Here is a 90,057-nt window from a genome sequence, read left to right as displayed (position 1 = left end):
ACTGGACGTACTTGGGCTTTCGGCCGGTGCGGCGAGAGGGCGTGCCGGGCGTCGCGACGGGGCGAACGTTGCCTGCCGGGGCACTAGCATTGGTGCCATGACCTGGCGACATTGATCCCGCAGCCATGCCTCCCGAGGGCCGCCTCGGACGCCGTACCTCCGGTGTCCGATTCGTCCCTGCGGGAAGGCCCCATGACACTCTCACCCACGCGTGTGCCCGCCGCCGGTCTGCGGCGCCTGACGGCCACGCTGTACGGCTACGCGTTCCTTGACGAGTTCGTCCTGCTGTACCCGGTGTACGCGCTGCTGTTCGCCGACACCGGTCTGTCGCTCTGGCAGATCTCCTCCCTGTTCGTCCTGTGGTCGCTGACGGGCCTGCTCGTCGAGATCCCCTCCGGTGCCTGGGCCGACGCCGTCTCCCGGCGGACGCTGCTGTGGCTCGGGCCGCTCCTCGGCGCCGCCGGCTTCGCGCTGTGGGTGCTGGTTCCCTCGTACTGGGCGTTCGCCGCCGGCTTCGTGCTCTGGGGCGTACGGGGAGCCCTCGGCTCCGGCGCGCTGGAGGCGCTGGTGTACGAGGAACTCGACCACCACGGCGCGGCCGGCCGGTACGCGCGCGTGATGGGCCGGGCCCAGTCCGCCGGGCTGCTCGGAGTCGTGGCAGCGATGGCGCTGGCCGGGCCGGTGCTCGCGGCCGGCGGTTACCAACTGGTGGGACTGGCCAGCGTGCTGGCCTGCCTGCTGGCATCGGCGGTCGCCGCCGGATTCCCCGAGCACGGCGACCGGCGCGCGGACACCGGGGGCGACGGCTGGGCCGTGACGCTGCGGGCCGGCCTCGCCGAGGCCCGCGGTAACCGGTACGCGGCGCGCTGCTGCTCGTCCCGGCCGTCACCGCCGTGTGGGGCGCGCTCGACGAGTACACCCCGCTGCTGGTCCGCGACACCGGCGTCGCCGACGGCACCGTTCCGTGGTTGCTGCTGCTGATCTGGGCCGGTGCCACGGCCGGCGGCCTGCTGGCCGGGGCCGCCGAACGCCTCGGCCCGACCGGGCTCGCCGGCCTGCTCGCGGCCTCGGCGCTGGCCCTCGCCGTGGGCGCGGCGGCCCGGACACCGGCCGCCATCGCGCTGGTGGGCCTCGCCTTCGGCGGCTTCCAGCTGGCGAGCGTCCTGGCCGACGCCTGGCTGCAGAAGCGCATAGAGGGCACGGGCCGGGCCACGCTGACCTCGATCGCCGGAGTGGGCACCGAGCTGACCACCCTCACCGTGTACGGGCTGTACGCGGCGGCCGGCTCGACGACCACGCACGGCACCGCGTTCGCGCTGTTCGCGGTGCCGTATCTGGTGACGGCGCTGTTGCTGGCGGCCAGAGCTTCGGCTGCCCGGGCACGACCCCGAAGTGGCCGGTGCCCTGCTTGGCCTTCTCGAAGGGTGCCGACCCGAGCCGGTCCCGGTGGCCGAGGTCTCGCCGTCGGCGTCGTGGCCCCACTCGAAGGTACCGGTCGCCTTCAGCGGTTCGTCATTGTCCTTCGCCGCCAGGTGCGCGTCGAAGGAGAACGTGATGTCGTCCCCGGCCGAGCGGTACAGCCTGGCCGTGCCGGTGAGCGCGGCGGCCTCCCGCCACAGCGGTCTTCGTACGACGGTTCATGACGGTCCTTTCGGCTGGCCAGGCGGACAGTCCGACTTGGCGAAGCGGGCGGTCACCACTGTCCGGGCGCCCGTCCCGCGCCACATCGCGCTGAGGACGTCACCGCGCCTCCGCCGCCCGGCGGGGGAACCCGGCCCCGCCCTGCGCCTCAGGGCGGAGTCGGAGTACGAGCGGAAAAGGGGCGTGCAACGAATCGCCGCCCAGCCCGCGCCGAACGCAACGCTCGGCTCCCCGGCGCGCAACGGCTCCGTCTTGTCCGGCCGAACCGGCCGACCGTACCGTCGATGCGACCCCCGAAAACCCCCGCGTACCGGTGAGGAACACGCATGCGCACCGCCCTACTCCAGAGCTCCGGCCGGCCCGGCTCGACCGTCGGGCTGGCATGGCAGTGGTCGCGGGTGCGACCGTGATGGGCCCGCAGGCAGCCCAAGGCGCAGGCGGCCGCTCTCACCGGGTATGGGCTGGCCGCTTGATGTCCCGCATAATCGAAATAGCTGGTGATGGCCATGAAGGAACTGTCCGACTTCTTGAAAGAATTTGTAACGCCCAGGCTGAAGCCCCTTGGCTTCAGAAAGAAGGGACAGGTATACAGACTCGACGGCGACTCTGGAGATGTTGCCTTCATCCACTTCACGCCCATGCGCATTGATCCTCATGCAGTGGTTTTTCATACCCAGTGTTCGTTCGTTCCGGAGCCTCATTGGCAGTTCTTGAACCGGCAGTACATGGTTGCCGGAGTTCCCGAGGTCAAGGAATCGGGGGCCCTGGCGTCCTACTCTTTGATGCCGCCGGATTCGGCGGCTCATGACCCTGCTTCGTCGGGTGTCTTCCGTACGAGATGGGCCTTTGGCGACAGGAACCGCGCCGAGGTGGGGAAGGTACTTGGCGAAGCGCTGGTGGCCGAGGTTCCAAGGATCCGCCAACTGCTCGTCCGAGAGAACCTTCTCGCGGCGATCCAGTCGCCGGAAACGCCGTCGATGCGTCGTCGCGGGGCGCTCCAGTCGGAGTTGCTGCTCATGGTTGACGACTACCCTCCAGAGAGGGTTCAGGGTCTGCTCTCCAGGATGGGCGAAAACGATCCGTTCGTTGAACTCTTCACCCGCTGGGTCGATATGAGACGCGGTCTTCAGTCCTGACAGAGTTGACGACGGTGCCGGTACTCGTGGACCAGGACTGGCAGGCCGCACCTGTGAGTCACGCGTGATGGTCCCGCATCGGTAGCCGCCGTGCCCGCTGACCCGGACGGTAACGTCCCATGCATGCGGGTCGTGACTTGGAACGTCTGGGGTCGATTGGGGCCGTGGCGGGAGCGCGCGCTACGGAGGTTTTGTCATGTGGGTGGGCCTTCTTCTCCGTGCCACAGGTCGTGACGCGCGGGGTGCCGCGCAGCCCTGGGCGGCGATCGAAGCGTGAGCTGGGGACCGAACTGCCCAGTGACTACAAGCAGTTGTACCAGGCGTTCGGTGCCGGCGAGTTCTCGCAGGTGGTGTCGGTGCTCTGCTCCGACGAGACCCACGTGACGGATCTGCTGAGTATGTGGCGCGCTCTGCTGGCGGACGACGACCCTTCAGGCGGCCCGTGGGCTCCCTACCCGATCCATGTGCCCGGGACCACAGGAGGGCTGTTCCCCTGGGGAACTACGCGTGCGGCCGACATGTTCTTCTGGCAGGTCACAGACGGCGCCGGTGGACGCATGGCGGTCCTCGCCAAGATGAAGGACTCCGAGTACTGGCACCGTTACGAGATGACCGCCACGGAGTTCCTGTACCGGATCCTCACCGATCCCCTATTCCGGCCGATTCCGTGCCCGAGCCGTTCTTCGAGCCCGCCTGAACCTCGATCCGTCAGCTGGGGCTTGTCGTTTTTCGTCTCGGCGGTTCGCCCGTAATGTCCTCTGCTGTTCGAGGGCGGGCCGTCGCGTGACGCTGCGGGGTGCGCCGGGGTTTAACGTCTCCCGGGGTGGTGCGGTCCTCTCCTCCCCGGTTCTCGTTGGGGCGGGTGCTGGTGGGTCAGGTGGCGGCGGGGAGGTCGGTCAGTCGCCGCCAGGCGGTGGTGAACGCGTTCGCCCAGGGCCAGGTGTGCTCGATCCGTAGCCATCGGCGGCGGGCGTGCTTCGCGAGGCGGGCCGGGAGGTGGTAGAGCCGGAACCGCATGGTGTCCGGCTCGACGTCGGCCAGGCCGGGGTGATCGTGCGGGGTGAGCAGGCGGAGCCAGGCGTCCAGATCGGCGGCGAGATTCGCGCTCAGCATCCATGCCTCGTTGATCTGCCAGGACTTGGCGGGCAGGTTGTGCAGGCCCATCGCCTTGTTCGCTTTCACCGACCCGCTCAGGGGCACCCCCCTGTTTCACGGATCAGACCATGATCATTCCTTAGCGTTCAATCCATCAGCATTACCGGCGGGACCCCTGGACGGCGGGCTGGGCCGAGGGCGCCGTCCAGACCGCGCTGAACGCGGTCTGGGGCGTCATGCACCACCTCGGCGGGGCGACCGACCCGGCCAACCCCGGCCCCGGTGACGTGTACGACGCGATCGCGCCCGTCGAGCTGCCGGAGGACTGCCCCCGGCCGGGGCTCAGATCCCGGCGGCCCGTGCCGCCTCGTACAGCTCGGCGGCCACGTCCTTCAGCTCCTGGGCGTCCCGCACCGTGCCCTGGAGCTCAAGGAAGAACTCCGGGAGGCCCGTTTCGTCGGCGTGTTCCTTGAGGTCCGACACGATCTGCTCGACGTTCCCCTGGAACGCGGCACGGTCCGCGCCGTCGTATGCCTTCGCGGAGTACTGCACGTTCGCCCGCACCACCGAATCGACCGGAGAGGTACGGCCGCGCTCGGCGGCGAGGTCCTGCACCTGCCGCCACTGCGTGGCGAGCTGGCCGGCGCCCATGGCGATCGGCATCCAGCCGTCGGCGCGGTCGACGAGCCGGGTCATCGCCTTCTTGCTGTTGGCGGGCAGCATGACGGGGATCGGCCGGGCGGGCTTGGGCCCGATCACGGCCGACGGGATCTTGGTGATGCGGCCCTCGTACGCCACCGGGTCCGGGCCCCACACCGCCCGGGACACGTCGAGGATCTCGTCCAGGACACGGCCGCGCTCCTCGAAGGGGGCGACCCCGGCCGCCGCGTACTCGTCGACCGACCAGCCCGTGCCCAGGCCCACGACGACCCGGCCGCCGCTCGCCGCGTCCAGCGTGGCGAGGGACTTGGCCAGCTGGAACGGGTTGTGCAGCGGGGCCACCAGGACGCTCGTGCCGAGCCGCGCCCGCTCGGTGGCCGACACGGCCAGCGTCAGGGTGACCAACGGTTCGGGCACGCCCCTGTACATCTCGGGCCAGGGCAGGCCGGGGACGCCGTACAGGCCCTGGGTCTGGGGCTCCGGGAACAGGGCGCGCTCGTAGACCCACAGGCTCTCGTAGCCGATCTGCTCTGCGGCGCGCGCCACGTCCGGGACGTCGCGTCCGATGTCGTACTGCCGCGCTTGGGGGAGACTCAGTCCCAGCCGGATGGCCATGCGTACGCTCCTTTGCGTCGGTTCGCCTCAGGCGATCCGTCCAGTTCACCTCAGACGGTTCAATCGTCAACATAACTCGGGTGCCCGGCTGCAGCAGGTCTACGGCACGGCGTGGCCGAGATCAGTCCGGCAGCGGCGTGAGCAGCATGCGCCCCGCGAACCCCACCGCAGCGTCCAGCCGCTCGGTGAACTCCTCGGTGAGGTCGGGCAGCCGGCGCAGCGCCCACAGCGCGCGGGCCGTGGACCACGTGGCGTCCCGGGCGCGCTCCAGGCTCCAGGAGCCGAGCAGATGGGTGAGCGGGTCGGCGATCTGGAGGAGGTCGGGGCCCGGCATCAGATCTTCGCGGATGCGCTCCTCCAGCGAGACGAGGAGATCGCCCACCCGGTCGAACTCGTCCTCCAGATCGGCGGGTTCGCAGTCGAGGCTACGACAGGCGTCCACGACGGCGAGCGCCAGGTCGTGGCCGATGTGCGCATTGATGCCCGCCAGCGCGAACTGCAACGGCCGTACGCCGGGATGGCGGCGGTAGCGCAGCAGCGGCCGCCAGCAGGCGGGTGTGCTCCGCTCCTCGCGGGTGGCGTCGACGGCGGTCAGGTAGCGCTCCGCGAAGCATACGTCCAGCGTGATCGCGGCCCGTGCGTCGGGGAACCGCCCGGCGTCGATGCGCCGGTCGACCGCCTCGGTGACGGCGAGGTAGACGCGGTTGAACACCGCGACCCCGTCCCGGGCCGGCAGGGCCGCGTCGAGGGCGCGCATCCGGGAGACGACGGCGTCGACGGGGGTGTCAACAGGGCCGGCGGAGGTGTGAACGGGGGCGTCGGGGGTGAGGATTTGTTCGCATTGCGCCATACGGTGCAGAGTCGCACCTTCGGGGTGGCGGGACTACCGGCGGGCCCGGCGCTTCCCCGGAACGGGGTAACGCGCCCGCCGTGGGGGAGGGGGGAACAGCACCGTGTCAGGCATGCGTGCCCGGCGTCTGGCCGCCCGCAGGGCGGAGCGCCGACGGGCCGCCCGGCGCAGGGCGATGCTCGCGGCGCGGCGTCCGTCGTGGTCGCGGTCGGCACCGCGACCGGCACGATGTCCGCGCTCGGCGAGGGACGGGGCTCCGACGAGGCCCGGCCCCGGGTGACGCGCTCACCCACCACCCTGGACGCCCTGGCCGTCGAGCCGTCCCCGTCCCCCTCGGTGAGCACATCGGCCTCGCCGTCGCCCACTGCGGAGAAGAAGAAGGGCGCTCATAGTGCAAGGACCCTTAGGGCCGATGCCGAGGAAGCCCAGCACCAGATGATCGGGGCTTCCTGGCGTGAGCGCGCGCTGAACACCGAAGAGGCCCTCAAAGCCGCCCACGCCGAGATCGCCAACCAGCGCGAGCGCATCGCCGAACTCCTGGGCCAGATCGCCGAGCTGCTCGGCCACCAGCGCCTCCATCAGCTGGGCCCACGCCGTAAGGCACTCGGCCCGCACCTTGCGGATCGCCGGGCAGGCGACCGAGCGCCGCCCCGACCGGCCGGTACCGCCGGGCTCGGGGCGGTCGTGCATCTGTCGGCCGCCGCCATCGAGGAGGGCCGGGCCTGTCCTCGATGAGCGGCATGCCGGCCAACACGGCTTACCGTCCGCTGGTGGCCTGACGGCCCGGCCTCACCTCAGGTGCCGGGCGAAGAACCGGGCCCCGGCGTCGAGCTCGAACTGCGGGACGCCGGTGTGCCCGCCGAGATTGGCGTGCAGGGTCTTCTCCCTGGAGCCGAAGGCGTCGAACAGGTCCAGGGCCGCCTGCCGGTCGTTCCCTTCGTCGTCCCATTGCAACAGGACATGCAGCGGAATGGTGACCTGGCGGGCCTCCTCGAACATGGCGGCGGGTACGAGACTCCCGGCGAAGAAGCCGGCGGCCACGATGCGCGGCTCGACCACCGCAAGGCGGACGCCGATGGAGATCACTCCCCCCTCGTACCCGACCGGGCCGCCGATCTCGGGCAGCGAAAGGAGTGCGTCCAGGGTCGCCTGCCATTCCGGGACCGCCTTTTCGACCAGCGGGAGGATGAGGGCGTCGACGATCTCGTCGCCGACCGGCTCGCCGGCCTCCATCGCCCGGCGCAGGTCGGCGCGGGCCTGCTCGGCGGCGGCCCAACGGGGCCGTTCACCGCTCCCGGGGAGCTCGATGGTGGCCGCGGCGAAGCCGTACTCCGCCGCGTAGTACCGGGCCCGCCCCGCCAGCCGGGGGTACATCTTGTGCAGTCCGAGCGGGGGGTGGCCGATCAGGATCAGCGGCGCCGGTGCGGATGCGGGCGTCCACAGGATGCCGGGGATCTCGCCGAGGGTGAATTCGCGCTCGAGGACGCCGTCGTCGAGTCGCTGTTCAGAAGTGAATTGCATGGTCGTGCCTTTCGGGAGTGCTCATGTACGGCGCTCCCGGACGACCTATCGCCCGACCGTGACCCCGGAGGAGAGAACCCATGTCGATACGTTCACGGGTACCACCTCCTGGTTCTCTCGCACGGCCTACGGAAAAGTAGCAGTGGTCGCCGTGTTCCGCCACGGGTTTTTGCGGAGGCTCCGTGGCCGGATGCCACGGAGCCACTCGCCTTAAAGGCCGAGGTCGAGGCCGTGTAGTTGAGGGCTTCGGGCCTGTGACGTGATCGCAGCGTGGCGAAATCGCACCACTACGCAGAGCTACTTCGGTCTCATCGCAGCCGCCACGAGCGGTGACGACCGCGACTTCAGCGGCCGAGGACTTGAGCGCGGTCATCGACGCCAGCCGCAACGGCAACGGCGCACCGGCCGACGGCGAGTGGTGCGACCCGGCGGCCGCAGGATCGGCCGGACACCGACGCTGCACACCGGTGAGGAGCGGATCGACGCCTATCTGTGGGTGAAGCTGCCGGTGGAGTCGCACGGCTGCAAGGGGGCACCGGGTACGTTCACACCCTCGTGCGCCTACGACTTGGCGCGCTGAGCCGCGCCGTCGCCCTCGGTGTCGTAGGAGCTGGAGATGCCGTCCTTTCACTGCGGTCCTCGGCTGCAAGCGCCCCAGCGGGTAGCTCTCTCGGCCTGATCCTCTGGTCCAGGGAACAAGCCAGGTAGCTGGGCACCAGGCCGCGGGTCGCGAGCAGGAAGGCGACGGAACCCGACGCCCGACACGGGGACACGCTGCGCCCGGCGCCGTGGAGCGAGGCGTTCAGGGCCGCGGGTCGGGAACCGTTGCGTCCGGCCGGCTGACCTTCGGCCGGTCGCGGTCGCCCGCGCGCAGCACACCCGCGAATGCCACGAGGCCGCCCGACAGCACCGTCACCAGGCCGAACGACACCACCAGGCTGGTCGCCTGCGCCAGCCCGCCGATCGCGCTCGGCGCGATCAGGCCCGAGGTGTAGGTGATGGTCGCGACGCCCGCGATGGCCTGGCTGGCGTTCGGCCCGCTGCGGCCCGCCGCCGCGAAGCACAGCGGCACGACGACCGCGATGCCGAGCCCCAGCAGCGCGAAGCCGGTCATGGCCATGGCCGGGTGCTCCGCGAGCACGATGAGCAGCCCGCCCAGCACGGCGAGGGCGCCGCTCGCGCGCACCGTGCGCACGGATCCGAACCGGTCCACGACCTTGTCGCCGGCGATCCTGGCGATCGCCATGGTGAGCGTGAACCCGGTCGTGCACGCCGCCGCGAGACCGGCCGAGGTCTTCAGCTGGTCGCGCAGATAGACCGCCGACCAGTCCAGGCTCGCGCCCTCCGCGAACACCGCGCAGAACCCGATCGCGCCGATGAGCAGCGCCGAGCGGGGCGGCAACGCGAACCTTGGCGGCGGCTCCTCGTCCTCGGCGGGTTGCAGGTCGAGCACCCAGCGGCAGGCCGCCACGCCGATCAGGGTGAGGGCCGCGGCGGCCAGCGCGTGGTGCAGCCGGGCGTCCGAGCCCAGGTGCGCGGCGAGTGTGCCGGCCGCCGAACCGATCAGGGCGCCCGCGCTCCACATGCCGTGCAGGCCGGACATGACCGAGCGGCCGAGGCGGTTCTCGATGTCGACGCCGAGGGCGTTCATCGCCACGTCCGCCAGGCCCGCGGTGCCGCCGTAGACGAACAGGGCCAGACACAGGGTGAGGAAACTCGGGGCGAGGGAGGGCAGGACCAGGGCGAGGGTCCACAGCGCGATCATGCCGCGCAGGGCGGTGCGGGCGCCGAGGCGGTGGCTGATCCGGCCGGCGAGCGGCATGAAGAGGGACGCGCTGAGCGCCGGGAAGGCGAGCGCGACGCCCAGCTGGCCGGGGCTCACCCCGGCGTGGTCCTGGATCCACGGCACGCGGGTCGCGAACGAGCCGGTGACGGCGCCGTGCACGGCGAACACGGCGGCCACGGCGTACCGGGCACGCTTCACCTCGCGCTGCTCGTAGACCACTGCGCTCATTGTCGCCCCCTTCTGCCGCACCCCGGCCCCGGCTGAGCGGTGCCGGCGTAAACTATCAGGAACCCTGCCTGATGGATAAGGGGATTAACAGGGGCCGTCAGCCGGGCGCCCGTCGGACGCCGGCCGGGTTCCGCTCGGACGACGGCGTTCGCGGTCGGACGATGGCCGGGAGCTGGCCGCATGCCGGCCAGGCCCTGGCCGGGCGTCGGCCAGGACTTGGCGGGGTGCTGATCGGACGTCGGCCAGGCCTTGGCCAGGCATGGGTCGGGCCTTGGTCCGGCGTTGAGCGGCCCCTCCGATCTGGGAGGATCCCGGCATGCCCGCATCCCCGAGCACCGCCCGGGCCATCAACGACCGGCTCGCCCTGCGCCTGTTGCAGGAGGAGGGTCCGTTGACGGCGGGGCAGCTGAAGCAACTGACCGGCCTGTCCCGGCCGACCGTCGCCGACCTCGTCGAACGCCTCACCGCCGCCGGTCTGATCGAGGTGGTCGGGGAGGCGGGGGAGCAGCGCCGCGGACCGAACGCGCGGGTATACGGCATCGTCGCCGGCCGCGCGCACCTGGCCGCGCTGGACGTGCGTACCGAGGGCGTCGCGGTGGTGGTGTCCGACCTGCTGGGCCGGGTGCTGGCCGAGGCCTCGGTGCCGATCGGCGACGAGGCGGGTACCGGGCCCGCGGTGGAGCAGGCGGTCGCGCTGGTCGAGCGCGTGGCCAAGGATGCGGGGGCCGACCGGCTGCACACCGTCGGAATCGGGGCGCCCGGTCTGATCGACCCGGGCAGCGGCGAACTGCGCGTCTCGACGGGGTTGCCGGAGTGGCACCGCCGGCTGGTGGCGGCTCTCCAGGAACGGCTGCCCGAGGCCCGCGTCAGCGTCGAGAACGAGACCAACCTCGCGGCCCTGGCGGAGCAGCGTGACGGCGCCGCCCGGGACCGCGACACGTTCGTCCTCCTCTGGCTCGGCCACGGCACGGGCGCGGCGGTGGTCCTCGACGGCACCCTCCGCCGGGGCACCTCCGGCGGCACCGGCGAGATCGGCTTCCTGCCGGTCCCGGGAACACCGGCCCTCCCGTCGGCGACGGACTGCGAGGGCGGCTTCCACTCCCTGGCAGCGGCGGCCGCGGTGGCCGACCTGGCCAGGAGCCACGGCATATCCGCACCGACGACACGGGAGCCCGCGGCAGCGGAACTGGTGCGGCGGGCTGCGGCAGCGGTTGCGGCAGGGCCGGCTTCCGGGCCGGGGGACGACACCGCGACTGAGGCGACTTCGCTCGGCGCCGACTCGCACGGTGCGAGGATGCTCGGTGAGGGGGTTGCCAGGCCGGGCACGGGCGGGAGTGGGTCTGGTGGGCAGGGGGCGCTCGGTGGTGGCTCGGTTGGGTCGGTGCCTGGTGGTGGGTCCGGTGGGGCGAGGGTGCCCGGGTCGGGAGCGGGCGGGAGTGGGTTTGGTGGGCAGGGGGCGCTCGGTGGTGGCCCGGTTGGGTCGGTGCCCCGTGTGGGGTCCGGCGGGGCAAGGGTGTTCGGCGACGGAGCTGCCGGGGCAGGTCCGGTCGGTGGTGAGCCGCCCGGGTCCGGCTCGCACGGCGATGACCACACCGCGCCCGGACCACGTGGCGTCGGCCCCGTCCCGCCCGGCCCACCCGGCGTCAGCCGCGCCGTCCCCGTCCCACCCGACGCCCTCGCGCCCGCCCCGCCCACTGCCCGGCAGGCCGCCCGTTTCCTCGACGCGCTCGCCGATCGGATCACCGTCGGTGTCGCCTCCGTCGTGGCGATCCTGGACCCCGGGTGCGTGGTGCTCGGCGGGGAGGTCGGGCAGGCCGGCGGGGAGGAACTGGCCTCGCGCGTGGCGGCGCGGATCCGGCGGATGTCGCCGCTGCCCACGGAGGTGAGACCCAGCGCGCTGGGCGGCGCCGCCGTACTGCGCGGGGCACTGCTCACGGCCCGGGACCGCGCACAGGACGATCTGTTCGCCCCGCCGGAGCGCTAGCTAGAGCCTGTCCGACACAACCCCGTCTGCCCCGCGACGCCTGGCACGCAGGTGCCCGACACTGCGATCGCGAGGTTCCCGCCGCCGAGGTGGTGCAGCAGACGCTCGTTGTACGGCGGAACCACCGAGACCCAGCGGCAGTCCCAGAACACCTCCGGCAGCAGCATCTGCCTCAGCGCGAGCACCACCTGAGCCCCGGCCAACAGCCCCAGCCCCGCCCGCAGCCACCCCCGCCGCCCATGCCCCGATCGCCCGCGCCCACGCGTCAACGGCCCGCCGCCACTCACCGCCCGCTCACCCCCACTCACCCACGACCTCCCGCCCCGAACCGCCGGCTCATGTACTCCTCGAACGTGCCCTTGCCCACCGCCTGCTCCGGCGCGAGATGCCCGCCCCCGCGGAAGCCGCGGTACGCGGTGCCCCACAGCGGCACCCGCACGAGGGGACGCCGCCGCCCGGTCGCCGTCAGATACGCGCGGGCCAGCGACTCGAACGTGCGCACCTCCGGGCCGCCCATGTCCTCGACCCGCCCCGCGGGCGCGCCCAGGGCCAGCTCGCCCAGCCGGTCCGCGACCTCGGCCACCTCGACCGGCTGGTCCTTGACCCCGGAAGGCAGCAGCATCACGGGCAGCTTCGACAACGCCTGGAACACCGTGACCAGCAGATCGTGGAACTGCGTCGTCCGCAGCACGGTCCAGCCGAGCCCCGACTCCTCGATCAGCTTCTCCACGGCGAGCTTGGTCTCGTAGTAACCGAGCGGCACCCGGTCGACGCCGACGATCGAGATGTAGACGAGGTGGCCCACACCCGCCCGCCGCGCCGCCGCGATCAGATGCGCCGCCGCCTCCTCGTCACCGCCACGTGGTGAGCTCGCGCAGTGCACGATCGTGTTCACACCCTCGACGGCCGCGTCCAGACCGCTCCCGCCCTCACGCAGATCGACGGCGTACGGCTGCGCGTGCCGGCTGAGCACCCGCACCTCGTGCCCGTTCGCCCGCAGCCGCTCGGTGACGAGCCGGCCGAGCGTTCCGGTGCCGCCGGTCACCAGAATCGTGGTCATGCTGTTCAGCCCCTTCGGAAACCGGGCGCTCCCGGGTGGAACGCCCTTCGTCAACAGGACCGAGTAGCCCTTCTGAAATGTGACAGTCGGCCTACGGACGAAATCCCCAGATGGCTACGGACGGACCAGCTGACGGCGTACGAACTCCAGCTTGTCCGGGTTCACCACCGCCCGCACGCGTGTGATCAGCCCGGCATGCCAGTCGAAGCCGATCAGCCCGAGAAGCGTGTCGCCCGCCCACGCGGCCAGCGCGCCCGCGCCGCGCGAGGGCGAGAGGCCCGGCGACGGGCAAGGGCCGTCGTCACCGCCGCCGGGCCGCTGCGCCGACCCCAGTGAGGTCTAGACCATACGGCCAATAGGTGTGAACCAAGCTCAAGCCTGGGTGTGAAGGCGTGAGTTGGGGTGCCATGGCCCGCCCCGGATGTCCAGTGGCACGCCCTGTGAGGCACTCCACACCCTCCGCCCGAATGGACGTCGATCAGCCGTGGCACACTGGCCCTGTATCAGTAGCAGCGCACTCCGGGGTCGGTGAAAGTCCGAACCGGCGGTTAAAGTCCGCGACCCGGTCGCCTCCAGCGGCCGGTTGACCAGGTGAAACTCCTGGACCGACGGTGAAAGTCCGGATGGGAGGCAGTGCGCGGCGGGCGGGCATGCGTGCGCGCCGCCGTACCGGTTCGCCCGTGGGCGAGTTCCGTCCGGCGTCGTTCCCGGTGTCCTCGCTCGTATCTTTCTGTCGTCATCGACAGCCCCGGAGTCCGTGCCCGAAGAGGCAGGAGGACCCGGGAAGTGTTCACCGGAATCGTCGAAGAGCTGGGCGAGGTCACCGCCGTCGAGAACCTCGGCGACGCCTGCCGCTTCCGGCTGTGTGGCCCCGTCGTCACCGAGGGCGCGAAACACGGTGACTCCATCGCCGTCAACGGTGTCTGCCTCACGGTCGTCGACCACGAGGGCGACGAGTTCACCGCCGACGTGATGGCCGAGACCCTGAACCGCTCCAGCCTGGGCGTCGTCACCGTCGGCTCCCGCGTCAACCTCGAACGCCCCACCGCCGTCGGCACCCGCCTCGGCGGGCACATCGTGCAGGGCCACGTCGACGGCACCGGCGAGATCCTGGAGCGCAAGCCCTCCGACAACTGGGAGATCGTGAAGATCTCGCTGCCCGCGGACCTGACCCGGTACGTCGTCGAGAAGGGCTCCATCACCGTCGACGGCATCAGCCTCACCGTCGTCGACGCCGGCCCCGACTACTTCACCGTCAGCCTCATCCCCACGACGCTCGCCCTGACCACGCTCGGCCACAAGCAGAGCGGCGACCCGGTCAACCTCGAGGTCGACGTGATCGCCAAGTACGTCGAGCGGCTGCTCGCCGGGCAGGGAGCCGACCGGTGAACTGGCTCAACTCCGAGGCCTTCACGGTGTTCGGCCAGCACATCAAGTGGTCGGACATGATCGGCAACGTGATCGGTCTGCTGGGTCTCGCCCTCGGCTGGCGGCGCTCCATATGGACCTGGCCTGCCCAGTTCCTCTCCGGCCTGATCCTCTTCGCCGCCTTCGCCACAGCCCACCTCTCCGGCAGCGCCGGCAAGCAGATCGTCGTCATGCTCGTCGCCGGGTACGGCTTCCGGCAGTGGCACCGCGGCCGGCAGCAGACCCAGGACGGCTCCATCGCCGTACGGTTCGCCACCTGGCGCGAGCGCGGGGTGCTGGCCGGCGCCGCCGCCCTCGGCACGCTCGCGGTCGGCGGCCTGTTCACCGCCTTCCCGTCCCTGTCCTGGGACCCCTGGCCCGACGCCTACATCTTCGTCGGCACGATCGTCGCCATGTACGCCCAGGCGCGCGGCATGGTCGAGTTCTGGTTCGCCTGGCTGCTCGTCGACGTGGTCGGCGTGCCGCTCAACTTCGCCAACGGCTTCGCCTTCTCCGGCTTCGTCTACGTCCTCTACGGCGCGCTCGTCCTGTGGGGCCTGCGCGACTGGTGGCTGCGCTCCCGCGAGGCCGCGCGGCCCGTCATGGAAGGAGCGCCCGCATGACCGCCCACCCGTCTCCCGCCACCACCCTGAACGAGGCTCCCCCAGAGCGGAAGGCCTGGGAGGACACCCAGCGCGCCACCCCCTCGATCCCACCGGTCCTCTACAGCACCGACGGCTTCGAGGACCTCACCCTCGACCCGGTCGAGCAGGCCATCGCCGACATCGCGGCCGGCCGCCCGGTCGTGGTCGTGGACGACGAGGACCGGGAGAACGAGGGCGACCTCGTCGTCGCCGCCGAGCAGGCCACCCCCGAGATCGTCGCCTTCATGATGAGCGAGTGCCGCGGCCTGATCTGCGCCCCCATGGAGGGCGAGGAACTGGACCGGCTCCTGCTCCCGCAGATGGTCCAGGACAACACCGAGTCGATGAAGACCGCGTTCACGGTGTCCGTGGACGCCTCCGCCGCGCACGGCGTGAGCACCGGCATCTCGGCCTCCGACCGCGCCACCACGCTCCAGCTGCTCGCGAGCGGCACGGCCCAGGCCGACGACTTCGTGCGCCCCGGCCACATCTTCCCGCTGCGCGCCAAGCCCGGCGGCGTGCTCGCCCGCAACGGCCACACCGAGGCCGCCGTCGACCTGGCCCGGCTCGCGGGCCTGCGCCCGGCCGGCGCCATCGTCGAGATCGCCGACGAGGACGGCCGCATGCTGCGCCTGCCCGAGCTGATCCCGTTCGCCCGCAAGCACGGCCTGACGATCATCTCCATCGAGGACCTGATCGCCTACCGCCGGACCTCCGAGCCCACCGTCCGCCGCGAGGCCGAGGTCCAGCTGCCCACGTCCTACGGCGAGTTCACGGCGTACGGCTACCGCTCCACCGTCGACGGCGTCGAGCACGTCGCCCTCGTCCACGGCGACATCGCCGACGGCGAGGACGTCCTGGTCCGCGTCCACTCCGAGTGCCTCACCGGCGACGTCTTCCACTCCCTGCGCTGCGACTGCGGCCCCCAACTGACGACCTCGCTGGAGCGGATCCAGGCCGAGGGCCGGGGCGTGGTCGTCTACCTGCGCGGACACGAGGGCCGCGGCATCGGCCTGCTGTCCAAGCTGCGCGCGTACGAACTCCAGGAGCGCGGCCGCGACACGCTCGATGCCAACCTGGAGCTGGGCCTGCCCGCCGACGCCCGGGACTACGGTGCGAGCGCGCAGATCCTGGAGGATCTCGGCGTCCGCAGCCTGCGCCTGATGACCAACAACCCCGACAAGAGCGACGCACTCGTCCGGCACGGCCTGAAGATCACCGGCCGCGAGCCGATGCCTGTACAGGCGGGCGAGCACAACCTCCGCTACCTGCGCACCAAGCGGGACCGGATGGGCCACGACCTGCCCTGGCTGGACACGACCCCCGCGGCCACCTGCGGCAACCAGTAACAGAACACCGAGGAGACACGAGAACGTGAGCGGCAAGGGTGCACCGGAGCTGTCCGTACGCAATGTGGGTGACCTGCGGGTCGCCGTCATCGCGGCGCAGTGGCACGAGAAGGTGATGGACGGTCTGGTGGACGGCGCCCTGCGCGCCCTGCGCGACCTGGGCATCGACGAGCCGACCCTGCTCCGGGTCCCCGGCAGCTGGGAGCTCCCGGTGGTCGCCAAGGCCCTCGCCGGACGCGGCTACGACGCGATCGTCGCCCTGGGCGTCGTCATCCGCGGCGGCACCCCCCACTTCGAGTACGTGTGCCATGGCGTCACCCAGGGCCTCACCCAGGTCTCCGTCGACACCGGCGTCCCCGTCGGCTTCGGCGTGCTGACCTGCGACACCGACGAGCAGGCCCTGGACCGGGCCGGCCTGCCCGGCTCCAGCGAGGACAAGGGGCACGAGGCGGTGACGGCGGCGGTGGCGACCGCGGCCACCCTCCGCTCAGTATCCGAACCGTGGCGGTAGGCGGTCCGGCACACCGCGTAGAGTGGGCGCCACCATGTCCAAGAAGACGTTCGAGGAGCTCTTCACCGAGCTCCAGCACAAGGCCGCCCACGGCGATCCCGCCACCTCCCGCACCGCAGAGCTGGTGGACAAGGGTGTCCACGCCATCGGCAAGAAGGTCGTCGAGGAGGCCGCCGAGGTCTGGATGGCAGCCGAGTACGAGGGCAAGGAGGCGGCCGCCGAGGAGATCTCGCAGCTGCTGTACCACGTCCAGGTGATGATGCTCGCGCGCGGGATCTCCCTCGACGACGTCTACGCCCACCTGTAAGCCGCACCCGTTCCTGTACGAAACCACGCAAAGGAAGCCGACCTCATGCTGCGCATCGCCGTCCCCAACAAGGGTTCACTCTCCGGCCCTGCGGCGGAGATGCTGCATGAGGCCGGCTACCAGCAGCGCCGCGAGTCCAAGGAACTGCGGATCGTCGACCCGGAGAACGACGTCGAGTTCTTCTACCTCCGCCCCCGCGACATCGCGATCTACGTCGCCTCGGGGCAGCTCGACATCGGCATCACCGGCCGCGACCTGTTGATCGACTCCGGCGCCGACGCCGAGGAGATCCTTCCGCTCGGCTTCGCCCGCTCCACCTTCCGCTACGCCGCCAAGCCCGGCACCATCGGCGCCCTCGCGGACCTGACCGGCAGGACGGTCGCCACCTCCTACGAGGGCATCGTCGCGGGGCACCTTGCCGACAACAGCATCGACGCCTCCGTCGTCCACCTCGACGGCGCCGTCGAGACCGCCATCCAGCTCGGCGTCGCCCAGGTCATCGCGGACGTCGTCGAGACCGGCACCTCGCTGCGCAACGCGGGCCTGGAGGTCGTCGGCGAGCCGATCATGAAGTCCGAGGCGGTCGTGATCCGCCGTACCGGCACGGACGGCGAGGAGCCCAAGGTGCAGCAGTTCCTGCGCCGCCTCCAGGGCGTCCTGGTGGCCCGGACGTACGTGATGATGGACTACGACTGCCGCGTCGAGCAGTTGGAGAAGGCCGTCGCGCTCACCCCGGGCCTGGAGTCGCCGACGGTCTCCCCGCTGCACAACGAGGGCTGGGTCGCCGTCCGGGCCATGGTCCCGGCCAAGGAGGCCCAGCGGATCATGGACGACCTGTACGACCTCGGCGCCCGGGCCATCCTGACCACGGCCATCCACGCCTGCCGTCTCTGACCGGGATCCGGAGCAAGCCATGTCGGATCTGCCCACCCTGCCCGTCACGTTCCGGCCGGGCCGCACGCGTGCCGTGCTGCTGTCCGCCGGCGCCGCGATCTTCGTGGTCATCACCACGGTCGCGATGCTGCTGGAGCGGCTCAGCGTCGGCGAGCGCCTCAGCTTCGTGTTCACCGGCGCCCTGCTGGCCGGGGCCCTGCTCCTGCTGTCCCGGCCCAAGGTCGTCGCCGACGAGTCCGGCGTCACCGTCGTCAACATCGCCAGCCGGCGACGCCTCGACTGGGCCGAGATCGTCCAGGTGAACCTCCGCCCGGGCGACCCCTGGGTGTTCCTCAACCTCAGCGACGGCACCAGCCTGCCCGCGCTCGGCATCCAGCCGGGCATCGCCAAGCAGCATGCCCTCGCCGACGCACGGGCCCTGCGGGCGCTCGCCGAGGCACGCTCCACGGCGGACCCCGAGACCCGTCAGGGTTGACTCGGGGACGTCGGCCCTGCCGCACCGGCCCCTGTCTTGATTAATCTGGTGGCGGAGACGCGACCATCGCGTCTCCGCCCCTGCCGCCCGCCCGGTGCACAGGGGTTCCTGCTACGCGAGGAGTGACCCTCTCCGGCGATGGACGGATCGTCCTGTAGTACCTGCGCCGCCCCCTCCCGACATACCGCGGACCCCGTTTTTGAGGTACGCGACCATGCGGAGGCGGCGGCATCATGACAACCCCTCTGCTGCTCCTGGCAGCCGCGTTCCTGCTGATTCTCGCCAACGGATTCTTCGTGGCGGCCGAGTTCGGCCTCGTGACGGTCGAGCGGCCGGACGCCGAGAAGGCCGCCGCCGACGGCGACCGCCGCGCCCGCCGGGTCGTCGAGTCGCTCAAGGAACTGTCCTTCCAGCTCTCCGGCACCCAGCTCGGCATCACCATCACCTCCCTCGTCGTCGGCATGCTCGCCGAACCGGCGCTCGCGGAGCTGCTCGGCGGTCCGTTCCGTGCCGTCGGCATCCCCGAAGGCGGGGTGCCCGGCGGGGCCGTGGCGGTCGGCATGCTGCTGGCCTCCGCCGTGCAGATGGTGATCGGCGAACTCGTGCCCAAGAACTGGGCGGTGTCCCGGCCCCTGCAGGTCGCGCGCTTCGTCGCCGGCCCGCAGCACGCCTTCGCCCGCCTGTTCCGCCCGGTGATCGCCGGGCTCAACGCGGTCGCGAACCGACTGGTGCGCGCCTTGGGCTTCGAGCCCGCCGAGGAACTGGCCTCCGCCCGGACCCCCGGCGAACTGGTCTCGCTGGCCCGGCACTCCGCGCGGGCCGGCGCCCTGGAGCAGGACACGGCCGACCTCTTCGTACGGACCCTGTCCCTGGGCGAGCTGACCGCGCAGCACGTCATGACCCCGCGCGTGAAGGTCAGCGCCCTGCAGTCCTCGGCCACCGCCGAGGACGTGGTCAACCTGACCCGTGCCACCGGCCTGTCCCGCTTCCCCGTCTACCGGGAGAAGATCGACGAGATCGTCGGCATGGTCCACCTCAAGGACGCGCTGGCGGTCCCGGTGCACGACCGGCTGCGGACCCCGGTCGTCCGCATCGCCCGCCCGGCCCTGCTCGTCCCGGAGACCCTGCCCGTACGCCCCCTCCTCGCCCGGCTGCGCAGTGAGCAGCCCATCGCGGTCGTCGTCGACGAGTACGGCGGCACGGCCGGCGTGGTCACGCTGGAGGACATCGTGGAGGAGATCGTCGGCGAGGTCCGCGACGAGCACGACGGGCACGACCTGCCCGAACTCGCCGCCGCACCACCGGAGGACGGCAGGCCCGCGTGGGACGCCGACGGCAGCTGCCGGGTCGACATCCTGCAGCGCATAGGCCTCGACGTGCCCGAGGGGCCGTACGAGACCGTCGCCGGACTGGTCGCCGACCTGCTCGGCCGCATCCCGGCCGTCGGCGACAAGGCGGAACTGCCCGGCTGGCGGCTGTCCGTGCGCCAGGTCGGTCACTACCGCGCCGAGCGGGTCAGGCTGGTCAGGACGGCCCCGGTGACCGCGCCCTCCGTCGTGGAGGCAGCCCGGTGAGCTTGCTCCAACTCGCTTTCGCCGGACTGCTCGTGCTCGCCAACGGCTTCTTCGTCGGTGCCGAGTTCGCGCTCGTCTCCGTACGCCGCAGTCAGATCGAACCGCTCGGCACGGCCCGGGCCCGGCAGGTGCTGTACGGCCTGGAGCGGCTGCCGCAGATGATGGCGGCGGCCCAGTTCGGCATCACGGTCTGCTCGCTGACGCTGGGCGCGGTCGCGGAGCCGACGGTGGCGCATCTGCTGGAGCCGGTGTTCGAGTGGATCCACCTTCCGCACTGTCTGATCCACCCGCTCGGCTATGTCATCGCACTCGCCACGGTGGTCTTCTTCCACCTCGTCATCGGCGAGATGGTCCCGAAGAACCTGGCGATGGCGGCACCGGAGAAGGCGGCGCTGTGGCTCAGCCCCGGCCTGGTCTACTTCGCCCGCTTCTGCAGGCCGATCACCGTGGCCCTCGGCGCCATCGCCCAGGGCATCCTGCGGCTCTTCCGCGTCGAGCCCAAGGACGAGGTCGAGGCCGTGTTCACGAGTGAACAGCTCAACCGGCTCGTAGAGGACTCCGGCCAGGCGGGCCTGCTCGACCCCGAGGAGGCGGAGCGCCTGGAAGACGCCCTGGAGCTGGGCTCCCGCCCCGTGACGGACGTCCTGCTGCGGCGCGAGTCTCTGGTCACCGTCAGCCCCTCGGTCACCCCGGGCCGGATCGTCGACCTCACCGCCCGCACCGGCTACTCCCGCTTCCCGGTCGCGGCGGAGAACGGCGCCTTCATGGGCTACCTGCACGTGAAGGACGTCCTCGACCTGGAGGGCTCCGACCGCGCGGTGCCGCAGCACCTGTGGCGCCCCATGACGACCCTGCGCCCGGAACTCCCCCTGGACGACGCCCTGACCGTCATGCGGCGCGCCGCCACCCACCTCGCCCAGGTAGCCGACGCCTCCGGCAAGGTACTCGGCCTGGTCACCCTGGAGGACGTCCTGGAACTCCTGGTAGGCGAGGTACGCGACCCCGCACACAGGGAAACCCCGGAAGTAAAACTGACAGAACCAAGAGCAAGCGACGAACCGGAGGGCGCCCTGACAGCCTGACCCCACATGGCGCACCGCGTGCCTTCGGCTCACCTGGGGTCTGTTGCGAAAGTGGCGTCGCGCGGCAGGCGCCACTTGCGCAACAGACCCCAACTGCGGGCATGCGTGCCGCCTGAGGACGGCGCCCCATCCGGCAGCGGCGAACCCGAGGTAGCTGCGGGCAGTCGTGCCGCTGGGGGGGCGATGGGGGTGCCCGCGCGAGCTCGTTCGAGCGTGGGGGAGGCACCCCGCCGGTGCGGGCAAGCGAAACCCACCCCCGGCCGGCACCAGCGCCGGGCGCCGGACACAAGCGGTCAGCTGACGCATTCACCCCGCACCAACCCCGGTGCCCACCGCGCCAACGCCAATACTGCCGACAGCTACAGCGCCGACGGATCCTGCGGCCCCCTCCCCGACAGCACCTCCCCGTACGCCTGCATAAGATCCGGCAACCGCAACGTCGCCAGATCGTCCCGCGTCAACGTCCCCGGATACGCGGACAACCGCAGATCCCGATACGCACAACTCTTCTCGTACAGCGTCCGCAGAAACCGCCCGTTCCCCAACTCGTCGATCCACCCCTGATCCACCACATGCCCGGCGATCGACCGCAGCTCCTCCAGCGCCTCCTCGTCCCACAGATCACCGTTCTCGGCAGCAAGCACCTTGCCGATCTCGGTGAGTTCGAGGGGCCGGTACGAGGGAAAGTCCACACGGGTGGTGAAGCGCGACGACAGCCCGGGGTTGGCCGCCAGCAGCCGGTCCATGCCCTCCGGATACCCGGCCAGGATCACCACCAGGTGGTCCCGGTTGTCCTCGGCCCGCTTCAGCAGCACCTGCAACGCCTCGTCGCCGTACGCATCCCCCTTGCCATACCCGGTGTTGGACAAGGAGTACGCCTCGTCGACGAAGAGCACACCCCCGAGCGCGGAGTCGATGAGCTCGTTGGCCTTCACCGCCGTCTGCCCGAGATACTCACCCACCAGATCGGCCCGCTGCGCCTCCACCAGATGATCCCCGCCGAGCAGCCCCAACGCGTAGAAGACCCGGCCGAGAATGCGCGCCACCGTGGTCTTCCCGGTACCCGACGGCCCGGAAAAGACGAAGTGCCGTTTCGGCGGCTGCACCGGCAGCCCCTGCCCGGCCCGCAACCGCGCCATGTTCAACTGCGCCGACAGCGCCTTGACCTGCCGCTTCACCGGCTCCAGGCCCACCATGCGCTCCAACTCGGCGAGCGCCTCCTCGAGTAGCCCCGGATCGGTCGGCCCGGAGGGCAGTGACGGCACCGGCGAGATCTTCTCCCGCACCGCCGGATCCGTCACCGACGGCAGCGCACCCGACGGCGGCGGCTCGGGATCGGACAGCTTCAGGTCGCGCTCCTCGGTGCCGAACAGCGGATCGAGCCCGTCGGGACCGTCCCCGGCGTCCCCGGTCCCGGCCAGGGTGAACGCGGCGAGCCCGTCCGGGTCGTCGTACCCGTCGCCCTCGGAGATCGCCGCGAGCCGCGCCGAGGTGTCCATGAACGCGGGGTCGACCCGGTGCACGGCCCGGTACAACGGCAACGCGGCGGCACTGCGCCCCGTACCCTCGTGCGCCCGCGCCAGCCAATACCGCAGCTCCTTGCGCTGCGGCTGCTCACTGCGGCACCGCATCAGCGCCGCGGACAGCAGCGGTTCGGCCTGCCGGTACATCTCCAGCCGCACCCGTGCCATGCCGCCGAACAGACCCGTCTCGATACCGAGCATGGCGTCGTCGAGCAGCGGATCGGTGTGCCGGACGAGCTGCTCCCAGTCCTTGACGAGATAGGCACGGCAGGCGTGCAGGAACCGCACCTGCGGATCGGCGTCCACCGGCGGCAGCCCCGCGAGCGCCCGGTCCAGCTCGGGCACATGGCGGCCGTCCAGCCAGTGCGAGGCGTGCGCGAGCAGCAGATCCCGGGAGCTCTCCAGCACCGGCTGCACCCACCACCCCAGCCAGTACCAGGAGTTGAGTGGCCGGCGGTACCGCGCGCGCTGTTCGCCGAACCGCTCCCGGTGTCGGAACATGCGCAGCAGCGCGGTCGTCGTGTCGACCCGCAGCGCGTGCAGCCCGAGCCAGCCGTCGGCCATCCCCGGGTCCATCCGCACCGTGGCCCGGAACTCCTCCTCGGCCTGCGGATAGGCGCCCATCGTGTAGGCGTCCACACCCCGCAGCCAGGCGAGGTCGGCCGGGGCCTGCGGGCCCTGCGTGCCGAAGTCCATCACGTCCCCCACAAACCGTGCCCCCGTCGGTATGCCACCGGGCCGTCGCCCGCCGGCCGCCACGTCGAACCGCTGTTCCACGGACCGGAGTTGCAAGGTGCGCGCAGCAGAGCCGTCCAACAGGTCGCACCGAGGGCATCGTACCTGCGGGTCGGTCGGTCACCGAAGAGTGCCGTACCAGCCGTTTGGCGAGGTGGGAGCAGATGGGGCGCACGCGGCACGGTGACCGAGGGTGAGCGTTTGGCGGCGCTCGGCGCCCGGAAAACGTGACGTGGACAGAACGAAGCCCCCGATCACGGGGGAACAACCGGGGGCTTCGCGTCTGTGGGCGGCTCCGAATGGCCGCACATTGAGAACGTAAGTCCTGTACGGCCCGTCGGTCAAGCGGAGTTGAAGCACTCCGGCAAGTTCCCCCGCAAGAGCCTTCACGAGTTCAGCACATTGCCGATGGGTCGTCACCCTGAGTGAAAATGTGGTCCGGTCCAATGATGCCCATGGGTCCCGGTAGCACCTCATACCCCTTCTCGCTCTGTCGAACCAGGAGATCGGCGAACGGCCGCGAGGGGTCGTCGGCGAAGTGCCGCTGTTCCGCCCGGACCCATCCCTCCCAGAACTCCCGCTGCTCCTCACCGTCCCGGGAGCGGCCGCGCGTCCACGACTCCTCGTACGGCACCTCCATCCACAGCAGCAGCGCCAGATAGGGCCGCAGCGCGCGCCGTCCGGCGCCGACACCCTCGATCACGATCAACGGCGCGGGCGGCAGCGGGCGCGGGGGACCGAACCGGCCGGCCCGCCAGTCGTAGGGCGCGTAGTGCGCGGTCTCGCCGCGGGCGAGCGGTGCGATCACCTCGCTCACCAGCCGCCCGGTCCAGTCGAACAGCTCGTCGTGGCTGGCGATGTCGTCGAGGTGCAGCACCGGCGCGCCGCCCAGCCGCGCGGCCAGCTGCCCGGCGAACGTGGACTTTCCGGATCCGGCGTGCCCGTCGACGCCGATCAGCCGGACCGGGCCGCAGGACGGGCTGAGGCGGCGGATCCGGGAGGCGAGATCGTGAATGGCTGCGTCCTGGTACGAGGCGGACAGGGGTGCCAGCACTCTAACGGCCACGCACGCGCGCGCGGCCGTACCTCTGCGCCGCGCGCTGTCGGCCGCAGCCACTGTGCGCCCCGCGTTCGCCTCCGCGCCCCCGGGCAGTCCATGCCAGTGGTCGAGGCCAATATTGGTCAGCGTGGCACCCTCCGCAGTGCTGGCATGACCCTGTCGGGACCGTCCATAGTGGGCGCACAGCCGAGCAACGGACCCTGCCCGACTCCGGACACCCTGGGGGCCATCCACCCATGAGCAGAGCCGAACAGCCGTCCCGCAGAACCGTGCTGGCCGCCGCGGTCGCCGCGGCGATGGCGGGCAGCGCCGGCCCGGCGGCCGCCGCAGGCGCGGACGACACCGCCGACACCGCCGAAGCCCCGGCCCGCACGGTCGACAACCGGGCCTGGATGACGTACGGCGACTGGCGCGGCGGCACAGCGAAGGGCACCCGGGCCGTCGCGGGCGCCCGGCCGGGCGTGGCCCTGGCGACCCCCGCCGGGACGGCCGACTACCGCGACCCGCACACCGGCACGTCCGCGACCTGGGAGTACGCGACCTGGACGTCCCCCGTCCACCGGCTCGCCGTCCCCGCCACGGAGGTCATCGCCTCCTGGAACGCGCACACCCCGGGCGGCACCTGGCTCCAGGTCGAGCTGAAGGGCACGTACTGCGACGGCACCGGCACCCCCTGGTACGTCATGGGCCGCTGGGCGGTCGGCGACCGGGATATCCGGCGGACCTCCGTCGACGACCAGAGCGACGGGAAGAGCACCGTCTGGACGGACACCCTCTCCGTCGACGACCCGGCCTCCGGCCTGCGCATCGCCTCGTACCGGCTGCGCCTGACCCTCTACCGCAAGCCGGGCACCAGGCTCACCCCCACCGTGTGGCGGCTCGGCGCGATGGGCTCCGACGTCCCCGACCGCTTCACCGTCCCGGCCTCCGCCCCCGGCCTGGCCAAGGAGCTGACTGTCCCGCGCTACTCGCAGGAGATCCACAAGGGCCAGTACCCCGAGTACGACAACGGCGGCGAGGCCTGGTGCAGCCCCGCCTCCTCACAGATGATCATCGAGTACTGGGGCGGGCGGCTCACCCCGGAGCAACTCGCGTGGGTCGACCCGTCGTACGCCGACCCGCAGGTGTGCCACGCGGCCCGGTACACGTACGACTACCAGTACGCCGGCTGCGGCAACTGGCCGTTCAACGCCGCCTACGCGGCCACGTTCGACGGCCTCCAGGGCGTGGTCACCCGGCTCGGCTCGCTCACGGACCTGGAGACGCTGATCGCGGCGGGCATCCCGGCGATCACCTCCCAGTCCTTCGTCGAGGAGGAGCTGACCGGAGCGGGGTACGGCACCGCCGGGCACCTGATGACCGTGATCGGCTTCACCGCCGACGGCGACGTGATCGCGGGCGACCCGGCCGCGCCGAACAACGAGGCGGTGCGGCGGGTCTACAAGCGGCGCGAGTGGGAGAACATCTGGCTGCGCACCAAGCGGTACAACGCCTCCGGCAAGGTCGTCTCCGGCACCGGCGGGGTCTGCTACCTGTACTTCCCGGCCCGCCCGACGGCGCGCCAGCGGGGAGCGCTCGCGGCGGTCGGCGTGCGCTGAGCCCGCCCGCGTACGGCCCCCGGTGCCGCCGGGGGCCGTATCCGTGTGACCAACGTCTCGGCCGCAAGGGCCGCTCCGGGTGGCAAGGTGGACAGAACTCCGGGGGGAGTCCACCGCACGCCGACCACCAGCGAGAAACCATGACCGTGAACGCAGCCACCGCCACCCGCCTCCGTACCGGCGGCCCCGAGGGCGACGGCCCCAAGACCGCCGAGCACGCCCTGGGCTGGGTCCTCGTCGTGGTGTTCGCGATGCTCGTGACGCAGCTCGGACTGCTGTGACGTGAGCGCGAGTTGACCTGACATACTGCGGTTGTCTCCACCACCCCCCGCTGGATACCAGGTCCCGAAATTGAATATTAGTCAACAACCTGCCACCCGCCCCCGGGTGCGCGGCACCGAGCGTTCGCTGGCGCGCCGTGCCGAACTCATCGCCATCGGGCGGAGGTTGTTCGCCGACACGTCCTACGACGCGCTCTCGATGGACGACATCGCCCGGCAGGCGCATGTCGCCAAGGGGCTGATCTACTACTACTTCCAGTCCAAGCGCGGCTACTACCTGGCCATCATCCAGGACTCGGTCGCCGACCTGGTCACCTTCGCGGCGAGCGGTCTCGAACTGCCGCCCGTGGACCGCGTCCAGCGCACCATCGACAGCTATCTGCGCTACGCCGAGCACAACCAGGCCGCCTACCGCACGATCGTCAGCGGCGGCGTCGGCTTCGACGCCGAGGTACACGCCATCCGCGACGGGGTGCGCGAGGCGATCGTCGCGACCATCGCCGAAGGGGCGTACGGCCGCAGCGACATCGCCCCGCTGGCCCGCATGGGCCTGCTCGCCTGGGTGTGCAGCGTCGAGGGCGCCACCCTCGACTGGATCGACCGCCCCGACCTGCCGCGCGACACCATGTGCGAACTCCTGGTCAGAATGCTCGGCGGCGCGCTGCACGCCATCGAGGGGATAGACCCTGCCTATCCGGCTCCGGCACCTGCCCGCCGGGACACCTGAGCGAAGAGGCAGTACACGGTGTGGGGGAGAGGGGGAGTCCCGCGTCCGGTTGGCGTGAACGCGGTGAAACGGTGTGCGAACCCATGAGGACTAGACCATTGAGGTCAATGGCGCGGACCAATTTCGATGTTCGAGGGTTTCTTGAAGTGAGCGGTCGTTAACAAGTGACTTGCTCTGGTGGATCGGGCATACTCACAGCGCAGCCGCTGGTCAGCAGCTTCCGAGACCCGGGAGCGCACGGATCGGCCAGGCCGCAGTACGACCCGGCGGAACCGCCCCACCCAAGGCGCACGTCCGCCGATGTGCCCGACAGGGAGGAGAGCGTCGCCATGCCCGACCGCGCCCCGCAGCCGGTGGACCGTCAACTGCCCACGGACGAGGCACGGGACCTGATCTCCCTCGTCCGCGACATCGCCCAGCGCGAGATCGCTCCGCACGCGGCCGAGGAGGAGGACGCCGGCCGCTTCCCGCGCGAGCTGTTCACCCTCCTGTCGGAATCCGGCCTGCTCGGTCTTCCGTACGACGCCGAGTACGGCGGTGGCGAGCAGCCGTACGAGGTCTACCTCCAGGTCCTCGAAGAGCTGGCCGCGGCCCGCCTCACCGTCGGCCTCGGCGTCAGCGTGCACACCCTCGCCACCTACGCGCTGGCGACGTACGGCACCAAGGAACAGCAGGTCGAGCACCTGCCGGCGATGCTCGGCGGCGGCCTGCTCGGCGCGTACTGCCTGTCCGAGCCGTCCTCCGGCTCCGACGCCGCCTCGCTGCGCACCAAGGCCGTACGGGACGGCGGCGACTGGGTGATCACCGGCACCAAGGCCTGGACCACGCACGGCGGGATCGCCGACTTCTACACCGTCATGGCCCGCACCGGTGAGGACGGCCCGCGCGGGATCACCGCCTTCCTGGTGCCCGCCGACGCCGAGGGGCTGAGCGCTGCCGTGTCGGAGAAGAAGATGGGCATGAAGGGCTCGCCCACCGCCCAGATGCACCTCGACGGGGTCCGCGTGTCCGACAACCGGCGCATCGGCGATGAGGGCCAGGGCTTCGCCATCGCCCTGTCCGCGCTCGAGTCCGGGCGGCTGGGCATCGCGGCCTGCGCCGTCGGACTGGCCCAGGCGGCGCTCGACGAGGCGGTGGCCTACGCACGCGAGCGGCGGCAGTTCGGGCGGCCCCTCGCCGACTTCCAGGGGCTGCGGTTCATGCTCGCCGACATGGCGACCCAGATCGAGGCGGGCCGCGCCCTGTACCTGGCGGCGGCGCGGCTGCGGGACGTCGGTCGGCCGTTCGCCAAGCAGGCGGCCATGGCCAAGCTGCACTGCACCGACACGGCGATGAAGGTCACCACCGACGCCGTCCAGATCCTCGGCGGCTACGGCTACACCGCGGACTTCCCGGCCGAGCGCTACATGCGCGAGGCCAAGATGCTACAGATCGTCGAGGGCACCAATCAGATCCAGCGCATGGTCATCGCCCGCCACCTCGCGGGTCCCGAGACGCGCTGAACTGACCGAGCCCGCGCCAGGGTGCCGCCAGCCGGACCCACTCCGGGTCGTGGCGCCCCGGCAGGGTGCGGCCGCGGTCGGCCCAGGTGTGCATCAGATCGCGGTAGATCGGCGGGTCCGGGGCCTGCGGCGGCGCCAACGGAACCGATTCTGCGGGCGACGGCACGAACACGCGGCGCCAGCGTCCGGCCGCCGTGAAAGTGAGGGTCATACCAGGGCAACGCGGAGACAGGCGGACAGGTCACCGCATGACGGAATCGGGCGTGAGTTCACCGCCGGACCTGCACCACGGCAACTGTGAGCCATGGCGCAGGGCTGTTGCGGAGGTTGCTGAGCGACGCCGCCGAAGGCCGTCCTTCGAAAGCCGCTGGAAGAACGCTCTGAAAGAGCGCCGACTCAGGCGGCCTGGCGCCGCATCACCGGTACGCGGATCGGGCGGGAGCCCGGGCCGCCCACGTGCGAGAAGGGCTGCGTCCGCCAGTCGAGTCCCTGAGGGAGCGTCAGCAGTCGGGCGGTGTCCTGCTCCTGGGGCTCGACGGACTCGTCCGCGGGCCGGGCGTCGGAGGCGCTTCGGCCGGTGCCGGGGCAGACCGTGAGCCCGAACGGGTTCCACGGTGAGGCGCACAGCGCGTGCTCCGGCAGGACCTCCTCGTCCGCCAGCAGGGCGATGGGCTGTGCGCAGTCCGGGCAGATCACCCGGTACATCTCGAAGGTGTCGTACGCGTCGAGTTCCTCCTCGGCGACGGCGTCGGGTTCGACGCCCTCCGGCTCGGGTTCGACCACCGGCTGCTGCCGCTTGGGCACGGTACGACCAGGGCGCTTAAGACTCTGCATGGGTTAACTCCCCCTCGGGCTGGGCCGTGTAGGCGCTGCGGCCTCGACCACAGCAAGCACTTCCCGCCCCGTCTCCGGGATAATCACGGGGACATCACGGAGGCTGTTCGAGGCCTGTGGCGTTCGTCACATGTCATCCGCAGGTGCCGCGTGCGGTGCTTTTGTCACCCGGTCGGCTCACGGAGGGCTCTCGGGCACATCACGAACCGGGTATGACCTGGGCTCTCCGGTATCCGAGGAGATCAACCGCACTGTAGGTTCTTGCGCCATGGAGGAGCTGGACCGACAGATCGTGCAGCTGCTCGTCAAGGACGGGCGGATGAGCTACACCGACCTGGGCAAGGCCACCGGTCTGTCCACGTCTGCCGTGCACCAGCGGGTGCGGCGGCTCGAACAGCGTGGCGTCATCCGCGGTTATGCCGCGGTCGTCGACCCCGATGCCGTGGGGTTGCCCCTGACCGCCTTCATCTCGGTCAAACCCTTCGATCCCAGCGCCCCCGACGACATCGCCGACCGGCTGTCCGGTGTTCCCGAGATCGAGGCCTGCCACAGTGTCGCGGGCGACGAGAACTACATCCTCAAGGTGCGGGTGGGTACGCCGCACGAGCTGGAGGAACTGCTTGCTCGGCTGCGGTCGCTGGCGGGGGTGTCGACGCGGACGACGGTGGTGTTGTCGACGCCGTACGAGGCACGGCCGCCGCGGATCTGACTGCGTCGGCCGGGCCGGGTTCCGGGGGCCGTTGTCTGGTGTGGGCCGGGGGTTGGGTGCGGGGCGGGGACCGGCGTTGCATGCCCGCGGCTTACGGGCACGGTTGCGCGCCGTCGTCGGCTACCGGTCGTCGCCGGGTGCGGCCCGTGCTGGGGCTGCGCCCCCGGACCCCCGGTTCGGCTGGGTGGCCTCGTCCTCGAGCGCCGGACGGGCTGAGATTTGCTGGCCGGTGCCGACAAGCGCCGGCCCCTGGTGTCGTTCCGGTCGACCTGCGTGCCGACGTGTTCGGGGCAGGCGCGAGACTGTCGGGCATGAGTGAGCCGACCGCCCAGCCGAAGACCGTTCTCCTCCGTCGTGGAGAGGTGCACAGCCCCGCTGATCCGTTCGCGACCGCGATGGTTGTCGAGCGGGGGCAGGTTGCCTGGGTCGGTTCCGAGGGGGCTGCCGATGCCTTTTCGGACGGGGTCGACGAGGTGGTCGACCTGGACGGGGCGCTGGTCACCCCGGCGTTCACCGATGCCCACGTGCACACCACCGCGACCGGTCTGGCGCTCACCGGGCTGGACCTGTCCGACGCCTCCTCTCTGGAGGCCGCGCTCGCGCGTGTGCGGGAGTTCGCCGCCGCCCGGCCGGACGACCGCGTCCTGCTCGGTCACGGCTGGGACGCCGCCCGCTGGCCCGGCGCCCGGCCCCCGACGCGTGCCGAACTCGACGAGGTCACCGGTGGACGGCCTCTCTATCTCTCCCGCATCGACGTCCACTCCGCGGTCGTCACGACGGCTCTGCTCGACATGACGTCCCTGGGCCGGGTGGAGGGCCCGCTCACCGCCGACGCCCATCACGCCGTACGCGCCACCGCGTTGGGCGCGATCACGCCTGCCCAGCGCACCGACGCCCAGCGCGCTGCCCTCGCCCGCGCCGCCTCCCTCGGCATCGGCACCGTGCACGAGTGCGCCGGCCCGGACATCTCCTCCGAGGACGACTTCACCGGCCTGCTCCGCCTCGCCGCCGAGGGGCCGGGGCCGCGCGTCGTCGGCTACTGGGCCGAGCAGGCCGAGGAAGGGGTTGCCAAGGCGCGCGAACTGGGCGCGATCGGCGCCGCCGGTGACCTCTTCGTCGACGGCGCCCTCGGCTCGCACACCGCCTGTCTGCACCAGCCCTACGCCGACGCCGGCCACACCGGCACCGCCTACCTGGACGCCGCTGCGGTCGCCGCCCACGTCACCGCGTGCACCGAGGCGGGCCTCCAGGCGGGCTTCCACGCCATCGGCGACGCCGCCGTGACCACCGTCGTCGAGGGCGTCCGCGCCGCCGCCGAGAAGCTCGGCCTCGTCCGGATCCGCGCCGCCCGCCACCGCGTCGAGCACGCCGAGATGCTCACCCCGGACACCGTCACCGCCTTCGCCGACCTCGGCCTCACCGCCTCCGTGCAGCCCGCCTTCGACGCACTGTGGGGCGGCGAGGACGGCATGTACGCCCAGCGCCTGGGCGTCGAGCGGGCCCGCACCCTGAACCCCTTCGCGGCCCTGCTGCGCGCCGGCGTCCCGCTCGCCTTCGGCTCCGACAGCCCGGTCACGCCTCTCGATCCCTGGGGCACGGTCCGCGCCGCCGCCTTGCACCGCACGCCGGAGCACCGCGTCTCGGTGCGCGCCGCGTTCACCGCGCACACGCGGGGCGGCTGGCGGGCGGTCGGCCGGGACGACGCCGGGATCCTGGTGCCGGGCGCCCCCGCGGACTATGCCGTGTGGCGCACCGGCGAACTCGTCGTCCAGGCCCCCGACGACCGGGTCGCCCGCTGGTCGACCGACCCTCGCTCCGGCACCCCCGGCCTGCCCGACCTCGCACCGGGCCGAGACCTGCCGGTCTGCCTGCGCACGGTCGTCGGCGGACGGACGGTGTTCGTACGGCCGGGCGAGTGATCTACGGGGGTGGCGCGGCGATGATCACCCGGCGCCGCCTCGCCGCGCGACCTGCGCATCCTCCGCGCTGACCAGGACTTTGACGGAAGAAGAGCAGGTCAAACGGCTGTTGACAGGCGGCGGCAGGGGGCCGGTAGGTTCGGCCGGGTCCACCACTGGACGCCCGACCGGGGAACGTCCGTGCACTCGTCGCAGCGCCGCTGGGTCAGGGACGGTGTGCCGCACCGGGGCACCGCCACTGGGAGCCAGGCTCAGTGCCCGCGCAGCGCCGAGGGAACGTTCCGGCCGGTCGGGGAGGTGTGACCGGGATGGGGCCCGGGCGCTCAGTAGACAACGGCTTTCGGTCGATCCGCAGCCAGCGGGTCCCAGGTCGGCCCGAAGGGCGCCGGGCCCCCATCCGCCGTACATACAGTCCCGCGCCCCGGCCCACGGACGCGGAGCGCCTCTTTTACCCCGCTCTTGGGCAATCGACACCACCATACGAACGTCCTCTCGCGTCATCGCAGGCCGCGGCCACTATGGTGGACCCTGCGTACGGACATGAAGGGGCAGCAGTGAACGACGGCGACGGGACCCTCGCGGCAGGAGTCCAGGGGAGGAAGTTCGGCCCGCTCGGCACGGCCTTGGTGATCATCCCGACCTACAACGAGGCGGAGAACATCGAGTCGGTCGTCGGCCGGGTGCGCAAGGCCGTCCCCGAGGCGCACGTGCTCGTGGCCGACGACAACAGCCCCGACGGCACCGGCAAGCTCGCCGACGGGCTGGCCGCTGAGGACGACCACGTCCAGGTGCTGCACCGCAAGGGCAAGGAGGGCCTGGGCGCCGCCTACCTCGCGGGCTTCCGCTGGGGCCTGGAGCGCGGCTACGGCGTGCTGGTCGAGATGGACGCCGACGGCTCCCACCAGCCCGAGGAACTGCCCCGCCTGCTGACCGCCCTCAAGGGCGCCGACCTGGTGCTCGGCTCCCGCTGGGTGCCCGGCGGCCGGGTGGTCAACTGGCCCAAGTCCCGGGAGGCCATCTCGCGCGGCGGCAGCCTCTACTCCCGGATGGCCCTGGCCCTCCCCCTCCGCGACATCACCGGCGGCTACCGCGCCTTTCGCCGCGAGACCCTGGAGGGCCTCGGACTCGACGACGTCGCGTCCCAGGGCTACTGCTTCCAGGTCGACCTCGCCCGCCGCGCGGTCAAGGCCGGCTACCACGTCGTCGAGGTCCCGATCACCTTCGTCGAGCGCGAACTCGGCGACTCCAAGATGAGCCGAGACATCCTCGTGGAGGCCCTGTGGCGGGTCACCGCGTGGGGCGTGCGGGAGCGGGTCGGCAAGATCACCGGCCGTGGCGGCAAACCGTCCCAGCCGGAGTTGGGCCGCGGGGCCAAGCCGTCCCGGCCATAGGAGTACTGTCTCCGGCGTACGGCTCCCGAGCCGCGGAGCCGCGACCGCCCAGGGCCGCGGGAGTGTGCGGCCTCCCGGAGCCGCAGGCGCGGACACGCGGCCGCACAGGCGTTGCTGATCGCCCCCTTATCCCGCACTGAGCCGCGCCCAGGCACACTGGATGCATGACGACTGGCGCTCAGACTCCCAGGTACCCCGCCCGGCCCCGGCGCTCGCGGCTGCGCACGTTCCTGCCGCTGGGCATCGCCGCGTGGCTCGTACTGGAGATCTGGCTGCTCACGGTGGTCGCGGGCGCGTCGAACGGCCTCGTGGTCTTCCTGCTCCTGGCGGCGGGCTTCGTCCTCGGCTCGGTCGTGATCAAGCGGGCGGGCCGGCGGGCCTTCAAGAATCTCACCGAGACCCTGCAACAGCAGCAGACCGGCGCGATGCCCACGGCCCGGCCGAACAGCGAGGGCAACGGCCTGATGATGCTGGGCGGCCTGCTGCTGATGCTCCCCGGCCTGATCTCGGACGCGGTGGGCCTGGTCCTGCTGATCCCGCCGGTCCAGAAGTCGATCAGCCGCTACGCGGAAAGCACCTTCGAACGCAAACTCCGCGAGGCCGGCTCCGGCACGCTGGGCGACGCCTTCCAACAGGCCCGCATGCACCGCCCGGACGGCAAGGTCGTCCCGGGCGAGGTCATCAGGGACGAGCCGGGGGACACGCCTCAGGACCCGCGCCCGCCGCTGACCCGCTGAACTTCCGGGCACCGGGTGAACTTCTCAGCGCCGGTCAGGCTGACCAACTCAGCCCGCCCGGCGTTTGAGGACGAGGCCGCAAGGCCGAAGCGGGGGTCTGGGGGCGCAGCCCCCGGGAACAGTAACCAACCACCGACCCGCACCCGGCACGAATCGGCACCGCACGAAACGGCACCCCGCACAAAACCGCGGGCGCCGTACGTCAGCCTCACGTACGGCGCCCGCGATCAGTAACGTGCGCTGTCAATCCGTCCAAGCCCCGCAGGGACTACGCCGACTTGCGGCTGTCCCTGGGGTGAACCGCGATATTCATCGCACCGGAGCGCAGAACGGCCAGCCGCTCCTCAAGGACCTCTTCGAGTTCCTCACGGGTCCGCCGCTCCATCAGCATGTCCCAATGCGTACGCGCGGGCTTGGCCTTCTTCTCTTCCGGGCCGTCGCCGTCCACCAGGAGTGCCTGGGCCCCGCAGACCTTGCACTCCCACTCCGGCGGGATCTCCGCCTCGACCGAGAAGGGCATCTCGAAGCGGTGCCCCTTCTCGCATGCGTACTCCACGGCCTGGCGCGGAGCCAGGTCGATGCCGCGGTCCGTCTCGTAGCTGGTCACCACGAGGCGCGTGCCGCGAAGAGCTCGCTCACTCATGAATCGTGCCTCCCGGGCTTGTCGCCCACAGGACAGGTGTCGCTGTCGTCGTCATCCGGTCAACGTCCGGTCGGCGGTAAAGATTCCCGTTCCGAGTCCCGTTCCGGGTCATGCGTCGCCGTCGTAGCCGCAGCCTTGCTGACCAATGTCGTACCCACCGGCGCCCGGTTTGTCACATCTGCTAGCAGATGTGACCCAGCGTTTCGGCATCTTTGACGCGCAGTAACGGTACGCCTGGCAGGCCAAAGGCGTACACTACAGCCCTTTCGCGCCGAGTGCTAAATCCTGTCCGGTACCGGATTGCCCGCGTCCGCGATCGCCCGCCGCACCGGAACCCGTGCGAGCAGCACGAACCCGAGCATGAAGAAGGCCACCAGCGAGATGATCGCGTCACGGTAACTTCCGGTCAGCTGATAGGTGAGCCCGAACAGCAGCGGGCCGAGCCAGCTGGTGCCGCGGTCGCTCATCTCGTACGCCGCGAAGTACTCGGCCTCCTTGCCGGGCGGCACGAGCTGGGAGAACAGCGACCGGGACAGCGCCTGGCTGCCGCCGAGGACCAGCCCGATCCCGGCGGCCAGCACGAAGAACCACACCGGCGCCCCGGCCGGCAGGAAGTACCCGGCCGCCAGCGTCACCGTCCACGCCACCAGCGAGCCGAGGATCGCGCGCTTGGCCCCGTACACGCGCGCCAGCCGGCCCAGCGCCAGCGCCCCCGCCACGGCCAGCACCTGGACCAGCAGGACGGCGCCGATGAGCGTCGACTGCCCGAGACCGAGTTCCTCGGAACCGTAGAGCGAGGCCTGGGAGATCACCGTCTGGATGCCGTCGTTGTAGACCAGGTACGCCAGCAGGAAGGCCAGGGTCAGCGGGTGGCGGCGCATGTCGCGCACCGTCGCCGCCAGTTGCCGGAACCCGGGCAGGGTGGTCTCCCGAGCTGGTGCGTCGCGGTCGCGCAGCCGCCGCAGCGGGATCAGGGTGAAGGCGCCCCACCACAGGCCGGCCGACGCAAGGCAGATCCGGACGGCCGTGGTCTCCGAGACGCCGAACGTGTCGTGCGCGGTGTAGAGGACCAGGTTGGCGACCAGGACCAGCGATCCGGCCGCGTATCCGAAGGCCCAGCCCCGGGAGGAGACCGCGTCGCGTTCCTCGGGCGGGGCGATCTGCGGCAGGTAGGAGTTGTAGAGCATCATCGCCACGGACTGCGCGGCGTTCGCCACGATGAGCAGGAGGCCACCGAGCAGATAGCGGTCGCCGTCGAGGAAGAACATGCCCGTCGTCGCCGCGGCCCCCACATAGGCGGCGGCCGCCAGGAGGGGCTTCTTGCGCCCGCTGCGGTCCGCGGCAGCGCCCACCAGGGGCATCACCAGCACGGCCACGATCACCGACAGGGACACCGAGTACGCGAAGAAGGACCCCGCGCGCACCGGGATCCCCAGGGGACGCACGAACCCGTCCGCGTCCGCAGCCTCCTCGGCCACCGACGTCAGATACGGGCCCAGGAAGACGGTGACCACGCTCGTCGAGTAGACGGAGCACGCCCAGTCGTAGAAATACCAGCCGCGCTGCTCGCGCCGCCGTCCGGCGGCCTGGTCCGCAGCCGGTGTCCGCACGGTGCCGCTGTCCACCCGTGCCCTCGCTTCCCCGTGAACCCGCGGAGGGCGCGCACCGGAGGGGTCAGACCCAGACGCCGCGGTCCTCCATGACCTTGCGCAGTGTGTCGATGTGATCGGTCATGATGCCATCGACACCCAGGTCCAGAAGCCGGTGCATGCGCTCGGGTTCGTTGACCGTCCACACGTGGACGTGCAGCCCGCGCGCGTGGGCGGCGCGGATGAAGCGGTGGTCCACCACCTGGATGCCGGACTGCGTCTCGGGCACCTGGGCGGCGACCGCGGAACGGCGCACCGCGGCCGGCAGCCCCCACGAGCGCAGCCGCAGGTTCAGTACGCCCCGGGTGCCGTACGACGTGGCCAGGCGCGGCCCGGCCAGCCGCTGGGCGCGCACCACGCGCGCCTCGGAGAACGAGCCGAGGCAGATCCGGTCCCAGGAGTTGGTGCGCTCGACCAGTTCCAGGAAGGGGAGGAGGGCGGGCTCCGCCTTGACGTCCACGTTCCAGCGCACCTCGGGGAACGTCTCCAGCAACTCCTCGAAGAGGGGCACCGGTTCCTCGCCCCCCACGCGCGCGTGCCGTACCTCCTGCCACGGCAGGTCGGCGATCCGCCCCGCGCCGTCCGTCACCCGATCGAGGGTCGCGTCGTGGAAGGCGGCGAGCTTTCCGTCCCGCGTGGCGTGGACGTCGGTCTCGATGTACCGGTAGCCCGCCTCGACCGCGCGCCGGAACTGCCGCACGGTGTTCTCCAGGCCGTCCGCCGCGCCGCCCCGGTGGGCGAAGGCGATCGGGCCGGGATGGTCGAGGTAGGGATGACGTATCCGGGTGGTCACCTGCGCAGTATCGCTCCCCGCGGTTGCCTCCTGGCAACGACCGTGCTTCCCTCCGATGCCGACGGGAGGGCGAACACGCGCAGGAACAGCTGGGCGAGCGGGCCGATCGACACCGCGTACAGGAGGGTGCCGACGCCGATCGTGCCGCCCAGCACGAAGCCGGTGACGACGACCGCCACCTCCACGACCGTCCGCATCAGCCGGATCGAGCGGCCCGTACGGCGGTGCAGTCCCGTCATCAGACCGTCCCGCGGGCCCGGTCCGAACCGCGCGGCGATGTACAAGCCGGTCGCCACACCGTTGAGGACGATGCCGGCCAGCAGTAGGGGAATCCGTACGGCCAGGGAGTGGGCCTCGGGAACCGCGGCGAGTGTGCCGTCCATGGCGATGCCGACCACGAAGACGTTGGACACCGTGCCCAGGCCCGGGCGCTGGCTCAGCGGGATCCACAGCAGCAGCACCGCCGCGCCCACCACGATCGACACCACGCCGATCGACAGGCCCGTCAGCTCGGCCAGCCCCTGATGCAGCACGTTCCAGGGCTCCAGGCCGAGGCCCGCTTGGACGAGCAGGGCGGAACTCGCGCCATAGAGGGCGAGCCCGAGATACAGCTGGACCAGTCGTCGCGCGAGATGTCCTTGCGTGGACAAGACATGCCCCCTGTGGTGGTAGTGGCCTGATGCATGACACCCTGTGGCTTGATGGGAAACGCTATCCATGGCCAATTCGGGGAAGGTGGACTGATTTCCATGGCGCAATGGACCTCGGCTGTGGGAGCGGCGCAGCTCGCCCGGCTGCTCACCTCCCAGCAGGAGCGCCCGGCGGGCCCCGGCACGCGCCGGCCGCCCGCCTACCGCGCGCTCGCCGACGGCATCCGGCTGCTGGTGCTCGAAGGGCGCGTGCCAGTCGCCGCCCGGCTGCCCGCTGAGCGCGAGCTGGCCATGGCGCTGTCCGTCAGCCGCACCACGGTGGCCGCCGCTTACGAGGCGCTGCGCTCGGAGGGCTTCCTGGAGTCGCGGCGCGGCGCCGGCAGCTGGACCGCCGTACCGGCCGGGAACCCGCTGCCGGCGCGCGGCCTGGAACCGCTGCCGCCCGAGGCCCTCGGCTCGATGATCGACCTGGGGTGTGCGGCGCTTCCTGCCCCCGAGCCGTGGCTGACCCGGGCCGTCCAGGGCGCGCTGGAGGAGCTGCCGCCGTACGCGCACACGCACGGCGACTATCCGGCCGGGCTGCCCGCGCTGCGCGCGATGCTCGCCGAGCGCTACACCGCGCGCGGGATCCCGACCATGCCCGAACAGATCATGGTGACGACGGGGGCCATGGGCGCGATCGACGCGATCTGCCACCTGTTCGCGGGCCGTGGTGAGCGCATCGCGGTCGAGTCGCCCTCCTACGCCAACATCCTCCAGCTGATGCGGGAGGCGGGCGCCCGGCTCGTGCCGGTCGCGATGGCCGAGGGGCTGGCGGGCTGGGACATGGACCGCTGGCGTCAGGTGCTGCGCGACGCCGCGCCCCGGATCGCGTACGTCGTCGCCGACTTCCACAACCCGACCGGCGCGCTCGCGGACGACGACCAGCGGCGGCGGCTCGTGGACTCGGCGCGCTCGGCCGGGACCGTGCTGATCGCCGACGAGACGATGAGCGAGCTGTGGCTGGACGAGGACCTCGACGGCGACGCGATGCCGCGGCCCGTGTGCGCCTTCGACCCCGCCGGATCCACGGTGATAACGGTCGGCTCGGCGAGCAAGGCCTTCTGGGCCGGGATGCGCATCGGCTGGGTACGGGCCGCTCCGGACGTGATCCGCAGCCTGGTCGCCGCGCGGGCGTACGCCGATCTGGGCACGCCGGTGCTGGAGCAACTGGCCGTGAACTGGCTGTTCAGCACGGGGGGTTGGGAGCAGGCGGTGGAGGTCCGGCGCGGACAGGCCCGCGAGAACCGCGACGCGCTGGTCGCCGCGGCACGCCGAGAGCTGCCCGGCTGGGAGTTCGAGGTACCCAGGGGCGGCCTGACGCTGTGGGTACGCACGGGAGGCCTGTCGGGTTCGCGCCTCGCCGAGGCGGGCGAGCGGGTCGGCGTCCGCGTACCGTCCGGCCCACGCTTCGGCGTCGACGGGGCCTTCGAGGGGTTCGTACGGCTGCCGTTCACGGTGGGCGGCGCGGTGGCCGAGGAAGCGGCGGTGAGGTTGGCCGCAGCGGCACGACTGGTGGAAAGCGGCGCTTCCGGGGCCGGCGAGACACCACGCACGTTCGTGGCATGAGAGAAACTCGGTCGTGCTGTGGACGCGGTGCCCTATCCGGCGGCGGCTGTCCAAACCGCCGTAGCTGCGCCCACCCGTGCCGCTGGGGCGGCACGGGTGGGCGCAGCGGCACACCGACGGCGCGGGTGAGCGACCCGGCCAGGGCAACCCCTACGCCGGGCACCGCTCAAGAAGTGTCCGCCACCGCCGCCTTCGCCGGTACCGGCTCCGGTTCCGTGGGCTCAGCCTCCGCCTCCACCGGCGTCGGCTCCGAACGGACAGGCTCAGGCTCCGCGTCCGCCGGCGTCGTACGCGGCGGCAACAGGTCCAGCACCGCCTGCCGGTGGGTGTCCAGGGTCGTGTCGTCGTAAGGGTCCGGCGTGGCCGGGACCTGGAGGCGGTGGACGGGGCCCGCGCCGAGGCGGGCGTACCCGCGGCCGGGCGGGAGGTCGGCCGCCGGCGTGGTGCTCGGGGGCGCGCCCAGGACCGTCGCCAGCTGGTCGCGCGCCGCCGGTCCGAGGACAACACGCGCGCGTGTGTGCTGCCGTACCGCGTCGGACAGGACGTCCGCGCTGTCCAGCTGGTCGGCCACGACCACCGTCACGTTCGCCGCGCGGCCGTGGCGGAGGGGGATCTGGAGCAGCGACTGCGGGTCCTTGCCGTCGTCTGCGGCGGCCAGGTGGGCGAACGCGCTGGGCCGGTCGAGGAGAATCCACAGGGGCCGCTTCGTGTCGTCCGGCGGCGGCTGCCCCTCCTGCCGCGCGCGGTTGACGGCGATCAGCCGCCGCTCCGTCTCGGCCGCGGCCCACTCCAGGCTCGCCAGCGCCCCGCCCAGCGCGCACTCGACCGCCAGCACCCCGTCCCGCCCGGTCAGGCTGGCGTACTCGCCGGTGCCGCCGCCGTCGACGATCACCACGTCACCGTGCTGGAGCGCCTGGAGGGCGACGCAGCGCAGCAGGGTCGAGGTGCCGCTGCCCGGCTGGCCGAGGGCCAGCAGATGGGGCTCGGTGGAGCGGACCCCGGTGCGCCAGACGACCGGCGGCACGTCGCGCTGTTCCTCGCCGAGCGTGAGCGGAAGCGTGCGCTGCACCTGGGTGGGATCGGTGAACCCGAGAACGATCTCGCCGAGGGCCGTGACGAAGCGCTGGGCCCCGATGTCGGTGGGCAGCGGCGCGAGCACGGTGACTGTCAGCTGGTTGCCCTCCTCGTCCCACGCGAAGTGGTACTCGCGCCCCCGCCCCGCCTTCGCGGTGAGCAGGTGCTCGATCCGGGCCCGCGCCTCGGCCTCGCCGTCGGTGAAGTACGCCGGGTAGCGGATCACCAGGTGCGCGACGCGGCCGGTGCCGTCGAACCCGTACGTCGGGAATGCCTTCTCCCACGCACCGCCGTGCGCGTACAGGGGCTCCGGGTCCTCGGCCGCCGAGAAGTACGGCACCAGGGCTTCGTACAGCGACTTCAGCCGCTCGGTCTGCGGCGCATCCGGCCCCTCGGGCGCCCGCTCCTTGCGGTCCCGGCCCTTCCAGGCCGCCGCCGCCATCAGCGTGACGGCGGCGAGCAGCGGGCCGTACGGCACGAGCACCACGACCAGCAGCACCGAGGCCACCAGGAACAGCAGCGGTCCGCGCTTGTCCTTGGGGGTGTCGCACCACCTGCGTCGCCCGGCCGCGGCCAGCCTGCGCAGCCCACGGGTGATCGTGATCAGCGGGTGGAGGACGTCGGTGGCGCTGTCGGCCGCCGTCCGGGCCAGCTCCCGGCTCCGGGCGAGCTGCGCGCCGCCGCTGCTCAGAATGCGGGGGAGGGGGCGCCGGGCCACTGCTGCCTCCTGGAGGTGCACACGGGCGGGATGCGTACGGGGACGAGGGCTGTCAGAACTTGATGCCGCCGAGGAGGCTCGCGAGGCTTTCGCCTCCGGCCTTGATGCTCGGGGCGATGGCCGTGCTCGCCAGGTAGAAGCCGAAGAGGACACAGATCAGGGCGTGCGACGCCTTCAGCCCGTCCTTGCGGAAGAAGATGAACACGACGATGCCGAGCAGGACCACGCCTGAGATGGAGAGGATCATGTGAGTTCTCCTGGTTCGCGGGGACAGTCACCATGAGTACTTCCAGGCTCACAGGATGTATCCATACGATTAAAGGTGCAAATGGGTGGAATTCTGCCTATTTGCCCTGACTGGTCGAGTGGTCCCGGGTCCGGCCGAGCAGGGGGCTTGTGCCCGGCCGGACCTGTGGTGATCTTTACCTCGGGCACATCGGGTCATGTGCCGCGCGAGCCAGTACCCTGGCGAATCACCCGTACGGCCGCACCGCTCGCGGCCGTGCCGCACTGTCCCCAACGTTCGTAGCGAGAGGCGGTCAGGCCGATGGCTGAAGCCCCCGACCCCGAGGTCGTGGAGCTGGCGACCAAGATCTTCGATCTGGCCCGGCAGGGGCTCACGGAGTCGCTCGTGGCGTATGTCGACGCGGGCGTTCCGGCCAACCTCACCAACGACCGCGGCGATTCCCTCGTCATGCTCGCCGCCTATCACGGCCACGCCGACGCGGTACGCGCCCTGCTGGCCCGGGGCGCCACGGCCGACGAGGTCAACGACCGTGGCCAGACCCCACTCGCCGGGGCCGTCTTCAAGGGTGAGACGGAAGTGATCAAGGTCCTCCTGGAGGGTGGCGCAGACCCGGCCGCGGGCACCCCCTCGGCCGTCGACACGGCCCGGATGTTCGGCCGGACAGAACAGCTTCAACTGTTCGGCGAGCACTGAGCCGAACATCCTGACCTGGGAAGACACGGAAAACGGGGGAGGCGGTAAGAGGCCGCCGAAATTTCGGTCGCGGCAGGACGAACTGCCGAGTCATCATGACGACGTGGTTCACGGACGTGATGGCGGGGCAGGCGATGCCGCACCGCGCGGACCGTGACACGGTCCGCATGGGCCACCGACGAGAGGCAGAGGAAGATGGTCTACAGCAAGCAGGAAACGGCGGGCGCCCCGACGTGTTGTCACGCGGCCAGGTAGTGCACGTCCCCGGTTGCGTCGACGCTTGATGTGAGGCTGTTTCCCATGTTCGATCCGGTCATAGCGCCCAGCGGTACGCTGCTCGGCCTGCTTCAGCGGGGCCGTGGCGACGGCACGCTGCACGCGCTCACCGCCCCGCGCGCCGAGGCGCTCGCGGCACTGAACCACTGCGTGCTGCACGACCCCCGTCACGACTGGCAGGTGGAGAACCGCTCCCTCTACTACGCCCGCCTGCACCTCGACCTGCACGGCGAACTGGACGCGATCGAGGCCCACCTCTTCGACCCCGAGGACGTCCTCGACACCGACGAATCCCGCACCGGCCTCGCCCTCACCGTCCTCGGCCACCTCGCCTCCTACGGCAGGCGGGACGCGCTCGAACTGCTGCGCAGGTACGCCGCCCACGGCGCCAACTGGGCCTGGGCCCTGGACGAACTCGCCCTCAGGGACAGCGACGCGGGCCTGCGTGCCCTCGCCGCCCCCGTCCTCGCGCGCTTCCCCGCCGACCCGGAGGGCGAGGCCGAGCTGGCCGCCGCCGTGCGGGACGCCTTCGAGCCCCGGCCCTGGCGGCTGTGGGCCGAGGATCCGCGCGAATCCATCGCCACGCGCGTGCGTGCCGCCCAGGAGACCGGCTGCTTCGACCGCTGGCAGCGGCAGATGCGGCCGACCGGGCCCCGCCCCGGGTGGAGCGTGCAGGCGGTCTTCGAATGGGCCCAGCAGGGCATCGAGCGTGGCGCCGCGCTGCACGTGCCCGCCGCCCGATGTCTCACGGCCGTCGCGGGCCCCGAGGACCGGCCCGAGATCGTCCGGGCTGCGCAGGACGGCACCGAGGGAGCCCGGTGCACCGCCCTGCGCTACCTCGCCGACAGCAACGATCCCGACGCCCTCGACCTGATCGAGGGCGCCGTGGCCACCGGCTCGACGGTCGTCGTGGAGGCCGCTGTCGCCGCCTTCGAACGCCTGCGCAGCGTCACCGCCGTGGAACGTGCCCGTGGCTGGGCCCGGCGGCCAGACCCGCTCGGCGCCGCCGCCGGACGCGTCCTCGCCTGCCGCGGCGGCACCCGGGACCGCGACCTGGTCCTCGCGGCACTGCGGGAGGCGGTCCGGGGCGAAGGCCCCGACGCGCCGACCCTGTGGACCCTCGTCGACGGCACCGGACGCCTCGGCATCGTCTGCGCCGCACCCGTCCTGCGCCACATCTACCGGGAGACCGCCTCCTCCCACCTGCGCGGCCGCGCCGCCCGCGCCCTCGCCGCCACTGACCCCTCCTTCGCCACCGGATTCGCCGTCGAGTGCCTCTGGGACTGCGAGGAGACCACCCGAGAACTCGCCGCCCGGCACGCCGAGACCGGCGACAACCGCGTCGTCGAGCGCCTGCGCCGCCTCGCCGCCGACCCCGCCGAGGAGGTCGAGGTCCAGACGGCCGTACGCAGCCGGATCGGGCCGGAGGAAACCGCCGTGTGACAGCCCTTGGAGGCGAGTCGACAGCGGTGACGCAGGCCCGCCGGGTGAACGCCGGGTGACCCGCGGGTCAGGCGCACACGGCCGAAACCTGACCCGCTCGGGTATGCAGCGCAACGCTCATGGGACGTTAGTCCTCCGGAAAGATCCACGTTGACGCGGCCACGTCCGGTACGGAGACAACACCGGTATGCGTGTCGTCATCGTGACCGAATCCTTTCCTCCCGACGTGAACGGCGTGGCCCACTGCGCGCTCCAGACCGCCCGGCACCTCGTCGAGCGCGGTCACGCCCCCGTCGTCGTCGCCCCGGCCCCAGCTCCCGGCAGCAAGCTCGACGCCGGCCTCGCGCCGTGCCGGGTCGTCCATGTCCCCTCCCTACCGCTCCCCGGCTACCCCCAGGTCCGCGTCGCCCTCCCCAGCCGGCGCCTGGCCGCGGCGCTCATCGAGCACCGGCCCGATGCCGTCCACCTGGCCAGCCCCTTCGTCCTCGGCGTCCGCGGCATGGCCGCGGCTGCCCGGCTCGGCATCCCCGCCGTGGCCGTCTACCAGACCGACCTGGCCGGATACGCCCGCACCTACATGGGTGCCGGCGAGGCCGCCGCCTGGCGGCGCATACGCTCCGTGCACGCCGCCGCCGACCTCACCCTCGCCCCGTCCAGCGCCTCCCTGCACGACCTGGAGGCCCACGGCGTGCCCCGCGTCAAGCTGTGGCCGCGCGGCGTGGACACCGTCCGGTTCCGGCCGGACCGGCGCGACGAGGCGCTGCGCCGGGAACTCGCCCCGAACGGCGAGCTGATCGTCGGCTATGTAGGGCGGCTCGCCCCCGAGAAGCAGGTCGAACTCCTGGCCGGAGTGTGCGGTCTGGACGGCGTCCGCGTCGTGGTCGTCGGCGACGGGCCCAGCCGCCCCACCCTGGAACAGGCGCTGCCCGGCGCGGTCTTCCTGGGCCGGCGCACCGGCGACGACCTCGCCCGCGTCTTCGCCTCGCTGGACGTCTTCGCGCACACCGGCCCCTTCGAGACCTTCTGCCAGACCGTGCAGGAGGCCATGGCCAGCGGCGTGCCCGTCGTCGCCCCCGCCGCGGGCGGCCCGCTGGACCTGGTCGCCCACGGGCGCACCGGGCTCCTGGTCCCGCCGCGCGACGCTGCCGCCGTACGGGACGCGGTGGCGTCCCTGGCCGCCGACCCGGCGCTGCGGACCGCCTACGGCGCCGCCGCGCGCACGATGGTCGAGGGCCGTACCTGGGCGGCCGTCGGCGACCAGCTGATCGGGCACTACGCGGACGTGCTCGCCGCGCGGAAGCCGGTGGTGGCGGCATGACCGGCGAAACAGCGCGCAACGCGACCGGCCAGTCGCTGCGGATCGTCCGGCTCGCGAACTTCGTCGCACCCGCGTCCGGCGGCCTGCGCACCGCGCTGCGCGAACTGGGCAAGGGCTTCCGGGCGGCGGGCCACGAGCCCGTGCTCGTCGTGCCCGGGGAGCGCGCGAGCGACCGCGAGACCGAGCAGGGCCGGGTGATCACCCTGCCGGGACCGCTACTGCCCGGCACCGGCGGCTACCGTGTCCTTACCGACAAGCGGCGGGTGTCCCGGCTCCTGGAGGAGCTCGCGCCCGACCGCCTGGAGGTCTCCGACCGAACGACCCTCAGGTGGACCGGCAAATGGGCACGGCGCGCCCGGGTGCCCGCCGTGATGGTCTCCCACGAGACCGCCGACGGGGTCCTGCGCACCTGGGGCCTGCCGGAAGGGGCGGCCCGGCGCGCCGCCGACGCCCTCAACATCCGTACGGCCCACACCTACGCGCGCGTGGTGTGCACCACCGAGTTCGCCGAACGGGAGTTCGTGCGGATCGGGGCACGCAATGTCGTCCGGGCACCCCTGGGCGTCGACCTGGCCGGGCGGCACCCCTCGCTGCGCGATCCGGGTCTGCGGGCGCGGCACGCGGATGAGGACGAGACGTTGGTGGTGATGTGCTCCCGGCTTTCCGTGGAGAAGCGGCCCGGCACGGCGCTGGACGCCCTGGAGGCGCTGCGGCGGCGGGGCCGGCGGGCGGTGCTGGTGGTGGCCGGGGACGGTCCGCTGCGGGCGCGGCTCGAACAGCGGGCACGCGAGCGCGGGCTGCCGGTGACTTTCCTCGGCCATGTCTCTGACCGGGGAGTGCTCGGGGCGCTCCAGGCGTCTGCCGACGTGTGTCTGGCGCCGGGGCCCGCGGAAACGTTCGGGCTGGCCGCGCTGGAGGCGATGGCGTGCGGCACGCCCGTGGTGGCGAGCGCCTCGTCCGCGCTGTCGGAGGTGATCGGCTCCGCCGGGGCCGTCGCCGCGGACCACGGGGAGGCCTTCGCGGACGCCGTCGGCCTGATGCTGGAAGGTCTGGAGGCGGACCGGCGCGAGGCGGCACGCGCGCGTGCGGAGTGCTTCGGCTGGGAAACTGCCGTCAGGGCGTTCCTCGAGGCGCACGACGCGTCCACCCCGGTACGGCCCTTCGTGCCCGGGGGCGTGGCATGAGACCTCTGCGGTTCGTCGCCCTCGGCGACTCGCTGACCGAGGGCGTGGGCGACCCCGTCGGCGGCGGGTGGCGCGGCTGGGCCGCGCTGCTCGCCGCCGGGCTCGGCGAGCGGCCGTCGCAGTTCACCAACCTCGCGGTGAGCGGAGCGCAGACGCGGGACGTGCTGGAGCGGCAACTGCCCGCCGGACTGGCGCTGCGGCCCGACCTCGTGTCGGTCGTCATCGGCGTCAACGACACCCTGCGCTGCACCTTCGACATCCACGCCGTGGCCGCCCGGCTCGACCAGGTGTACGCGGCCTGCACCCGGCAGGGCGCGGCCCTGCTCACCGCCTGCCTGCCCGACCCCGGCGCGATGCTCGGCCTGCCGGGCGCCCTGGCCCGTCCGCTCGCGCGACGGCAGCGCGCGGTCAACACGGTCGTCCACGTGCTGTCCGACCGGTACGGCGCGGTGCACCTGCACGCGTGCGAGGGCGGCTGGATCACGGACCGGGTGATGTGGAGCGCGGACCGGCTCCACCCCGGCGAACGGGGACACCGGCAGCTGGCCGCGCACTTCCACGTGCTGCTGGCGGAGCGCGGCATCGCCACGGGGCCCGCGCCCTCGCCGGAGCCCGAGTTCCCCGCTCCCACGCGGTCGGCGAGCCTGTGGTGGCTGGCCACGGCCGGCACCGGTTGGGTGGCCCGCCGCTGCACCGACCTGCTGCCGCAGCTCCTGACGCTCGCCGCCGACGAGATGCGGCACCGCGCGCGGGGGACGAGCGCACGGCTCGACCTGCGGGCCTCGGCCGCGGTGACGGCGGCGCTGGCGGCCTTGTCGGTGGGGGAGCAGCAGCCGGGCGCCGCGTGACGCTCCGCCAGGAGGGCGGTGAGCCCGTCTGCGGCCGGACGTGCCCGCGCGGCGGAGCCGCATAGGTCGTGAAGGCGCGCGTCAGCGGCGGCGTACCGCCAGGAAGCGCACCGGAGTGCCCGGCACCGCCTGGGCGGCGGCCGGCAGGTCGGCGGCGCTGACCACTGCGATCACCGGGTAGCCGCCCGTCGTCGGGTGGTCGGCGAGGAACACGACCGGCCTGCCGTCGGGCGGCACCTGGACCGCGCCCAGCACCATGCCCTCGCTGGGGAGTTCGCCCGGGCGGGCCCGCTCCAGGGCGGGTCCCTCGGTGCGCAGCCCGATGCGGTTGCTCGCGGGGGACACCCGGTACGCGCGCGAGGTGAACGCCCGCAGGGCCTCCGGCGTGAACCAGTCGTCGCGCGGGCCCGGGGTGACCCGCAGCACCAGCTCGGCCGGGGGCGCCGGCTGCGGGGCGACGTCCACGCGCGCGTGCGTGTCTCCTCGCGGCCCGAGGGGGAACACCGTCCCGTCCGTGAGCGGCGCCGGTCCCAGCCCCGACAGCAGGTCCGTGGAGCGGCTGCCGAGCACCGGCTCCACGGCGACGCCGCCGGAGACGGCCACGTAACTGCGTACGCCGCAGAGCGCGGCTCCCACGTCCAGCAGCGCCCCGGCGGGCACGTGCACCGGCGCTCCCCAGGCGACCGGACGCCCGTCGAGCGTGACCGGGCACGGGGCGCCGCCGACCGCCACGGTGACGGTCGAACGGGGGCGTACGGCACAGCCGTTGAAGGTGGTCTCCAGGACGGCCGCCCCGGGCGGATTGCCGACCAGCCGGTTGACCAGCGCAGCGGCGGGCCCGTCCAGCGCCCCGGAGCGGGGCACACCCAGGTGCGCGTGCCCGGGACGCCCCAGGTCCTGCACGGTCGTCAGGGCACCGGCGCGGACGACGGCGAGCGCGCGGTCCGTCATGCCGCCGCTCCGATCGGGACGAACCGCACACGCGTGCCCGGCGCCAGCAGCGCGGCCGGCACGCGCGCGTGGTCCCACAGCACGGTGTCCGTCGTACCGATCAGCTGCCAGCCGCCCGGTGACGAGCGCGGGTACACGCCCGTGTAGGACCCGGCGAGTGCCACCGCACCGGCGGGAACGGCCGTGCGCGGAGTGGCGCGGCGCGGCACGTCGTAGCGCGGAGGCAGGCCGGTGAGGTAGCCGAAGCCGGGGGCGAATCCGCAGAAGGCGACGCGGAACTCGGTGCCCGCGTGGATGCGGGGCACCTCCCGCTCCGGCACGCCCCAGTGCGCGGCGACGTCGGCCAGGTCCGGGCCGTCGTAGCGCACCGGGATCTCCACCACCTCACGCCCGTGTGGCGGAGCGGGCGGCACCTCGGCCGCGGTCAGTTCGGAGGACAGCCGGGCCGGGTCGGCGAGTCCGTCGAGGAGGACCGTGCGGGCCGCGGGGACGATCTCCCGGACCGAAAGCGAGCCTTCCGCGCGGCGCCGCAGCAGCTCCGCGTGCAGCGCCTGGGCCTCATCGTCCGACGCCACCTCGACGAGCAGGGCCTCCTCGCCGACGGGCAGCACCCTCATGCGAAGGCCTCCACCCGGACCCCCGACTCCTCCAGGCGCTCCCGGACCCGGCGCGCCAGCTCCACCGCGCCGGGCGTGTCCCCGTGCAGGCACAGCGAACGCGCGCGTACCTCCACGCGCGCCCCGGAGCGGGAGACGACCTCGCCGGAGCGGGCGAGGCTCACCGAGCGCGTGACGACAGCCTCCGGGTCGGTGACCACGGCGCCCTCCTGCCCGCGTGGCACGAGCGTGCCCTCGTCGGTGTAGGCGCGGTCCACGAAGGCCTCCGTGACGACCGGCAGGCCGGCCTTCCCGGCCAGCTCCAGCAGGCGCGAGCCGGGCAGGCCGAGCACGGGCAGCGCGGCGTCCGCGAGGAGCACGCCGTCGACGACCGCGCCGGCCTGCTCCTCGTCGTGCACCACCCGGTTGTACAGCGCCCCGTGCGGCTTGACGTACGCCACGCGGGCGCCCGCCGCGCGCGCGAAGACCTCCAGGGCGCCGATCTGGTACGCCACCTCGGCGGCCAGTTCGGCGGGCGGCACGTCCATCGCGCGTCGCCCGAACCCCGCCAGGTCCCGGTAGGAGACCTGAGCGCCGATCGTCACGCCGCGCTCAACCGCCAGCTCGCACACCCGCCGCATGGTGGCCGCGTCCCCGGCGTGGAAGCCGCAGGCCACGTTGGCACTGGTGACGACGGACAGCAGCCGTTCGTCGTCGGTGAGCCGCCAGCGGCCGAAACCCTCGCCGAGGTCGGCGTTCAGATCGATCGAGGTCATGACTCCGTGGGTTCTCCTTGTCGGGCCACCTTCGGCAGGCGGCTTTCAGACGACGCGGTACTGGTCGTCGCGGGCGTCGGTCAGGAACATCTGACCCGGGGCGTGGGTGAGGGCGAACGGCGGGCGCGAGGCCGTCACGGCGGCCTGCGGAGTCACTCCGCAGCCCCAGAACACCGGGATGTCGTTCGGCTCGGTGTCCACCGGGTCCCCGAAGTCGGGGCGGCCGAGGTCGTCGATGCCGAGCACCGACGGATCGCCGCAGTGCACGGGGCTGCCGTGCACGTCCGGGAGCCGGCCGCTCTCGCGGATCGCCGCCGCCAGATGCTCCGGCGGCACCGGGCGCATCGACACCACCATCGGCCCGCGCAGCCGCCCCGCCGGACGGCACTGCCAACTGCTCACGTACATCGGCACGTTGCGGCCCTGCTCGACGTGGCGGAGCGGAACCCCCGCCTCGGCCAGCGCCCACTCGAAGGTGAAACTGCAACCGATCAGGAACGACACCAGATCGTCCCGCCAGTACGCGCGCGCGTCCGTCGGCTCGTCCACCAGCTCGCCGTCCCGCCAGACCCGGTACCGCGGCAGATCGGTGCGCAGATCCGCGCCGTCGGCGAGGACCGTGGAGAAGGATCCGGCGTCCGTGACGTCGAGGACCGGGCACGGCTTGGGGTTGCGCTGGCAGAACAGCAGCACGTCGTACGCCCAGTCGGCGGGCACGGCGATCAGGTTGACCTGGGCGTGGCCCGCCGCGACCCCGGCGGTGGGGCCCGTCAGTCCCTCCCGGAAGCGGGTTCGCGCCGTTTTCGGGCTCCACGCGTGCGCGTGCTCGTCGACGAGGGCGACGGGGCGGTCCTGGACGATGACGGGTCGGTCCTGGGTGCGGGCGCCGTTCACACCAGCTCCTTCCCGCGCGTCTCCGGCAGCCCGAGCAGCGCCAGCGCCGCCAGGCCGTAGCCGATCGCGCCGAAGACGAGGGCACCGCCCACACCCCAGCTGTCGGCCAGGAAACCGACCGCCGTGGGGAAGACGGCGCCCACCGCGCGGCCCGTGTTGTACGTGAAGCCCTGCCCCGTGCCGCGCACCGCCGTCGGGTACAGCTCGCTCAGGTAGGACCCGAAGCCGCTGAAGATGGCCGACATGCAGAACCCGAGCGGGAAACCCAGCACCAGGAGCAGGGTGTTGGCGCCGCTGGGGATGTTCGCGTACGCCAGGATGCAGATCGCCGACAGCAGCGCGAACAGCCAGATGTTGCGGCGGCGGCCCAGCCGGTCGGTGAGGTACCCGCCCGTCAGATAGCCGATGAAGGCGCCCGAGATCAGGAACGTCAGATAGCCGCCCGTGCCCACGACCGACAGGTCGCGCTCGGTCTTCAGGTACGTCGGCACCCAGGTGGCCAGCGTGTAGTAGCCGCCCTGGACACCGGTGGACAGCAGCACCGCGAAGAGGGTCGTCCGCAGCAGGCCGGGCTTGAAGATGGCAGCGAACGAGCCCTTCTCGTTGCTATTCTCACGCGCCGCGGCCGCCTCGGGGGCGTCGTGCACGCTGCGCCGCACCCAGACCACGAGCAGTGCGGGCAGCGCCCCGGTCCAGAACATGATGCGCCAGGCCAGGTCGTCGTCGGCCACCGAGAACACCAGCGTGTACACGATCACGGCCAGCGCCCAGCCCACGGCCCACGAGCTCTGGATCGCGCCGAGCGTACGGCCCCGGTGCTTGGCGCTGGCGTACTCGGCCACCAGGATCGCGCCGACCGCCCACTCGCCGCCGAACCCGAGCCCCTGGAGGGCGCGGAACACCAGCAGCGTCTCGTAGTTGGGCGCGAAGCCGCAGGCGACGGTGAAGACGGCGTACGTGATGACCGTCAGCATCAGCGCCTTGACCCGGCCGATCCGGTCCGCCAGCACGCCCGCGAGAGCGCCGCCGATCGCGGAGACGACCAGGGTGACGGTGGTGAACAGGCCGGTCTGGCCGCTGTCCAGGCCGAAGTACGCGGCCAGCGCGACCATGCTCAGCGGCAGCGTGAAGTAGTCGTACGAGTCCAGCGCATAGCCGCCGAAGGCACCCGCGAAGGCGCGGCGGCCCCGGGGGCCGAGCGCCCGCAGCCAGCCCAACGCCCCGTCGTCGGCGGTGCCTTCAGTCGATTGGGGGCGTGGGTCGGTGGTCGGGGCCTGCGGTGGAGGGGTCGTGCTCATGTGCACCTCGCAGAGGGAGGACGGAGAGTGCCTGGGGAGTGAGCCGTGCCGTGCGGAAGCGGTCGGCGCCGCGGGAGGGAGGCGACGCCGTGCGTAGCACCGTAGAGGATTGTTCAACGATCCCTCAATACCCCTGTTGTTTCGTTCTTGTCATCTGCGATTGAATTCCGGCATGGCAGAGCAGCTGAAGGACCTGGCCGACGACCGTGCCCTTCTCGGGCGGACCAGCACCGCCGAACGGGTCTCGGACATCCTCAGAAGCCGCATCGCCGACGGGTACTTCCCGCCCGGGACCCGGCTGTCGGAGGACAGCATCGGCGGCGCCCTGGGCGTCTCCCGTAACACGCTGCGCGAGGCGTTCCGGCTGCTCACCCACGAACGCCTGCTGGTCCACGAGCTGAACCGGGGCGTCTTCGTCCGGGTCCTGACCGTCGAGGACGTCGAGGACATCTACCGCACTCGGCGCCTCGTCGAATGCGCCGTCGTGCGCGGCCTCGGCGAGCCGCCGTACGGCCTCGACGCGCTCGCCGAGGCGGTCGAGGCGGGTCGGCGGGCGGCGCGCGAAGGTGACTGGAAAGCCGTGGGCACGGCCAACATCCACTTCCATCGGGAACTGGTAGCCCTCGCAGGCAGCGAGCGCACGGACGAGCTGATGCGCAGCGTCTTCGCCGAACTGCGCCTCGCCTTCCACGTGGTGGACGATCCACGGCGGCTGCACGAACCGTACATCGCACGAAATGTCGAGATACTCCAGGCTCTTCAGGACGGTGACCGCGAGAAGGCCGAGCAGCTGCTCGCGGTCTACCTCGACGCCTCCCTGGCGCGGATCGTGGAGGTCTACCGGCGCAGGGTCGGCGAGGAAGGCTGAGTAAAGCCGAGGGAGACCGAGGAAGGCCGAGGAAGGCCGAGGAAGATCAGGTACCGGTCAGTGCCGGTGTGACAACCGTGACGCGGGGTCGCTTCTGCGTCGTTTGGGCCGTTGTCAGACCGAGGACCTAGTCTGTGCACCGTGACTTCGCCTGCATCGACGGACAGTGTTCCGCCCCAGCTCAGCGCGGGGCCGCGGCCCGCCCCGGGCCCGGCCGCCGACGAGGGGCTGGCGCGGCGGCTGCGCGCGCTCGCCTGCACCGCGCCGCTGCACGACCTCGACGCGCGCAAGGCCAACCTCGCGGGCGAGTACTCGGTGTACGGCATGGCGGAGGTCGCCCTCGCCGCCATCGACCTGGTCACGCTCAACATGGACTTCGACACCGGCGCCGACCACGACCAGATCGTCGCCCGTCTCATCCCGCGTATCGCCGCCCAGGCGCCCCAGCGACCCGTCGCCGAGCACGAGCGCGTGGCCCGCTGGGTCCTGGAGAACCTCATCAACGTCGGCAGCGTCGACCGCGGCTTCCGGGCCGTGTACGGCACGTTCGCGCCGGACGGCACGTATGTGCGCCGTGACTACGACTTCAAGCTGATCGAGGAAGTACCCGGCCCCGGCGGCAGCGTCTACCTCCGTACGACGGACGAGGCGGTCAACGTCCTGGTCGGCGCCCTCGACACCGACGTAACCAGCGCGCAGATCGCCGCCGAGGTCAAGCTGGAAGTGCTGATCAGCCGGGGCCGGCTCGCTGACGCGCAGCTCGCCGCCGAGCAGGCCCGCTACCGGACCGTGCAGTACTCGGAGACGCTCCGCAGGGCGCTGGACGCGACCCGGCGCAACGTGCGCGCGGTGGACTGGCTCAACACCGTGCCCGACATGATCGCCGAGGCCCTGGACCACGTCGCCGACCGATACCGCCACGAGAACGCGATCCTCACCAACATCCGCAAGGCGCGTGACGAGTCCGAGGACCCCGAGCACAAGCGCCGCGCGGCCGAGCTGGTCGACATCGTGAAGGACTGCATCCGGCGGCATACGCAGTTGCAGTCGCGGCTGCTGGAGGCCGGGCCGTTGTTCCGGGCCGAGCAGGACCGGCAGGCGTTCGCCACGCCCATGGCGGCGTCGGGGATAGACCTGTACGGGCATCTTGTCGCGCCGGTGCTGCCGTTGCCGCTGGAGCAGGCCGTGCGGGTCACGGACGCGTTCTTCGCGCGCGGCACCGGGTTGCGTACGCCGGTGTCCGTCCGGATCGGTGACCTTGTCGACATACTGTTCACGCCGCCCGTGGAGCGGGAGCATCTCGGGGCGGAGATGCCGGAGCCGGATCTCATCGCCACGCCGGACGACAGCCGGTTCAGTGAGGAGCAGCTGGCGGCCGCGATGGAGTTGCTGGATCTACCGGCGGATGCGCCGCGGCGGCTCTCGGGGGTGTTGGCCGAGGCGCGGCGCCGAGACCCTGATCTGCCGTACCTGGTCGCTCTGCTGGCGATTCATGCGGCCAGTCCGCCGGTGGGGACCGCCTATCGGCAGGGCGAGGAGAAGCTGTTGTTCGCCGTGGATGACGGGACCGAGTTGGACGATCCGGAGTTCGGCGGGGCCGATCTGATTGTGGGGACGGCTCTGTTGGATGCGGCGGGGATGGCGGCCGGCAGGACGGAGGCCGCTTGATGGGTCTGTCGGTGGGCAGCTGCAGGTTCATTGTGGCTGGTCGCGCCCGCGCGGCGGAGCCGCATATGTCACAGCCCCGCGCCCCTTTCGGCGCACTGGCCAATCGACCTCGTTTTCAAGTTCAAGGAGTTGCAGTCGTGAGTGAGCACGCCGAGTGGGGTGAAACGGAGGGGGACGTCCCGTCGGCGTCTGCTGCCGTCACGCCTGCTGACGCCGCTGACGCGGCGCGGCTCGTCGCCTTCGGGCTGCAGCCCAAACTCCAGCCCGCCCGTGATCAGGAGTACGCGGATCTGCTGCGTCGGTACCGGGAGGATCCGGCGTTTGCGCGGCTCGCGGACGCTGTGGCCGCGGGGCTCGGGCTGGTTGTGCTGGAGGTGTCGCCGCGTGCGGGGATGGCGGTGACCGCCGCCGAGGACTCGGTGTTCGCGGTTCGCATGGGGGACTACGCGCGTCGTACGTCCGCCGACTCCGGGGACCGGTTCCTGCACGGGCTCGCTCATCTCGCCGTCGCCGCCATGGCGTTCCCGCGTCCCGAGGACCTCGCCGACGACGGGTACATCGGGCGCGTCACGGTCAACGGCGTCGACGCCTTCGTACGGCAGGCCTGCCGTCGACTGGAGGAGCGGGCCGCCGAGCAGGGCGAGAACACCGACCCGGCCACCGAGACACCCGGGCTGGAGGCCGCCTGGCGGATCTGGGCGAGACGCAGCGCGGCCGGTGCCACCAAGGACGCGCGCCGTCTCGCCGGTTCGACTACCGGCATCGTCGGCAAGGCCGTCGCGTTCCTCACCGACTCCGGGTTCCTGCAGCGCACCGGCGAGGACAACGGCGGTACCTATCGCACGACCGCCCGCTACCAACTCCAGGTGCGTGACATGGCGGGCAGCGCAGCCATGGCCGAGCTGCTGGAGCTGGGCGTCGTCCCGGTCACCGACGGCACACCGACCCTGCTGCCCGCCGAGGACACCGACGACCTGGAGCTGGTGGCCGATGCGGGACTGCCGTTCCACTCCTGAACCACCCCGACCTGCCGAAGACTGACGAGAGTCCGCCATGTACGAGCTGTCCCGGGTCCGCCTCTACTCCATCGGGCCCGCCGGTGCGCGCTACGCCGACACCGTGCTTGACCTGCGCGGCGTGGGCGAGCCCGTGCCCGACCCCGCGCCCACGCAGGCGGAGTTCTTCGAGGAGGAGCCGGTCGGCCCGCCGCGCCGGCCCGCGCCCGCCGGTGTGCTCTTCCTGGAGAACGGCGGCGGCAAGTCCGTCCTGCTGAAGCTGATCTTCTCGGTGATGCTGCCGGGGCACCGGAACACGCTGGGCGGTGCCAGCTCCGGTGTGCTGCGGAAGTTCCTGCTCGCCGACGACTGCGGGCATGTCGCGCTGGAGTGGCAGCACACACTGACCGGCGAGTGCGTCGTCGTCGGCAAGGCCAGCGAGTGGCGGGGCCGCCAGGTCTCCAACGACCCGCGGAAGTTCGCCGAGGCCTGGTACTCCTTCCGGCCCGGGCCCGGCCTCAGCCTCGACAACCTTCCGGTGGCCGAGTCCACCGCCGTACGGCCCCCCGCCGAGGGCCAGTCGGGGGCGCGCGGGCGCCGCCGCACCATGAAGGGCTTCCGGGACGCCCTCATGGAGGCCGGCAAGGCCTATCCGCACCTGGAGGTGCACTGGGAGGAGATCCACGACCGGTGGATCGAGCACCTCGGCGACCTCGGCCTCGACCCCGAACTCTTCCGCTACCAGCGGGAGATGAACGCCGACGAGGGCGAGGCCGCGGGCCTGTTCGCGGTCAAGAAGGACGCCGACTTCACCGACCTGCTGCTGCGGGCCGTCACGGACACGCGGGACACCGACGGACTCGCCGACCTCGTCAGCGGCTTCGGCAACAAGCTGGGCCGACGCGCCGAGCTGATCGCCGAACGCGACTTCACCGCCGGGTCCGTCGACCTGCTCGGGCGGATCGTCCACGCCACCGACTCCCGCACACACGCGCGCGAGATCCACACGGGCGCCGAGCGCCGTACCCGGACCCTGGCCCGCAGGCTGTCCGCGCGCGGCGTCGAGGAGCGGGTGCGGGCGGCCGACCTGGCGCAGCGGGTCACCGCCGCCGCGTACGCCGTCACGCACTCCGAGGCGACGCGCGAGCACAGCGCGCTGACCGCCGCCGAACTTGCCTACCGGCACGCCTCACTTGCGCTGGCCGCGGCCGAGAAGTCCGCCGCCGCGCAGAAGCGCGAACTCGCCGACGCGCGCACGCTGCACTCCGCCTGGCAGGCCGCCGAGGCCGTGCTGCGGCACCGCGCCGCCGCCGACCGCGTCGCGCGCGTGTCCGCCGCGATCCAGGAGGCCGAGCGGGACGCCGCCCCCGCCCTGGCCGCCCGCTCCAAGGCCGCCGTCGACCTCGTACGAGCCCTCCACGGGGCCGCGCAGAACGCCGAGGACCTCGCCAATGAGGAAGAGGAGCGGTCCGCGGGGCTCCAGGAGGTCAGCGACTGCGCCTACCGGGACTCCACCGCCGCCGCCACTGAGGCGCAGCGCGCCCGCAGCGAGGCCGGCCACCTGCGGCAGCGCCTGTCCGAGGTCGAGCAGGAGACCGCCGAGGCGGTGCGCGCCGGCTGGCTCGACGACAGCGCGCCCGACGCCGACCCGGCCTGCGCGGCCCTCGCCGCCAGCGACGCCGAGAAGACCGCGGTCGCGGCCTGGGACTCGGCCCGCGAGGCCTCCCGCCGCGCCACCGAGCACGCGCGCGAGGCGGCCGCCGCCGAGTCCCGCGCGGAACTGACCGCCGTCCGCGCCGCGGACGCGGCCACGGCCGCCGAGCGTTCCTACGAGGCGGAGCACCGCATCGCCGAGGCGCTGGCGGGGGAGGAGCGGCTGGCGGAACTGCTGAGCCTGCCGGGCGCCTCCGGCGCGGTACGCGGTGTCGTGCCGGGACCCCGGACCGGCGCCGACGGCTCGCTCGGCGCTTCGGGCGAGGCACCGGGCGAGCCGTCGGCCGGTGCGGGCTCCGGGCCTGACGGGGCGCCGCCGCGCGGCCGTGCCGGCGGGCCCGACACGTCCGGCCGTAGTGGCGCGCTGCGCCCGGCTGCCGAGGAGGCCCTCACCCCAGAGGAACTCGACCGCTTCGCCGACGACCTCCGCGAACTCCTCGACGACGCCGTCTCCTCCGCCGAACGCCAGTTGTTCGAGCTGCGTACGGCCGCCGCCGACGACGCCCGGATCCTCGGTGCGCTCGGTGACGGCGGCCTGCTGCCGCCCGGCCCGGACGTGCTGGCCACCGTGGAGTTCCTCGGCGAGCACGGCATCCCCGCGCTGCCCGGCTGGCGCTATCTCGCGCAGGCCGTCGACCCCGCCGACCACGCGCGCGTGCTGGCGGCCCGGCCGGAACTGGTGGACGGCGTGATCATCACCGACCCGGACTCGCACGCGCGGGCGCGGGAGGCGCTCGCCGACGCCGCCCTGCTGCCGCGCTCGGCAGTCGCCGTCGGCACGGCCGCCGCCCTGCTTGCACCGACCCCGGCCCCCGACGCCGACACCGGCGATGTGTTCCTCGTACCCCCGAACCCCGCCATGCACGACGAGCACGCCGCCGACGAGGAGCGGCAGGCGCTGCGCGCGCGGGCCACAGAGCGGGACGAGGAGATCCGCGCACTCGCCGCGCGGCTCGGCAAGGACCGGGAGCTGGCGGCGCGGCTCGCCTCCTGGCGCACCGGCTGCCCGGCCGGCCGGCTGGCCGAGCTGGCGCAGGCCGCCCAGGACACGCGCGCGTTTGCCGAGGAGGCGGAGACGGAACTGGCCGAGGCACGCACGGTGCGGGCCGAGGCCGACGAGGCCGCCGCCGAGGCGGCGCACGCGCGCGACGAGCGCCAGGAGGCCGCGCAGAAGGCCCGCCGCGCCGCCGACGCCCTCGCCGGGCTCGCCTTCCGGCTGCGCGAACGGGCCGGCTGGCAGGTCAAGCTGCGCGAACTGGCCGACGAGGCGACCGACGCGGAGGCCCGCGCCCAGGCCTGCCTGGAGCGCGCCCGCGCCGCCGATGAGGACCGGCGTGCCGCCCAGCGTGCCGCCGACGACGCCCGCCGCACCGCCCGCGCGCTGCGCGCCGAGCGCTCCGAGATCGCGGGCGCCCCCGACGACGTACCGGAGACCGACGGCGACGCGCCCAAGGCGTCGCTGCCCGCCCTGCGCGAGGCCTACCGGGCTGCCTCCCAGGTGTACGAGAAGGTCGGCGTCGGCGCCGACCTGCGCGCCGAGCAGGCCCGCGCGGAGAGCGACGAGAGCGCGGCGCGCGCGGAACTGGACCGGCTCAGCAACAAGGTGCGGACACGCGCGGAGCAGCTCCTCGAATCCCCGGACGGCTCCGACGGGCCGTCCCGTCAGGCCGCTGCCGCGCGCGCGGAGGAGCTGGTACAGCTCCTGGAGACCCGGATGTCGAGCGCGAGCGAACAGCTCGGCCGGTTGCGCGGCGAGGCCGAGCGGCACGCCCCCCAGGACGGCGAGGCGCACACGGACCTCCCGGAGGAGCTGGTGCCGCGCGACGCCGAGCACGCGCAGGCCCTGCTGCGCACGGCGACCGCCGAACTCGCCTGGCGCACCGAGGCGTTGGACCAGGCCCGGGAGGCGCACGCCGAGCTGCTGGAGGCCCACCGCGCCGCCGAGGACGCGGCCGGCGGCTTCGACGAGATCGCCGCGATGCTCCGCGACCTGCTGCGCGAGCACACGACCGAGGAGGAGCAGCAGGAGCCGGAGCCGTACCCCGGCAGCCTGGACGAGGCCCGGCAGTCGGCCGCCGAGGCCCGCCGCTCGCTGCGCGGCTGCGCCGCCGACCTGTCCGCCGCCGAGGCCGCCGTACGCGAGGCCAGCGACGTCCTCGTCCGGCACGCCAACTCCACCCGCTACGAACAGGTGCGCACCCCGGCACGGCAGCAGATCCGCGAGCTGCCCGCCTCAGCGCTCCCCGAGCACGCCCAGAAGTGGGCGGACGCCTTCGCACCCCGGCTCCGCGTCCTCACGGACGAGTTGGAGCAGCTGGAGCGGAACCGCGACTCGATCGTGCACCGCCTCCGCGGGCTCGTCGAGTCGGCCCTTGCGACGCTCAGGTCCGCCCAGCGGCTCTCCCGGCTCCCGGAAGGCCTTGGCGAGTGGTCCGGGCAGGAGTTCCTGCGGATCCGCTTCGAGGAACCCGACCAGGCCACGCTCACCGAGCGGCTCGGCGAGGTCATCGACGAGGCGACCCGCGCGGCGGTGAAGAAGAACTCCGACCTGCGGCGCGACGGCATGTCCCTGCTGCTGCGCGGAGTCGCGGCGGCCCTTCAGCCGAAGGGCGTCGCCGTCGAGATCCTGAAGCCCGACGCCGTACTGCGCGCCGAACGCGTCCCCGTCGGCCAGATGGGCGACGTCTTCTCCGGCGGCCAGTTGCTCACCGCGGCCATCGCCCTGTACTGCACGATGGCCGCGCTCAGAAGCAACGACCGCGGCCGCGACAAGCACCGCCACGCCGGAACGCTCTTCCTCGACAATCCGATCGGCCGCGCCAACGCCACGTACCTGCTGGAACTCCAGCGCGCCGTCTCCGACGCGCTGGGCGTCCAACTCCTCTACACCACCGGCCTGTTCGACACGACGGCCCTGGCAGAGTTTCCCCTGGTCATCCGCCTCCGCAACGACGCCGACCTCCGCGCCGGCCTGAAGTACATCAGAGTGGAGGAACACCTCCGCCCTGGCCTGCCACAGCAGCCCCAGGAGGAAGAGTCGGTGCACAGCGAGATCACAGCGACGCGGATGTTCAAACGACCGGCGTCCAGCGTGAGCGCCCCGTAAGGGGCGTCGTCGTCACGCAGGGGCGGGCGCGGCGGCGAGGCGGGCGGGGTCGAACAGACCGATGGGATGCTCGGTGGTGCCGGTCAGGGCCAGGTCGGCGAGGATCTCGCCGACGACGGGCACGAACTTGAAGCCGTGCCCGGAGAACCCGCAGGCCACGGTGACCGAGTCCGGATGTGCGGGGTGCCGGGCGATCACGAAGTTCTCGTCCGGGGTGCTGGAGTACATGCAGGTCGCGGCATTGAGGAAGGTGCCGGGCAGGTCGGGTATGCAGCGGGACATATGGTCCGCCATGTCCTGGACCTCGTGGTCGTACACCGTCCGGTCTATGGTCTCCGGGGTGGTGACCTCGCCCTTGCTGAAGAAGGCGACCTTGGCGCCGAGGGCGGGGCCGTCAATGGCGGGGAAGCCGTAGACCTGGGCGCCCTGGGAGTCCTCCCAGATGTAGATGGGGTGGTTCCCGGGGAGGAAGGGCTCGACGCCGTTCTTGGGCTGGAACCAGTACATGACCTGCCGCTCAATGGTGAACGGCACCCCGAGATCGGTCAGCAACTGCGGCGCCCACGCACCAGGGCAGACGACCAGCTGGCCCGCGGTGTAGGTGTTCTCGGCGGTGTGCACCCGCACGCCGTCCCGGTACGGCTCCCAGCGCGTCATGGGCTCCTCGAAGTGCAGGTCGGCGCCCTGCCGGGTGGCCAGCTGGAGGTGTGCGGCCACGGTGTGCTCGGGCCGGAGGAGGCCCGCCTTTCGCTCGTACAGGGCGACCTCGTCGTCCCGTGGCGTGAACGTCGGGAAGCGGCGGCGCAGCTCCTTGGCGTCCAGCAACTCGTGCGGCAGGTCCCACTGCCGGGCCGACTGCAGCGAGCCCGAGACGGCCAGGGAGCCGGGGTGGCCGACCATCACGCCACCGCTGCGGATCGCGATCTCGCGGCCGGTGGCCCGGTGCAGGTCGTCGTACAGCTCGTAGGCGCGCAGCAGCAGCGGTACGTACGCCGGGTCCTCGAAGTACGACTGCCGCGTGATCCGCGAACCACCATGGCTGGAGCCTCGGTTGTGCACCGGGCCGAACTTCTCCAGGCCGAGGACGCGGGCACCGCCCGCCGACAGGTGATGGGCGGCGGCGCTGCCCATGCCGCCGAGGCCGATGACGATGACGTCGTAGGTGGGGGACAACAATGCCTCCTGGGGGCATCTGGGGGGCGTCTCGGCGGCGGTACATCCCGCCGCCCCTCTGGACCTGCGTTCCGCGTAATTCAGCGGCACAGAGTCACGGATCTGGGTCTGACCTGCGCGGACATGGGTGAGGGCGCCTGAGAGGCGTTTCTCTAGGTGCTGGTGTTCGTGCTGGTCAGCGGGGTGTGGGTTCGAGGGCGATGATCTGCTTCGGTGTGGGGATGTCGAGGCCAAGAGGTCGGTCTGGGGCTTGGTGAGGGTGGTGACCTGGCGGAACAGGCCGGTGGGGCCGGTGAACGTGCCAAGGTGGAGCCGGTCGAGTTCGCGGCGGACGGTCGGCCAGGTCGCGCCGGTGGTGGTCTCGGTGATGCGGATCAACAGCAGGGCGAGCCAGCAGAGGATGACGTGTACGAACCGTTCGGTGTCGGAGATCCGCACCTCCTTCACCCGCATGTTCTGGGCGATCTCGCCGTAGCGGCCTTGCCGGGACAGGGCGGCCTTCACCTCCGGGCTGCCTGAGCGGAGTTTCTCGCCGACGATGTAGGCGTTCTCGCCCTGGCGGAGGTAGCGGCGGTTGCGTTCGCTGGAGAATCCCCGGTCGGTGACCCACACGATCTGGCTCAGGGTCCAGTCCCGCATGTCGTCCTTGACCTGCCGGATCAGCTTCTGGTCACCGGTGTTGCCGGGCCAGGACCAGACGCGGACCGGGATGCCGTCCCTGGTGACGGCCATTCCGATCACGATCTGCGGCAGGTCGTCGCGGGAGTCCTTGAACTTGCCGAAGGTCCTGAACCCGGCCTGGTCCGGGGCGTCACCGCTGTCATCGGCGTCGGCGGGAGTGTCGTCTGCGGCGGGCAGGAGGCGGCCCTTGTCGTCACGGGTGACGGGCTCGTCGGCCTCCTCCAGTTCGAAGTAGGTGCTGGTGGTGTCGAAGAACAGCAGGTCGACCTCGAGGTTGAGAAGGTTCGATACCTCGTCGAACACCCGTTTCTCCAGGTCGTCCTGGACTTCGTGGAGCCAGTCCATCGCCCGGTAGCAGGCGTCGTCGTCGGTGGCCGGCAGGCCGTCGACATGCACGTCGTGCGTGACCCAGTCCGCGGCCGCCAGCTTCGACGACGGGGCCAGGGCCCGGTTCGCCACCATGGAGAACAGCACCCGCTCGGTCACCGACATGTCCCTGCGCCGGCCCCGCTTGGGCTGCCCGACCTGCCCGACCTTACCGACCTGCCCAGTACCGGACCGTGCCGGACTTGTTCTCCCGCTTCGTCGTCTTCACATACACGACTCCAGACCATACGGAGCAAGGCCAGTTCAGCGCAGGTGAATCCGGAAATCGCGTCTCTAGGCGAATCCGACCGTGTCACCAGACTCCAGCCCGCTGACCTGCACCTTCACCTCGGCAGGGACTCCAGAACTCCTGAATTGCGCGGAACGCAGGCTGGAGACACGCTGCCTGAAGAAACGTTGTGCACCTCCGCCGGGTGCCGCTCGACCGGTTTCCGGCTTCCGGCCACCGGTCGTCAGGAGGCGCCTCAGGAGTGCGACAGCTGCCCGGCGCCCGGCGTGCCTATCCGTTCCCGCTTCCGCTCGGCCGCCCGCTCCTGCCTCCGGAGCCGGCGCCGCTCACGCCGCAACGCCCGCGCGGTGCTGCTCGGCACCGAGACCACGCCATGGCGCTGATTCCACACCTGGCGTGTGACCCAGACGTCGAGTACGCCCCAGGTGGCCACCACCGTGCTGGTCACACTGCTGATCACCATCGGGAACGCCAGCCAGGATCCGGCCATCGTGCACAGGAAGGCCACCATGGCCTGAATCAGCGTCACCGCGATGATGAGCACCGCACGCACGGCGGCCCTCCGCACGGGGTCCGGCATCCGGCGCCGTTGCGCGGGCTCCTCGACCCACAACGGCCGGCATTGCGGCTGCTCGCGCGCGGCCGCCGGAATATCGTGATCCGGTGCCTCGCGGCCTCGCCGCGCCGTCATCTGCGCCCCGCCGTCTCCGGGCGCCCCGCGCCGCTCCGCCGTGCCCATCAACGTGTCACTCCCCACCGCCGGCAGACCTCTCGCCGTGTCCGAGGACACGGCTCCCACTGGCTGCCCGGCTTGCGCTGTTTTATGCCGCCGAGGTGCGGGACGCGGCTCCTGTGGTCCATTCCGCCCCCATCTCCCGTACAGAAGGACGAACGACGCGTCACGAAGATTCCCAAGGAGCGATAAAATCTGGCCAACTATCCGAGCGGACCCGGCGGATCGGCCGCCGCGGCCGCCAACCGATTCCGGTAGGCAATCTCCCCCCATGACCGGACAACTCCACATGACTCGACGCCGGTATGGAAGTTCAGCTTCCGGACACCTCTTCGAGTTATCTCTGCGTCGGTAGTAGGCTCGCGCCGTTTGTTGACGCCATGTGTACCCCCTGCCGACGGGGGTCGAGCTGGGGGAGGCCATGCGCTTTCGCGGGAAGTCCATCCGCCGGAAGATCGTGGCGCTGCTTCTCGTGCCGCTGGTGTCCCTAACCGGGATCTGGGCCTTTGCCACGGTGCTGACGGGACGTGAGGTGGACGATCTGTTCAACGTGTCCTCGACGGTCGAGGAGATCGGCTACCCCGTCGAGGACACCGTCCGCGTTCTGCAGCAGGAACGCCGCCAGACCCTCGTCTATCTGGCCGATCCGCGTGCCTCCGACGGGCTCGCCGACCTCAGGCGCAGCAGGTCCGCCACGGACGAGGCCCTCGCCGAGATCCGCAAGAACGCCAAGGACCCTGACGTACGCGATGCGATGAGCCAGGCCACGGACGAGCGGCTGACCGCCGTCCTGGACGCCTTCGACGGCATCGCCTCCCTGCGTCGCAGCGTCGAGGACGGCACCGTCAACCGCTCACAGGCCTTCGACCTGTACAACCACCTGGTCGACCCGTGCTACGTCCTGCTCGAAAACCTCCGTGTCGTCGACAACGTGGAGCTGGACAAGCAGTACCGCGCACTCGTCAACCTCGCCCGCGCCCGCGAACTTCTCTCCCGCGAGGACGCCCTCCTCGGCTCCTCCCTGATCGTCGGCGAACTCTCCCGCAGCGAGAGCCGCGGCATCTCCGACCTCGTGGCCCAGCGCACCCTGATGTACGACACCAACCTGCCGCTGCTGCCCACCTCGGAGCGCGACCGCTACGAGACCTTCTGGAAGAGCGCCTCCTCCGCGCCCCTGCGCGTGGCCGAGGAGGCCGCCGTCTCCTCCGGCCCCGGCACGCCCCGCGGGGTCAGCGCCCGCAGCTGGGACACCGCCGCCGGCAATGTGCTTCACGAGCTGGCCACCCTCAACGACCAGGCCGGCGACCGCTACCAGGACCAGGTCCGCCCGGTCGCGATGAGCGTCATCCTCAAGGCGGTCATCGCCGGCGTCCTCGGCCTGATCGCGCTGCTGCTCTCCCTCGTGCTGTCCGTGCGCGTCGGCCGCGCGCTCATCCGCGACCTGCGGCAGCTGCGGCTGGAGGCCCACGAGGCGTCCGGGGTGCGGCTGCCCAGCGTCATGCGCCGCCTGTCGGCGGGCGAACAGGTCGACGTGGAGACCGAGGTCCCGCGCCTGGAGTACGACAAGAACGAGATCGGCGAGGTCGGCCAGGCGCTCAACACCCTGCAGCGCGCCGCCGTGGAAGCGGCCGTCAAGCAGGCCGAGTTGCGCGCCGGCGTCTCCGAGGTCTTCGTCAACCTCGCCCGCCGCAGCCAGGTCCTGCTCCACAAGCAGCTCACCCTGCTGGACACCATGGAACGCCGGACCGAGGACACCGAAGAACTCGCCGACCTGTTCCGCCTGGACCACCTGACCACCCGCATGCGCCGGCACGCCGAGGGCCTGGTGATCCTCTCCGGAGCCGCCCCCTCCCGGCAGTGGCGCAAACCCGTCCAGCTCATGGACGTCGTGCGCGCCGCCGTCGCCGAGGTCGAGGACTACGAACGCGTCGAGGTCCGCCGGCTGCCGCGGATCGCCGTCACCGGCCCGGCCGTCGCGGACCTCACCCACCTCGTGGCCGAACTCCTCGAGAACGCCACTGTGTTCTCCCCGCCGCACACCGCCGTCCAGGTGCTCGGCGAGCGTGTCGCCAACGGTTTCACCCTGGAGATCCACGACCGCGGCCTCGGCATGGCGGCCGAAGCCCTGCTGGACGCCAACCTCCGGCTCGCCGAGACACCGGAGTTCGAGCTGTCCGACACCGACCGGCTCGGCCTGTTCGTGGTCAGCCGGCTCGCCCAGCGGCAGAACGTCCGGGTCTCCCTGCAGCCGTCCCCGTACGGCGGCACGACCGCCGTCGTGTTCATCCCCGACGCCCTGCTCACGGACGAGGTCCCGGACACCAACGGTGTCGGCTTCCGCCTCGACCGCCCGCAGCTCACTAAGGAACGCGCACCCGAGGAGAGCCGCCGCGCCGCCCTGTCCCAGGCGCCGGTGCACCTGCCGGGCCTGCCCGCCTCGCTCCTGGACGGTCCGGTCGAACTGGAGGCCCCCGTCGACCTTGACGCCCTCGACGACTTCCCCGGCAGGCTGGCCGAGGAGGACAGCGAAGGCGGCGGTCTCTTCCGCCCGCGCCGCCCCCACGGCCGCGAGGAGGAGCCGACCGGGCGGGCGCAGGGTGGCGCCGAGCGGCGCCCCGCCGACGATGACTCGATCGGTCTGCGCAGTGAGCAGTCCCACCCGGTGCCCCATGCGCGCGGCGGATCCGACCGGGCCGACGGGGAGGACGACCCTAGCGCCCCGGTCCCCCTGCCCCGTCGCCGGACGCCCAAGCTGGTCAGCTCGCACGGACGCCCGGTCACCGGCCAGCGCACCCGGAAGGAGGAGCAGGACCGGGATTCCGCCCAGGGCCTGAACCGCCCCGAACCGGAATCCGCCCCGCCACTGCCCGCCCGCCGGCGCTCCGGCACGGAACCCGAGCGCCGCACCACCGACACGACCGCCCGCACCGACGAGCAGCGCACTGGAAGCCCGGCATCGCCGGGCCGTCCCCCCGGTGCGCAGCCGGACGTGCCCGCCCTGCCCCGGCGCACCCGCCGCGCCGAGATCGCGCCGAGCGGCCCGGACGGCTCCGTCGGCAGCCCGGAGCCCGAGCCTCGGGAGACCGGTTCCGGTCCGGCGTCACCGCGGCCGGGACCGGGGCAGCCGCCGGGCGGTACCGACCGCTCCCGGGAGGCCCACTCCGGCACGGCTCCACTGCCCCGGCGCGTACGGCAGGCCAGCCTCGCTCCGCAGCTCAGGCAGGGCCCCGGCCCGCGCGCCGAGGCCAAGGAGGCCGAGTCCGTCGAGCGGGACGCCGAGGAAGTACGCAGCCGAATGGCCTCGCTCCAGCGCGGCTGGCAGCGCGGCCGCAAGGAGAACGCCGCGGGCGACGACGCCCCCAGCGGCACAGCACCACGAGGAACGACTAAGGGGGACGGTCGATGACCGCACCAAAGGCGACCGGCCACACCGCGACCATCAAGGGCGAGCTGAACTGGCTCCTCGATGATCTGGTGGACCGCGTCGCGAGCATCCACAAGGCCCTCGTCCTGTCCAGCGACGGCCTGCCGACGGGGGTGTCCAAGGACCTGACCCGGGAGGACAGCGAGCACCTGGCCGCCGTCGCGTCCGGGTTCCACAGCCTCGCCAAGGGCGTCGGCCGCCACTTCGAGGCCGGAAGCGTCCGGCAGACGGTCGTGGAACTCGACGAGGCGTTCCTGTTCGTCACGTCCGCCGGCGACGGCAGCTGTCTCGCCGTCCTGTCCGACGCCGACTCGGACGTCGGCCAGGTCGCATACGAGATGACGCTCCTCGTGAAGCGGGTCGGCGTGCACCTGGGTGCCGCTCCGCGCACCGATCTGCCCGCGGGCGGGTAGTGGGATGACATGAGCGCAGACGGTCAGGGAAGAAGCCACTGGTTCGACGACGAAGCTGGGCCGGTCGTCCGTCCGTACGCCATGACGCGCGGCCGTACCACCAGTCCGGCCCAGCACCGCCTCGACCTGATCGCGGTGGTCGTCACGGAACCCCACGCGGACGACCCGGAAGCGGACCCCACGCTGTCCCCGGAACACGTCGACATCGTCGAACTGTGCCGTGACACCCCGCAGTCGGTCGCCGAGCTCTCCTCCGAGCTCGCCCTGCCCATCGGGGTCGTACGGGTCCTCATCGGTGACCTCGTGGACACGGAATTCGTCCATGTGAACCGGCCGGTACCCCCTGCCGAGCTGCCGGACGAGAGTATTCTGCGCGACGTGATCAATGGCCTGCGGGCGCTGTGAGCGGCGCGAAAGCGGGGTACTGACGTGACAGGCTGGCAGTTCTGGGTCGACCGAGGCGGCACGTTCACCGACATCGTCGCGCGTCGCCCGGACGGCCGGCTGCTCACGCACAAACTGCTGTCGGACAACCCGGCCCGGTACTCCGACGCGGCCGTCGCCGGCGTCCGCACCCTGCTGGCCGGCGCCGACGACCCCGTCGAGGCAGTCCGGATGGGGACGACGGTCGCCACCAACGCGCTGCTGGAGCGCAAGGGTGAGCGGACCCTGCTGGTCATCACCCGCGGCTTTCGCGACGCCCTGCGCATCGCCTACCAGAACCGCCCGAGCATCTTCGCCCGCCGCATCGAACTGCCCGAACTGCTCTACGAGCGCGTCGTCGAGATCGACGAGCGCATCGCCCCCGACGGCACCGTCCTGCGCGCCCCCGACCTGGACGCCCTCGCCGGCCCTCTCCGGGAGGCGTACGACGACGGGATCCGCGCCGTCGCCGTCGTGTGCATGCACAGCCACCTCCACCCCGCCCACGAACAGGCCGTGGGACAGCTCGCCGCCCGTACCGGCTTTCCGCAGATCTCGCTGTCCAGCGAGGTCAGCCCGTTGATGAAGCTCGTCCCGCGCGGGGACACCGCCGTTGTCGACGCCTACCTGTCGCCCGTGCTGCGCCGCTACGTCCAGCACGTCGCCGACGAACTCGACGGCGTACGGCTGATGTTCATGCAGTCCAACGGCGGCCTCGCCGAGGCAGGACAGTTCCGCGGCAAGGACGCCATCCTGTCCGGGCCGGCGGGCGGCATCGTCGGCATGGCCCGCATGTCGCAGCTCGCCGGCTTCGACCGCGTCATCGGCTTCGACATGGGTGGCACGTCCACCGACGTCTCGCACTTCGCCGGCGAGTACGAGCGGGTCTTCACGACACAGATCGCCGGTGTCCGGCTGCGCGCCCCCATGCTGGACATCCACACCGTCGCGGCCGGCGGCGGCTCGGTCCTGCACTTCGACGGCTCCCGCTACCGCGTGGGGCCGGACTCGGCGGGCGCCGACCCGGGACCGGCCTGCTACCGCGGCGGCGGCCCGCTCGCCGTCACCGACGCCAACGTCATGCTCGGCCGTATCCAGCCCGCGCACTTCCCGCGGGTGTTCGGCCCGGACGGCGACCAGCCGCTCGACGACGCGCTGGTACGCGAGCGCTTCACCTCCCTCGCGCGCGAGATCCGCGAGACGGCCGGCGACGACCGCACCCCCGAGCAGGTCGCCGAGGGCTACCTGCACATCGCCGTCGCCAACATCGCCAATGCCGTGAAGCGGATCTCCGTCCAGAAGGGCCACGACGTCACGCGCTACGCCCTGACCACCTTCGGTGGTGCCGGTGGCCAGCACGCCTGCATGGTCGCCGACTCGCTCGGCATCCGCACCGTCCTCGTGCCGCCCATGGCCGGTGTCCTCTCCGCGCTCGGCATCGGCCTCGCCGACACCACGGCCATGCGCGAACAGTCCGTCGAGGCACCCTTGGAGCCCGCCGCCATGCCCGGCGTCCTCAAGACCGCCGACGACCTTCAGGCCGCAGCCCGCGGCGAACTTCTCGCCGAGGACGTCCCCGAGGACCGCATCCAGGTCACCCGCCGCGCCCAGCTCCGCTACGACGGCACCGACACCACCCTCACCGTCGAGCTGACCGATCCGGACACGATGCGGCAAGCCTTCGAAGAACGTCATCGCGCCACGTACTCCTTCACGCTCGACCGCCCGATCGTCGTCGAAGCCCTGTCCGTCGAAGCCACCGGCATCACCGAACCCCCCGATCTCTCCGCCCTCGCCCCTTACGAAGGCACCCCTGAAGGCCACACCGCAGCCCGGGAGACCGTCCGCCTCCACACGGGCGGCGCCTGGCGCGACGTACCCCTCCACCGCCGCGAGGATCTGCCTCCCGGCGAGCGGGTCACCGGCCCCGCGATCATCACCGAGGCCAGCGCGACAACCGTCGTCGACGCCGGCTGGCAGGCCGCGACGACCGACGACGGGCATTTGGTCATGGAACGCGTGGCGATTACGGAGAGTTCCGATCTCGGCACAGAAGCCGACCCGGTTCTGCTTGAAGTTTTCAACAACCTGTTCATGTCCATCGCCGAACAGATGGGTGCCCGCCTGGAGTCCACCGCCCAGTCCGTCAACATCAAGGAGCGCCTGGACTTCTCCTGCGCCCTCTTCGACCCGGACGGAAACCTGGTGGCGAACGCCCCGCACATCCCCGTTCACCTGGGTTCCATGGGCACCAGCGTCAAGGAGGTCATCCGGCGCCGGGGCTCGGGCATGCGCCCGGGTGACACGTATGCCGTCAACGATCCGTACCACGGCGGCACCCACCTGCCCGACGTCACCGTGATCACACCGGTCTTCGACGCACAGAACACACGGCGCACGGAGAGTGACCGGAAGATCCTCTTCTACGTCGCCTCCCGCGGCCACCACGCCGAGATCGGCGGCATCCAGCCCGGCTCCATGCCCGCCGACAGCCGCACCATCGAGGAGGAGGGCATCCTCTTCGACAACTGGCTGCTCGCCGAGAACGGCCGCTTCCGCGAGGAGGAGACCTTCCGCCTGCTCACCGAGGCGCCCCACCCCTCCCGCAACCCGAAGACCAACCTCGCCGACCTGCGCGCCCAGATCGCCGCCAACCAGAAGGGCGTCGACGAGGTCGGGCGCATGATCGAGAATTTCGGCCTCGACGTCGTCCAGGCGTACATGAAGTACGTCCAGGACAACGCCGAAGGGGCCGTACGCCGCGTCATCGACGCCCTCGACGACGGCGAGTACGCCTACGAGACCGACTCGGGCTCGATCATCCGGGTACGCGTGCGCGTGGACCGGGACAACCGCTCCGCGACCATCGACTTCACCGGCACATCCGCGCAGCTCGCCAGCAACTTCAACGCCCCCTTCTCGGTCGTCAACGCGGCCGTCCTGTACGTCTTCCGCACTCTGGTCGCCGACGACATCCCGCTCAACGACGGCTGCCTGCGACCCCTGAGGATCATCGTGCCGTCCGGCTCCATGCTGTCGCCCGAGCCTCCGGCCGCCGTCGTCGCGGGCAACGTCGAGACCTCGCAGGCGATCACCGGAGCCCTGTACGCGGCGCTCGGCGTCCAGGCCGAGGGCTCCGGGACCATGAACAACGTCACCTTCGGCAACGACCGCCACCAGTACTACGAGACGGTCGCCTCCGGCTCCGGCGCGGGCGACGGCTTCCCCGGCGCGCCCGTCGTCCAGACCCATATGACCAACTCACGCCTCACCGACCCCGAGGTCCTGGAATGGCGGCTGCCCGTCCGCCTGGAGGAGTTCGCGGTACGGCGCGGCAGCGGTGGCGACGGGCGGTGGCGCGGCGGCGACGGCGCGCTGCGACGTATCCGGTTCCTGGAGCCGATGACCGTCTCCACGCTGTCCCAGCACCGCAGGGTGTCCCCGTACGGCATGGCCGGCGGCGCGCCCGGTGCGCTCGGCGCCAACCGGGTGGAGCATGCCGACGGCAGGGTCACCGAACTCGGCGGCAGTGATGCGGCGGACGTCGGCCCCGGCGACGTACTCGTCATCGAAACCCCCGGCGGCGGAGGCTACGGCCCGCCGTCGTCTCACCCCCATCAAGCAGGAGAAGAGATCGATGATCTTCGGGCGTTCTGAGCGCGGGAAGCCACCGGTCGAGCCCGTCACGCTCAAGATCCTGGTGGCCGGCGGCTTCGGCGTGGGCAAGACCACCCTGGTCGGCGCGGTCAGTGAGATCAGGCCGCTGCGCACCGAGGAGGTGCTCACCGAGGCCGGGCGCCCGGTCGACGACACCAGCGGTGTGGAGGGCAAGCACACCACCACGGTGGCCATGGACTTCGGGCGGATCACGCTCCGCGAGGACCTGGTGCTGTACCTGTTCGGCACGCCCGGCCAGGAGCGGTTCTGGTTCATGTGGGACGAGCTTTCCGAGGGCGCGCTCGGCGCCGTCGTGCTCGCCGACACCCGCCGTCTGGAGGACTGCTTCGCCGCCGTCGACTACTTCGAGCGGCGCTCCATACCCTTCGTCGTCGGTGTCAACTGCTTCGAGGGAGCCCCCCGTTACCCCGCCGAGGACGTCCGCCAGGCCCTCGACCTCGACGCCGACGTGCCGCTGCTGATGTGCGACGCGCGCGACCGGGAGTCCGTCAAGCAGGTCCTCATCGGCGTCGTCGAGCACGCGATGGCGTACGCGGCCGAGCGCCGCCAGGCCGCCGTCACCACCTGACGCGCGGCGCGGCCCGTACCCCCGCCGATCGGGGTACGAGCCGCAGTCCGGAAAGACCACACGCGTGTGTGTCTAGCTTTCGCCGTCCTCCAGCCAGCCGAAGCTCCGCTCCACGGCCTTGCGCCAGTTGTGGTACTCGCGGTCCCGCACGGACGCCTCCATGGCCGGGGTCCACTCGACGTCCTTGAGCCAGTGCGCCTTGAGTTCGTCGAGGTCGTTCCACACACCCGTGGCGAGCCCGGCCGCGTAGGCGGCGCCCAGGCAGGTGGTCTCGGAGACCTTGGGGCGGACCACGGGCACGTCGAGCACATCCGCCTGGTGCTGCATGAGCAGGTTGTTCTTCGTCATGCCGCCGTCCACCTTCAGGGTCGTGATGTGCACCCCGGAGTCCTGGTACATGGCGTCCACGACCTCGCGCGTCTGCCAGCTCGTCGCCTCCAGCACCGCGCGCGCGAGATGCGCCTTGGTCACGTACCGGGTGAGTCCGGTGATGACCCCGCGCGCGTCGGAGCGCCAGTACGGCGCGAACAGGCCGGAGAACGCGGGCACGACGTACGCGCCGCCGTTGTCCTCGACGCTCGCCGCGAGGGGCTCGATCTCGTCGGCGGTCCGGATGATGCCCAACTGGTCGCGGAACCACTGCACCAGGGCGCCCGTGATGGCGATCGACCCCTCCAGACAGTAGACGGCCGCCTCACCGCCGATCTTGTAGCCCATCGTCGTCAACAGGCCGCTCTTCGACTTGACCGGCCGGGTGCCGGTGTTGAGCAGCAGGAAACTGCCCGTGCCGTAGGTGTTCTTCGCGTTGCCCACGTCGTAGCAGGCCTGCCCGAACACGGCCGCCTGCTGGTCGCCGAGCGCGGAGGCGACCGGTACGCCGGCGAGCTGGCCGACGGCGGTGCCGTACACCTCGGCCGAGGACTTGATCTCGGGGAGGACGGCGGCGGGAATGTTCATCGCGGAGAGGATGGACTGTTCCCACTGGAGGGTCTCCAGGTTCATCAGCATCGTGCGGCCGGCGTTGGTCACGTCCGTGACGTGCTGCCCGCCGTCGGTGCCGCCCGTCAGGTTCCAGATGAGCCAGGAGTCGACCGTGCCGAAGGCGATCTCGCCGCGCTCGGCGCGGTCGCGCAGCCCGGGCACATTGTCCAGCAGCCAGGCCGCCTTGGGGCCGGAGAAGTAGGTGGCCAGCGGCAGCCCGGTCTGCTCGCGGAAGCGGTCCTGGCCGTCCGAGCCGCCCAGTTGGTTGCACAGCGCCGCCGTGCGCGTGTCCTGCCACACGATGGCGTTGTGTACCGGCTTTCCCGTGGCGCGGTCCCACAGGACGGTCGTCTCGCGCTGGTTGGTGATCCCCAGTGCGCTGAGCTGGTCGGCGCGCAGCCCGGCCTTGGCGACCGCGCCCGCGACAACCGCCTGCACCTTGGACCAGATCTCGGTGGCGTCGTGCTCCACCCAGCCGGGCTTGGGAAAGATCTGGCGGTGTTCGCGCTGGTCGACGGCGATGATCGCGCCGTCCTGGTTGAAGATGATGCAGCGGCTGGAGGTGGTGCCCTGGTCGATTGCGGCGACGAACTTGTCCGTCATGATGTGCGTCCCCTTCGTCGGTTCCTTCAGAAGGCTGCGTTGAAGATGAGTCCGGACAGTCCCCCGCCGATCAGCGGCCCCACCACCGGGACCCACGCGTAGCCCCAGTCCGAGCTGCCCTTGTTGGGGATCGGGAGCAGGGCGTGGGCGATGCGCGGCCCGAGGTCACGTGCCGGGTTGATGGCGTATCCCGTGGGGCCGCCGAGCGACAGGCCGATGCCGACCACCAGGAACGAGACGATGAGGATCGAGATCCCGGACTCGCCGAGCCCCTTGGTGAGCCCGAAGGCCAGGATCGGCAGGACCAGACCCACGGTCGCGATGATCTCGGTGATGAGGTTCGCCACGGGATTGCGGATCGCCGGCGCGGTGGAGAAGATCCCGACCGTCGGCTGAGCGTTCTCCTCGTTGGCGTTTGCCCGGAACTGTGCGAAATAGACCAGCCAGCACAGGACCGCCCCGAGGAACGCCGATCATCTGCCCGGCGATGTAGACGGGGACCTTGTCCCAGTCCCCGGTGTCGATGGCGATTCCCAGGGTCACCGCCGGGTTGATGTGCCCGCCCGACAGCGGTGCGGCCGTGTAGGCCCCGGCCATCACGCCGAACCCCCATCCGAATGCGATGACGATCCACGATGATCTCCCCGATAAAGATGTCTCCGTTGCTCATGGCGGCTCCTAGGCCCTGGCCCGGGACGATCAGCCCCGGTCCTCCGTGCAGGATGCGTTTCCCATGGCGACTTCAGCCGAAGGCAGGGAGACCGCGCCCCGCTCGGCGTCCGTGACGAGCGTGCCGGCTCAGCCGAACCGCCCGTGGGGGAATGGGCCACGGCACAAGGGCCCGCGCGGCGCAGTGCCGGAATACGACGAGTATGTACGGCGATGTCGGCTGACACCGGAAGTGTTAACCGGCGTCATGGGAGCGTCAAGTTCGCCGACCGGAATGGTTGAAGGGGTGCACGGACGGTGGCACCTGCCCGCTCCGCGCGGCTGCCGAGCGAAGCCGACCCGGCAGGAGAGGCGTGGGAAGCCCTGAGAGGCGCCGAGAAGGACGCGCAGGCCACGAACCGCCCACAGAGGTGTCATAGGGCCGTAGGGGCGCCAGAAAGCCACTGAGGCCCCTCCGAGGGGCGTATAGCGTGAGCGGCCCCGCGCCCTCACCCGGCCGGCGTGGGCGCCCTCTCCGGACCGCGGCGGATCTCGTGCCCGGGAATTCCCGCGCGCCCCATTACCCAGCTCGCCCCGTGCAGCGCTTTTGCGGCCTTCTTCAGCGGCGCCAGACAGGCGGCCGCCTGCCGGTGGTCCGCCACGCTGCCCAACGGGCACAGGACCGTGGCCAGGGACAACGCGACCGGACGCCCGCCCGCCGACCAGGGCGGATCCAGGACGGCGGCGGCCAGCGGATCCAGCCACTCCGGATCCGTCAGCACCAGGAAGTCGTCCCCGCCGATGTGCCCCACGCGCGTGGTGCCGGACGCGGCCTGCTGCAGCGCCCGGCCCACCGCCCGGATCAGCTCGTCGCCCGCCGCGAACCCGGCCCCGTCGTTGACCTGCTTGAAGTGGTCCACGTCCAGCCAGCTCAGGGCGAAACCGCGGCCGGTCGCGATCCGCCGGTCCACCTCACCGGTGATCGCGTCCGAGCCGGGCAGCCGCGTGAGCGGATTGAGCCCGGCCGCCTCCTCCACCCGGGTCTCGGCCAGCGCCCGGACGAGGTCGGCGAGCCGTACGACGCCCATGCAGCGCCCGTACGCGTCGACGACGGCCACGTCGTCGGACGTGCGGTCCCGGTCGCCGACCGCCACCACGTCGAGGACCTCCCAGGCAGTGGCGTCGACGCCCACCGTCCGCGGCGGGTCGCCGAGCCTGGCGGCGGGCCGGTCGGCGTAGAGGGCATGGCCGTAGCGCCCCGACATCGACAGCAGGAAGCGGGAGCGGTGCACCGACCGGACCGGGACACCGGCGGTGTCCACGAGCAGCACCCCGGAGACGTCCGGTGACCCGGTCAGCAGGGCCCGCACCTGACCCGCCGATGCGGTGTCCGGCAGCAGCGCGGCGGGCCGGACGAACTCTCGCACGGACGGACCGGACCGCGGCACCGATGCGGCGTCGGGGGAGCGGGGCGGAACGTATACGTCCGCGGCGGGCAGCCGGGCCGGCGGGGCGAACAGCTCGCCCTGCGCCACCTGCGCACCGGCCGACAGCGCGGTGGCACACTGCCCCTCGGTCTCCACGCCCTCGACACCCAGCAGGGCGCCCAGCTCGTCGCACAGCGTGCGCATCGCCCGGATCGCCGCCCGGTGCCCCAGCAGGGAGGCGTCCAGTTTCACCAGGTCGGGCGCGATGTCCGTGAGCAGCCGCAGGGGCACGTCCCCGTCGCCGACGCCGTCCGCGCAGATCCGGAAGCCCTGGCCGCGCAGGGTGCCCACCGCCTCCAGCAGGGCCCGCTGCGGCACGTGCGTGTAGGGCGGGCCGATGTCGATCGTCACCTCCCACGGCAGCCGTCCCGCCTCGCGCACGGCGCTGTGCAGCGAGGTGAGTCCGCCGAGGTCGGCGAGGGTCCCGGCGAACACGTTGATGTGCAGGGGCAGCAATGTCTCCTTGCGCGCCGCCGCTCGGAGCGCCGACACCGCCAGCCTGCCGTCGAGTTCGGGGTCGCGGCGGGCCTCGGCCAGGATGTCGCCGGTCTCCGGGCGGGCGAGTATCTCCAGCCCCGCGACCCCACCGGTCGTCAGGTTGACCACCGGTTGGAAGGCGAAGCGGAGAGTATCCGTCCAGGAGGGCACGAGAGCATGATGACCCCCTCGGCGCGCACCCGGGCGCAGTTCATGAGGCGTTCACGCAGGATTCCCGAACGATCACACAGCGTAGAAGCTGCGTGGTGGATGGGCCGACGCTCCGCTCCCACGACGACGATGCAGCTCCTACGGTCCCCACGCCGCTCCTGCGAGGGCCAGCCGCCGTACGCCCCTCAGGCCCGTCTGCCGATCGCCCGACCGCCCGACGCCCGTCCGTCACCGCACCGCGACCACCGCCGAACCGTGCCCGAACAGGCCCTGGTTCGCGCTGATTCCCACGAGCGCGCCCGCCACCTGCCGATCGCCCGCCGAACCCCGCAACTGCCAGGCCAGCTCGCACACTTGGGCTACCGCCTGGGCCGGAACCGCCTCACCGAAGGAAGCCAGCCCACCGCTCACGTTCACCGGTATGTGCCCGTCCAGCGCCGTCGCCCCGTCCCTCAGCAACTTCGCCCCGTCGCCCTCCCCGCACAGACCCAGATCCTCGTACCACTGCAACTCCAGGGCGGTGGACAGGTCGTAGACCTCGGCGACGGACAGGTCCTCGGGCCCGATGCCCGCCTCCTCGTAGGCCGCCCGGGCGATCGACGCCCGGAACGTCTCGGCGGCGGGCTCCACGGCCATCGCGGAGTCCGTCGCCATGTCCGGGAGGTCCAGCATGGTGTTGGGGTAACGCGGCGTCACCGTGGACACCGCCCGGATCCGCACCGGCCGCGCCGACCCGTGCCGGCGCGCGAACTCCATGCTGGACAGCACCAGTGCCGCCCCGCCGTCGGAGGTGGCGCAGATGTCCAGCAGCCGCAGCGGATCGGCGACCACCGCGGAGGCGGCGACCTCCTCCGCGCTGACCCGCTTGCGATAACGCGCGTATGGATTCAGCGCCCCCAGAGCGGCGTTCTTCACCTTCACCTGCGCGAAGTCCTCCGGTGTGTCCCCGTGCATGGCCATCCGCCGGCGGGCGTACAGCCCGAAGTACGTCGGATTGGTCGCCCCGAGAATCCGGAACCGCAGCCAGTCCGGATCGTCCGGCCGGTCGCCGCCCGCAGGCCGGAAGAACCCCTTGGGCGCAGAGTCGGCGCCCACGACGAGCACAACGTCGGCGAGTCCCGAAAGGATCTGCGCCCGCGCGGCGTTGACGGCCTGCGCCCCGGAGGCGCACGCCGCGTACACGCTGGTGACCCGGGCTCCCTGCCAGCCCAGTGCCTTCGCGAACGTCGCCCCGGCCACATATCCCGGATAACCGCCCCGCACGGTGTCCGCGCCCACGACCGAGCCGACCTGCCGCCAGTCCAGCCCGGCGTCGGAGAGCGCCGAGCGGGCCGCCGCGGTGCCGTACTCGACGAAGTTGCGCCCCCATTTGCCCCATGGGTGCATGCCCGCACCGAGCACCGCCACATCCGCCGTCATGCCGCCACCCCCGTCGGCCGCCAGTGCCAGGTTGTCCAGGTTGTGTCCGCGTCCTCATGGAGCACGCCGGGCACGACCTCCACCTCCATGCCCACCGTCAGGTCGGCGACGGTGACCCCGGGAACGGCCTGCCCCAGCACCACGATCCGCTCGGCGGGCAGTTCCACGGCGATCAACGTGTACGGCTCCCAGGGAAGTTCCGGGTTCGTCACATAGGGTGACGGCGGCCGGTACCGGCTGTCGGTGTACGACCAGACTCGCCCGCGCCGCGACAGCGGAACCTCCTCGAGGTCGCCACCGGCGCAGTGCGGGTTGCGGCAATGGCCGTCCTCGCGCGGGAAGAAGACCGAGGCGCAGGCCGAGCAGCACGTGCCGAGGAGTCTGAAGTCGTCCCCCTCGCCGGAGAACCATCCTTCCACCACAGGCATGCGGGTTCGCGACACGGTTTCTCCCCACTCTGGACCTGACGGTATGTCAGAAGTGTGTCACGGGCGTCCCTGGCTGGGCAGGGCAGAGACATGACAAGACTCTCGACAGTGGTACGCGGAGTGGTCACCGCGTTCGCCGCCCTGCTGGTGGTGACCGCCGGCTCGACCACCGCCCCGGCGCAGACCGAGCCGAAGGCGCCGAAGGACTTCGTGGCCCTGAGAAGCGTGGATCCGACGATCATCCAGGAGATGCGCTACTTCACCCCGCACAACTTCGTCGGCGAGCGCATCGACGGCTACCAGCAACCGATCTGCATCCTCACCCGCCCCGCCGCCGAAGCCCTCCACACGGCCCAGACGCGCCTGCTGCGCCAGGGCTACATTCTCAAGGTGTACGACTGCTACCGGCCGCAGCGCGCCGTGGACCACTTCGTCCGCTGGGCCAAGGACCTCGACGACCAGGCGATGAAGGACGAGTTCTACCCGGACGTCGACAAGAGCCGTCTGTTCGAGGACGGTTACATCGCGGAGAAGTCCGGCCACAGCCGCGGCTCGACCATGGACCTCACCCTCGTGAAGCTCCCGGCGAAGCCGACCCGGCCGTACCACCCCGGCGAGCCTCTCGTGCCCTGCTACGCGCCCAAGGAGCAGCGCTTCCCCGACAACTCCGTCGACATGGCCACAAGCTTCGACTGCTTCGACACTCTCTCGCACACCCTCGACCCGCGCGTCCAGGGCGAACAGCGCGCCAACCGGCTGCTGCTCAAGAACACCCTGGAGGAGCTGGACTTCGTGAACCTCGCCGAGGAGTGGTGGCACTACACCTACAAGCCCGAGCCCTACCCCGACACCTATTTCGACTTCCCCGTGTCCTCGAAGTCGCTCACCAGGAACGGTTGAGCCACCTCACCGAGACGCCCTCCCCGTGATCGGATACAGTCCGCCGCGTGTCCGAATCTCAGCACTCCAGTTCCAACCCCGCACCGAACTCCCACTGTTCGAGCTGCGGCGCGCCCTATGGAGAGGGCGCCTCCGGCTGGCCCCGCACCTGCACGGTGTGCGGCGCCGTGGCCTACCGCAATCCGCTGCCGGTCGCGGTGGCCCTCCAGCCCGTGTACGACACCAAGGGCACCGCCATGGTCGTCATCACCCGGACCATCGCCCGCGCGCGAGGGGGCACCGCCCTGCCCGGCGGCTACATCGATGACCGCGAGGACTGGCGGCAGGCCGTCGTCCGGGAACTCAAGGAGGAGACGGGCATCGTCGCGGCGAGCCGTGACGTACGGCTCGTCGACGCGATGAGCTCACCGGACGGGCACCTGCTGCTCTTCGGGCTTCTCCCCGAGCGCCCGGCCGACGCCCTCCCGCCGTCCGAGGCCACGGACGAGACGGCGGGCCGGCACCTCCTGCGCAGGCCCGAGGAACTCGCCTTCCCGCTGCACACGCGGGCCGTGCGGGCCTGGTTCGAGGGCCGCTACGTCTGAGTTCCACGGCCTGTGAGGCCGCGCACGCGTACCGGGTGCGACGGCTCGCTCACGCCGTCCTCGCCCTCCCGCTCCACGACGACCCGCGCACCCTGCCGACGGGCGACGTAGCGTTCGATCTCCGGCTCGTCCCAACCGTCGCCACCGTCCGGCACGACGAGCCCGCCCCCGGTCCGCCCGGGGGCGGGCGCCCACACCTCCAGTTCCAGGCCACCGTCGTCCCCCCGCACGGGAATGACGGCGCCCGCGCGCGCGAACACCGGAATCCGCGCGAGCGGGGCCTCGACCAGCACCTGCGCCGGTCCCTCGTACGCCTGCTCCGTCGCCATGTCGTACCAGCGCCCGCGCGGCAGCTGCACCGCGCGCCGGTCCGCGCCGGGATCCAGGACCGGCGCCACCAGCAGACAGTCACCCAGCAGGAAGGTGTCCTCGCAGTCCCGCAGCGTGCGGTCCTCGGGCGCCGACCACCACAGGGGCCGCACATAGGGCGCCCCCGTGCGCCGGGCCAGATGCGCCAGTGTCACGAAGTACGGCAGCAGCCGCCGCCGCTCCACGAGCGCCACGCGCGCGTGCTCCAGCACATCGGCACCGAACTCCCACGGCTCCCTGCGTCCCGCCCGAAGACTCGCGTGCGTCCGGAACAGCGGCAGATACGCGGCCAACTGGAACCAGCGCAAATACAGCTCCGGCGAAGGGTGCCCGTCGAACCCGCCCACGTCCGGCCCCGAATACGGCACGCCGCACAACCCGAGGCCCATGACCAGTGCCAGCGACGCCCGCAAACCGGGCCAGCCGGTGATCACGTCACCGGACCAGGTCCCGCCGTAGCGCTGCATGCCGGCCCAGCCGGAGCGCGAGAAGACGAACGGCCGCTCCTGGGGTGCCAGCGTCCGCAGCCCCTCGTAGCCGGCCCTGGCCATGCACAACGCGTACACGTTGTGCGCCTCGCGATGGTCACCGCCCCAGCCGTCCAGGGAGTGCCGGGCCGAACGCGGCAGGGTCGACTCCCCGAACGCAGTGAACGACGTGGGTTCGTTCATGTCGTGCCAGAAACCCGAGAACCCCTGCCCGAGCCGCTCCTCGTACAGACCGCCCCACCACTCACGCACGCGCGCGTGCGTGAAGTCGGGGAAAACCGCCTCCCCGGGCCACACGACGCCCTCGACGACCTGCCCCGAGGCGTCCCGCACGAATGCGTCCTCGGCCGTTCCGCTGTCGTAAACGGCATTGCCGGACGCGGCCCTCACCGCCGGGTCGACGATCGACACCAGCCGGATCCCGTCCCGCCGCAGTTCCTCGGCGAGCTGGGGCAGCTTGGGGAAGCAGTCCTGGTCGACGGTGAAGACCTGGTGGCCGTCGAAGTGGTCGATGTCCAGATGCACGGCGTCGAGCGGCAGATCGCGCTCCTCGTAGCCCGCGACGATCCGGCGCACCTCCTGCTCGCTGCCGAAGCCCCACCGCGCGTGATGGTGGCCGAGCGCCCACGCGGGCGGCAGTGCGGCCGCCCCGGTGAGCGAGGCCCAGGTCAGCAGCACCCGCGCGGGCGCGCCCACCATCACCCAGCACCTCAGCGGACCGCCGTCCATCCGCAACTCACTCGTCCCGGCCCGGTCGTGCCCCGAACCGGCGCCCTCCTCGCCCTCCCTGAGCGTCACCGTTCCGTCCCACGAGCTGTCGTGGAACACCAGGTGCGTGCCCGCGTCGGCGACGACCAGTTGCACCGGCATGGTGATGTACAGCGGATCGTCGCCCGGCGTGAAGGCATGACCGGGGTCGGTGTTCCACAGCCGGTACGTGCCGTCCCGCAGCCGGGGACCCGACGCGCGTCCCCCGAGCCCGAAGAACCGCGCGTCCGCCGCCACGTCCGACCGTTGCATCCAGCGCCCTGGGCCGCCGCCGACCGGCTCCCACCACCGGGGCGGCAGATCCCGGCGCAGAGCCACCCCTCCGGGCGTGCGCACCTCGATCGCCCCGTGCCGCGACACGGCGACCGTCACGCGCTCGGCCACGACCCGCCAGCCGCCGTCCTTGTCCGGCTCCAGCACCGCCCGGGGATCCGGCTCCGGACAGCGGCCCGCCAGCGCGTACGACGGCTCCGGACCGGCGCCGTCCCAGCCCCAGAAGACCGCCCCGTTGACGGCGACGAGGATCCGCAGCTCGGCGCGCCCGAAGCGGATGATGCCGCCCCCCGGCTCCGGCTCCACCTCCTGCACGGGCCCGGGCACCCGCGCGCGCTCGGCACCTCTCGGCGGCAGCCCGGCGGCGTCGGCACGCCTCCTGCGCCACGCCGCCCGTACGGTACGCAACCCCTGCCCCACCGAACCGACCGCCTTCACCGAACGCACCAGGTCACGACCGTTCATGCTGCTCACCCTGCCACTGCGCGCCCCACGCGCGCGTGTCGTTCAACTGCCGTTCACCCATACCGGGACCACATCTTCACGACACGGACTCCACCAGGGTGCACTCTGGTGCAGAAGTCGATCACATGGCATCGTCCCTCTCAGACGCGTCACGCGCACATCACAGCCCGTGTGCGCAGGACGCACACGACGCGCACAGTCCGGGAGCCGCCCATGTCGACCGAGAATCCCCAGCCGCTCTGGCACCCTGATCCGGAACGCGTCGCCCGGGCACGGATCACCAGGTTCCAGGCCTGGGCCGCCGAACACCACGGTGCCCCCTCCGAAGGAGGCTACGCGGCTCTGCACCGCTGGTCCGTCGACGAACTGGACACCTTCTGGAAAGCCGTCACGGACTGGTTCGACGTCCGGTTCTCGTCCCCGTACACGCGCGTGCTGGGTGACCGTATGATGCCGGGCGCCCAGTGGTTTCCCGGGGGGACCCTGAACTACGCCGAGCACGCTCTGCGCGCCGCCGCGACCCGCGCGGACGAGCCGGCGCTGCTGTACATGGACGAGACCCATGAGTCCCGCCCCGTCAGCTGGGCCGAGCTGCGCCGCCGGGTCGGCTCCCTGGCCGCCGAACTGCGCGCCCTCGGCGTACAGCCCGGAGACCGCGTCAGCGGCTACCTGCCGAACATCCCGCAGGCCGTGGTCGCCCTCCTCGCCACGGCTGCCGTAGGCGGCGTCTGGACGTCCTGCGCGCCCGACTTCGGCGCCCGCAGCGTCCTCGACCGCTTCCAGCAGGTCGAACCGGTCGTCCTGTTCACCGTCGACGGCTACCGCTACGGCGGCAAGGAGCACGACCGCCGAGACATCGTCGCCGAGCTGCGCCGCGAGCTGCCCACTCTGCGCGCCGTCGTCCACATCCCCCTGCTCGGCACCGAGGCCCCCGAGGGCGCCCTGGAGTGGTCGGCCCTCACCAGCGCGGACACGGACCCGGTCTTCGAGCAGGTGCCCTTCGACCACCCGCTCTGGGTGCTTTACTCCTCCGGCACCACCGGACTGCCCAAGGCCATCGTCCAGTCCCAGGGCGGCATCCTGGTCGAGCACCTCAAACAGCTCGGCCTGCACTGCGACCTCGGCCCGGAAGACCGTTTCTTCTGGTACACGTCGACCGGCTGGATGATGTGGAACTTCCTCGTCTCCGGTCTCCTCACGGGCACGACGATCGTCCTCTACGACGGCAGCCCCGGCTACCCGGACACGGGCGCCCAGTGGTGGATCGCCGAGCGCACGGGGGCCACCCTCTACGGCACCTCCGCCGCCTACGTCATGGCCTGCCGCAAGGCCGGCGTGCACCCCGGGCGCGACGCCGACCTCTCCCGCGTACAGTGCGTCGCGACCACCGGCTCGCCCCTGCCCCCCGACGGGTTCCGCTGGCTGCACGACGAGGTCCGCGACGACCTGTGGATCGCGTCCGTCAGCGGCGGCACAGACGTGTGCTCCTGCTTCGCAGGAGCCGTACCGACGCTCCCGGTGTACGTCGGGGAGCTTCAGGCAGCCGGCCTGGGCACCGACCTGCAGTCCTGGGACCCGAGTGGCAAGCCCCTCGTCGACGACGTGGGCGAACTCGTGGTCACCAACCCCATGCCGTCGATGCCGATCCACTTCTGGAACGACCCCGACGGCAGCCGCTACCACGACAGCTACTTCGACACCTACCCCGGCGTGTGGCGGCACGGCGACTGGATCACCGTCACCTCGCGCGGGTCCGTCGTCATCCACGGCCGCTCCGACTCCACCCTCAACCGCCAAGGCGTCCGCATGGGATCGGCCGACATCTACGAGGCCGTCGAACGCCTCCCCGAGATCAGGGAATCCCTCGTCATCGGCCTCGAACAGCCCGACGGCGGCTACTGGATGCCCCTGTTCGTGCACCTGGCCCCGGGAGCCGTCCTCGACGAGGCCCTGCTGAACCGCATCAAACAGGCCATCCGCGAGCAGCTGTCGCCGCGCCACGTCCCGGACGAGATCATCGAAGTGCCCGGCGTCCCGCACACCCTCACCGGCAAACGCATCGAGGTCCCGGTCAAACGCCTGCTCCAGGGCACCCCCCTGGAGAAGGCGGTCAACCCGGGCTCCATCGACAACCTCGACCTGCTGCACTTCTACGAGGACCTCGCCCGCAAGCGCACCTGACCACCCCGAGGACGGCGGTCAGCCCCCATAGGTGGCCTCGGACTCCCCGAGCACGACGGTGAAGTCCGAGGCCAGCCGCGCCGCCTCAGCAGGCTCCAGGCCGGCGACGGAGATCCGCACTCCCGGTCCGGACGACAGCCGGAACCGCGCTCCCGCTGCGACCCACCAGCCGTACGACCGCAGCCCGTTCACCACGGCTGACTCGTCCCCCACGGGCACCCACACGTTCATCCCGCTCGCCCCGTGCGCCTCGATGCCCTGTTCGCGCAGTTCCCGCAGCAGCGCGCTCCGGCGCAGGGCGTACGTCCCTCCGGCCTGGGCGGCCAACGCGCGCGTGCCGTCGTCGGTCAGCAGCCCGTGCACGCTCTCCTGGAGCAGGTGACTGACCCAGCCCGAGGTCAGCAGCATCCGTCCGTCGTGCCGGGCCAGCGTGGTCGGGTCACAGGCCGCCGCGGCCCACCGCAGGTCGGCCCCCAGGAACTTGCTCACGGTCCGCACGTGCACCCAACGGCCGAGCCCCCCGGCGGTCAGCGTGTGCAGGGGCGCGCCGGCGACCTCGGAGGCGTGGTCGTTCTCCACGACCAGGATGTCCGGCTCCTCCCGGAGCAGGCCGGCGAGCGCGTCCCGGCGTGCTACGGAGAAGCAGCCGCCGTACGGATTCTGCGCGCGCGGACTGCACACCAGGGCCCGCACGCCGGCCCGCAGCGCCGCGCGCAGGGCGTCCGGCCGCACGCCCTCGTCGTCCACGGCCACCGGGATCGCACGCAGCCCCAGAGCCGTCACCAGGTCCAGCAGATGGTGGTACCCGGGGTCCTCCATGGCGACCGGGTCGCCGGGGCGCAGCTCCACGGACAGCAGCCGGCCGATGAGGTCCAGCGCCCCGTGTGCGAAGGTCACCTGTTCCACGGGCACGCCATCGGGCCGCAGCCAGTCGCGCACGGCCTCCTCCAGCCGCGCCAGCCTCGGTGCCGAGCGGTGCGACCGGGCCCTGGGCGAGAGCTGCGAAGGGGGCACGAGCTCCGGGAGCAGCAAGGGGTCGGGGTGACCGCCGGCCAGGTCCCGCACCCCCGCGGGGACCTTCGGCGGCCGCCGCGACGCCACCGCCGGAGCGGGCGCCACCACCGTTCCGCCCCGCCCGCGCGTGACGACGATGCCGCGCTGCCTGAGTTCCTTGTACGCCGTGGCGGCCGTCCCGGGACTCACACCGAGATCGTCCGCCAACCGCCGCACAGGAGGCAGCGCGGTGCCAGGGGCCAACACTCCCTCGGCCACGCCTCGTTCGACGGACGCGGCAATTCCCTTGGCCGTCGTACCACTGATCGCATATTGTGCTGCCACGTTCCATATTATGTATCAATACGTACCTTCCGGCAAGGGTTCGGAAGCAAGGGGGAGCAATGCATCCGGTGCGCCGCGCAGCAGCCTGGTCGAAGCGGATACCCGGAGGCCGCGACGGCCGCAGAATGATCGCTGCCGCCCTCGTCGACCGCATCGGCAGCGGCCTGTGGGCATCCGTCTCCGTCCTCTACTTCACCTACGTCTCAGGCCTCACCGTCGCCGAGATCGGCTCCCTCGCCGCCGTCGCCGGAGCCGTCGGCATCGCCGGAGCGCCCCTCGGCGGCCGCATCGCCGACCGGCTGCCCCTCACCCGCGTCCTCATCGCCGTCCAACTCGCGCGGGCTCTGGCCGCCCTGGCCCTGCTCACCACGGACAACTACGCCCTGCTCCTCGCCTACTCCGCGGTGGGCGCGCTCGGCGACCGTGCCGCAAGCGTCCTCACCAAGCTGTACGCCACGCGCGTCGCAGGACCCGAGCGCGTGCGCTACCAGGCTGTCCACCGAACCGTCGCCAACGCCGGCTGGGCACTGGGCGGCCTCGGCGCCGCGGGGGCACTCGCCCTCGGCAGCGTCGCCGCGTACCAGTGGCTCCTCGTCGGCGACGCCCTCTCCTTCGTCGCCTGCACCCTCATCGTCCTGCGCTGCGGCGAACCCCCGTCGCCCTCCCGCACGGTGACCACATCCAAGGACCTGGCACCCACCATCAGACCGGCGAACCCCTGGCGCGACCGCACCTACCTCGCCTACGTCGCCACCGAAACCGTCCTCTTCCTCGACGACGCCGTCTTCAAGGTCGGTCTGCCGCTGTGGATCGCGCACACCGACAACGCACCGCACGGCCTCGCACCGCTGCTGATGGTCCTCAACAACGTGATGGTGGTGGCCCTCCAGGTCCCCCTCGCTCGGTTCGGCGCCACCACCGCGGCCGCCCGCGCCCTCCTCCCACTCTCGGCCGCCTTCGCCCTGGGCGGGGTCACCATGGCCCTCTCCGCCACCGGCGGCACCGTCACCGCCATCCTGCTGCTCACCGCCTCGGCCGCGCTCTTCACCCTGGCCGAGATGCTCCACGCCACCGTCTCCTGGGAACTCTCCGTCGCCCTGGCCCCGGACACCGCCCTGGGCAGCTATCTCGGCGTCCACGGCCTGGGCCAGGCCGGCCAGCGCAGCATCGGACCACTCGCCGTCACCGCGGCCATCGCCACTGGCCCCGTCGGCTGGGCCGCCTTCGGCAGCGGCATCGCCGTGACCTGCCTGATCCAGCGCCGCCTGGTCCGCAACCGCCTCGCCCGGACCTCATTGTCAGTGCCGCCGATTACTGTGAGTGAAAATTGATCGACTGCGCACAGGGGGAAACATGGCGCACACCGACCGCCGGACCATGCGACGCGTTCTGCGCCGCGAGATCGCCGGCACCATCGGCCTGCTGACCGACGAGCACGACTTCCGTGCCATGCGGCGCTACCGCAGCTTCACCTTCGGCGACCACACGCTCTACCTCCAGGAAGTGGAAGCCCTCCTCCGGGCCCGTGCCGCCCAGGGCAACCACACCACCGTCGCCCTTTTCGATCCGGAGAAATACGCCGAGTTCTGCGCCGAGACCGGCCTCGACCCCGACATCCCGTCGAGCCGCACACGGTTCACAGCAGAACTCGCCGCCACCGGCCCCACCGTCCCCTACGAAGGCCAGCCCCTCGCCGACCTCCTCCCGGTCCTCGTCGACGAAGGCATCCGAAAGGCCACCTGGGAGTACGCGACCACGCTCCTGTCCCGCCTCGGCGCCTGCGCGACCTGCGGCGAGGACATCGGCCGCGCCACCTTCACCCGGGCCTCGGACCTCATCGCCCGCATCCTCGACACCGCCCCACCCGGCAACCGGCACCTCGTGTGCAGCGTCTCCGGACCACCGGAAGCCCTCGTCTCCGTCCTCCACGCCGACGACAACACCGACGGTGCGACACAGCTGGACGAAGCAGAGGCCCTCGCCTTCGCCACGGTCCTCGCCGTCGGCCTCGCCACCCACAGCCCCGGCGGACTCGTCATGCGGACCAGCGCGCCCGACGGACCCGACCGCATCTACGGCTGGCGCCTGCGCGGCTACGGCCTGGATCCCCTCACCGCGGGAGAGGTCTTCGACGCCTACTGCACCGACATCGAATCCGGCGACCTCATCTCCCCGGAATCCAACGTCGACTACTGCGAGCCGCCCGACCTCGGACAAAAGAAGGACGGACCCACGCCGGGGCACCACCACTGAACGCGGGAGGGGCGCCCCACACAGGTGGGGCGCCCCTCACCGACAGCCGGTCGCGGCCTCGGGCCGACTACTCGCCGGACAGCACCGCCTGAGCCGCACTGCGCGCCTCCTCGGCGCTGTCCGCCGCCCGCGCCGCCGCCGCGGCCCGCTCACACTGCGCCAGCGTGTACTTCGCCAGCGTTGCCCGGACATAGGGAATCGACGCCGCACCCATGGAGAGGGAGGTGACACCCAGACCGGTCAGCACACATGCGAGCAGCGGATCGGACGCCGCCTCACCGCAGACACCACAGCTCTTGCCCTCGGCCCTTGCGGCCTCGGCGGACAGCGCGACCAGATCGAGCAGCGCGGGCTGCCACGGATCCTGCAGACGGGACACCGCACCCACCTGCCGGTCCGCGGCGAACGTGTACTGCGCGAGGTCGTTCGTACCCAGCGACAGGAACTCGACCTCCTGCAAGACCGAGCGCGCCCGGAGCGCGGCCGACGGAATCTCCACCATCGCGCCGAACTTCGCCTGCAGCCCCGCCGCACGGCAGGCGTCGGCGAACGCCTTGGCATCGGCCCTGTCCGACACCATGGGGGCCATGACCTCGAGGTAGACCGGCAGACCCTCGGCGGCCTTCGCGAGCGCCGTCAGCTGCGTGCGCAGCACCTCGGGGTGGTCGAGCAGCGTCCGCAGACCCCGCACGCCCAGCGCCGGGTTCGGCTCGTCGGCCGGTGTCAGGAAGTCGAGCGGCTTGTCCGCGCCCGCGTCCAGCACACGGACGACGACACGACCCTCGGGGAACGCTTCGAGAACCTGCCGGTAGGCCGCGACCTGCTTCTCCTCGGACGGCGCGTTCTTGCTGTCGTCGAGGAAGAGGAACTCCGTACGGAAGAGACCGACGCCCTCCGCTCCCGCCTCGACCGCTGCGGGTACGTCCACCGGACCGCCGATGTTGGCCAGCAGCGGCACCTTGTGACCGTCGGAGGTGGCACCCGGCCCGGTCGACGCGGCCAGCGCCGCCTTGCGCTCAGCCGCCTCGGCCGTCAGCCGCGCCTTCTTCTCCTCGCTCGGGTTCACGAAGATCTCGCCGGTGCTGCCGTCCACTGCGATCATGGTGCCCTCGGCAAGCTCACCGGCACCCGGCAGCGCCACCACGGCCGGCACACCGAGCGCCCGCGCCAGAATCGCGCTGTGGCTGGTCGGCCCGCCCTCCTCGGTGACAAAGCCGAGCACCAGCGCCGGATCCAGCAGCGCCGTGTCGGCGGGGGCCAGATCACGCGCGATAAGTACGTACGGCTCGTCGCTGTCCGGGACACCCGGCATCGGTACCCCTAGCAACCGGGCGACGATACGATTCCGCACGTCATCGAGGTCGGCCACGCGACCGGCCAGGTACTCACCGGCACCGGCCAGCAGAGCCCGGTACGCGTCGAAGGCGTCGTACACCGCACGCTCGGCCGTGCTGCCCACCGCGATACGCCGTTCCACGTCCGCCATCAGCTCGGGATCCTGGGCCATCATGGCCTGTGCCTCAAGCACCGCCTGGGCCTCGCCCCCGGCCAGATTGCCGCGCGCCATCAGATCGGCCGCCACAGCCTCCACGGCCTTGCGGGCGCGCCCCTGTTCACGCTCCGCGTCCTCCGCCGGGATCTGTTTGGCAGGCGGCTCAAGCACCGCCGTTCCCATATGCCGGACCTCGCCGATCGCCACGCCGTGGCTCACGCCGACCCCTCGCAGTGTTGTCTCCATCTCACCCGTCTCCAATAGTGCGGCGGGTCCCTCCGCCGCGGTGGTTGTCCTACTCGCCGCCACCGTCTTACGACGGCACGGACATCAGTTCCAGGTGAAGAGACTGTCGCCGGTCTTCACGTCGCCGTCTTCCCGGAGCTCTGAGAGGGCCTCGGCCGTCGCCTCGAGCGCCACGAGCGGGCACACCGGGGACTTGCCGACTGCCTCGACGGCGCTGGGGTTCCAGCGCACGATGGCCTGACCACGCGCCACGGTGTCGCCCTTGTTCACGAGCACCTCGAAGCCCTCGCCGTTGAGCTGCACCGTGTCGATGCCGAGGTGGGTGAGCACACCGTGTCCCTGCGCGTCGACGACGACGAAGGCGTGCGGGTGGAGAGAGACGATGACTCCATCCACGGGCGCAACGGCCTCGGAAGGCTCACGCACGGGATCGATCGCCGTACCCGGGCCGACCATGGCCCCGGAGAAGACCGGATCCGGCACGGCTGCCAGTCCGATGGCGCGTCCTGCCAGCGGGGACGTCACGGTGGTCATGGGAAGCCTCCCAGGGGTGGAGATGTATCTGAGCCGTCACTGCCTGTCCCGGACGGCGCACTGTGCAGCAGGGTATGGCATATGAAGTGACGGTTCCGCATGACAGATCCGGATTATGGTCTAGACCATATCCCAAATCGATTTGCACCTGCTCCGCGACTCCGTGTACAGTCGTACTCCTGCCAGGGGCTGAGCGACCCGACCAGGCGTCATCGCCCGGCAGTACCCAACTCGTCAGATCCTATCTCGGGGTCACCTTCTGCATGCCTGCAGGACGGTGGTCAGGGAGTCGGAAAAACACTGATAGAGTGGGAAACACCGAAGGGAAGCGCCCGGAGGAAAGCCGCGAGAGAGTCTCTGGCGGTGAGTACAAAGGAAGTGTCCGTTCCTTGAGAACTC

At 71.8% G+C, this 90,057-nt stretch carries 71 protein-coding genes, 5 pseudogenes and 1 riboswitch; of the genes and pseudogenes, 43 read left to right on the top strand and 33 right to left on the bottom strand.

All coding sequences use genetic code 11. The features are described from left to right. Positions 1-192 precede the first annotated feature (192 nt). The 3 genes and pseudogenes from H8R17_RS19980 to H8R17_RS47015 form a co-directional block, all read left to right on the top strand. Positions 193-1,388: pseudogene (locus H8R17_RS19980) on the top strand (MFS transporter); the annotation flags it as partial. Positions 1,389-2,147: 759 nt separating this feature from the next. Further along, complete coding sequence (locus H8R17_RS19975; protein ID WP_187824569.1) at positions 2,148-2,777, top strand: DUF4304 domain-containing protein; 630 nt, start codon at positions 2,148-2,150, stop codon at positions 2,775-2,777. Between the two features lie 218 nt (positions 2,778-2,995). Then, the gene (locus H8R17_RS47015) at positions 2,996-3,529 is read left to right on the top strand and encodes an SMI1/KNR4 family protein (protein ID WP_262505366.1); all 534 of its coding nucleotides are present in this window, start codon (positions 2,996-2,998) and stop codon (positions 3,527-3,529) included. Positions 3,530-3,650: 121 nt separating this feature from the next. Here the strand turns inward: H8R17_RS47015 and H8R17_RS47010 are convergent, their stop codons facing one another. The 3 genes from H8R17_RS47010 to H8R17_RS19960 all read right to left on the bottom strand — a co-directional run bounded on the left by H8R17_RS47010 (position 3,651) and on the right by H8R17_RS19960 (position 5,997). Continuing rightward, complete coding sequence (locus H8R17_RS47010) at positions 3,651-3,959, bottom strand: transposase (RefSeq protein ID WP_316959461.1); 309 nt, start codon at positions 3,957-3,959, stop codon at positions 3,651-3,653. Positions 3,960-4,214: 255 nt separating this feature from the next. After that, positions 4,215-5,147: an LLM class F420-dependent oxidoreductase gene (locus H8R17_RS19965; RefSeq protein ID WP_187824568.1), complete on the bottom strand. Its 933-nt coding sequence runs from the start codon at positions 5,145-5,147 to the stop codon at positions 4,215-4,217. 121 nt (positions 5,148-5,268) lie between these two features. Continuing rightward, positions 5,269-5,997: a DUF5995 family protein gene (locus tag H8R17_RS19960; RefSeq protein ID WP_223125246.1), complete on the bottom strand. Its 729-nt coding sequence runs from the start codon at positions 5,995-5,997 to the stop codon at positions 5,269-5,271. A 198-nt stretch (positions 5,998-6,195) separates the two neighbouring features. On the opposite strand from H8R17_RS19960, the gene H8R17_RS19955 reads away from it, so the two are divergent. Continuing rightward, entirely contained in the window at positions 6,196-6,732 is a 537-nt protein-coding gene (locus tag H8R17_RS19955) for a hypothetical protein (protein ID WP_187824574.1), read from the top strand. Positions 6,733-6,786: 54 nt separating this feature from the next. Here H8R17_RS19955 and H8R17_RS19950 read toward each other — a convergent pair whose 3' ends face one another. Then, positions 6,787-7,518 (bottom strand): alpha/beta hydrolase, encoded by a 732-nt coding sequence (locus H8R17_RS19950; protein ID WP_187824567.1) that lies wholly within the window; start codon positions 7,516-7,518, stop codon positions 6,787-6,789. Positions 7,519-7,877: 359 nt separating this feature from the next. Here H8R17_RS19950 and H8R17_RS19945 point away from each other — a divergent pair. Further along, positions 7,878-8,098: pseudogene (locus H8R17_RS19945) on the top strand (glycoside hydrolase family 6 protein); the annotation flags it as partial. Between the two features lie 222 nt (positions 8,099-8,320). Here H8R17_RS19945 and H8R17_RS19940 read toward each other — a convergent pair. Next, positions 8,321-9,532, bottom strand: coding sequence for an MFS transporter (locus H8R17_RS19940; protein ID WP_187824566.1), 1,212 nt, complete (start codon positions 9,530-9,532; stop codon positions 8,321-8,323). 316 nt (positions 9,533-9,848) lie between these two features. On the opposite strand from H8R17_RS19940, the pseudogene H8R17_RS49300 reads away from it, so the two are divergent. Then, positions 9,849-10,746, top strand: a pseudogene (locus H8R17_RS49300) (ROK family transcriptional regulator); the annotation flags it as partial. A 1,074-nt stretch (positions 10,747-11,820) separates the two neighbouring features. On the opposite strand, the gene H8R17_RS19930 reads toward H8R17_RS49300, so the two are convergent. Next, the gene (locus tag H8R17_RS19930) at positions 11,821-12,576 is read right to left on the bottom strand and encodes an SDR family oxidoreductase (protein WP_187824564.1); all 756 of its coding nucleotides are present in this window, start codon (positions 12,574-12,576) and stop codon (positions 11,821-11,823) included. A 510-nt stretch (positions 12,577-13,086) separates the two neighbouring features. Next, positions 13,087-13,217: riboswitch (FMN riboswitch) on the top strand. A gap of 145 nt (positions 13,218-13,362) precedes the next feature. On the opposite strand from H8R17_RS19930, the gene H8R17_RS19925 reads away from it, so the two are divergent. The 9 genes from H8R17_RS19925 to H8R17_RS19885 all read left to right on the top strand — a co-directional run bounded on the left by H8R17_RS19925 (position 13,363) and on the right by H8R17_RS19885 (position 20,819). Then, positions 13,363-13,965 carry a riboflavin synthase gene (locus H8R17_RS19925; RefSeq protein WP_187824563.1) on the top strand — a complete coding sequence of 201 codons (603 nt, stop codon included), beginning with the start codon at positions 13,363-13,365 and terminating at the stop codon, positions 13,963-13,965. Beyond that, positions 13,962-14,606 (top strand): nicotinamide riboside transporter PnuC, encoded by a 645-nt coding sequence (locus H8R17_RS19920; protein ID WP_187824562.1) that lies wholly within the window; start codon positions 13,962-13,964, stop codon positions 14,604-14,606. The genes H8R17_RS19925 and H8R17_RS19920 overlap by 4 nt, the downstream gene beginning before the upstream one ends. Next, a complete protein-coding gene (locus H8R17_RS19915; protein ID WP_223125245.1) occupies positions 14,603-15,976 on the top strand; it encodes a bifunctional 3,4-dihydroxy-2-butanone-4-phosphate synthase/GTP cyclohydrolase II in 1,374 nt (457 codons plus the stop codon). The genes H8R17_RS19920 and H8R17_RS19915 overlap by 4 nt, the downstream gene beginning before the upstream one ends. A gap of 25 nt (positions 15,977-16,001) precedes the next feature. Next, complete coding sequence (gene ribH, locus H8R17_RS19910) at positions 16,002-16,487, top strand: 6,7-dimethyl-8-ribityllumazine synthase (protein WP_187824561.1); 486 nt, start codon at positions 16,002-16,004, stop codon at positions 16,485-16,487. 34 nt (positions 16,488-16,521) lie between these two features. Then, on the top strand, positions 16,522-16,794 hold the full coding sequence (locus H8R17_RS19905) for a phosphoribosyl-ATP diphosphatase (protein ID WP_187824560.1): 273 nt from the start codon (positions 16,522-16,524) through the stop codon (positions 16,792-16,794). Positions 16,795-16,839: 45 nt separating this feature from the next. Further along, on the top strand, positions 16,840-17,688 hold the full coding sequence (gene hisG / locus H8R17_RS19900) for an ATP phosphoribosyltransferase (protein WP_187824559.1): 849 nt from the start codon (positions 16,840-16,842) through the stop codon (positions 17,686-17,688). Positions 17,689-17,707: 19 nt separating this feature from the next. Further along, a complete protein-coding gene (locus H8R17_RS19895; protein ID WP_187824558.1) occupies positions 17,708-18,163 on the top strand; it encodes a PH domain-containing protein in 456 nt (151 codons plus the stop codon). A 233-nt stretch (positions 18,164-18,396) separates the two neighbouring features. Next, positions 18,397-19,737: a hemolysin family protein gene (locus tag H8R17_RS19890; RefSeq protein WP_187824557.1), complete on the top strand. Its 1,341-nt coding sequence runs from the start codon at positions 18,397-18,399 to the stop codon at positions 19,735-19,737. Beyond that, a complete protein-coding gene (locus tag H8R17_RS19885; protein WP_187824556.1) occupies positions 19,734-20,819 on the top strand; it encodes a hemolysin family protein in 1,086 nt (361 codons plus the stop codon). Before H8R17_RS19890 ends, H8R17_RS19885 begins: the two co-directional genes overlap by 4 nt. A 359-nt stretch (positions 20,820-21,178) precedes the next feature. On the opposite strand, the gene H8R17_RS19880 is transcribed toward H8R17_RS19885, so the two are convergent. Then, positions 21,179-23,038, bottom strand: a complete 1,860-nt coding sequence (locus H8R17_RS19880; protein WP_187824555.1) for an AAA family ATPase — start codon at positions 23,036-23,038, stop codon at positions 21,179-21,181. Positions 23,039-23,471: 433 nt separating this feature from the next. Beyond that, positions 23,472-24,143, bottom strand: coding sequence for a hypothetical protein (locus tag H8R17_RS19875; protein ID WP_316959460.1), 672 nt, complete (start codon positions 24,141-24,143; stop codon positions 23,472-23,474). 230 nt (positions 24,144-24,373) lie between these two features. Between H8R17_RS19875 and H8R17_RS19870 the strand changes: the two genes are divergently transcribed. The 4 genes from H8R17_RS19870 (at position 24,374) to H8R17_RS19855 (ending at position 28,245) form a co-directional block, all read left to right on the top strand. Continuing rightward, the gene (locus H8R17_RS19870) at positions 24,374-25,735 is read left to right on the top strand and encodes a peptidase C39 family protein (RefSeq protein ID WP_187824554.1); all 1,362 of its coding nucleotides are present in this window, start codon (positions 24,374-24,376) and stop codon (positions 25,733-25,735) included. A gap of 140 nt (positions 25,736-25,875) precedes the next feature. Further along, complete coding sequence (locus H8R17_RS19865; RefSeq protein WP_187824553.1) at positions 25,876-26,016, top strand: SCO1431 family membrane protein; 141 nt, start codon at positions 25,876-25,878, stop codon at positions 26,014-26,016. Positions 26,017-26,086: 70 nt separating this feature from the next. Continuing rightward, positions 26,087-26,743: a TetR/AcrR family transcriptional regulator gene (locus H8R17_RS19860; protein ID WP_187824552.1), complete on the top strand. Its 657-nt coding sequence runs from the start codon at positions 26,087-26,089 to the stop codon at positions 26,741-26,743. A 329-nt stretch (positions 26,744-27,072) separates the two neighbouring features. Next, entirely contained in the window at positions 27,073-28,245 is a 1,173-nt protein-coding gene (locus H8R17_RS19855; RefSeq protein WP_187824551.1) for an acyl-CoA dehydrogenase family protein, read from the top strand. Here the strand turns inward: H8R17_RS19855 and H8R17_RS49295 are convergent. Together H8R17_RS49295 and H8R17_RS19850 are read right to left on the bottom strand one after the other, a co-directional pair. Beyond that, a complete protein-coding gene (locus H8R17_RS49295; protein ID WP_262505365.1) occupies positions 28,208-28,456 on the bottom strand; it encodes a hypothetical protein in 249 nt (82 codons plus the stop codon). The two genes, H8R17_RS19855 and H8R17_RS49295, sit on opposite strands and share 38 nt — an antisense overlap. A 185-nt stretch (positions 28,457-28,641) precedes the next feature. Next, positions 28,642-29,079 (bottom strand): hypothetical protein, encoded by a 438-nt coding sequence (locus H8R17_RS19850; protein WP_187824550.1) that lies wholly within the window; start codon positions 29,077-29,079, stop codon positions 28,642-28,644. Positions 29,080-29,347: 268 nt separating this feature from the next. Here H8R17_RS19850 and H8R17_RS19845 point away from each other — a divergent pair, with 268 nt between their 5' ends. The 4 genes from H8R17_RS19845 (at position 29,348) to fxsA (ending at position 33,835) form a co-directional block, all read left to right on the top strand. Further along, positions 29,348-29,788 carry an Lrp/AsnC family transcriptional regulator gene (locus H8R17_RS19845; RefSeq protein ID WP_187824549.1) on the top strand — a complete coding sequence of 147 codons (441 nt, stop codon included), beginning with the start codon at positions 29,348-29,350 and terminating at the stop codon, positions 29,786-29,788. Positions 29,789-30,099: 311 nt separating this feature from the next. Beyond that, the gene (locus tag H8R17_RS19840) at positions 30,100-31,707 is read left to right on the top strand and encodes an amidohydrolase (protein ID WP_187824548.1); all 1,608 of its coding nucleotides are present in this window, start codon (positions 30,100-30,102) and stop codon (positions 31,705-31,707) included. Between the two features lie 554 nt (positions 31,708-32,261). Continuing rightward, positions 32,262-33,098 carry a polyprenol monophosphomannose synthase gene (locus tag H8R17_RS19835; RefSeq protein ID WP_187824547.1) on the top strand — a complete coding sequence of 279 codons (837 nt, stop codon included), beginning with the start codon at positions 32,262-32,264 and terminating at the stop codon, positions 33,096-33,098. A 164-nt stretch (positions 33,099-33,262) separates the two neighbouring features. Next, positions 33,263-33,835 (top strand): FxsA family membrane protein, encoded by a 573-nt coding sequence (gene fxsA, locus H8R17_RS19830; protein ID WP_187824546.1) that lies wholly within the window; start codon positions 33,263-33,265, stop codon positions 33,833-33,835. Positions 33,836-34,103: 268 nt separating this feature from the next. On the opposite strand, the gene H8R17_RS19825 is transcribed toward fxsA, so the two are convergent. The 4 genes from H8R17_RS19825 to H8R17_RS19810 form a co-directional block, all read right to left on the bottom strand. Further along, entirely contained in the window at positions 34,104-34,478 is a 375-nt protein-coding gene (locus H8R17_RS19825) for an RNA polymerase-binding protein RbpA (protein WP_003977404.1), read from the bottom strand. Positions 34,479-34,756: 278 nt separating this feature from the next. Then, positions 34,757-36,103: an MFS transporter gene (locus H8R17_RS19820; RefSeq protein ID WP_187824545.1), complete on the bottom strand. Its 1,347-nt coding sequence runs from the start codon at positions 36,101-36,103 to the stop codon at positions 34,757-34,759. A 49-nt stretch (positions 36,104-36,152) separates the two neighbouring features. Continuing rightward, on the bottom strand, positions 36,153-36,920 hold the full coding sequence (locus H8R17_RS19815) for a glycerophosphodiester phosphodiesterase (protein WP_187824544.1): 768 nt from the start codon (positions 36,918-36,920) through the stop codon (positions 36,153-36,155). Then, complete coding sequence (locus tag H8R17_RS19810; protein WP_187824543.1) at positions 36,917-37,570, bottom strand: YitT family protein; 654 nt, start codon at positions 37,568-37,570, stop codon at positions 36,917-36,919. Before H8R17_RS19810 ends, H8R17_RS19815 begins: the two co-directional genes overlap by 4 nt. A gap of 99 nt (positions 37,571-37,669) precedes the next feature. Between H8R17_RS19810 and H8R17_RS19805 the strand changes: the two genes are divergently transcribed. After that, positions 37,670-39,178: a PLP-dependent aminotransferase family protein gene (locus H8R17_RS19805; RefSeq protein WP_187824542.1), complete on the top strand. Its 1,509-nt coding sequence runs from the start codon at positions 37,670-37,672 to the stop codon at positions 39,176-39,178. A 166-nt stretch (positions 39,179-39,344) separates the two neighbouring features. Here the strand turns inward: H8R17_RS19805 and H8R17_RS19800 are convergent, their stop codons facing one another. Together H8R17_RS19800 and H8R17_RS19795 are read right to left on the bottom strand one after the other, a co-directional pair. After that, positions 39,345-40,970 carry a hypothetical protein gene (locus tag H8R17_RS19800; RefSeq protein ID WP_187824541.1) on the bottom strand — a complete coding sequence of 542 codons (1,626 nt, stop codon included), beginning with the start codon at positions 40,968-40,970 and terminating at the stop codon, positions 39,345-39,347. Between the two features lie 52 nt (positions 40,971-41,022). After that, complete coding sequence (locus H8R17_RS19795; protein ID WP_187824540.1) at positions 41,023-41,217, bottom strand: hypothetical protein; 195 nt, start codon at positions 41,215-41,217, stop codon at positions 41,023-41,025. Between the two features lie 300 nt (positions 41,218-41,517). Between H8R17_RS19795 and H8R17_RS19790 the strand changes: the two genes are divergently transcribed. The 5 genes from H8R17_RS19790 (at position 41,518) to H8R17_RS19770 (ending at position 46,979) form a co-directional block, all read left to right on the top strand. Next, positions 41,518-41,910: an ankyrin repeat domain-containing protein gene (locus H8R17_RS19790; protein ID WP_187824539.1), complete on the top strand. Its 393-nt coding sequence runs from the start codon at positions 41,518-41,520 to the stop codon at positions 41,908-41,910. Between the two features lie 300 nt (positions 41,911-42,210). Then, on the top strand, positions 42,211-43,629 hold the full coding sequence (locus H8R17_RS19785) for a HEAT repeat domain-containing protein (protein ID WP_187824538.1): 1,419 nt from the start codon (positions 42,211-42,213) through the stop codon (positions 43,627-43,629). Between the two features lie 187 nt (positions 43,630-43,816). Beyond that, entirely contained in the window at positions 43,817-44,947 is a 1,131-nt protein-coding gene (locus tag H8R17_RS19780) for a glycosyltransferase family 1 protein (protein ID WP_187824537.1), read from the top strand. Further along, on the top strand, positions 44,944-46,131 hold the full coding sequence (locus H8R17_RS19775; RefSeq protein WP_187824536.1) for a glycosyltransferase: 1,188 nt from the start codon (positions 44,944-44,946) through the stop codon (positions 46,129-46,131). The genes H8R17_RS19780 and H8R17_RS19775 overlap by 4 nt, the downstream gene beginning before the upstream one ends. Continuing rightward, positions 46,128-46,979, top strand: coding sequence for an SGNH/GDSL hydrolase family protein (locus H8R17_RS19770; RefSeq protein ID WP_187824535.1), 852 nt, complete (start codon positions 46,128-46,130; stop codon positions 46,977-46,979). The genes H8R17_RS19775 and H8R17_RS19770 overlap by 4 nt, the downstream gene beginning before the upstream one ends. 81 nt (positions 46,980-47,060) lie before the next feature. Here H8R17_RS19770 and H8R17_RS19765 read toward each other — a convergent pair whose 3' ends face one another. The 5 genes from H8R17_RS19765 to H8R17_RS19745 are packed head-to-tail and all read right to left on the bottom strand — an operon-like array spanning position 47,061 to position 51,494. Then, positions 47,061-47,930: a biotin-dependent carboxyltransferase family protein gene (locus H8R17_RS19765; RefSeq protein WP_187824534.1), complete on the bottom strand. Its 870-nt coding sequence runs from the start codon at positions 47,928-47,930 to the stop codon at positions 47,061-47,063. After that, entirely contained in the window at positions 47,927-48,547 is a 621-nt protein-coding gene (locus tag H8R17_RS19760; protein WP_187824533.1) for an allophanate hydrolase subunit 1, read from the bottom strand. Before H8R17_RS19760 ends, H8R17_RS19765 begins: the two co-directional genes overlap by 4 nt. Continuing rightward, on the bottom strand, positions 48,544-49,302 hold the full coding sequence (locus tag H8R17_RS19755) for a LamB/YcsF family protein (protein ID WP_187824532.1): 759 nt from the start codon (positions 49,300-49,302) through the stop codon (positions 48,544-48,546). The genes H8R17_RS19760 and H8R17_RS19755 overlap by 4 nt, the downstream gene beginning before the upstream one ends. A gap of 45 nt (positions 49,303-49,347) precedes the next feature. After that, positions 49,348-50,196 (bottom strand): putative hydro-lyase, encoded by an 849-nt coding sequence (locus tag H8R17_RS19750; RefSeq protein ID WP_187824531.1) that lies wholly within the window; start codon positions 50,194-50,196, stop codon positions 49,348-49,350. Beyond that, a complete protein-coding gene (locus tag H8R17_RS19745) occupies positions 50,193-51,494 on the bottom strand; it encodes an MFS transporter (protein WP_187824530.1) in 1,302 nt (433 codons plus the stop codon). Before H8R17_RS19745 ends, H8R17_RS19750 begins: the two co-directional genes overlap by 4 nt. A gap of 172 nt (positions 51,495-51,666) precedes the next feature. Between H8R17_RS19745 and H8R17_RS19740 the strand changes: the two genes are divergently transcribed. The 4 genes from H8R17_RS19740 to H8R17_RS19725 all read left to right on the top strand — a co-directional run bounded on the left by H8R17_RS19740 (position 51,667) and on the right by H8R17_RS19725 (position 59,844). Continuing rightward, the gene (locus H8R17_RS19740; RefSeq protein ID WP_187824529.1) at positions 51,667-52,362 is read left to right on the top strand and encodes a GntR family transcriptional regulator; all 696 of its coding nucleotides are present in this window, start codon (positions 51,667-51,669) and stop codon (positions 52,360-52,362) included. Positions 52,363-52,503: 141 nt separating this feature from the next. Next, positions 52,504-54,030 (top strand): hypothetical protein, encoded by a 1,527-nt coding sequence (locus H8R17_RS19735; protein ID WP_187824528.1) that lies wholly within the window; start codon positions 52,504-52,506, stop codon positions 54,028-54,030. 137 nt (positions 54,031-54,167) lie between these two features. Beyond that, positions 54,168-55,046, top strand: coding sequence for a hypothetical protein (locus tag H8R17_RS19730; protein ID WP_187824527.1), 879 nt, complete (start codon positions 54,168-54,170; stop codon positions 55,044-55,046). Positions 55,047-55,083: 37 nt separating this feature from the next. Continuing rightward, positions 55,084-59,844 (top strand): collagen-like protein, encoded by a 4,761-nt coding sequence (locus H8R17_RS19725; RefSeq protein WP_187824526.1) that lies wholly within the window; start codon positions 55,084-55,086, stop codon positions 59,842-59,844. Between the two features lie 12 nt (positions 59,845-59,856). Here H8R17_RS19725 and solA read toward each other — a convergent pair whose 3' ends face one another. The 3 genes and pseudogenes from solA to H8R17_RS19710 form a co-directional block, all read right to left on the bottom strand. After that, positions 59,857-61,017, bottom strand: a complete 1,161-nt coding sequence (gene solA / locus H8R17_RS19720; protein WP_187824525.1) for an N-methyl-L-tryptophan oxidase — start codon at positions 61,015-61,017, stop codon at positions 59,857-59,859. A 576-nt stretch (positions 61,018-61,593) separates the two neighbouring features. Further along, positions 61,594-62,160 (bottom strand): annotated as a pseudogene (locus tag H8R17_RS47000) (transposase); the annotation flags it as partial. Between the two features lie 389 nt (positions 62,161-62,549). Next, positions 62,550-63,053, bottom strand: a complete 504-nt coding sequence (locus tag H8R17_RS19710) for a hypothetical protein (RefSeq protein ID WP_187824524.1) — start codon at positions 63,051-63,053, stop codon at positions 62,550-62,552. Between the two features lie 415 nt (positions 63,054-63,468). On the opposite strand from H8R17_RS19710, the gene H8R17_RS19705 reads away from it, so the two are divergent. Genes H8R17_RS19705 through H8R17_RS19685 form a run of 5 tightly spaced genes read left to right on the top strand, consistent with a single transcriptional unit; the run spans position 63,469 to position 71,553 of the window. After that, entirely contained in the window at positions 63,469-66,453 is a 2,985-nt protein-coding gene (locus H8R17_RS19705) for a nitrate- and nitrite sensing domain-containing protein (protein ID WP_187824523.1), read from the top strand. Beyond that, positions 66,450-66,884, top strand: a complete 435-nt coding sequence (locus H8R17_RS19700) for a roadblock/LC7 domain-containing protein (RefSeq protein ID WP_187824522.1) — start codon at positions 66,450-66,452, stop codon at positions 66,882-66,884. Before H8R17_RS19705 ends, H8R17_RS19700 begins: the two co-directional genes overlap by 4 nt. Positions 66,885-66,893: 9 nt before the next feature. Then, a complete protein-coding gene (locus tag H8R17_RS19695; protein WP_187824521.1) occupies positions 66,894-67,289 on the top strand; it encodes a DUF742 domain-containing protein in 396 nt (131 codons plus the stop codon). Between the two features lie 24 nt (positions 67,290-67,313). Then, positions 67,314-70,964, top strand: coding sequence for a hydantoinase B/oxoprolinase family protein (locus H8R17_RS19690; protein ID WP_187824520.1), 3,651 nt, complete (start codon positions 67,314-67,316; stop codon positions 70,962-70,964). Beyond that, positions 70,945-71,553, top strand: a complete 609-nt coding sequence (locus H8R17_RS19685) for an ATP/GTP-binding protein (protein ID WP_187824519.1) — start codon at positions 70,945-70,947, stop codon at positions 71,551-71,553. Before H8R17_RS19690 ends, H8R17_RS19685 begins: the two co-directional genes overlap by 20 nt. 72 nt (positions 71,554-71,625) lie before the next feature. Here H8R17_RS19685 and glpK read toward each other — a convergent pair whose 3' ends face one another. From glpK to H8R17_RS19660, 5 genes and pseudogenes are all read right to left on the bottom strand, one after another. Next, positions 71,626-73,137, bottom strand: coding sequence for a glycerol kinase GlpK (gene glpK / locus H8R17_RS19680; protein ID WP_187824518.1), 1,512 nt, complete (start codon positions 73,135-73,137; stop codon positions 71,626-71,628). A 26-nt stretch (positions 73,138-73,163) separates the two neighbouring features. After that, a pseudogene (locus H8R17_RS19675) lies at positions 73,164-73,776 on the bottom strand (MIP/aquaporin family protein); the annotation flags it as partial. Positions 73,777-74,294: 518 nt separating this feature from the next. Further along, positions 74,295-75,920, bottom strand: coding sequence for an EAL domain-containing protein (locus H8R17_RS19670; protein ID WP_187824517.1), 1,626 nt, complete (start codon positions 75,918-75,920; stop codon positions 74,295-74,297). Positions 75,921-76,148: 228 nt separating this feature from the next. Further along, on the bottom strand, positions 76,149-77,339 hold the full coding sequence (locus tag H8R17_RS19665) for a lipid-transfer protein (protein ID WP_187824516.1): 1,191 nt from the start codon (positions 77,337-77,339) through the stop codon (positions 76,149-76,151). Continuing rightward, a complete protein-coding gene (locus tag H8R17_RS19660) occupies positions 77,336-77,761 on the bottom strand; it encodes a Zn-ribbon domain-containing OB-fold protein (RefSeq protein ID WP_187824570.1) in 426 nt (141 codons plus the stop codon). Before H8R17_RS19660 ends, H8R17_RS19665 begins: the two co-directional genes overlap by 4 nt. Before the next feature lie 96 nt (positions 77,762-77,857). Here H8R17_RS19660 and H8R17_RS19655 point away from each other — a divergent pair, with 96 nt between their 5' ends. Together H8R17_RS19655 and H8R17_RS19650 are read left to right on the top strand one after the other, a co-directional pair. Continuing rightward, entirely contained in the window at positions 77,858-78,667 is an 810-nt protein-coding gene (locus tag H8R17_RS19655; protein ID WP_187824515.1) for a M15 family metallopeptidase, read from the top strand. Between the two features lie 47 nt (positions 78,668-78,714). Further along, positions 78,715-79,251 carry an NUDIX domain-containing protein gene (locus H8R17_RS19650; RefSeq protein ID WP_187824514.1) on the top strand — a complete coding sequence of 179 codons (537 nt, stop codon included), beginning with the start codon at positions 78,715-78,717 and terminating at the stop codon, positions 79,249-79,251. Here the strand turns inward: H8R17_RS19650 and H8R17_RS19645 are convergent. Further along, positions 79,242-81,614: a TIM-barrel domain-containing protein gene (locus H8R17_RS19645; protein ID WP_187824513.1), complete on the bottom strand. Its 2,373-nt coding sequence runs from the start codon at positions 81,612-81,614 to the stop codon at positions 79,242-79,244. The genes H8R17_RS19650 and H8R17_RS19645 overlap by 10 nt on opposite strands. Positions 81,615-81,827: 213 nt before the next feature. On the opposite strand from H8R17_RS19645, the gene H8R17_RS19640 reads away from it, so the two are divergent. Continuing rightward, positions 81,828-83,795, top strand: a complete 1,968-nt coding sequence (locus tag H8R17_RS19640; protein ID WP_187824512.1) for an acetoacetate--CoA ligase — start codon at positions 81,828-81,830, stop codon at positions 83,793-83,795. 18 nt (positions 83,796-83,813) lie between these two features. Here H8R17_RS19640 and H8R17_RS19635 read toward each other — a convergent pair whose 3' ends face one another. Continuing rightward, complete coding sequence (locus H8R17_RS19635; RefSeq protein WP_187824511.1) at positions 83,814-85,133, bottom strand: aminotransferase class I/II-fold pyridoxal phosphate-dependent enzyme; 1,320 nt, start codon at positions 85,131-85,133, stop codon at positions 83,814-83,816. A gap of 125 nt (positions 85,134-85,258) precedes the next feature. On the opposite strand from H8R17_RS19635, the gene H8R17_RS19630 reads away from it, so the two are divergent. Both H8R17_RS19630 and H8R17_RS19625 read left to right on the top strand, forming a co-directional pair. Next, positions 85,259-86,464: an MFS transporter gene (locus tag H8R17_RS19630; protein ID WP_187824510.1), complete on the top strand. Its 1,206-nt coding sequence runs from the start codon at positions 85,259-85,261 to the stop codon at positions 86,462-86,464. A 22-nt stretch (positions 86,465-86,486) separates the two neighbouring features. Next, complete coding sequence (locus H8R17_RS19625; protein WP_187824509.1) at positions 86,487-87,386, top strand: hypothetical protein; 900 nt, start codon at positions 86,487-86,489, stop codon at positions 87,384-87,386. A gap of 67 nt (positions 87,387-87,453) precedes the next feature. Here H8R17_RS19625 and ptsP read toward each other — a convergent pair whose 3' ends face one another. Next, the gene (ptsP, locus tag H8R17_RS19620; RefSeq protein ID WP_187824508.1) at positions 87,454-89,124 is read right to left on the bottom strand and encodes a phosphoenolpyruvate--protein phosphotransferase; all 1,671 of its coding nucleotides are present in this window, start codon (positions 89,122-89,124) and stop codon (positions 87,454-87,456) included. An 84-nt stretch (positions 89,125-89,208) separates the two neighbouring features. Next, positions 89,209-89,658: a PTS glucose transporter subunit IIA gene (locus H8R17_RS19615; protein WP_187824507.1), complete on the bottom strand. Its 450-nt coding sequence runs from the start codon at positions 89,656-89,658 to the stop codon at positions 89,209-89,211. Between the last annotated feature and the right edge of the window lie 399 nt (positions 89,659-90,057).

Origin of the sequence: Streptomyces sp. TRM68367, from assembly GCF_014495685.1 — a bacterium.
Classification (GTDB): Bacteria; Actinomycetota; Actinomycetes; order Streptomycetales; family Streptomycetaceae; genus Streptomyces.
The sequence above is the reverse complement of the archived record's forward strand: the minus strand, read 5'-3'. Positions and strand labels throughout refer to the sequence as shown.

What these genes read in the sequence shown, in the direction of transcription:
- H8R17_RS19975 (WP_187824569.1), top strand. Translation starts at nt 2,148, where the DNA reads ATGAAGGAACTGTCCGACTTCTTGAAAGAATTTGTAACGCCCAGGCTG.
- H8R17_RS19965 (WP_187824568.1), bottom strand. Translation starts at nt 5,147, where the DNA reads ATGGCCATCCGGCTGGGACTGAGTCTCCCCCAAGCGCGGCAGTACGAC.
- H8R17_RS19960 (WP_223125246.1), bottom strand. Translation starts at nt 5,997, where the DNA reads ATGGCGCAATGCGAACAAATCCTCACCCCCGACGCCCCCGTTCACACC.
- H8R17_RS19950 (WP_187824567.1), bottom strand. Translation starts at nt 7,518, where the DNA reads ATGCAATTCACTTCTGAACAGCGACTCGACGACGGCGTCCTCGAGCGC.
- H8R17_RS19940 (WP_187824566.1), bottom strand. Translation starts at nt 9,532, where the DNA reads ATGAGCGCAGTGGTCTACGAGCAGCGCGAGGTGAAGCGTGCCCGGTAC.
- H8R17_RS19930 (WP_187824564.1), bottom strand. Translation starts at nt 12,576, where the DNA reads ATGACCACGATTCTGGTGACCGGCGGCACCGGAACGCTCGGCCGGCTC.
- H8R17_RS19915 (WP_223125245.1), top strand. Translation starts at nt 14,603, where the DNA reads ATGACCGCCCACCCGTCTCCCGCCACCACCCTGAACGAGGCTCCCCCA.
- H8R17_RS19905 (WP_187824560.1), top strand. Translation starts at nt 16,522, where the DNA reads ATGTCCAAGAAGACGTTCGAGGAGCTCTTCACCGAGCTCCAGCACAAG.
- hisG (WP_187824559.1), top strand. Translation starts at nt 16,840, where the DNA reads ATGCTGCGCATCGCCGTCCCCAACAAGGGTTCACTCTCCGGCCCTGCG.
- H8R17_RS19895 (WP_187824558.1), top strand. Translation starts at nt 17,708, where the DNA reads ATGTCGGATCTGCCCACCCTGCCCGTCACGTTCCGGCCGGGCCGCACG.
- H8R17_RS19890 (WP_187824557.1), top strand. Translation starts at nt 18,397, where the DNA reads ATGACAACCCCTCTGCTGCTCCTGGCAGCCGCGTTCCTGCTGATTCTC.
- H8R17_RS19880 (WP_187824555.1), bottom strand. Translation starts at nt 23,038, where the DNA reads ATGGACTTCGGCACGCAGGGCCCGCAGGCCCCGGCCGACCTCGCCTGG.
- H8R17_RS19870 (WP_187824554.1), top strand. Translation starts at nt 24,374, where the DNA reads ATGAGCAGAGCCGAACAGCCGTCCCGCAGAACCGTGCTGGCCGCCGCG.
- H8R17_RS19865 (WP_187824553.1), top strand. Translation starts at nt 25,876, where the DNA reads ATGACCGTGAACGCAGCCACCGCCACCCGCCTCCGTACCGGCGGCCCC.
- H8R17_RS19855 (WP_187824551.1), top strand. Translation starts at nt 27,073, where the DNA reads ATGCCCGACCGCGCCCCGCAGCCGGTGGACCGTCAACTGCCCACGGAC.
- H8R17_RS49295 (WP_262505365.1), bottom strand. Translation starts at nt 28,456, where the DNA reads ATGACCCTCACTTTCACGGCGGCCGGACGCTGGCGCCGCGTGTTCGTG.
- H8R17_RS19850 (WP_187824550.1), bottom strand. Translation starts at nt 29,079, where the DNA reads ATGCAGAGTCTTAAGCGCCCTGGTCGTACCGTGCCCAAGCGGCAGCAG.
- H8R17_RS19845 (WP_187824549.1), top strand. Translation starts at nt 29,348, where the DNA reads ATGGAGGAGCTGGACCGACAGATCGTGCAGCTGCTCGTCAAGGACGGG.
- H8R17_RS19840 (WP_187824548.1), top strand. Translation starts at nt 30,100, where the DNA reads ATGAGTGAGCCGACCGCCCAGCCGAAGACCGTTCTCCTCCGTCGTGGA.
- fxsA (WP_187824546.1), top strand. Translation starts at nt 33,263, where the DNA reads ATGACGACTGGCGCTCAGACTCCCAGGTACCCCGCCCGGCCCCGGCGC.
- H8R17_RS19825 (WP_003977404.1), bottom strand. Translation starts at nt 34,478, where the DNA reads ATGAGTGAGCGAGCTCTTCGCGGCACGCGCCTCGTGGTGACCAGCTAC.
- H8R17_RS19805 (WP_187824542.1), top strand. Translation starts at nt 37,670, where the DNA reads ATGGCGCAATGGACCTCGGCTGTGGGAGCGGCGCAGCTCGCCCGGCTG.
- H8R17_RS19795 (WP_187824540.1), bottom strand. Translation starts at nt 41,217, where the DNA reads ATGATCCTCTCCATCTCAGGCGTGGTCCTGCTCGGCATCGTCGTGTTC.
- H8R17_RS19790 (WP_187824539.1), top strand. Translation starts at nt 41,518, where the DNA reads ATGGCTGAAGCCCCCGACCCCGAGGTCGTGGAGCTGGCGACCAAGATC.
- H8R17_RS19785 (WP_187824538.1), top strand. Translation starts at nt 42,211, where the DNA reads ATGTTCGATCCGGTCATAGCGCCCAGCGGTACGCTGCTCGGCCTGCTT.
- H8R17_RS19780 (WP_187824537.1), top strand. Translation starts at nt 43,817, where the DNA reads ATGCGTGTCGTCATCGTGACCGAATCCTTTCCTCCCGACGTGAACGGC.
- H8R17_RS19775 (WP_187824536.1), top strand. Translation starts at nt 44,944, where the DNA reads ATGACCGGCGAAACAGCGCGCAACGCGACCGGCCAGTCGCTGCGGATC.
- H8R17_RS19770 (WP_187824535.1), top strand. Translation starts at nt 46,128, where the DNA reads ATGAGACCTCTGCGGTTCGTCGCCCTCGGCGACTCGCTGACCGAGGGC.
- H8R17_RS19765 (WP_187824534.1), bottom strand. Translation starts at nt 47,930, where the DNA reads ATGACGGACCGCGCGCTCGCCGTCGTCCGCGCCGGTGCCCTGACGACC.
- H8R17_RS19760 (WP_187824533.1), bottom strand. Translation starts at nt 48,547, where the DNA reads ATGAGGGTGCTGCCCGTCGGCGAGGAGGCCCTGCTCGTCGAGGTGGCG.
- H8R17_RS19755 (WP_187824532.1), bottom strand. Translation starts at nt 49,302, where the DNA reads ATGACCTCGATCGATCTGAACGCCGACCTCGGCGAGGGTTTCGGCCGC.
- H8R17_RS19745 (WP_187824530.1), bottom strand. Translation starts at nt 51,494, where the DNA reads ATGAGCACGACCCCTCCACCGCAGGCCCCGACCACCGACCCACGCCCC.
- H8R17_RS19740 (WP_187824529.1), top strand. Translation starts at nt 51,667, where the DNA reads ATGGCAGAGCAGCTGAAGGACCTGGCCGACGACCGTGCCCTTCTCGGG.
- H8R17_RS19725 (WP_187824526.1), top strand. Translation starts at nt 55,084, where the DNA reads ATGTACGAGCTGTCCCGGGTCCGCCTCTACTCCATCGGGCCCGCCGGT.
- H8R17_RS19710 (WP_187824524.1), bottom strand. Translation starts at nt 63,053, where the DNA reads ATGGGCACGGCGGAGCGGCGCGGGGCGCCCGGAGACGGCGGGGCGCAG.
- H8R17_RS19705 (WP_187824523.1), top strand. Translation starts at nt 63,469, where the DNA reads ATGCGCTTTCGCGGGAAGTCCATCCGCCGGAAGATCGTGGCGCTGCTT.
- H8R17_RS19700 (WP_187824522.1), top strand. Translation starts at nt 66,450, where the DNA reads ATGACCGCACCAAAGGCGACCGGCCACACCGCGACCATCAAGGGCGAG.
- H8R17_RS19695 (WP_187824521.1), top strand. Translation starts at nt 66,894, where the DNA reads ATGAGCGCAGACGGTCAGGGAAGAAGCCACTGGTTCGACGACGAAGCT.
- H8R17_RS19685 (WP_187824519.1), top strand. Translation starts at nt 70,945, where the DNA reads ATGATCTTCGGGCGTTCTGAGCGCGGGAAGCCACCGGTCGAGCCCGTC.
- glpK (WP_187824518.1), bottom strand. Translation starts at nt 73,137, where the DNA reads ATGACGGACAAGTTCGTCGCCGCAATCGACCAGGGCACCACCTCCAGC.
- H8R17_RS19665 (WP_187824516.1), bottom strand. Translation starts at nt 77,339, where the DNA reads ATGACGGCGGATGTGGCGGTGCTCGGTGCGGGCATGCACCCATGGGGC.
- H8R17_RS19655 (WP_187824515.1), top strand. Translation starts at nt 77,858, where the DNA reads ATGACAAGACTCTCGACAGTGGTACGCGGAGTGGTCACCGCGTTCGCC.
- H8R17_RS19645 (WP_187824513.1), bottom strand. Translation starts at nt 81,614, where the DNA reads ATGAACGGTCGTGACCTGGTGCGTTCGGTGAAGGCGGTCGGTTCGGTG.
- H8R17_RS19640 (WP_187824512.1), top strand. Translation starts at nt 81,828, where the DNA reads ATGTCGACCGAGAATCCCCAGCCGCTCTGGCACCCTGATCCGGAACGC.
- H8R17_RS19630 (WP_187824510.1), top strand. Translation starts at nt 85,259, where the DNA reads ATGATCGCTGCCGCCCTCGTCGACCGCATCGGCAGCGGCCTGTGGGCA.
- H8R17_RS19625 (WP_187824509.1), top strand. Translation starts at nt 86,487, where the DNA reads ATGGCGCACACCGACCGCCGGACCATGCGACGCGTTCTGCGCCGCGAG.
- ptsP (WP_187824508.1), bottom strand. Translation starts at nt 89,124, where the DNA reads ATGGAGACAACACTGCGAGGGGTCGGCGTGAGCCACGGCGTGGCGATC.
- H8R17_RS19615 (WP_187824507.1), bottom strand. Translation starts at nt 89,658, where the DNA reads ATGACCACCGTGACGTCCCCGCTGGCAGGACGCGCCATCGGACTGGCA.